Below are 115,343 nucleotides of genomic sequence, written 5' to 3'. Positions count from 1 at the left end.
GGAAGAGTCCGTGTCGGAGTCCAACGAGCGCCGCGAGAAGGATTTCTTCGGGCCGAAGAAGCGGAAGCAGGAGAGCACGCACACGGTGCAGAAGACCGAGTGGCGAGTGAAGTACGAGTGCAAGACGGACGAGCCGGCGCCCGCCGCGGAGACGTCGCCCGCGGAGGCCACCGAGGGCAAGACCGAGGGGCGCCGCGTCCACGAGGTGATCATCCGGTTCTGACGCGCGCGGCGGCCTGTCCGTCGTGGAGCAGCAACGCCGGCCACCGGGTCGCTCCCGGTCGCGCCGGCTTTGCCATCGTGCTCCTGGCCTGCCCAGTGGTAGATCTGGTGCAGCATGGACGTTCTTGAATTGGTCGAGCGCGCGGCGGCAGCGCCGTCATTGCTGCTCGCGACGGACTTCGACGGGACCATCTCCGAGATCACGGCGGGCGTGGCGGTGGCGGCGCCGCTCGCCCTCGGGGCGCTGGGGGCGCTCTCGCGGGCGCCGGGCACGACCGTGGCGATCGTCACGGGAAGGACGATCCACGACGTCTCGGCGCGCACGGCGGCGGTCGGCGCGGCGTGGCGCGTGGGCGAGCACGGGGCGGAGATCGCGACGCCGGGCGGGGAGTTCGTGTACCAGGCGGAGGCGCCGACCGAGGCGCTCGACGCGCTGGAGCGCGAGGCGGACGAGGCGGTGCGGCGGGTCCCTGCGCTGTGGGTCGAGCGCAAGCGCTGGTCGATCGCGCTCAACTGGCGGCGCGTCCCGGCGGAGGCTCGGCCGGCGGCGTTCGACGCGCTCGGGGCGTGGGCGGACGCGGCGGCGCGGCGCGGGTTCGTGGTCATGAGGGGGCGCAGCATCCACGAGGCCCGGGACGCCGCGCACGACAAGGGCCGCGCCCTCGCGTTCCTGCTGGCGCGGCTGCCGCCGGGGACGCTGGTGGTCTACGCGGGCGACGACACGACCGACGAGCCGGCGATCGCCCATGCCCGGGCGATCGGCGGCGTGGGCGTCTACATCGCCTCGTCCGAGCGGCCGGACACCGCGGTCGAGCCCGACCTGACGCTCGATGGCCCCGGAGCGTGGATCGCGTTCCTCGAGGCGCTCGCGGCGAGGCGCGGCGGCGTGATCGGCGAGGCGCCGCGCCTCGTCTGAGGGCCGTACTCAAGTTCTCCGTTCCTGCACGTCAGAGAGAAGATCAGGAGAAGCGGTGTTGCGCGCGCGGCGCGCGCGACACGGGTGTAGGCGGGCAGATGCGGTGGGGTGGTGAGCCGGACGGCGGCGGCGCGCCTCGAACGGAGCGCGAGCTCCGCCGCCAGCAAACCGAGCGTGCCGTTCGTCCATCGCCGCTCGAAAGAAGAAGTCTGATTAGCGGGTGAGCTGGACCGACAGTAGAGTTCGGCGCATGTGGACATTTCACATCTCAGCACTTCCGCTCCGCCGCACGAGCCGCGTGCAGGCGACATCGGTGCCGCTGTGCCTCGTCGTCGCGCTGGCGGGCTGTTCGCCCAAGGCCCGCAGCTTCCAGGGCTCCGGCGGCTCGGGCGCCGGCAGCGACGGGGATCACGGGGTCGGGGCGGGTGACCCCGGCGCTGGCTGGGACGGAGAGGCCCCTGCGTGCGCGGCCGAGACGCAGGCGGCCGACTGCGACGATGACAATCCATGCACCGCGGACGCGTGCACTGCAGGCGCGTGCGTCAACGTCCCGCTCGACGGCGTGCCGGCCCTGCCGTCCGGGCAGATCGCGGGCGACTGCCAGATCCTCACCTGCGCTGCCGGGCAGCCGTATCCTGCGCCGGACGGCGCCGACGCCGAGGACGACGGCGACCCATGCACGAGCGACGGGTGTCAACGCGGGGTCGCCACGCACGTCGTGGCTGCAGGCGCGCCGTGCGGCCAGGGCCGCGCCTGCGACGCAGCGGGCGCGTGCAGGGGCGCGAACGGCCGGGCGTGCGGCGGGCCGAGGGACTGCGCGAGCGGGAAATGCGTCGACGGCGTCTGCTGCGACACCGCTTGCGACGAAACCTGCATGGCTTGCAACGTCGAGCGGTCGGTCGGCACGTGCTCGCCCCTCGGCCCCGGAGTCGAGGACGATCCGGGCTGCGTGCTGGACGACAAGGTCTGCAATGGCGCGGGCGCTTGCAAGCTGGCGCCCGGCCGGCGGTGTCATCGACACGAGAGCTGCGCGAGCGGCGTCTGCCGCGGGAACGGCCGCTGCGGCGAGTTCCTGGCGGAATGAATCACCATCGTTCCCGTCGATCGCGACCCCGACACCGCGTGGTCGCTCATCTGGCCCCAGCCAGCGCCACCGCGTCGGGGCCGGCCGGGAAGCGGAGCTGCCCTGACGCGTCGTTCGCCGCGCGCCACACCCCTTCGGCCACGTCCGACTCGCTCGTCACCAGCGCCGGCTGCCCGAAGGAGGCGAAGATACGCTGTGCGAGAGGCGCGTAGGCCTCGGGAATCAGCCCTTCCATGCGGGGTCCCCCGTTGCTCGTGAAGCGCGTCGTCGGGCCGTAGCCCGGCTCGACGAGCTTCACGCGCACGCCGAAGGCCTCGAGCTCGAACGCGAGCGACGCGGTGAACCCCTCGATGGCCATCTTGCTCGCGGTGTACACGGCGACCAGCGGCATCGGCGCGAGCGTCGCGCTCGACGTCACGTTCACCACCACGCCCGATCGCCGCGCGCGGAGCTGGGGCAGCACGGCCTGCGTCATCGCCATCACGCCGAACGTGTTGGTCTCGAACACCTCGCGCACCGTGGTCATCGGCGTGGCCTCGAAGGCGCCCATGAGCCCGATGCCGGCGTTGTTGACGAGAACGTCGATGGGCCCGCTCGCCTCCAGCGCAGCCGCGATGCTCTCGGGCTTCGTCACGTCGAGCGCGATCACGCGCAGCCGGTCCGATCGAGGCAGCACGTCCTCGCGCGGCGTTCTCATGGTGGCGACGACGTTCCAGCCCTGCGCGTGGAAGCGGCGCGCGGTTTCGAGTCCATATCCCGAGGAGCAACCCGTGATGAGCACAGTGTTCATGAAGGGAAGATAGCGGCGGCGCGCTGGACTATCTATCATTGGTAGTCCACGTTTCGTTTGCTAGAGTCCGGACATGAACGACCCTCTCTCGGAGGTCATCGCGCTGCTCCAGCCGCGCGCGGTGTTCTCGAAGCGCATCAGCGGCGCCGGTCGCTGGGGGGTCCGCTACGCGGACTTCGGCCAGCCGAGCTTCTGCGCCGTGCTGGAGGGCAGCTGTCGTCTCGCCGTCGACGGCGAGCGCGCCCTGACGCTCGAGGCGGGCGACTTCGTGCTCCTGCCGGCGACGCCGGGGTTCACCCTGTCGGGCTTCGAGCCGGTGAGGCCAGAGCGCATCGACCCGAAGGTGACGCCCGCGCCGACGGGCGAGGTCCGCCACGGCACGCGCGGTGGACGCCCGGACGTGCGGCTGCTCGGCGGCTACTTCCTCTTCGACTCGCCCGACGCGGCGCTGTTCGTGTCGCTGCTGCCAGCGGTGCTGCACGTGCGCGGCGTCGAGCGCCTCTCGGTGCTTGTACGGCTCGTGGGCGACGAATCCAACGAGCAGCGATCGGGGCGCGACCTCGTGCTCACGCGGCTCGTGGAGGTGCTGCTCATCGAAGCGCTGCGGTCGGCTCCGGCCGAGGACGCGCCTCCGGGGCTCCTGCGCGGGCTGGCCGATCCGCGGCTCGCGCCGGCGATACGGCAGATGCACGCCCAGCTCGCGCGCGCGTGGACGGTCGCCCAGCTCGCCAAGACGGCGGCCCTCTCACGCTCGGCGTTCTTCGAGCGCTTCAGCCGCACCGTGGGCCTGCCGCCCATGGAATACCTGCTCGCCTGGCGCATGGCCGTCGCGAGGGATCTGCTCCGCCGCCACGATCTCGGGATCGCCGAGGTCGCCGAGCGCGTCGGCTACGGCTCGGCGAGCACGTTCAGCACCGCGTTCAGCCGACACGTGGGCCAGCCTCCGGGTCGCTACGCACATGAGGCCGTTTCGCGCCCCGGGGTGGCGAGCTCCGGTCCGCAGCAAGGCTCGAGCCTTCCGTCGCAACGCTGAACCACCGCGAGGCCCTGATGACAGGCAGCGCGGGCGCGACCTGCTCAGCGGGTGGGTTTACTACGACGCAAAGGGGACTACCAAACTGCTGTGGGAACCCTGCCCTCGAAGACCAGCGCCGCGCCTGTTCGTCGGGCGGCGAAACGCGCGCGACACGCGCGAGCCCATCAAGCGACGCTTGACCTCCCGGAGCCGCTGAGACCACATGGGAAGCCATGATCAACGCCCCGGTCCGGCCCGGCGACGTCTTGGCGGGCAAGTACCGCGTGGAGCGTCTGCTCGGCACGGGGGCCGTGGGGATCGTCGTCGCGGCGCTCCACGTCGAGCTCGACCAGCGCGTCGCCGTGAAGTTCATGCGCTCGGCCCACCACGTCACCGCCGACGTGCGCGCGCGCTTCTTGCGCGAGGCGCGCGCGGCGGTGCGGCTGCGCAGCCAGCACGTCGCCCGCGTGTTCGACGTCGGCACCCTCGAAAGCGGCGCGCCATACATCGTCATGGAATTCCTCGAAGGGCGTGATCTCGCCGCGTTGCTCAGGGAGAGCGGGTCGCTCTCTCTCGACGACGCCGTGGAGTACGTTCTCCAAACGTGTGAAGCCGTCGGCGAGGCGCACGCCGTCGGGATCGTTCACCGCGATCTGAAGCCGGCGAACCTGTTCGTCACCCAGGACGTCAGCGGCGCGTCGTGCATCAAGGTCCTCGACTTCGGGATCTCGAAGATCAGCGGCGCGGAGCTCGCCCTCACCGAAGACGACCAGCAGCTCGGCACCCCCTACTACATGTCGCCGGAGCAGATGAGCTCGCCGAAGGATGTCGACGCGCGCAGCGACCTCTGGGCGCTCGGCGTCCTCTTGTATGAGCTCATCGCCGGGCAGACGCCGTTTCACGCGGAGACCTTGGCGGAGTTCTACGGGCGCATGCTCGCGGCGAAGCCTACGCCGCTCCACCAGCGCCGGAGCGGCGTGCCCCCGGAGCTCGACGCGGTGATCCTGCGGTGTTTGATGCACGATCGCGAGCAGCGCTGGAGCGACGTGGCAGCGTTCGCCGGCGCCCTTGCGCCTCACGCGCCCATGCGAGCGCGGGGTTATCCGGAGCGGGTCTCTCGGGTGCTCAACATGCGGCGGTCGTCTCTGTCGGGAGCCACGGACGCGCCGGGGTCGCGCCGCGCGGAGGCCTCCCCGCCGTCGCCCGGCGCCGGGGCGGAGCGGTCGCTCGAACCGCGCCCGTCGGATTCCGTGGCGAAGACAGCGCTCACCACGTCCTGGCCCAGCGGCGCCCTACCGCCCTTCGGGGTGCTGCTGTCGAAGCCGCGCTATTGGGCTCCCCTTCTCCTCGGCGGTGCGTTCGTCGCGGGCGCTGCGCTGGCGGTGATCGCCTGGGGAGGGCAGGAGGGGGCGCGATCCCCGGCGCCGACAGAGCCGCCGGCGGCCTCCGTCGGCGCGCCGAACGCGGCCCCATCCGCGCCCGTTGAACCCCAGGCTCCCCCCTCCGCGCCCGCCTCCCACGACGCGAGCGCGAAAGCGCAGCCGGAGCCCACCTCGCCGTCGCCGTCGCCGTCGCCGTCGCCGGCGGCCACGCTGAAGCTGAAGACGACAACGCCCCCCCTGCGGGCGAAGCCCCCGGCCAAGGCCCCTCCCACCCCGAGGCGTGAGCCGACGTTCTCGTACGACGAGCGGCGCTAACTATGGGACAACGGCGACCGGCGTCGATATAATGGAATCGGTGCGTGGCCCAGGACCAGTGCGTGTCAAGCGCAGTGTCATCGCCGCGAGCGCGCTGATCCTATCGTTATCGCTCGCGCCGCGCGCCCTCGCGGAGCCGACCGCCGAGGACCGGGCGGCCGCCGATGTGCTCTTCCGCGAGGGACGCGCGCTCGTCAAGCAGGGCAGCTACGCCCTGGGGTGCTCGAAGCTCGTCGCAAGCCAGAAGCTGGATCCAACGGCCGGGACGCTGCTCGCCCTGGCGGATTGCTACGAGCTCAATGGCGAGACGGCGAGCGCTTGGGCGACCTTCAACGACGCCGAGGCAATGGCGCGCAGAGCGGGCGATCGGCGGCGCTCGAAGGAAGCGGGGCGGCGGGCGAGCCTCCTCGAGCCGCAGCTCTCGAGGCTCGTCATCGAGGTGGCGCCGGAGGCCCGGGTCGAGGGGCTCGAGGTGCGGCGCAACGCGAAGCCGCTCGATGCGGCGATGTTCGGCTCGGCGATCCCGGTCGATCCGGGCGAGCATACGATTGATGTGGTGGCGCCTGGCAAAAAGGCGTGGAGCACGGAGGTGGTCGTCGAGCCGAAGCCAGGGCAGAGAACGGTACACGTCCCTCTGCTCGAAGACGCGCCCGCGCCACGGCGGGAAGCGCGCGTGCCAGCGGCCACGAGCGCCGCGCCCACGGCGAGCTCGTGGAGCGCGCAGCGGACCGTCGGGCTCGCGCTGGGCGGGGTGAGCTTGGCCGGGATCGCGGTAGGCGCGGTGTTCGGTGTCGAGACGCTCTCGAAGATGAGCGAAGCGCGCAACCAGCACGGGTGTACCAACGACGACCCTCCCCGTTGTGGCGCCGAGGGGGTCAAGCTCCATCAGGACGCCAACACGACCGCCAACATCTCCAACGTGGCGTTCGCGGCGGGAGGCGCGGCGCTCATCACTGGCCTGGTCGTGTTCCTGACCGCGCCGTCGAGCGAGGCCGCGCCGTCGACGGCGCTGGAGGTGCGCCTGGGGCCTCCGGCCGAGCTCGGAACAGCGGGGCTGTCGTTGCGAGGTAGCTTTTGAGATGCGCCAGATGCGACCATGGGGGCTCGTCGTCGGGGGCGCATTGCTCGTCGCCGGCTGCCAGATCATCGCGGGCGTGCGCACCGACGCGGAGCTGAACCAAGGAGGCGACGGCGGCGAAGCGTGCAGCGTTTCTCCCGGGTGCCCGGGCGGCGTCTGTCAGGACGGCGTCTGCAAGCCGGCCGAGGCGAAGTGCGCGCTCGACCTCGAGCCGTTCGACATCCTCACGTCCGAAGACCTCGGCGGCCACGAGGTCGACACCTCCTCGCTCGTGCTGGCAAGCGGACCCGGTCGCGTATTTGTCTCGATCATCGACAAGACTGCCAGCCGGCTCGTGATCGGGACGGTGCACGAGCTCGGGGAGCCAGCCGGGTCGAAGACGGAGTTCCCGTTCACCGACGGCGCGGCTTTCGTCACCGGCCGCGAATCCGGAGGGCGAGTGTTCCTTCAGGGCAGGGTGGGGTATGAGATCGGGCAGCTCGTCTTCCCCACGACCGCCGACGGCGTCTCGTCCGAGGGGACGTTCCAGCGGTTTCCCGCGCTCGCACTGGAGTGCTCGAGCCCCAACGTGGCGACGTCGATGGCGTTCGTCCCGGCGGGCGATAACACCCTTTACGCCGCGACCTGCGCGGCGCCGGGCGGCTCGACGCGAGCGCTCGTCGTCGGTGGATCGTCCGAGCCTGCGCCGACCCTGGTGGCCCAGGGCGCACGTACCGATGCCTCGCTCAACGTTCGCTACTACACCGTCACGAACGGCCAGCACCTCCTCTTGTTGGATGACAACGCGACCGGAGAGGCGTTCTTCAGAACGGGCGCCTCGCGCGCCGATCTCGGCGTGGCGCGCCAGATCCAGTTCAGCCCATCTCCTGACGAGGTGGAGTCCTTCTTCGGGGCGTTCCCGCTGCCCGAGGGCGATGGCGTCACGCTCTTGATCGTGCACCTCGTCCCTCCGCCGAGGCTCGCCCTCTCGGCGGAGGTAGGCGTCGTGAAGGACTTTCTGTCGCTCGGACAGGTTCCCCCGCCCGGCTTTACCCCTGTCTTCAAGCTCCAGAATGTAAACCAGTACAACCCCCCAGGCCCCGCCGCGAGCGACGGCGAGAACGTGTATTTGACGTTGGTGCCGCCGCCTGGAAAGAGCGTGAACCTGGGCTGGTTCACGCGAACAGGTGAGAACGTGCTCCCCAACCAGCTTATCTTCTCCCTTCCGGACGGCAGCAGCGCGCAGATCCTCGGCTCGACCGTCGCGCAGCTCGGCGTCAAGCTGCTCGTCGCCTGGATCGAGCAGCGCGACGGCGCCTACTCCGTGCGCGGCCAGCGGCTCATCTGCACGCTGCAATGACGCGCCAACCGGCGCGGCCAGCTTGAGCGACCCATTGTTCGGCGGGAGCTCCTCGGGACCGCACGTCCTTTCGCGACCCGTCCACGATTCTCACCTGGCTCGCCATCGTCACAGCACGTAAAGGTGCCCGAGCCGAGGCTCAGAGCGCGCAGCGCGGATCCAGCCCGCCGCAGGCGCCCGCGCTGCGGGGCGAAGCGCCTGGAGGCGCGGGGCGCTGTGCTGTCACGTTCGCTGCAGCGCATACGCGATGCCGCTCCGCAGCGTCCCCGCCGTGACCAGGCCCCGCAGGTCGGCGTCGAGCTCGATGAGCGTCCGCGCGATCGCCGGCTGGATGCCGGTGAGCACCACCTGCGCGCCGAGCAGCCCGACCGCGCGCGCGGACTGCACGAGCATCTCCGCGACCTGGACGTCCACCGCCTTGACCCCGGTGATATCGATGATCGCGATGCGGGCCGCGTGCCTCTCCACCCCCTCCAGCAGCGTCTCGATGATCCGGCTCGCCCGCGCGCCGTCGAAGAACCCGATGAGCGGCATCACCAGCACCCCCTCGGCGATCGGCAACAGCGGCGTCACGAGCTCCCGTATCGTGTCCTGCTGCGCCGCGAGCAGCTCGTCCCGCGCGGCCTCCCGCTCGCGCTCCGCCGCCTTGACCCGCGTGATGTCCACCGAGATGCCGGCGACCGCGCCCTCCGGGATGCCCTCACCCCGGACAGGGAACTTGATCGAGTAGAACGTCTTCTCGCCTCGGGCGTCAGGGACGGGATCCTCGGCCTCGAGCGGGGCGCCGTTCCTCCGCACCAGGTCATCGACGTCTTTGTAAATAGCCGCAACTTCCGGTGGAAAGAAGTCGCTGTCGGTCTTTCCGAGCATGCTGCCCCGGGCCGCCCCGACGAGCTCCTCCACCGAGCGGCTCACCAGGAGAAAGGCGCCTTCCCGATCCTTTGCAACCATGAGGACCGGCGCGTGATCACAGAACGTCGCGAGCAGCGCCTCGCTCCTGAGGAGGCGCTGCTCGCGGCGCTTTCGCGCTGTCACGTCCTCGGCCGACAGAAAAATCTCGCGCGCCGATCCATCCTCGCTCCGCGCGAAGACCTCCGCGCGCACCGCGAAGATGCGGTCGTCTCCCTCGCGGCCTCGCGCCCGGAGCTCGCCCTCGATCACCTCGCCGTCCCGCGCCCGCTTCAGCCGCTCCGCGCTCGCGGCGAGGCCGGCCATGTCGTCCGGGCATATCCGATCCAGGAGCGCCTCGACGCCGCGTGTCGAGAGCTCGTCGTCCGTACAGCCGAGCGAGCGGGCGAGGGCGGTGTTGTGCGCGATGAGCCGCCGCTCGTCGAGGCCCACGACACACAGGATCGTCGGCGCCGCGTCGAGCATCCTCCGGGCTCGCGCGCTGAGCGCGTCCTGCTGCTCCTTGGCCCTGGTCTCCTTCATCGCGGCAGGCCTCTCCTCATGGCGGCTCCTTCCAGGCCCGGCGGCGGACGCGCGGACCAGAGCTCGACCCATGATAGCCACGGCGCGCGCGCGGCGAAACCGAAGACGCGGCGCCGCTTCCCTGTCGCGGCCGCCTGGCGCGGCGCCGCAATCTGGCTTACCCGCGCAGGCGACGATCGCGGCGCGCGTCACGCAATGCAGCCTACCGTGCTGAGCAGCGGCGGGCTCAGGGGAGCAAGCTGCACTTCGACAGGGGCGTTCGGTAGTCCATCGCCTGGGTGTTGCGCTCGAACTCCTCCAGGTTGTTCGGACAGACGACGTACCAGCCAGCGTCGGTGAAGGCGCTCACTTGCCTGTCGGTGGTGACCAGATCGTACGCCAGCATGACGGTATCGTAGCCCCAGCCGAACAGCTTCTGGCCGAGGAGCACGTCCACGTACCCCGCGCGCATGCGATCCATGTACTCCGGCAGCGTATCGAAGGCCACCGAGTGAATGCTCTTCTCCTTCGCTCTCGCGGTGAGCATCGGCGCGTTCTGCGCGAGGTCGGGCTCGCCGAGGAGCTTGCTGTAGGAGAAGAAGAAGCCCGTGATCTCGGGGTCCTCCACCAGGGCGTCCTCCGCGGTCTTCGCGCAGAAAGGGTTCGCGTAGTCGCAGCACACGCAGGGGAGGCTCACGGCGTTCGTCATGTCCGGGTACTTCTTCAGCGCCTCGGAGAAGCCGGCGAGCCGGTCGATGAACGTCCCCGCGGGGGTGGGGGTGTAGACGCCGTTACCGTCGTCATCCATCATCGTCTGCAGGGCGATCTTGCCGGTCTTCCCGTTGATGGTCGCGAGCGCATCCATGAGGAACGCGGCGGCAGCCTTGTTGTCCATGCCGTAGTAGGTGTGGCGCTTGCTGGTCGGAGCGTCGCCGCCGTACGTGACGACCTTGATGCCGGCGTCCACCGCCTTGTTGATGAGGTCGTTCTCGCATTCCCCGCTGAAGACATCGACGGATATCGCATCCACCTTCATGTCGATGACCTCTTGCAGCACGTCCATCTGCGGCCGGGCGAGGTAACAGGCGTCGTCGGGGTCCAGCGGCTTGCCGTCGTCCGTGAGCACCGGACATTCAGGGTCCAGGATCATCAGGTGGACCGGCCGCGCGCTCGTCGTCGACAGCTCGCTCTGCGCCTGCGCGGCGCCCGCGCGACCCAGATCGTGGAACCGATTGCACTTGCTGTGGGTGATGTAAGCGATGGTCAGCGGCGCTTCCGTCGTGCTCTCGCTGGAGCTGCAGGCAAGCGCGCTGGTCGCCAGAAGGATGCCCCCGAAGATGGCGCGATCGACCATGAATCCCCTCCTCTTCTCGAACTAGCTCGATCCGTTTCACCGACCCTGACGGTCCAGCGCGGCTGTGCGCGCGCCGACCTCCGGGCCCCTGCTGCGATGGCGCGCGCTCGGCGCGCCTCGCCCTCATTCACGGCGCACGTGGCGCGGCGCCTGTCCGCCGCGGGCTTGCCCGACAGGAACCGCATACGCGATGCCGCTCCGCAGCGTCCCCGCCGTGACCAGGCCCCGCAGGTCGGCGTCGAGCTCGATGAGCGTCCGCGCGATCGCCGGCTGGATGCCGGTGAGCACCACCTGCGCGCCGAGCAGCCCGGCGGCGCGCGCGGACTGCACGAGCATCTCGGCGACCTGGACGTCCACCGCCTTGACCCCGGTGATGTCGATGATCGCGATGCGGGCCGCGTGCCTCTCCACCCCTTGCAGCAGCGTCTCGATGATCCGGCTCGCCCGCGCGCCGTCGAAGAACCCGATGAGCGGCATCACCAGCACCCCCTCGGCGATCGGCAACAGCGGCGTCACGAGCTCCCGTATCGTGTCCTGCTGCGCCGCGAGCAGCTCGTCCCGCGCGGCCTCCCGCTCGCGCTCCGCCGCCTTGACCCGCGTGATGTCCACCGAGATGCCGGCGACCGCGCCCTCCGGGACGCCCTCGCCGCGGAGGGGGAACTTGATCGTGTACAGGGTCCGATCGCCCTGGGCCTGCGGGACGATCTCCTCGGCCTCGAACGGGGCGCCGCTCCTCCGCACCAGGTCATCGACGTCTTTGTAAATGGACGCAACTTCCGCCGGACAGAAGTCGCCATCGGTCTTTCCGAGCATGCTGCCTGGGCTCGCCCCGACGAGCTGCTCCGTCGAGCGGCTCGCCAGGAGGAAGGCGCCGTCACGGTCCTTCGCGTACATGAAGACAGGGGCGCGGTCGCAGAGCGCCGCGAGAAGCGCGTCTCTCCTGGGACCGCCCTGTTCGCGGCGCTTTCGCGCAGTCACGTCCTCGGCGAAGACGACGACCTCGCGCACGGCGCCGTCGTCCCCTCGCGTGAAGACCTCCGCGCGCACGGCGAAGAGCCGCTCCTCTCGCCCTCCCTCGATGGTCCGCGCCCGCAGCTCGCCTTCGACGACCCCGCCCTCGCGCGCCGCGGCGAGCCCGGCCGCCCGCGCGGCGAGGCCGGCGAGATCGTCGGGGTGAATGCGCGCCGAGAGCGCCTCGACGCCCCGCGAGAGGAGCTCTTCTTCCGTGCAGCCGAGCGCCCGGACGAGCGCGGCGTTGTGCCCGGTGAGCCGCGGTCCCGCGAGGTCCAGGACACACACGATCGCCGGCAAAGCGTCGAGCATCCGCTGGGCCCGCGAGGTCGTCGCGCTCTGCGTCCGGCTGGCCTCGGTCTCATTCATCGCGGGCATCACAGGAACTTCCATCGAGCATTTTCTGCCCGGTCAGGGCAAGAGGTCGCACTTCGTCAGAGGCGTCCGGTCGTCCTGAATGCCGTCAGACAGATCTCGATAGCGCACGATCCCCCTCCATGATGGCGCTACAACGGTCCTGAGCGACAAACGGGTTGAAACCGAATGCAAAACGGCGAGAAGTGAACCGCCAAGGCGCCAAGAGACGCCAAGAAAAGCATAAAATCTTGGCGTGTCTTGGCGTGTCTTGGCGCCTTGGCGGTTCACTTCTCTGGTTCCAGCCTGATCAACGCTCCAACCCGGCTTCATTATTACAACTAAGTGAAACAAAATCGGCTGTCAATGCCTTTTCCGTCCTCGTTCATGACGATGCCGACCGTGGCAGTTCCAGCAGGAGAGCATGCCAGTCACCCGTAGGGTACCGTCGGAGATGACTCCACGGTGGACCATTCGGCCCCTCATCTGGCGGACAGGCTGACGCAATCGAGCGTCATGGAGCGAGCTAGCGCGCGCGATCACAGCCCTACGCCGCCAGCGCCGCCTGAGCCCGCCGAGCCGCCGTCACCGCCTGCGCCGTCACCGCCTGCGCCGCCTCCGGCATCGGCGCTCGCGCCGCCTCCGCCGGCCCCGCCGGCCCCCCCGGCCCCGGTGGTCCCGCTCGCCTGAGAAGAGCTCGCGGAGACGCCCGTGTCGAAGCAGTTCGGGTTGTCGTCCTCGACGAAACAGCCCACCTCGATGGGGTGGCCGACCTCGACGCAGCCCCCCGAAAGGAGGGCTGTCGTGGCCGACAAGCGGAGGAGGAGCGCGGGAAAACGTGTGCTCTTCACCGTGAAGCTCCGTGGCTCGCGCGCCCGACGGTCGCGATGGAGGAGGGCCTGGCCGCCGCGGCCGGGCTGCCTGCGGCGGCGTCGTCGTCGAGGTGAAGCTCGATCCCGGCGAAGAGCGTGAGGCGGTTCTTCAGCGCGAAATCCGCGGTGGGGCCGCTCTCGACGAGGTAGCGCGGCTGCCCCTGGTTGGGCCCGACGACGTAGGGCTCATGGGCGGAGAACGCGTACTGCCCGCCGAGCATGTACCCGGCGCCCTTCACCCCGGGTATCGCGCCCGTCACCGCCGCGCGGAGCTCGAGCTGCGGCGGCACCTCGGGGCGAGGGGCGATGTTCGACGGATCGCCGCCATAGTACGCCTGGTCGGCGATCCGCCGGCCCATGTAGGCGGCCGCCAGGGACACGGCGCCAGAGCCGACCTCGTACGATACGCGGGCGTTGCCGTACACCTGCGGCGCGACCGTGATGGGGACGTCGTCGCCGGTGCCGAACCGCGCGTTCCGGTTGACCTGCTCGGCGGACATGCGGCGTCGCGTCGCGGCGAACGTGGAGTTCACGCCGACGCGCAGCTTCCGCTCGAGGAAGCTCGCCTCGAAGCCGAGGTTCGCGCCGTAGTTCTCGATGCCTGGCACGTTGTTGTACCTCGAGACGCTGGGCGCCTTCGCCCTCAGGAGCTGGAGCTCGATGACGTCCCGCCAGTCGGAGTAGAAGCCGCCGGCCGTGAAGGAGTACGCGCCGCTCCGGAACGACGAGACCGCCTCCAGGGAGGAGACCTTCTCCGGCTTGAGGCCGTCCGGGTTCGGCAGGAGCCTGCCGCTCACGGTGTAGAGCTCGACGAAGCTGGGCGCGCGGAACGCGCTCGAATAGATGAGCTTGAGCGACACGCGCTCGTCCGGCGTGAGGATCAGCGCGGCGCGCGGCGAGATCGCGTTCGCCACGTACTCGAGCGGGATACGCGAGTCGAGGTCGACCCGGATCCCGGCGTTGAGCGAGAGGGGCCGGAACAGGCGGAGCGTCTGCTGCACGTAGGCCCCGAGCGCGGCCTCGTCCTCGAGACGGTGCCCGCCGCCGTGCCAGCGCGTGCGCGCCGGGTCGGAGCCATAACTCTTCCCCGTGAGCTCGTCGAACGCGACGAACTCGAAGGCCGAGGTGCGGAGGCGCCCGTCGACGCCCGCCATGGTCGTGGAGGCGCCGTCGCCTGCCCAGTCGTACCGGGCCTGGAGCTCCAGCCCGACCCAGCGGGAGAGGAACAGCGCGTCCTTCCGGCAGGGGCCGGACGGGCCGCGCGGGCACTGCTCTGGATCGAGCACGTCGAGCGGGACGTGCGGCACGAGCGGATCGTGGCCCACCACGTAGCGCGAGCGCTCGATCCGGCTGTACCCGAAGTACCCGCGCGCCACGCCCTCGATCCGCTCGCTCAGGCGGGCGCGATAACGCACGCTGGTCAGGACGAGCGACTGCGTGTTGTCGTTGCGGGCGTCGTCAAAGGCCCCGACGCGGTTCTCGTGGAGATCCATGAAGGGCGCGGCCCACGACGAGCGCGTCGCCTGCGCGACGGCGGTCAGGTCGCCGGCGTCGAGGCGCACGAAGGCGCCTGCCTTGCGGCGAAACCACTGCTCCTCCACCGTGCCGCCCCAGAAGCCGGGCTCGGCGTGCGAGCCGAGATCCATGACGGACACGCCGTCCGCCAGGACCGGGAGCCGCTGCTTCGGGAAGCTCACCTCGGGCCCCTCGAAGCGGTGGATGTCGACCGCCGCCACCACGCCCGCGGGCTGCCCGAGCAGCGTGAAGCGGCGCCCGAAGCCGAGCGTCGCCGTGCTCTCGCCCCCGACGCGCTCGACGTCCGGCGCCCTGATGTCGCCCGATTCGTCGAGCGGCGGCGACGCCCCGAGCGTCAGGGAGGCGCGGATGCCCTGGTGATCGGCGGCCTTCTTCGTGACGACGTTGATGACCCCCAGCATGGCCTGCGCGCCGTAGAGCACGGAGCCAGGGCCCAGGACCACCTCGATATGGTCGACGATCTCGATCGGGATATCGTGCAGGAAGACGGCGCCGCCGCCCTGCTCGTTCACGACCATGCCGTCGAGCACGATCAGCACGTGGCTGTTCGAGTCGCGGGTCAGGGCGACCCCGCGCGCGCCGACCTCCGGGACCGACATGCGGTCGTGCGCGAAGACGCCGCTCGCGAGGAAGGTGAGCGCGTCGGCGAGGCGCCGTATGCCGAAGAGCTTGAGCTGCGCGCCCGTGATCACCGACGACATGGCGGGCGCGTCGCTCTCGCGCTCCGCGGAGCGCGAGGCGCCCGACACGACGTTCTCTTCGAGGATCTCGAGGAGCGAGCTGACGTCCTCGGCCCGCGCCGCGCGCGGGGCGGCGGTCGACCACGCGAGCGACGCGGCGCAGATCAGTGCGAGACGGGTCGAGCTCACTCAGTAAATCCTTGCCAGTTTGAGGATGGGAGCGGGGAAGTCGATGTGCTGGGCCCGGGCCTGCGCGAGGTTGATGCTCATGCGCGGCTTGCCGTCCGCGACGTCGACGCCGAGCACGGCCCCCTGCGAGACATAGGGCTCCACGGCCGCGAAGCTCAGGATGCCCGTGTCCGTGAGCGCGCCGCGTATCGCGGCGACCTCCCTGCCGAGCCCCGAGGAGATGTACACGACGTTGATGTCGCGCGCGCGGCACGTCGCGGCGAGCTCGGACGCGCTCGAGTACTCGGCACTCTCCACGCGGATCGGTTTGTCACGCACCTTGCCGATGTCGTTCAGCGCCCTCCTCATCTGGAGCGCGGCGCTCGCCGAGTCCGCGTCGCCGGCCCGAGAGAGCAAGAGGAAAGAGACCTGTCCCCTCACCCGCTCTGAAAAGCCCCTGTCGTACGGCAGGATGCGCGTGACGATCTCCGCTTGCACGGCGAAGGGCGCCGTCGCCGGCTCCGCCATGACATGGAGCGGGACGAGGGCCGCCGCGACGAAGAGGCCGAGCACGAGGGCGCGCCGGCGAGGCGTCATGTCTTGCGTTCCTTGCCGCGCGACAGGCCGGCGAGCTTGCGGATGCGGAGCGCGGCTTGCACCTGCGGGGTGAGGGCGAGGAGATCGCCTTTCCTGCTGAAGACGCCGTCGAAGCCGAGCTCCGCGTAGCGCGATCCGGCCTCGGCGTCCGTGGTGTAGAGGTAGAAGAGCGGCGGCCTCTCGCCCTCGGGCACGGCGGCCTTGAGCGAGCGGAGGACGGCGGCGCCGTCGAGGCCCGGCATGAAGAAGTCGACGATGACGAGATCGCAGCCGCGCAGGTGACGGGCCGTGCCCACGAGCTGCGTCGTCGTGGCCACCTCGTAGCCCGCGCTCGACAGCTCGACGCGGATCCGCATCAGCACGATCTCGCTGTCATCGATCACCAGGATGCGTCCGCCGTGTGACATCGAGTCATTCTCCGTTGCTGAGAGGGGCAGCCTGGGGGCGGATCACGAACGCCGCGCCGGTCCGGCGCGACGCGTCCACCTCGATGAGCCAGCCGACCGAGAGGAGATCGGCGCGGACCGCGGAGAGGCCGATGCCGCGGCCCGCGAGGTCGCTCACGTCGCCCTTCGTGCTCACGCCGGGGGTGAACAGGAGCTCGCGTGTCCGGCGCAGATCCTTCGGATCGACGCCGGCGCTCGTCGCGAGGGCGTCGAAGTCGATGCCCTGACCGTCGTCTTCGACGAGGAGGGTGGGCAGCGGCCGCTCGTCGATGCAGCTGGCGCGGATCACGCCGACCTCGGGCTTGCCCATCCGGGTGCGCGCGTCGGGGGGCTCGATTCCATGGGCGATCGCGTTCCGCACGAGGTGGAGGAACACGCCCGGGAGCAAGCGGGCGAGATCCGAGGGAATGGAGGCCTCGCGGCCGTCGATCTCGAGGCGGGCGCGCTTGCCCTCCCGCTCGGCCCAGCAGGGGACGCGCTCGAGGAGCGGCGCGAGCACCTCGCCGAACGGCCGCGCCGCGAGGCGGCGGACGATCTCGGCGGCCTCGCCGCCCTGCGGGCCGACGAGCTCGACGAGCCGGGTGACGTCCGTGCGGCGGACCGTGATCTGGTCGAGGATCGCGCTGCCCACGGGCGAGGCGTCGACGAACGTCTCCTGGGCGCGCGTGAGCTCGTCCGCGACGCGGGTGAGCCGCGAGCGCCACGACGCCGAGTGCCCCTCGACCGAGGGCCTGTCCTCCGAGCGCGCGCGCGCCTGGACCCTGGAGAGCTCGTCCTCGAGCGTCATGATCTCGTCCGCGAGGCGCTCCAGGTCGAACGACCGGGCCTCGCCCTTCATGGTGTGCAGCTGCTGCAAGAGCTCGTCGATGTCGGCGGGGCAGAGCTCCCCGTCGGGCCTCAGGATCTCGCTGCACCGGGCCACGCGCTCGCGCGAGATCTCGATGAAGCGGACGAAGACCTGGCCGCCGCCGGCGATGAGGCGGCGCATGGCGGCGATCTGGCGCGCGTGCTCCTCGTCCTTGGTCTTGACGCTCTCCGTGAGGCGCCTGAGCTCGGTCTGGTCGGTCGCGAGCAGCATGATGCGCGCGATCTTCTGGCCGGAGACGATGGGGCAGAGCTCGATCCGCAAGAACCTCCGGTCGCCCGGCGCGCGCTCGAACCACACCTCGCGCGGGGCGAGCTCGGCGATCTCCGGGAAGGCGTCGACCTCCGCGTCGAACGCCGCGTCGACCCATTGCCGGAGCGCCTGGCTCTCGACGCAGAGCGGCCCGCCGCGGTAGAGGAGCTCCGCGACGTGGTTGCCCTCCGCGGCGCGGTCGCCGAAGATCTGCCTGGCTTCTTTCGAGGCCTCGCTGCCCAGCCGGCCGTCGGGGCCGAAGGCGACGATGGCCTCGCGCATGTTATCGAAGAGCTCGCGGAGGCTCTCCGTGGCCATCTCGAGCCTGCCCTCGCGCTCGAGGATGGCAGAGCTCATCGCATTGAAGACGTCGGCGAGCCGGCCGAGCTCGTCGTTCGTGCGGACGTTCACGCGGACGGCGCGGTCCCCCTCCCCGACGCGCCGCGCGGCGTCGACGAGCCTCGAGAGCGGACGCACGATCTGCCACCTTGCGAACGCGAGGAGCAGGAAGGCCGTCATCGCGCCGACGATGCCCGCGAACTCGAGGATGTTGCGGCGGGCCGCGGCGAACGCGGCGTTCTCGGGCTCGAGGGAGAAGACGAGCACGAGCGTCCCGAGGCGCCGCCCGTCGTCGCGCACGACCGGGCGGGCGACGCGTATCTCGCGCTCCAGGACCTGGTTCTCGGCGCCGCGCGCGGTGAACGCCGACAGGCCGTCATCCGGCTGACCGATCTTGGCGACGGGCTCGGCGTCGCTGCCCCACGCGACAGCGGCGATGAGCGCGCGGTTCGACCGGAGCTGGTCGAGGTCGCCCTGCGCCGTGTCGCGATCGCCGAAATCGAGCGGCGCGGTCAGGGAACCCGAGAGAAGGTCCGCCATCATCGATGCGGCGTTCGCCTTCGCCGACACGAGGTCATCTCGTGTCTTCTGGATCACCTGATTGGCGACCAGCACGGTGACGCTGGTGAGGACCACCACGGTCGCTGCGGCGAGCTTGACGCCGATGCCGAGCTGAACGCCGGAGCGCCGTTGCGCCGCTGGGGGCCGGGAGACAGGGGCAGAGACCAACATCACGCGTTCGGCGCGGCAGGCCGTATCCGAGCCAAGAAATGGTCGAATCCAAGAGCGTGCGTCATCCGCGCCCCCCTCCACGGCAGAAGCTTCGCCAGGCGCACCATCGGAACCACCCGAGGGACGAGGACAGGCGCATGGCGATGCCTTTCCGACCTCGACGGTACGTAGTTCATTTCATTTCTGCAACAGGATTTTCCTCGCGCACCGCCGATGTGGCTGTCCGCACGTCGCGTCGCTCGCGTCGCTCGCGTCGCTCGAGCGCTCGCTCGCCAAGCATGAAGGAGATTGTCGCATTCGCCTCTCCTCTGGCGCCCGCTCGTCCGTATCGGGCGGCTCGTCGCCGCCGCGGCGCCATGACGTCGCGCGTCACTCCGGCGACGGCGGCGCTGCTGCATCGTGTAGGCTTACGGACATGCCCATCACGCGACTCACGAAGCCTGATTCGAAGTTTCGCCTCGATGACGTCTCGACCGATCCGCCTCGGGACGCGACGAAGCAGGAGGCGGCGGAGCGGCTCAAGGAGCTCGGCGAAGAGCTGCTCGAGATGCAGGAGCTCATGTGGGGGGCGAGGACGCACAGCATCCTCATCGTCCTTCAGGGCCGCGACGCGGCCGGCAAGGACGGGGCGATCAAGAACGTCGTCGGCGCGCTGAACCCGCGCGGCGTCACGGTGAGCTCGTTCGGCGTGCCCACGACGGAGGAGCGAGAGCACGACTTCTTGTGGCGTATCCACCGGCAGGCGCCGCGCGCGGGGGAGTTCGCCATCTTCAACCGCTCTCACTACGAGGATGTGCTCGTCGTGCGCGTGCACGACCTCGCGCCCAAGTCGCTGTGGGGGGAGCGCTACGGCCACATCAGCGACTTCGAGGAGCTGCTCGCCGAGCACGGGACCATCGTGATCAAGTTCTTCCTGCACATCAGCAAGAAGGAGCAGGAGAAGCGGCTGCTGGAGCGCGAGGAGAACCCGTCGACCGCGTGGAAGCTCAACGTGAACGACTGGAAAGAGCGGGAGCACTGGGACGAGTACACCGAGGCTTACGACGAGGTCTTCCGGCGCTGCTCGTCCAAGCACGCGCCCTGGTACATCGTGCCGGCCGACGCGAAGTGGTACCGCAACCTCGTCGTCGCCGAGACCGTGGCGGAGACGATGCGGGAATACCGCGACGGCTGGCTGAAGACGCTCGAGCGGAACGGGAAGGCAGGCCGCGAGGAGCTCGACGAGTACCGGAGGTCGCGGGGGGGGCGGAACAAGGGGTGAGCGCGCCCGACCGATATCCACCCTGACCAGGCGCAGAGCGCAAGTCGCGCGCTGCGACCTGCGTGGGCTCCCGACGCCATGGCACGGAGCGCCACGCGAGGGATTCCCTGGTTGCATGAACCATTGAGTTCGCCAGCCGGCGGGGCCAATCGACGACCTTTGTACTCGTCGGCGATCTCAACACGTGGCCACGCGCGGCGCAGTCAGGAGGTCGTCCACGGTGGCCGCCGGGGGGACGGCCCTCGGCTCGCCGACGTGCTCGTCTTCCAGGGAGGCCGTGGCCGGGCGCCGCCGCGCGTGCGCCGTGCGGGGCCGAGCGGCTCGGCCGATTGACGCGCTGCCGCTCGGGTGATGCAATTCCGGCGAGGAGGAGGGGGGCATGCAGCTCGACGATCCCAGGCACGAGTACAACCCGTACGCTGCTCCGACGACCGACGACGCGCGCTCCTATGGCGAGGACGAGCAGGACGAGCACGTCCTCGCCGAGCGCGGCACGCGGTTCGGCGCGCGGATCCTCGACAACCTGCTGCTCGTCGGCTCGGCGATCCCCGTCATGAGTCGTCGTCGCCCCGCCCAGGGCGGGATCCTGATCGCCCTCCTCGCCGCATGATCCACCGCGACACGCTCCGCGAGCCGCTCGACACGAGCGCCGAGATCGAGACGCCGGAGCACGTGCGGTTCCGCCACCAGATCGCGGGCCCCGCGCGGCGCGCGCTCGCGTACCTCATCGATCTGGTGGTGCGCGGCATCATCGTCTTCGCGGTCGGGATGCTCGCCGCGATCGGCGGCATCGCCGTGGGGCCAGCGCTGCGCGGCGCGTCGACGGGCTTCGTGCTGCTGGTCCTCTTCGCGATCGAGTGGGGGTATTATGTCTTCTTCGAGACCCTCTGGAGCGGCTGCACGCCCGGCAAGCGCGCCCTCTCGCTGCGCGTCGTCACCGACGGCGGCCAGCCGCTCCGCTTCGGGGACAGCCTGCTGCGCAACCTGCTGCGCGCCGCGGATCTCCTCCCCCCGTTCATCGATCCGCTCTCGTTCCTCGGCACGTACGCGGTCGGCCTCGCCGTCATGGGCCGTGATCCGCGCTTCCGCCGCCTCGGCGATCTCGTGGGCGGCACCCTCGTGATCGTCGAGGCGCGCCACACGGTCGCCGGCCCGCTCGTCCTCCGACCTGCGCCGAGCCCCGCGGAGCTCTCGAGGCTGCCCGCGCGCCTCCCGCTCTCCGGCGAGGAGCTCGACGCCATCGAGCTCTTCCTCCGCCGCCTCGATCGCCTCTCGCCCGCGCGCGCGAGCGAGCTCGCGGAGATGACGGCGCCCGTGTTCGCGCGGCGCATGGGCGTCCGCTACAAGGACGCCACGCGCTTCCTCGGCGTCCTCCACCACCGCGCGCACGCGCACCGCGGCGGCCAGGAGGGGGCCGCGAGCGGCCCGGAGCCCCGCCGCGAGCGCAAGAAGGAGGTGAGCGCGTGATCGGCGCCCGCTCCCAGGACGAGTTCGTCGCGGCCCGCAGGCCGGACTGGCAGGAGCTCGATGGCCTCCTCCTCCACGACAGCGGTTCGCTCGCGAAGAAGGACGGCGCCGCCATCTCGCGCCTCGCCGCGCTCTACCGCTCGCTCTGCACCGATCTGATGCGCGCGCGCGCGGCGCGCTACACGCCCGATCTCACCGCGTACCTCGACGCGCTCGCCGCGCGCGCGCACGCGACGCTCTACGGCGCGGAGCCCTTCCGCCTCCCCGACATCGTCACCTTCTTCGCCCGCGATTTCCCGCGCGCATTGCGCGCGAACGGCCGCTTCTTCGCGATCGCCTGCGCGCTCTTCTTCCTCCCCTCGCTCGTCGGCATCGCGGGCGCGCTCGCCTCCGACGAGTTCGCCACCCACGTGCTCCCGAGCCCGGTGCTCCAGGGCATGGCCCAGATGTACAGCGAGGGCCTCACCGGGCGCGACGCGGGCACCGACACGGGCATGGCGGGGTTCTACGTCTTCAACAACGTCGGCATCGCCTTCCGCTGCTTCGCCACCGGCGTGCTCTTCGGCGCGGGCAGCATCTTCTTCCTCATCTACAACGGCCTCTTCACCGGCACCGTCGTCGGCCACGTGATGAGCGTGGGCCACGGCGGCAACATCTGGACGTTCATGTGCAGCCACGCGCCCTTCGAGCTCACCGCGATCGTGATCGCCGGCGGCGCGGGGCTCGAGATGGGCTACGCGCTCGTCGAGACGCGCGGCCGCACGCGCGTCGGCTCGCTCCGCCGCGCGGCGCCGTCCATCGTGCGCCAGGTCCTCGGCGCGGCGGCGATGCTGCTGATCGCCGCGGGGATCGAGGGCTTCTGGTCCCCCTCGGGGCTCCCCCCGCCGGTGAAGTGGGCGGCCTCGGGCGTCTCCTCGCTGCTCATCGTCCTCTACCTCGCGCTCGCAGGTCGCCCCGCGAAGGAGGCCTCGCGATGAACCTCGGCGCCTCCGCGATCGTGCTGCGCCCGCGCTCGCTCTCCGAGATCCTCGATCTCGCCTGCCGCCTCTGCATGTCGCTCGCGCTCGGCCTCTACGCGCGGCTCTCGGCGATCCTCTTCCTCCCGATGCTCGCCGGCTGCCTCGCGCTGCGGCACGCGGCGGGCTGGTCGTGGCCCGAGGTGTGGGGCGTCGCGATCGCGCTCGGCGGCGTCGCGCAGGGCGTGTTCACCGTCGCGGTGGGGCGCCTGCTCTTCTCGGAGGAGCTCGGCGCGGGCCAGGTGCTCCGCCTCTTCAGGGCGCGCCTCTCGTCGTACCTGTGGATGCTCTTCTTGAGCCGCCTCCTGCTCGCCGCGGCCGCGCTCCCGCTGCTCCTCGGCCTCCCCCTCGCCTGGCCGCGCCTCGTCTTCGTGCACGAGGCCAGCTTGCTCGAGGCCGCGCGCGCCGGCGACGCCATCCAGCGCAGCAGCCGCTTCGTCACCGGCCGCGTCGCCGCGGCCCTGGGCGCGCTGATCGCGCTGCTCCTCGCGCAGGCCGGCGTCGCGCTCACGGTGGAGCTGCTCGGCCAGTCGCTCGTCGACGCGATCCTCCAGCTCGGCAAGCCGTTCGGCGCGCTCCTCGACGACGGCGGCTCGCCCTTCGCGCTCGCGGGCTTCTTCGCCGGAATCCCGTACGTCGCGACCGCGCGCTTCCTCCACTACATCGACGCGCGCACGCGCGCCGACGGCTGGGACATCCAGCTGCGCTTCCTCGCCATCGCCGCGCGCGAAGGCGAGAAGAGGGCCGCCGCGTGAGCCGCCGCGCGCGCCTCGTCGCCGCCCTCTTCGCCCTCTCCGCGGGCGCGCCGCTCGCGCGAGACGCCCGGGCGGAGGACGTGGAAGAGAACGTGTACGGGAGCGTGCGCGACGCCCTCGAGGACGATCGCTACCGCTTCTGCCACGAGGCCGACTACCCGCTCACGCCCGACGAGCACGCGTGGTGCCCGATCATCGCCGGATCGAGCGACGTGTGCCCGGAGCTCCCCGCCGCGTGCAAGCTGCCCCCGGTCGAGCTCTCGCGATCGGCCGCGCCCGGCCGCGGCGGCCGCGGCGCGTCCGGCAAACATCGCGCGGGCGGCGCGCCGGTCGATCGCGGCCCGAGCGAGGACGACCGCCGCCGCCCCTGGCCCGAGATGCGCGTCGATCTCTCGGGGATGAGCGTCTTCGCGTCGGTGCTCTTCATCGGCCTGCTCGTGGTCTTCTTCGGGGGGGTGATCCACGCGCTGCTGAAGAACCTGCTCCGCGATCGCGCGCCCGCCGACGAGGCCAAGGCGGAGAGGGCGCCCGCGCGCGGCCCCACGCCCGAGGACACGGCGAAGCGCGAGGTCGAGACCGACGTGCAGCGCCTGCTCGCGCGCGCGCGCAGCCACGCGGCCCGCGGCGACCACGCGCGCGCGATCGACGACGCGTACGCCGCGCTCCTGCGCCGCCTCGACGGGGATGGTCTCATCGAGATCCACCCCTCTCGCACCAACGGCGACTACGTGCGCAGCCTGCGCGAGCGGCCCGATCTCAAGGGCGCGATGAGATCGATCGTGCGCGACGTGGAGGGCGTGCAGTTCGGCGTCACGCCGCCCTCCGAGCCGATCTTCCGCGCGGTGATGGACCGCGTCGTCCCGCTCGTGAGCCGCGCGCTCTCGCTCGCGCTCGTCGCCTTCGGGCTCTCCGCCGCGCTCTCCTGCACGCCGCACGGCGGCGGCGACGAGGGCGGCGGCGATCGGTCGCCCTCGGGCACCCAGGCGGTGCTCGAGGTGCTCGAGGAGCAGGGCTTCGAGGCGCGGCGCCGCGGCGAGGCGCTCACGGCGCCCGATCGCGCGCTCGCGCTGGTGGTGCTGCCGGGCGCGGCGATCGACGACGCGACGTGGAAGGACCTCTTCGCGTGGGTGAGCGACGAGGGCGGCACGCTCTTCCTCGCCGGGCTCCCGCGCCTGCCCGACGAGGTCGAGCTCGGCTTGCGCGTGGCCCAGGACGCCGAGACGTCGACGGCGCTCGCCGCGGACTGGTCGCGCGGGCTCCGCGCCTCGCTCCCGCCCGGCAAGCGCCTCGTCGACGCGGCCGGCGACGAGCCCGAAGAGCTCTACATGATCACGCGGGGCGAGTCGTCCTCGACCGCGGGCGTCGTCCGCCGCCTCGGCCAGGGCAAGGTCATCGTCGTCGCGGACGATCGGCTCGTGTCGAACGTCTCGCTCGCGGCCCCCGACAACGCGAAGCTCTTCCTCGATCTGCTCCGGTTCGCACCGTACGCGACCGAGGTCGAGCTCGTCGACGAGTGGACCGGCGTCGGCGCCGAGACGCCCTTCGCGGCCGTGCGCGACGCGAACCTCTGGCCCGTGATCGCGCAGCTCTTCCTGCTCCTCGCGCTGCTCTACCTCTGGAAGGGCAGCGCCTTCGCGCGCCTCCGCGATCCGCCCGCCGCGGGCCGGCGCGCCTTCGCCGATCACGCCCGCGCGCTCGGCCTGGCCTACCGGCGCGCGCGCGCCTCGCGCCACGCCGCGGGCCTCTACGCGAGCTGGGCGCTCGATCGCCTGCGCGAGCGCGTGCACCGGTCCGGCCGGCGGGGCCTCATCCCGCTCGCCGAGGCGATCGCCGCGCGCACCGGCCGCCCCGAGGCCGAGGTGATGCGCGTGCTGGTCGAGGCCTCCGGCGCCCGCGACGACGCCGCGCCCGCCTCGTCGCTCCGCGCGCCAGAGAGCGCGCGCGGCGCGCGGCCCTCGCCTCGCTCGCGCGACGGCGCCGCCGCCGATCTCGAGCTCGTGCGCGAGCTCCAGGGCTTCCTCGACGCGACCGGTCAGCGAACCTCCGATCGAAAGACGACATGAACCCGATTGAATTCCGCGATCGCTTCGATCTCCTCCGCCGCGAGGCCGGCAAGGTGCTCCTCGGCCAGGACGATCTCATCCTGCACACGCTCGTCGCCGTCCTCGCCGGCGGTCACGTGCTCATCGAGGGCGTGCCCGGCCTCGGCAAGACGCTGCTCGTGCGCACCCTCGCGCACGTGCTCGGCGCCACCTTCAAGCGCATCCAGTTCACGCCCGATCTGATGCCGAGCGACGTCACCGGCGGCAACGTCTTCAACCAGAAGGAAGACCGCTTCGTCTTCCACGAGGGGCCGATCTTCACGCAGCTCCTCCTCGCCGACGAGATCAACCGCGCGCCCGCCAAGACGCAGAGCGCGCTGCTCGAGGCGATGCAGGATCTCGCGGTCACCTCCGACGGCATCACGCGCGCGCTGCCGGATCCGTTCTTCGTCATCGCCACGCAGAACCCCATCGAGTCGCAGGGCACCTACCCGCTCCCCGAGGCGCAGCTCGATCGCTTCTTGATCCAGGTCAACGTCAAGCACCCCTCGCAGGCGGTCGAGAGGCTGATCCTCAAGAACCACGTCAACGGCTTCCACGCGGCGCGCCTCGATCGCTTCGAGATCCAGCGCGTCGCCACCGCCGCCGAGCTCGTGGAGATGCGCGAGGGGCTCGCGCGGATCCGCGTGGACGACGGCATCATCGAGTACATCGCCGACATCGTCGGCCGGAGCCGCGTGCACCGCTCGGTCTACCTCGGCGCCTCGCCGCGCGCGTCGATCGGCCTGCTCGCGGTCGCGCGCGCCATGGCCGCGAGCGAGGGCCGCGAGTACGTCATCCCCGACGACGTGAAGGCGCTCGCGCCCGCGATCCTGCGCCACCGGCTCATCCTGCACCCCGACGCCGAGATCGAGGGCGTGAGCGCCGACGACTGCGTCGACGACATCCTCCGCGAGGCCAAGGTGCCGAAGACGGCGGCCTGAGCGCGATGATCCCCTCGCGCGCCCTCGTCCTGCTCGCGATCGTGCCCCTCGGGCTCGCGGTGGCGACGCTCGTCGATCGCACGCTGCTCCTGCCGATGCTCGCCGCGGACGCGGGCATCGCGCTCTGGGCCGCGATCGACGCGCTCCTCGCGCGGAGGCCGCTGGTGACGGTGAGGCGCCACGCCCCCGCGGTGCTCTCCATCGGGCGCCTCAACCTGATCACGCTCGAGATCCGCTCGCTCTCCCGCCGCAAGCTCTCGATCGAGGTCGCCGACGATCTCTTCGATCACGCCGAGAGCGACGACCTGCCGGTGAAGCTCGAGCTCCCGCCCAGGGAGCGCGCGACGGCCCGCTACCACGTGCGCCCCACCCGCCGCGGCGCGCACACGCTCGGCGATCACCACGTGCGCTACCTCTCCCCGTCCGGCCTCTGGATCCGGCAGGTCACGGTGCCGGCCGAGACGCCGGTCAAGGTGTACCCCGACGTGCAGGCCGTGCGCACCTTCGAGCTCATGGCGCGCCAGGATCGCGATCCGTCGGCGCTGCGCGCCTCGCGCAAGCGCGGCGGCGAGAGCGAGTTCGAGCGCCTGCGCGAGTACCGCCGCGGCGACGAGTTCCGCTCCATCGACTGGAAGGCGACCGCGCGGCAGAAGAAGATCATCAGCCGCGAGTACCAGCTCGAGAGCAACCAGAACCTCCTCTTCCTCCTCGACGCGGGCCGCCTGATGACCGCGCAGACGCAGGGGCTCTCGCTCTTCGATCACGCGCTCAACGCGAGCCTGATGCTCTCGCACGTCGCCGCGCGCGGCGGCGACCGCGTGGGCCTGCTCGCCTTCGCCGACGGCATCAAGAGCTACGCGCCCCCGGTGAGCGGCGCGGGCGCGGCCAAGCACGTGCTCTCCGCGGGCTACGACCTCTACCCCGAGCTCGTCGAGACCAACTACGGCGCGGCGTTCCAGCACGTGGGCCTGCGCGTCCGGAAGCGGAGCCTGATCGTGCTCTTCACGCAGGTCGTCGACGACGTCGCCGCGAGCGAGCTGCTCCGCCTGATGCGCGGGGTGATGCCGCGCCACCTGCCGCTCATGGTGCTGCTGCGGGACGTGGAGATCGACGCGCTGGTCGAGGGCGGCGACGCCGACCCGTACACGCGCGGCGCCGCCGCCGAGCTCTCGAGCTTCCGCGACCGGCTCGTGCGCGACCTCAAGAACCACGGCGCGCTGGTGCTCGACGTCGCGCCCGGCCAGCTCACCGGGCAGCTCATCAACCGGTATCTCGAGATCAAAGCGCGCCATTTGCTCTGATCTGCGCGGCGGCCCTGGCGCCCATTGCTGCTCCAGCAGCAATGGGCGCTGATCCATTGCTCCTGCACGAGCACACCGGCGCCGGCCCGAGCGGCCGATCAGGGCTCAGCGCGTCACATTCGGCGGGGTGATCGCTTTAAGATGAGCCCATGTCCAGCGAGCAACCCGAGCCGTCTCTTCCCCTGCCCCGCGCCGAGCTCCGCGGGGCGAGCCGCGTCCTCGACGCGCTGGAGCGCGCCGGCAACAGGCTGCCTGATCCGGCGGTGCTCTTCGTCCTGCTGGCCGCGGCGGTCGTGCTCCTCTCCACGGCGCTCGCGACGCTCACGTTCAGCGAGATCGACCCGCGCACGAAGCAGCCGCTCGTGATCCACAGCCAGCTCTCGGGCAAGGCGATCACCGAGTTCCTCTCGACCATGGTGCAGACCTTCACGAGCTTCCCGCCCCTCGGCGTGGTGCTCGTGGCGCTGCTCGGGATCGGCATCGCCGAGCGCTCGGGCTTCATCAACGCCGGCCTGAAGAAGGTCCTCGCGGTCACGCCGAGGGCGCTGCTCACGCCGATGCTGATCCTCGTGGCCATCGCGAGCCACACCGCGGCGGACGCGGGGTACGTGCTCGTCATCCCGCTCGGCGGCGTCATCTTCCAGGCCGCCGGCCGGCACCCGCTCGCGGGCATCGCCGCGGCGTTCGCGGGCGTGTCGGGCGGCTTCAGCGCGAACTTCATCCCGTCGAGCCTCGACCCGCTGCTGCAGGGCCTCACGCAGGCCGGCGCGAGCATCCTCGACCCGAAGCGCACCGTGAACCCGCTCTGCAACTGGTTCTTCTGCAGCGCCTCCTGCGTCGTGATCGTCGCGGTCGGCTGGTACATCACCGATCGCGTGATCGAGCCGCGCGTCGCCCGGACCCCCGTGGACGCCGCGCCCGAGGCGGAGCAGCGCATGACGGCGGCGCTCACGCCGCGCGAGGCGCGCGCGCTCTGGCTGGCCCTCGCGTCGATGGCGGCCAGCGTCGCGCTGCTGGTCGCGGCGAGCGTGCCGGCCTCGTCGCCGCTGCGCGCCCCGAGCGGGCAGCTCACGGTCAGCGGCGCGCCGCTCATGGGCGCGATCGTGCCGCTCATCTTCCTCTTCTTCCTCGTCCCTGGGCTCGTCTACGGCTATGCGGCCGGCACGTTCACGAGCCACCGCGACGTCATCGACGGCATGAGCAAGACGATGAGCACGATGGCCTATTACCTGGTCATGGCCTTCTTCGCCGCGCAGTTCATTTACCTCTTCAACCGCTCGAACCTCGGCGCGCTCCTCGCGCTGAAGGGCGCCGCGGGGCTGCAGGCGATGGCGCTCCCGAGCGCGGTGACCATCGTGGGCGCCATCCTGCTCACGGCGATCACCAACGTCCTCATCGGATCCGCGTCGGCGAAATGGGCGTTGCTCGCTCCGATCCTCGTGCCCATGCTCATGTCGATCGGCATCTCGCCGGAGCTCACGCAGGCGGCGTACCGGATCGGGGACTCGACGACGAACATCATCTCACCGCTGATGGTGTATTTCCCGCTCGTCGTGGTCTTCTGCCAGAAGTACGTGAAGGGCACGGGGATCGGCACGCTCGTCGCGCTGATGGTGCCTTACTCGGTGACCTTCCTCGTCGCCTGGACGCTGTTCCTCCTCGCGTACTGGCAGCTCGGGCTCCCGCTCGGGCTGGACGCGCCCTATGTCTACCCCTGAGAATGGACCTCTCCGGGGCGGCCGCGCACGAGCCCGCCCTGGAGCCACGTCCTGTCGCACGGCGCCCGGCGCGACGAGGCGCTGGCCCGGGCGCGGCTCCTGAGCCCGGCCCGTCGAAGCGGCGAGGGAGCGCGCTTACGGGCAGCCGCCGCCCGGACAGGTGTTGCAGGTGACGGTGATGCCGCCCGCGGAATCGTCGACGCGGCACGCGGGACAGCCGGGGTCCGCACATTCGCAGGTGACAGGGCCAGCTCCGCAGGGATTGGCGATGCACGTCCCGAAGAAGGCGCCGCCCTGGATGACCGAGCAGATCTCGCCGGGCATGCACTCCTGGCTGTCGGTACAGGGAAACGCGGCGCAGGGTCGCGTCTCGAGCGTCCACCCCGACACCAGGCAGGTCGCGACCGTACGCTGGCCATCTTCGCAATCGCCATAGAAACACGAGGGGCCGTTTTGCTGCCGGCACTCCGCCTCGGACACCGGAATGGCCTCCGGGCAAAGCGCGGTCGGAGGTGGTCCGCCGGCGCCGCTGGTGGTCGTGCCGCCGGTCTGCGAGCCTCCGGTGGTCGCGCCGCCCGTGCCCGCGCCGCCGGTCGTCGCGCCACCCGTGCTCGCGCCGCCCGAGCCGCCGCCGCCATCCAAGCTCCCGCCGGATCCGGACGTCGCGCCGGCCCCCGCGCCTCCGCTGCCCCCCGATCCGCTTTCGGCGCTGGAGCTCTCTCCGCCACAGCCATGGAGCGCGGCGAGCACCAGTACAAAGCTACCACGAACGTGAATAAATGCGGTTCCTGACATGGGCAGAGCGATTAACAAGCCGTGTACCAAGCGGTTAATTCCACGGGAATCCGAGCAGCTCGTGGCGCTCCTGTGCCGGCCGGCCCGATCCAGACGCCAGAGGACGCCGACGTGGTGGCACACTCGTGCGCTGCTCGTGCTCGCGTGAGCGAGCGCCGCGCCCACCGGCGTGTCCTGAGGACATGATTGGATGGAACATCGCAGCAGCGTCGTTCGCCAGGTAGGCGCAGGCCGGCTGGCTGCGCTCGCGCTCCTCGCCTGAACGCCGACGCGTTCGTCCCTGCCACCGATGTGGACACCCGTTCCTATGGAATGTACATTCGTCCATATGCCGACCCCTCACGATCCCCGGTCCATGCGCGAGCGGATGCTCGCTGGCGACCTCTACATCGCCGACGATCCCGAGATCGCCGAGCAGAGCGCGGCTGCGCTCGATCTCATGGCGGCCTACAACGCGACGTCGCCACGGCAGCGCCCGCTGCGCCGCCGCTTGCTGGAGCAGCTGCTCGGCGCGATCGGCGAGGGCACCGAGATCCGCCCGCCGTTCTACGTGGACTACGGCTCGCGCATCACCCTCGGGGCGCGCTGCTTCGCGAACTTCGGGCTGGTCGCGCTCGACGTCGCGCCGATCACGATCGGCGACGACGTGCAGATCGGCCCGAACGTGCAGCTGCTGACGCCGACCCACCCGGTGGAGCCCGAGCCCCGGCGGCAGAAATGGGAGGCGGCGAGGCCCATCACGATCGGGAACAACGTGTGGCTCGGCGGCGGCGCCATCGTGCTTCCGGGGGTGACGATCGGCGACAACACCGTGGTCGGCGCGGGCTCCGTCGTGACGCGCGACCTGCCGGCCAACGTGGTCGCGGTCGGGAACCCCGCCCGCGTGATCCGCGCCCTCGACGCCGCCGGGGCCGCACAGGCGCCGGGCGAGGCGCGGGGGTGACGGAGGCGCGATGAGCGCCGCCAGGGCGAGGCGCGCCGCCCCCGCGCGGCGGGCCCGCCGCCACGACCCAGGGCGCCGGGAGCGGCTCCTTTCGACCGCGCTCGACGTGATCGCCGAGCAGGGCGTCGCCGGCGCGTCCCACCGCTCGATCGCCCGGGCCGCCGACGTGCCGCTCGGCTCGACCACGTACCACTTCGCCTCGATCGACGAGCTGCTCGCCGCGGCGTTCACCCGGCACGCGGATGCCGTGGCCACCCGCTTCGAGGAGCAGATGCGCGCCGCGTGCGACCGCGGGGCCGCGGTCGAGCTCCTCGTCGAGCACCTCACCACGGCCCTGCTCGGCTCGGAGCGCGACCTGGTGCTCAGCGTCGAGCTCTACGTCGCCGCCGCCCGGAGGCCCGCGCTGCGCGCCGTCACCCAGGCCTGGATGCTGCGGAGCCGGCGCGCGCTGGAGCTCCACTTCGACCCGGTGACCGCGCGCGAGCTCGACGCGCTGATCGAGGGCCTCGTGCTGCACAGCGCCCTGTCGACGGATCCCATGGCGCCCGAGCAGATCCGGCACGCCATCCGCCGCTTCACCCGCTGACCTCCCGCAGGAGATTGCCCGTCAGGGGCGAGCGCTCGCCCGTCACTTCAGCACGACGCGGACGAGCGCGAACTCCGACCCGAACCAGCCGCTCGTCGGCCGCGAGTACGTGATGTACTGCACCCGGCCGCCGTCCTCCTCGTACTCCGCGTGGTGGACCGAGTCGTACGGCGCGCGCTCCTCGGGGGCCGTATAGAGGGTGGCCTCGTCCGACCAGGGGCCGGTGAGGTCCGGGGCGGTGCGCGCCACGATCCTGTGGTCGAACGGGGGCGAGTAGACAGCGAGCCACGCCCCGAGGTGCTCGCAGTACGAGACGGACATGATGGGCGCGCCGTCGAACAGCTCCGCGGCATCCCCGGCGTCGTCGCTCCAGCCATCGCCGTCGAAGTAGCGGAAGGCGCCCCGGTCGAGGGGCGTCTCGAGCGGCACGCGCGCGAGGCGGCACGGCTTGGACAGGCCGCCGTCGCACGCGAAGGTGTACAGGTCGTCGCCGTAGGCGACCAGCGCGGCGCCCCAGCCGGGCTCGCCTTCCCCGAAGAGCAGGTCGGGGTGCTCGGCGCCCGCGTCCACGATCGGCCGCTCCGGCGCCTCGTCGAGGCCCCCCCAGATCGCGAACGACTGGCCCACGCCGCGGAAGTTGAAGTCGCCCGGCTCCGCATAGATGAGGCCATACGGGATCAAAGCGCGGTCGCGCGCCGCATCGAACACCGGCGCCCCGGGCCACACCGCCCACCGGGCGCCGCACGGCGCCTCGGCGCAGTCATCACCGGCGTGAGCGTCGTTGAACGCCTGCTCGCCCGCGGTGGGCGCGATGAAATACCCCGGCGCCCCCACGCTATCGGCCGGCGAGGAGAAGCCACCGATGCCGTCCGACGCGTCGAGATCGTCCGAGATGTCGAACGAGTTATGGTGCCAGTTGGTCCCGGCCTCGTCAGCGTTGGTGAGAACGGTATCGCCATAGACCCAGACCGACTTGCCCCACGCGACAGCGCTGTCCCCACCGTCGCGCCCGTCGATCCACGAGCTCTTCTCGATGACGCCGATCTCCTCGGCAGACTCGACGCCTGGGCCCGGCTCCCCGCCGCACGCCGCGACGACCAGGAGCGCCAGGACCCTGGCGACGGAACGGCAGGGTGCGGTGGATCGGAGCAAGGTGCACATGACACCATCATCTCACGACAGCCGACCGTGCAGCTCGGCGGAGCAGATTTTGGCCTTCTCAGGCCATCCGCCGGACCATCCTCGTGTGCGGGATCCCCGCCTCGTCGAAGATCGGCCCGTCCTCGACGAAGCCGAGCTTGCGGTAGAACGCCGCCGCAGCGACCTGGGCGTTCAGGACCAGCGCGCGCGCGCCCTCGGCCCCGGCCACGCGGATCGCCTCCTCCATCAGCCGCCGCCCGAGGCCCGCGCCGCGAAGGTCTTTCCTTACGGCCACGCGGCCCACCTTGAGCGCGCCCTCGTACGGCACGATCCGCATCGTCGCGACGACCTCGCCGCCGTCGAGGACCACGAAGTGTTGCGCGACGGCATCGAGCTCGTCGATCTCGATGTCCTCGGGCACGGACTGCTCGCCGACGAAGACCTCGCGCCGGAGGCGGAGCGCGCCGGCGTAGAGCGGCGAGTCGCTGCGGATCGGGAGGACGTCGCCGGCCATGCCCGCTTCGTGCGCCGTCTCGGGCGCCGCGTCCACCCGGTTCAGCGCGCCTTTTGACTGCTCCGCGCAGCCGCCCCGGCCTCGGAGGAGCTAGCCTGATCGGACCGTGAAGATCATGACCTTCAACATCCTCTTCGGCGGCGAGGATCGGTTCGAGGCGATCCTCGCGATCGTCGCCGCCGCGCGCCCCGATCTGCTCGTCCTCCAGGAGTGCGTGGGCTGGGAGGACGGCGCCCGGCTCCGGGCCGTCGCCGAGGCGATCGGCGCGCCCGCCGGCGAGCGGCACGCCGTCCTGGGCAACGCCAACCCGCGCCCGAACGGGAGGCGCAACCACGTCGCCGTCGTCAGCCGGGCGCCGCTCGCCGGCGCGCGCGTGCACGCGCCCGAGGCGCTGGCGCACTGCCTCGTCGAGGTCGAGCTCTCGCTGGGCGGCGAGCCGCTCGTGGTGCTCGGCACCCACCTCAACGCCGGCAGCGAGGATCGCCGGCTCACCGAGGCCCGCTGGCTGCTCTCCCTCGTGCCGCCCGCCCGGTTCGCCGCGGGCCTCTGGGCGCTCGCCGGCGACCTCAACGCGCTGTCGCGCCGCGACCCCTACCCCGCGGACCTCGGCGCGCGCCTCGCGGCGGCCGGCATCGAGAAGTACGGCAGCCCGCCGCGGTTCGACACGATGGATTCGATCGAGGCGTTCGGCTGGGCCGACGCCCTGCTCCTGAGGCCGCGCTCCTCGCGCTGGTTCACCGCGCTGCGCGGGCGCGACGGCGCGCAGGTGGAGACGCGGACCGACTACGTGCTGCTGTCGCCGCGGCTCGCCGGCCGGCTCGCGCTGGCCGACGTCATCGACGTCGGCGCCGCGTCCGACCACCACGCGGTCGTCGCCGAGCTCTCCTGACGCCGCGCGCCGCGCGGAGGATCCGTCCACGCCTCTGCACCTGCAACAGCGAAGCACCGTTCGCTCAGCGATCCTCACGGCCAGCGCGGCGGCGGCGGCGCCCGAGCAGCGGACGGAGCGCCGGTGTGACCGGGTCGGACCGGGACGACGCCACTGGAACAGCACACGATGCGATGTCTTCGGCTCGCCAGCGGCCGACAACATGATTGAATCGGCGGTATCGCGCGCGACACGCGCGGGGGCTCCGGTACGCAAACGCTTCGGTCCGCGCCATGGATTCACCCTACCGCCTGCACGCTGGCAGCATCATCGGCGGCGACTTCGAGATCGTGCGCCCGCTCGGCTCGGGCGGCATGGGCAGCGTCTATCTCTGCCACCAGCGCAGCACCGCGCGCCAGCGCGCCGTGAAGGTCATGCACCCGGTGCGCGCCGTCGACCCCGAGGAGCGCCGCCGCTTCGAGCGAGAGGCGCGGGCGCCTGGGCTCATCGGGTCGCCGCACATCGTCGAGGTGCTGATCGCCGGCGTCGACGGCGTGACGGGCCTGCCCTACCTCGCGATGGAGCTCCTCCAGGGCGAGACCCTCTCCGCCTGCGTCGAGCGCGCAGGCCCGCTCCCGATCGCGGAGGCGCGCCGCGTCCTCGGGCAGCTCGGGCGCGCGCTCGAGGACGCGCACGGCGCGGGCATCGTTCACCGCGATCTCAAGCCCGAGAACGTCTTTCTCGAGGAAGCCGGCGGCGGCGCCGCGCCGCGGGTCAAGCTGCTCGATTTCGGCATCGCCAAGATCATCGCCGACGCGCGCGCCTCGCTGACGGCCGCCGTCGGCACGCCCCTCTGGATGGCCCCCGAGCAAGCGCGCGAGAGCCAGGGGGCGCTCCCCCAGAGCGACGTCTGGGCCTATGGGCTCCTCGCGTTCTTCGTCCTCACGGGCAAGCCCTTCTGGCAGGGCCGAGACGTCCCGGCGCTCCTCCGGGAAGTCCTGTTCGAGCCCATCCCCACCGCGAGCCGGCGCGCGGGCGAGCTCGGACTGCCGCCCTTCTTCGCCGGATTCGACGCCTGGTTCGCTCGCTGCGTCGAGCGCGACCCCCTCGCCCGCTTCACCAGCGCGTCCGCGATGTGCCCTGTCCTCGATCGCCTCCTCGACGGCGCCGCGCGCGTGGCGCCGACCGCGCCGACCGCGCCGGCGTCGACCGCGCCGGCGTCGCGCCGCCGCACCTCGCTCCCGCCGCCGGAGGCGTCGCTCGGCGCCGCGGCGGCGCGTCGCCGCAGCTCGCTCCCTCCGCCCGAGGCCTCCCCGGCCGGCATGGTCACGGCGAGGCCGCCCGCCCCGGTCTCCGCCTGCTTCAACAGCACGCTCGCGGCCCCGCCGCTCAGGGATCACGACGATCCCGCGCCGCCCGCGAGCTCGCCGCCGCCGCGCAGCGAGGGGGGAAGCAGGGCGACGAGGCCTTTCCTCCACGCGCTGGACGAAGATCACTGCGTCGCCACCTGGAAGGGCCTCCTCTTCCAGATCTGGCGCCGGCACACCACGGCAGCCGCGGTGAGCGAGGTCCGGAGCATCCTGCGCGAGCGCGGCAGCGAGCTGCAGGCGACGCTGGTCATCCTCGAGGAGAACACCGTCCCGGCGGGGCGGGAGGTCCGGAGCTCGCTGGCGGAGCTCTCCAGGGAGCTCGCGGCCCGCGGCATGTGCGCCGCGCTGGTGTTCGAGGGCCACGGCTTCAAGGCGTCGCTCGTGCGCAACGTGGCCATCGAGTTCATCCTGCTGAGCCGCTCGCGGCTTCGTTACGAGGTGTTCAGCACCATGGACGACGCCGTCGCCTGGCTGATGCGCAATCGCCCGACGCGGGACTGGCTCAGGGAGCTGCCGGGGGTCACGGAGGCCCTCCGCCGCGAGGTGGCGGCGCGGGCGTCGCACATGCCCTAGCGAGGAGGCCGGGCGCGCCGACCCGGGACGAGCGCGGCGGCTCGCCGGGCGCGCTCCGCGATCCTGCGCGCCGCCTTTCGGCTACGCTCGCCGCGCGACCTCTCGCGGGAGGAGGAAGCAGGAGGAGAAGCGAGCGTGGTGGATCTGCCGATCATGGACCGTGCGCCCGGGGACGACGCGGCGGCTCGACGCGACCGCCTGCTCGCCGCGCTGCTCCGCGGGCCGGACGCCCTCGTGCTGCTCCGCTGCGACCCGGGCCTGGCGTTCCTCGCGGGCAGGTCGGCGCCCCTCCAGATCGCGCTCGTCACGGCGCCGGGGGACCCCACGGCCGACGAGATCCACGCCCTGCTCGAGCCGCTCGTGAAGGCGGTGCGGGCCGGCGGGCCGCCGACGCACGTCGTGCTGGTGGGCGGCGGCGCTGCCCCAGGCCAGGCCGCGCTCGCCAAGGTCGCGCCGTTCGTGCAGCCCGTGCCGATGGGCTTCCACCACCTCGACGCGGCGGGCGAGCTCGCGCGCGTGAAGGGGCAGGCCCTTCCGGCCCTCGAGCGGGCCCACGAGCGCCTCGCCGAGGCGGGCCCGCTCGAGCCCGAGGCGCTCGCCGAGGCGCTCGCCGAGGGGCAGGCGCTCGCGCAGCAGGAGCGCGCGATCGTCGACCGGCTGAGGGGCAGCCGCCGCGTCACGGCGACGCTCATGATCGCGTGCGCCGCGCTCCTCGCCGTGAGCTACGCCTTCGGCCCGGGCACCCACGAGGCGGCGCTGTGGCGCATGGGCGCCAACAGCGGCGAGGCGGTGCGCCATGGGGAGCTCTACCGGCTCCTCGCCTCGGCGTTCCTGCACGCCGACCCGATCCACCTCTTCGTCAACATGCTGGCGCTGTGGTCCTTCGGCCCGATGCTCGAGGCGCTCCTCGGCCCGCGGCGCTTCCTCCTGCTCTACGGGGCCTCGGCGCTGGGCGGGTCGCTCGCGAGCGCGATGCTGGAGGACCGGTGGAGCGTCGGCGCGTCGGGCGCGATCTGGGGCCTCATGACGGCCGGCATCGGCGTCGCGCTCCGGCCGCACGGGCTGCTGCCCCCCGCGATGATCGCGCAGATGCGCAGCCGCGCGTGGCTGCCGCTCGGGATCAACCTCGTCTACAGCTTTCAGCCCGGCGTCGACCTGCTCGCGCACCTGGGCGGCGGCGTCGTCGGCTTCGCGCTCGTCGTCACGGTCCTCCCCCGGGGCCTCACGCCCGTGGACCGGCGCGAGCGCGCGGCGGACGCCGAGCCGAGGCCGCGCCCCCTCCTCACGGCGGCGGCCGCCCTGACCGCCGCGGCGATGGCGCTGTCCGTGGCGACGGCGTTCGCCGCCGGCCGCCCGTGGGAGCTCCGCGCGCCGCCGGCGCTGACGCGCACCGCGGTCGCGGACACGGGCGTCGCCCTGGACCTGCCGGAGGCGCTCGCGGGCGCCGCGTCCGTGGAGGAGCTGTCCGGCGTCCGCTTTCACACGTACGGCAAGCTGCCCCGGACGCCCGTCGTGTTCCAGGTCGCCGTCTTCCCGCTCGAGGGCCCGGTGCCGCCCGATCAGCTGGACGACCTCCTCGAGCAGGAGCGCAAGGTGCTCGACGAGCAACGGCCGGCGAACACCGTCACGAAGGGCCCGGCGGCGCGCGTCACGCTGGGCGGGCGGCCGGCGGTGAGCGTCAAGAACGGGCTCAAGAACGGCGTACAGATGGTGAGCTACGTCGTCGTGCTGGGGGACCGCGAGGTGATGCTCCAGGCCTACTCGACGGCGGATCGGCCGGCGACATGGGAAGGGATCGAGGACAGGGTGGCAGCGACGATCGGAGCGCAGTAACACGCGGCGGGCGGCGCCCGCGGCCGGGGCCGGGGCCGGGGCCGGGGCCGTCAGCGAACCACCTTGCGGAGGTAGCGATCCCGTGGAGCACATGAATTCTCTGATGCAGCCGATCGGCCACCCTCTCCCCGGCTGGACGCCGCGGCCGCTGCCGCCGCGCGAGATCCTGCTCGGGCGCACGTGCCGACTCGAGCCGATCGATCCCGAGAGGCACGCGGCGGACCTCCATGCGGCCAACCTCGCGGACGCGGAGGGGCGGGGCTGGACCTACCTGCCCTATGGGCCCTTCGCGACCCTCTCGGACTACCGCGCCTGGATGGACGCCACGTGCCTGGGCGATGATCCGCTGTTCCATGCGATCATCGACGCGACGACCGGACGGGCGGTCGGCGTCGCGGCGTACCTGCGGATCGACCCCAAGAGCGGCGTCATCGAGGTCGGGCACCTCAGGTACTCACCGCTCCTTCAGAGGACGCCTGCTGCGACGGAGGCGATGTACCTGATGATGCGGCGGGCGTTCGACGAGCTCGGCTACCGGCGCTACGAGTGGAAGTGCGACGCGCTCAACGCGGGCTCGCGGGCGGCGGCGGCGAGGCTCGGGTTCCGCTTCGAAGGCGTGTTCCGGCAGGCCGCGGTGGTCAAGGGGCGCACCCGCGACACCGCGTGGCACGCGATCATCGACAAGGAGTGGCCGGCGGCGAAGGCGGCGTTCGAGCGCTGGCTCGATCCATCGAACTTCGACGGCGCGGGCCGCCAGCGGCAGAGCCTCTCCGCGCTGATGGGCGCGGAGGACCGGCGGTAAGCGGGGGTGACCGGGCGGCGGCGAGGCGGCGCCGCGTCGCCCGGTGGTAGGGTACTTTGGCCGAAGGTGGCGTCTTTTAAACCGCCAAGACGCCATGAGACGCCAAGAAAACAAGAATAATCTTGGCGTCTCATGGCGTCTTGGCGGCTCCATCATTCCGGCAGAATGGGGGAATTCCCCACCACCTGCATTTCATCCCCACACCACGCGGTCGAAGTCCGGATCGATCCCCGGTCGGATCGCGTCGGCCCAGGCGCGACGTTCGTCGATCTCGTACTCGAGCGACTCATCGGCGAAGGCCTCCTGGACCTCCTCCCATCCATAACCCGGGCCCTCCGTCGTCCGCAGAACGTGGGTCTGCGTCCAGTACCTCACCGCCGCGCGCGCCTCGCCCGACCCAATCCACGAGAGCGCGGCCCGCACGGCGGCCGACTCCTCGAACGTGGCGGCGTCGTCCAGCGCGAGCAGGAGCTCTCGAAGGCACCACGCCTGACCGAGCGCCGCGAGCGCTGCGGCGACGTCCGTCCGGACCGCGGGCGTGCTCGATCGCAGCCCCCGGCGGAGCGCGGCGAGCGCGTGCGGAGGCGCATGCTCGAGGAGCAGCAGGGCAAGCTCGCCGAGGAACGGGTTGCCCAGGTAGCCCTCGACGACCTCGACGCGCGCGAACGCCAGCACCACCTCGACCGCGCGATCGCGCTCGATCCCGCGGCGCAGCAGGTACCGGGCCGCGGCGTGCACGGCGTAGGGATGATGCAGCGCCGGGTCCGCGCGGGCGAGCAGCCTGCTTACCGCCGGGCAGACGGGGTAGTCCGGGTGGACGTCGAGCCGCTCGATCGCGCGCCCAGAGGTCGCGTTCACCGAGGCGTCGATCAGCCCCGCGCACACATCGACGAACTCCGCCGGATCGAGCGCTGCCTCGAGGGGCTCGATGAACGCGCTTGCCGTCGCCTCGCTCGCGATCCCCGCGAGCAAGTACCGCCTGTAGGCCTCGCGCTGCGCGGCGGCACGCGCCTGGGTGGCCGCCGAGGGCCGCTCGACGGCGAGCAGCTCGTGATCACCGAGGTGCTCCGCCCAGCGAGCGCGGAGGGACGCGTCGGAGAAGTCGATCGAGGCGAACGCCCCGGCGTTCTCCTCGATTTCAGGGGCGACGCGGAAGACGTGCCCGCGCTCGTTGACGACGAGCAGTCCCTCCCGGGTGAGCTCGCGGATCGCGGCGGCCATGACGTCCGCGGTCGGAAGATATGCGAGCAGGCGCCGCTCGGGGAGCGCGGGGCAAGGGAGGCTCAGGATGCGCTGCGTGAAGAACCAGGGATCGATCGTGAGACCGTTATCGCCGTGGTCGTCGACGTCGATCGTCTCGCCGTCGGGTGCGGTCAGGCACAGGCCGATGCCGTGAAAGTAAAACTTCCAGCCCGGCATGCCCGGTACGTCGCCACGGCGGGAGGCATGAGAGAGGCGCTCACGCTGGACCCGCACCAGCCAGCGCTGCCGAGCGACCTGCCGCGCGAGCGCCACGAGGAGCCACGCGTGCCACGGGTCAGGAGGCGGACCGGCGGCGACCGGGCCCGCGGCTAGGACGGCGCGAACTGCGACGAGGACGGGATGCACAGGCGTCGTCGTGACGCGGCTGAGCGTGCGCGGCAAGGCGGGGGGGGCGGGCGTCGACGTGAGCGCTGGGGGGCAGCTTCATCTCGTCGGCCACGAGGCGATCGCGGGTTCGCGGCCAGTACTTGGGCGGCAGCCTGTCTCAAACCTGCTGGCATTGCCCGCTACACCGAAGGTACCAGGCAGGTCACGCTCCATGACCTCATGTGCTGCCATCCCATCGAATTCATTGCTTTTATGATCCAGCGGGCAACACATCGCCCCTTCAACGCCCGCGCGCATGGCTCAGCCAAAGCATGTATTTCTTGGGCCGATTGACGCACCTCGCCACTGTCCGACCCGGCCCGATCAGCTGGTTGATCCGCCTGACGATTTCGAGGTCCCCGCTGAGGAATCGGCCGTTCCGGCGCCGAGCTTTCCCGCTGCGTGAAGTTCAAGGAGCCGCTCGTATGCGCCTTCGAACGACGCAAGGCTTTCAAGAACTCGCCGAACGTCAAGCGCGCCCGCGGATCCGCTCCCACAGCACCTTGGCGCCGCCCGCGACAGCCACCAGGCCGAAGATGACGAGCTTCTTGCTGGCGAGCAGCAGGGCGAACAGCCCCTTGAACAGCCCCGCCTTGGCCGCCACCTTGCCCGCGACCAGGGCGCCGATGCCGTACACGGCCACCTGGTCGATCTTCTCGTTGAAGTCCTCGTAGCGGTTGCCGGGCTTGAACTCGACGAACTTCAGCACGCTCTGCATCTCGCCCCGCACGGACGCGAGCTGCTTCATGCCGGAGACGGCGTTCAGCTCGAGCACGCCTTTGCGCCCGAGCACGCGGATCGAGTAGTTGAGCGTGTGGTGCTCGTTGCCCTCGAACTCGAGCTCCTTGGCCCAGTACAGCTTCTTCGTCGCGGGATCGTAGTGAGGCGGCTCGGCCCAGCCGATCAGGCGCACGGCGGGGAAGCCCGCCTTCTGGCGCTCCAGGTTCCCCTCGCCGGTGTCCTTCTGCATCTCGGCCAGGAGCTCGCCGAAATCGATGTCCTTCGCGTCGTCGTCGTCGACGTGGCCCTCCTCCACGTAGCTGATCACGACCCCCCACGAGTCGTCCGCGATCGGGCTCAGGCCGGCCGGGAACAGCATGCCGAGCGCTTCGGACCCCGGAGGATTGCCCCAGGCCTCGAGCACCTTCCTGGTGCCTTCCGGGCCCGTGAAGCGGAACGCCTCCGGCACGTCGAGCTCGGCCAGGTTGTCGCCGACCGTGACCTTCCCGCTCTGGAGCTTCAGCTCGGCATCGAACTTCTGCATCGCCGCGGCGATCTCCTCCGCCGTCGGCTCCCGCGCTGCGTCGCCGGATGGCTCCGCCGCAGCCGGCTGCGCGGCCCCCGCGGGCACGGCGCTCGCCGCTCCGGCCGCGGCCCCGGCGGGCGCGGCAGGGCTCGGGTCCCCGGCCGCGGCGAGCGCGCTCGCGCCGAGCACCAGGGCCACCGAAGCGATCGAAGCGAGTTGACGATTGGACATTTTCCCCACTCCTGACGGAACACCCTGCCGTCTTCGAGAATATTCGGGGCATTCAACCAGAGTGCTCCATGGCGCACAAGCGCAGCGTGGCGCTCCCGCAGGCTATGGAGAAGGCAGCTCCTTCAACGCATGGATAAGTTGTTGATGCAGTGTCATTTTTCCAGGAGGGGGGCGGGGCGCGTCAGAAACGTGCTTTCGCCGCGAATGCAATACAGCCGATTCCCTCCGCCAAGCACCGCTAATGGACATGCGGCGCCATGATCCGGCTGGGTGCACGACACCTTCCGGCCAGATTCATCCAGTCGACCTGTGCGTGGCTGCCCGGAGCAATCCGCCACCGCGAAGGGACGGCCTCCCCCAGGCGGGCGTACACGGAGGCTCAGCTCTCCCCGGCGAGCTCGACCCCTCCCCGACCGCCGCGCAGGCGCCCTTCCCGCCCGCAACGCACGCCGCCTGGCCGGCGGCGCCGCTGCGCCCTACCCTGACCGCCATGAAGAAGCTCCGTGTCGATGTCTGGTCCGACATCGCGTGCCCCTGGTGCTACGTCGGCAAGCGCCGGCTCGAGGCCGCGCTCGCCAGGTTCCCGCGCCGGGAGGCCGTCGAGGTCGTCTGGCGCGCGTTCGAGCTCGACCCCTCGGCGAAGCGCGTCCTCGACACCGACGTGTCCTACGCCGGGCGCCTCGCGAAGAAGTACGGCATGCCCGTCGCCAAGGCCGAGGCGATGATCCGGCAGATGACCGAGGTGGGCGCGGCGGACGGCCTCGATCTCCGCTTCGACAAGGTCCGGCCCGGCAACACCTTCGACGCGCACCGCGTGCTCCACCTCGCGGCCGAGCGCGGCGTGCAGGACGCGGTGAAGGAGCGGCTGCTCCGCGGCTACATGACCGAGGGCGAGGCCATCGGCGAGCCGGAGGTGCTCGCGCGCCTCGCCGGCGAGGCGGGGCTCGACCCGGAGGAGGTCCGCGCGGCGCTCGCGAGCGACGCCCACGCGCGCGAGGTGCGGGCCGACGAGGCCGAGGCGCGCGCGATCGGCATCACGGGCGTCCCCTTCTTCGCGTTCGGCGGGCGGTACGGCGTCTCCGGCGCGCAGCCGGCCGAGGCCCTCCTCGGCGTGCTCCAGAAGACGTGGGACGAGGCGGCCGACGCGCCCGAGCAGGCGCTCCCCGAGGGGGCGGCCTGCGGCCCGGACGGGTGCGCGTGAGCCGCAGGGCGTGATAGAGCTCCGCGACGGATGTCGATCCAATGGTATCCAGGCCACATGACCAAGGCTCGGCGCACGATCGCCGAGTCGATCCCGTCGCAGGACGTCGTCATCGAGGTGCTCGACGCCCGCATGCCGCTGGCCAGCGAGAACCCCGTCCTGGCCGAGCTGCGCGGCCAGAAGCCGTGCATCAAGGTCCTGAACAAGAGCGATCTGGCGGACCCGGCCGTCACCACGGCGTGGCTCCGCTACTTCGAGGCGGAGCGCGCCGCGCCGCCTGACGAGGCCGAGCGCGGCGCCTCGCCGGCGGGCCAGGTGCTCGCGATCGCGATCTCCGCGAGCCAGTCGTCCGAGGCGCGGCGCCGGATCCCGGAGCTCTGCAAGCGCCTCGCGCCCCCCAAGAACGGCCCCGGCAAGGTGGTGCGGGCCATGATCGTGGGGATCCCCAACGTCGGCAAATCGACGCTCATCAACGCGCTCATGGAGCGCAAGGTGGCCAAGGTCGGCGACGAGCCCGCGGTCACGAAGAGCCAGCAGCTCGTCACCTTGAAGACCGGCATGGCCATCTCCGACAACCCGGGGATCCTCTGGCCCAAGATCGACGACGAGGCGGCCTCGTTCCGCCTGGCCGTGGGCGGGGCGATCCCCGACACGGCCATCGACTACCAGAGCGTCGCCCTGTTCGCGGCGGGGTACTTCCTGCGGCGCTACCCCGAGCTCCTCGTCGCCCGCTACAAGCTGAAGGAGCTGCCGGAGACGGCCGCCGCGCTGATCGAGGAGATCGGCCGCCGCCGCGGCTGCCTGCGCAGCGGCGGGTCGGTGGACCTGCACAAGGCGTCGGACATCCTGGTCCACGACTTCCGCGCCGGCCGGCTCGGGCGCATCAGCCTGGAAGAGCCGCCGGGGCTGGAGTCGCCGTCGGGGATCGAAGAGAGCGCGTGAGCCGAAGCGCGGCGCCGACGGCCAGGCCGGCCGATCGACGTCGGCGCCCAGGATCTTCGACCCGAAGGCCGCCGACGCCCGCTACCATGCCCACCGCGGCAGCTGCCCAGCGGCGCCGCCCGTGACGTTCGCCACGCTCCCTACGCTCCCTCCCCCATTCACCCGACGAGGACCTCACTCCATGGCCGGAAGCAGCCTGCTCGCCCTGATCGACGACATCGCCACCGTGCTGGACGACGTTGCCGTGCTGACGAAGGTGGCCGCCAAGAAGACCGCCGGCGTGCTGGGCGACGATCTGGCGCTGAACGCGCAGCAGGTGACGGGCGTCAACGCCGACCGCGAGCTGCCGGTCGTGCTGGCCGTGGCGAAGGGCTCGATGCTCAACAAGGCCATCCTGGTGCCGGCGGCGCTGGCGATCAGCGCCTTCGCGCCCTGGGCCGTCACGCCCCTGCTGATGGTCGGCGGCGCCTTCCTCTGTTACGAGGGCTTCGAGAAGGTCGCCCACAAGGTGCTGCACAGCAAGCACGAGGACGAGGCGCACCACGCCGAGCTCGTGCAGGCGCTCTCCGATCCGAAGATCGACCTCGTCGAGTTCGAGAGGGACAAGGTCAAGGGCGCGGTGCGCACCGACTTCATCCTGTCGGCCGAGATCATCGCGATCACGCTGGGCACCGTGGCGGCGTCGCCGTTCGGCACGCAGTTCGCCGTGCTGAGCGGCATCGCCGTGCTGATGACGGTGGGTGTCTACGGCCTGGTCGCCGGCATCGTGAAGCTCGACGACGCCGGCCTCTACCTGAGCCGCCAGAGCGGCGATCTGCAGCAGTCGCTGGGCAGCGGCATCCTGAGGGCGGCGCCCTGGCTGATGAAGGGCCTGTCGGTCGCCGGCACGGCGGCGATGTTCCTCGTCGGCGGCGGCATCCTGACGCACGGCGTGCCGTGGCTGCACCACCCCATCGAGGACATGACCCAGGGCGCCGGCGCCGTGCTCGGCGCCGTGGTGCCGTCGCTCGCCAACATGGTCGTCGGCGTCGCGGCCGGCGCGGTCGTGCTGGGCGTCGTGACCGCGGTGAAGCAGGCGATGAACCGCGAAAAGGACGGCCACTGACCCTCGGGCGCGGGCTCGCGCCGCGCCGCTCAGCCCTGTCCGGACCGCCCTGGCCGCACCAGCGTCGCGAGCAGCCGCTCGAGCGCCGCGGCCGGGTCGGCGCCGAGGCCCGCGTGGACGCGCGAGGGCTGGACGACGGTGCTCGCCGGGGACACCACCCAGCCGAAGCGCTCGGCCTGGGGGAGCTCGGCGACGTACCCGCACGCCCGATCGCCGGCGCATACGCGGCGGATGAAGTCGAGGTGGCCGCGGACCGCCTCCAGGTCGAGGTCGGGCCAGAGGGCGAGCAGGCGCCGCTCGTCGGGCTCGAAGCGCGCGTCGAGGAAGCCCCGGGCGCGGCAGAAGAGGACCACCCCGACGTTGACGCGCTCGCCGCGCTCCACGCGCGGGACCACGCGCAGCACGGCGTAATCGAACGGGTCGGCGGCGTCGGCGTCGCGCGCGCGCAGAGGGCTACCGCCGGGCACGGGCGGCATCGAGCGCCTCCTCGACGAAGCCCCGCGGCGACGCGAGGCGGTGGGTCAGGTAGGCGGCGTACGCCGCGCGCCGCGCCGCGACCGGCGCGGCGTCGGGCTGCGGCGCATCGACCGCGTCGGGCGAGAACGCGGACCGCCGCTCGCCCGAGGGCCGGGCGCGGGGGGCCTGGTCGGCCAGCCACGCGTCCGGGATCGCGGCGACGATCCCCGCGATGCGCTCGGGCGTGAGCCGGGCGCTCAGCGCGGCGTCGGCCGCGGCGAGATCGCCCGCGAACGGGAGCAGGACATGGCTCTTGACGAGCGGGAAGCGGTCGTCCGCGTCGGCGCGCGGGTCGGTCGCGTCGGTCCAGGCGTGGTGGACATAGAGCGCCGCGCCGTGGTCGATCAGCCAGAGGCGGCGGTGCCACAGGAGCAGGTTGGGGTTCTTGGGCGTCCGGTCCACGTTGCTCATGAAGGCGTCGAACCAGACGACGGCGGCGGCAAGCCCCGGGTCGATCGCCGGGCCGGCGAGCGGCTGGAAGGCGAGCGAGCCGGGCAGGTAGTCGAGGGCGAGGTTCAAGCCGGCGCTCGCCGAGAGCAGGTCGGACAGCTCCGGATCCGGCTCGGCCCGCCCGAAGGCGGGGTCGAGCTCCATGAAGACGATCTCCGGCACCGTGAGCCCGAGCGCGCGCCCGATCTCCCCGGCGACGAGCTCCGCGATGAGCGCCTTCGGCCCCTGACCGGCGCCGCGGAGCTTCAGGACATAGAGCCCGTCGTCGTCGGCCTCGACGAGCGCCGGCAGCGACCCGCCCTCGCGGAGCGGGGTGACGTAGCGGGTCGTGTGGACGGTTCGGATCATGCCGCAGCAGCGTAGCGGGCGGGGGGATTCCCCCACCCTGCCGGAAGGATAGGGCCGCCAAGACGCCATGAGGCGCCAAGATTTTTGTGTTTTTCTTGGCGTTTTTGGCGTCCTTGGCGGTTCAAAAGATCCCGCCGTCGGCCAGAGCCCCCCCGCAGTTACGTGAGACGGGGACGCTGGTCGAGTTGAGCGCACCGGGGAGCGCGCCCTCGATGATCGATGAGGCGGCCCGGGCGCTCGCCCCGCGCAGCAGCGGGAGAGCGAGCGCCGCAGGCCCTCGTGGATCACTCGCCGAGGGGATCCAGCCTCGAGCCTTGCACGGGCTGGTAGTCGCCGACCTGGAAGCCCTGCAGCCCGTCCGTGAACTCGAACGGACCGATCACATGGACCACCTCGCCGCTCGCGCCGCCGGCGCCGCCCTCGCCGCTCGTGCCGCCAGCGCCGCCCTCACCGGTGGCGCCCGCCGAGCCGCCCTCGCCGCTCGTGCCGCCAGCGCCGCCCTCACCGGTGGCGCCCGCCGAGCCGCCCTCACCGGCGCCCGCCGAGCCGCCCTCGCCGCTCATGCCGCCAGCACCGCCCTCACCGCTCGTGCCGCCAGCGCCGCCCTCGCCGCCGGCACCACCCGCGCCGCCGGCACCACCCGCGCCGCCGGCGCCGCCCGAACCGCTCGTGCTAGCCGACCTCGTGACGGTGATGGAGTCGATATAGACGATGGTCGGGTTGGCCCAGGGCCCCTCGGCACCTGCGTCGACCTTGATGCCGATGCGCTTTACCGCGTCCTTGTGGAACGCCGTGTCCGCCGCAGCAGCGGAATCGACGTCGATGGTGAGCTCCGTCCACTCTTTCAGATCGCTCAAGTCCGTCCACGCCCAGGGGACGCCCACCCAGCCCGGTGCTCCGTCCTTTCCAGGTCCGTTCTGTACGTACGTCTGCACGCCACCGCCGGTGGCGGTTTGAGCCTTCACACGGAACGTGACGGTAGCGCCGGTCAGGTCGACCAGCTGAGCGAAGTCGAACTGGAACAGCGTCCCCGTGGAAGGCGTGGTGAGCGGCACAGCCAGCCGGGCGCAACCCGAGCAGCTCTCCTCCGGACCGGGACCGATGTCGGGGGCCCCGCCGCCTTCGCCGCCGGCGCCGCCTTCGCCGCCGGCGCCGCCTTCGCCGCCGGCACCACCGTCGCTGCCGCCCGCGCCGCCTTCGCCGCCTTCACCGCCGGCGCCGCCGTCGCTGCCGCCCGCGCCGCCTTCGCCGCCGCCCGAGCTCGACGTCGTGCTGGAGCTGGTCTCACCGCCCGCGCCGCCCGCACCGCCGCTGCCGGTGGTGTCGTCATCACCGCAACCCGTCATGGCGAATGCGCCGACCAGCATCCCGCACATTGCCAAAGAAAGAACTGATCTCATCCTGACCCTCTCCTGATGTGCACCACGAGGCCACGCAGCCCGGGCCGCCGTTCGCCATGGCGGTTGCTGCCGCCCGCCAGCTCCTCCGAGCCAGCCGCCTGGCGCAAACTACCCTGGGCAGAAATTTTTCTCAACAGCCCGAACGCGTGAGCCCGCCAACCAGATCACCCCCGTCGAGGCGCGGCGCTCGGCGCACGCCCGACAAAAGCGCCGCGACGGGCCCGACGACGGCGCCGCGACGGAATCGTGCGGCACGCCCTCGCCGGGGCGGCCCCCTCAGGCCGCGCCCTCGCGCTTCACGTCGTACCGGAGGAGCGACACGCCGTTCGCGTACGACGTCGCGCCGAGGAGCGCCAGCTCGACCTTCCTGGAGCTGCCGCCGAAGAGCCGGATCCCGTGCCCGAAGACGATGGGGTTCACCTTGAGGACGAGCTGATCGATGAGGTCGTGATCGAGGAGGAAGCCGGCGAAGGCGCCGCCCCCGCAGAGATAGATATCGGCCCCCTGGCCCTCCTTCAGGCGCTTCAGGGCCGCGATCTCGTCACGGTCCACGACCTCCACCTCGGCGCCCTCGCCGAAGCGGAGGGTCTTCGAGAAGATGTAATGTGCCATGTGCGGGTAGGCTCGCTTCCCGGGGACGAGCCCGAAGGGATAGCCCCACTCGTACGTCCTTCGCCCCATCACGACGGTGTCGTAGCCCTTCAGGCGCTCGACGTAATCGGCGGCGTGCTCTCCTTGCATCGCGAAGCCGTCCACCGAGCCGTCCTCGTGCGAGATGAAGTTGTCGAGCGTCACCGCGATGTCATAGACGATCTTTCTCATTCGAATCCTCCTTGATACGCTGTCCTGAGCTCGCCGGGGGTCCGTCCATCGAGCGCACCGGGTCCTGGCGCGTCGAGGCCATTCTCATCGCGCAGCTCGCGCCAGCGCCACCAGAGAAAGCTCGCCGGGGGGGCTGTCGAGCCCCTCCGGCTGGCTTTGTCAGGGTTCAGGCTGTTGGATGCTCTGGCGCGCCTTGCGCGCTTCGCTGCGTCCGGTGCAGCGCGCTCCCCGGCTGGGCCGGGATCACTCGGCGATGTGGGTCAGCAACGAGCCGGCCACCGGCATGTAGTTGCCGATCACCATCGGCTCCGCGCCGGCCGTGAACTCGAACGGACCCACCACGTGGATCACCTCTCCACTGGAGCCGCCGCCTTCACCGCCCGCGCCGCCGACACCGGCCGAACCGCCTTCGCCGCCCGCGCCGCCGACACCGGCTGTGCCGCCTTCGCCGCCGACACCGGCCGAGCCGCCTTCGCCGCCCGCGCCGCCGACACCGGCCGAGCCGCCTTCGCCACTGGCGCCGCCCACGCCGCTCTCGCCGCCGGCGCCGCCCACGCCGCTCTCGCCGCCGGCGCCGACGTCCCCGCTCGTTCCACCGGCGCCGCCCACGCCAATCCACCCGCCGGCGCCACCTTCGCCGCTCCACCCGCCGGCGCCGCCTTCGCCGCCGGCACCGCCCTCGCCGCGCTCGCCGCTCGGCGCGGCGCTCGGAGCGCCGGGTTTCGTGACGGTGATGGAGTCGACGTAGACGACGGTCGGGTTGGTCCAGGGCCCGGTGCCGCCCGCCGTGAGCTGGAGTCCGATCAACTTCACCTCCGTGCGTTCGAAGAGGGGCTTCGACCCGGCCAAGGCGTCGACATCGATCGTGATCTCCTGCCAGTCTCCCAGGCCGGAGATCGAATTCCACGAATAGCCGATGTTCTGATAGCCCCGGTCCGCCCCGTTCTGCACGAACGGCTGCACGCCGCCGCTGGTGCCGGCGTGGGTCCTCACGCGGTACGTGACCGTGCTCCCCGTCAGGTCGACCGGCGCGGCGAACTCGATGAAGAACTGCGTCGCTGTGTTCGCGGTCGTGAACGGCACGGACAGCCGCGCACAACCGGAGCAACGCTCCTCCGGGACCGAGCCGCCGCCGCCTTCACCCGAGCTGCCGCCGCCTTCGCCCGAGCTGCCGCCGCCGCCAACACCCGGGCTGCTGCCGCCGTCGCCCGAACCACCGCCGCCGTCGCTCGAACCACCGCCGCCATCCGCGTTTGAACCGCCATCACCCGCGCCGCCTCCGCCGTCAGAGCCGGAGCTTGTCGAGCTCGACGACGTGCTGGAGGTGGACGAGCTCCCGCCGCCCGTCCCGCCCGCACCGCCGCTGCCGGTCGACTCGTCGTCACCGCAGCCCGTCATGGCGAACGCGCCAACCAGCACCCCGTACGCCGCAAAAGAAAGTACTGATCTCATCGTGACCCCTCCTGGATAGGCCCCCGCGAGGCTGCGCGACCTAAGCCGCCGTTCGCCGGAGCGGCTCTCACCGCACTCGATCTCTACCGAGCCAGCCCCGCAAGCAGCGACATTATCCCGGACAGACAACTTTCTCAACAGTCCGGACGTGCGAATCCGTCACCAAAACCCAACACGCTCGGCATCGCTCGGCGCTGGCGCCGCTGCGAGCGCGGCAGCCACATGAGACCACCTGAGTCGAGCAAAGCGGGGCGCGGCAGCCACATGAGACCACCTGCGGAGTCGAGCCCGAGCACAGCGCGGCATCCCGAGAGCGCGGATCAGCGCGCTCTCATGCCAATCGCTTCATCAGCGACCGTCGTCGCCGCGACGACGCCACCGACGGCGCACCTCGATCATTCAAGGCACCTCCGGACGCGGCAGCGCTCTGCTCGTCGAGCCCCTCGCCGTCGCGCCCGGAATCGTCGTCAGATCGGTTCAGATGGATGCTTCAACACGCCTCGTGAACCTCGCTGACGGGGTACAGCGGGCGCCACGGGATAGCCAGGGGTCACGGGGCGACGTGGGTCACCGTCGAGCCTTCCACGGGCTGGTAATTGTTGATCTCCATCGGCTCCTCGCTCGTCGTGAACTCGTACGGACCCATCACATGAATCACATCGACGCTGGAGCCGCCGCCTTCGCCGCCTTCGCCGCCTCCGCCGCCTTCGCCGCCTCCGCCGCCTTCGCCGCCTCCGCCGCCTTCGCCGCCTCCGCCGCTCGCGCTGCTGCTGCTGCTGCTCGAACTGCTGCTGCTGCTCGCGCTGCTGCTGCTGCTGCTGCTGCTCGCGCTGCCGCCCCCTTCGCCGCCCGCGCCTCCGGCCCCGGCCACCCCACCCGCGCCTCCTGCGCCGCTCATACCCCCCGCGCCGCCATCACCGCTGGTGCCGCCCGCGCCTCCGGCGCCGCTCATCCCCCCGGCGCCGCCCGCGCCTCCGGCGCCGCCTTCGCCCCCGGCGCCGCCTTCGCCGCGCTCCCCGCTAGCGCCAAAGAAGAAGCGCTGGCTGCTCGGAGCCCCTTCGCCCGTGCCGGGTCTCGTGACCGTGACGTAGTCGACATCGACGACGGTCGGGTTGGCCCAGGGCCCCGTGTTGCCCGCCGTGACCTGAACCCCGATCATCTCCACCACGGTGCGGTTGAAGAATGTATTTGACGGAGCCAGCTCATCGACATCGACCTTGATCTCCGTCCACTCTCCCAGGTTGACAAGCGGGTTCCACGAGTAGCCGATGTTCGCATAGCCGAGATCGCCCCCGTTCTGCACGAACGGCTGCAGAGCGCCGCTCGTGCCGGCACGGGTCCTCACGCGGAACGTGACGGTCGCGCCGGTCAGGTCGACCTTCTCGTGGAAGAAGATCATGAACTGCGTGGCCTGCGTCGCCCTCGTGAGCGGCACGGAGAGCCGCGCGCAGCCAGGGCAGCCATCGCCCGGATCAACGATGCCTCCACCCACACCGCCGCCGGCACCACCACCTGCGCCGCCCTCACCGGTGGTCGCTGCGCCGCTCGAGCTGCTGGTCGCGCCCGAGAGGCCCGACGATGTGCTCGGGGGGAAGGGGAAGCCCCCGCCCGTACCGTCCTGGTTCGCGGGGTTGTCCGTGCAACCCATCACGGCGAACGCGAAAACCAGCAGCCCACATCCCGCTGTAGAACGAACTGTTCTCATCCTAGCCCCTCCTAGATCCATCCCGCGAGGCCCCGCGGCCCATGCCGCCGTTCGCCTCCAGCGGCTCCGATCGCGCCCGAGAGCCAAACAGCACGGGACGAGACTATCCTGGACAGAGCAACTTCTCAACAACACGGACGTGTAGATCCGTCGTTACAGTTCAGCGCATTTCGCGATCACCGATGGCTGCGCCAATGCGCGTGAAGAGGCCACATCATGCCACCTGCGAAGTCGCGTCCGGAGCGCGGGCGCCCGCCGGCGCCGGCGGCTGAGCGTCCCTGGCCGCTCGGCCGTGGTGCGATGTCGAGGCCACGGGGGCGCGCGCCGCGCGGCGCCCGCGGCGCGGCCCATCGGTCATCGGGGCGCAGGGCTCAGCGCCCACCCGGCGACGGGGCAGCGGTGGGGTGGAGTAGCATCATGGCAATGGCGATCACATAAAACGAGAGGCCGACCAGCAGGAACGCGATGGCGACACGGTAGATCGAGGTCTTGCGATCGCGGTAGGCGAGCGAGGCGAAGAGCCAGCCGCGCAGGTCGTCGCCCGGTTGCTGGGTGAGCCAGCGGATGTGCTGCACACCCCAGACGATCAGGGTCGCGGAGAGCAGGACGATCGCCACACCGGCGATGATCAGCCCCTGCGCGTGGGGGCTGGTGCCGGCGATGAGGCGGCCCGAGAAGCCGGTCGTGGTGATGACGATGCCGCACAGACCGATGAGCACCTGGGCGCGGTTGTGGAGGACGGCGAACTGACGCTCCAGGATCCCGTGGATGACGTCCCACGTCCCGGCGCCGACGAGCTCGACGAGCCGGTCCACCTCTTCCTCTCTCTCGATCTTCTTCATGACAGGCGCCCTAGCACCGCGGCGCCCGCGCCTCATCACGCCGCGCCGCGCGCGCGACGAACAGGGCGAACGCCGCGCTCGTCAGCGCGACGAGGAGCGCGCCCGAGGCCCACAGCACGGGGCGGTGCCCATAGCGATCGACGCCCATCCCCACGACGGGCCCGAGCAGCACGAAGGCGAGGCGGAAGAGGAAGCTGCGGAGCGAGACGCAGCTCGCGCGATCGCCGTCGGGCGCGAGGCGCTGCTCCTCGTGGTGGAGCAGCGGCATGTGCAGCCCGCGCACGAGCGTGAGCAGGAAATAGAACGCGACCCCGAGCACGTGGCGCGAGAGCGCGAGGCCGAGGTACCCGACCGCCACCAGGACGACGCACGCGAGCAGCGTCCCCGTCATGCCGAGGCGGCGGCCGGCGCGCTCGCTCAGCATCGAGCCGAGCGCGGTGGTGAAGCTCGCGACGGCCCACATGGGGCCTATCCACGCGACCGGGGCGCCGGCCTCGGTCGCGTACAGCGCCATGAGCCACGTCGGCAGGTACGACGCCAGCGCGAGCGCGACGCCGAGCAGCAGCACCGCGCGGAAGTCGGCGCGCTCGAGCAGCGCGTCGCGCACGATCGCGCGCATGCGGCCCAGGTGGTCCTCGACCTTCGGCTCGGCGCGCCGGGTCTCGCCGAACCGGAGGGCGATCCCCGCCCCGAGCGCCCAGGCCGCGGCCTCCATCGCGAACGGCAGGCGGGACCAGCGCGCGTAAAGGAAGCCCGCGGCGAGCGCGGCGCTCCCCGAGGCGATCTGCGCGATCGAGCGCATGCGGCCGTACCAGCGGGCGAACTCGTGCTCCTTGCCCTGCTCTCGCAGCGAGTCGAAGAGGAGCGCGGAGTCCGCCCCCGAGACAAGGGAGAACCCGACGCCGAGCACGAGCTCGGCGAGCAGCACCGACCAGAGCCCGCGCGCGAGCGCGTAGAGGACCCAGCCGATCAGGATGCAAAAGGCGGCGATCACGAGCGCGCGGCGGTGGCCCAGGCGATCGGCGATGTAGCCCGACGGGAACTCGAAGAGCACGATGCTCAGGCTGAACGCGCCCTGCACCGTCATCATGGTGGCCACGCTCATGCCGATGTCCTGCGTCCAGAACAGCGGGAAGATGGCCGCCGGGAACATCAGCGACTGAACGCCGTGGTAGACGCAGATGCGCCAGGGGTTCTGCTGGACCGACGACATGGCGGGGAGCCCTGGGGCCCGCGCTGCCGCGGGCGCGCCGGACGCCTAGAACTCGGTCCCGATCCTGTACCTGAGTTGCCCCGTCTTCAGCGAGAACACGTAAAGCGCCGTCCAGCTGGCGAAGAAGACATCGTTCGCCGAGATCGCGATCCCGGACGAGACCTGCGACTTCTTGTGGACCTGCACGTCCCACAGCCGCTTGCCGGTGCCGGCCTCGAAGCAGGCGAGGCGCGTGCCGTCCTTGTGATCCTTCATGTCATAGGGGATGACCAGGAACCCGCCTTCATAGGCCCCTGCGTCCACCCCCGTGGCCCTCGTGGTCAGCGGGTCGACGCCGGGCACCTCCATCTTCCAGAGGACCTTCTTCTTGTCCACCGCGGCCACCATGCCGACCTGGCTGCCCTTGCTCCGGCCGCCGAGCAAGAACCGCGGCCCGGGCCCGCTCGGGATGAGCGCGCTGCGCACCGACATGCCCTCGACTTCATGCGAGCCGGGCAGCCCGAGCTCGTTGAACTCGTGCCAGCGGGCGAACCGATACCCGGGCGCCTCTTCCTGGATCGAGCTCGGGACCGCCTTGCAGGCCGCGTCCTTCGCGAGCTCGCGCCGCTTCCCTGTCGCCGGCTCGAGCCCGTGCTTCGCGTCGTCGACCGTCTCGACGACGATCACCCCGTCGCCCTGGCACAGCCGCCTCGCCTTCTCGCCGAGCAACGCCGACCACGACGGCGTCCCGGTGCGCAGATCATAGGCCTGCACCTTGCCGAGCGCGTCGATCGAGATCAGACGGCCGGAGGCGATCGCGCGCCGCGCCTCGTGGTTGGCCGCGTCCTTGGTGAGCGCCGCCGTCTTCCAGATCGGCTTGCCGTCGCGCCCGTCGTAGGCCGCGATCCACTCCTCGCCGGCGGGGACGTTGCTCTTGCCGATCACGTCCGGCGCGCCGTCGCCGTTCACGTCGGCGAGCATCGGCCGATCGCTGAAGTACGCTTTCGGTCCCAGGCCGGGGAGCGGCGCCGACCCGCCCTTGGACGGCCCCGACGCGCTGAACATGAAGGCGCCGGCGGCCGCGCCGGCCATGACCATGGCCATGACGACCGACATCACGATGACCCCCGCCGCGTTGCTGGACGGCGGGGCGACCCGGACGACGTGCATGCCCTGCGGGATCGGCGCGGTGGTCGGCTTCCTGCCGCGATCGATGAGCGACCGCGCGCCGCAGTACTGGCAGGTGACTGCATCCATCGCCGGCTGAATCGGCAGCGGGGCGCCGCAGCGCGGACACCTGGAATCGACGATCCGAGCCATCGTCCCACTCTACACGAGCTCGAGCCCGCCTATTTCTTCTTCTCGCGCTCGCCCGGGGCCGCGCGCGACGCCGCGCGGCCCGAGGGCGGGGGTTCCAGCAGCGCCGCGCGGGTGAGCCCCTTCCCGCCGAAGCGCTCGGCCACCTCCGCCACGACGCCCTCGAGGCGCCGGCGGCGCTCGGAGGCGACAGGGAACAGGCTCAGCGTCGGGCCGCCGGTCTCGCTCGTCAGGTCGCTCGCGGCGACGCCGACGAGCCGCACCGGCCGCGAGAGATCGAAGCGCGAGAGCAGCCCCTTCGCGCAGGTGTAGATCGAGTCCGTGTCGCTGACCGGCTCGGACAGCGTCGTCTGGCGCGTCCGCAGCGTGAAGTCCGCGTACTTGAGCTTCACCACCACCGCGCGGCAGGACAGGCCCGCCTTGAGCAGGCGCCGCGCCACGCGGCCCGACAGATCGAGCAGCCAATGCTCGATCGGCTCCCTGCCCCGGAGGTCCTCCTCCACGGTCTCCTCCGCGCCGATCGACTCCGCCGCGCGGCCCGGGACGACCGCGCGCTCGTCGGCGCCCGCGGCGAGCAGCCGCACGTGCTCGCCCCACGCGGGGCCGAGCAGCTCGTGGAGGCGCGGCGCGGGGCAGCGCGCGAGATCGCCGATGGTCGCGAGCCCCGCCGCGCGCAGCCGCTCGGCCGCGCGCGGGCCCACGCCCCACATGCGCTCGAGCGGCAGCGGCGCGAGGAAGGCGGCGACGTCGCCGGGGACCACGACGAGGCCGTCGGGCTTTCGCAGATCGCTCGCGATCTTCGCGGCGAACTTGCACGGCGCGACGCCGGCGGAGGCCGTGAGCCCGGTCTCGTCGCGGATCGCGCGCCTGATCTGCGCCGCGATCGCCTCGCCGTCGCCGAAGAGCGCGCGGCTCGCGGTCACGTCGAGGAACGCCTCGTCGAGCGACAGCCCCTCCACGAGCGGCGTGAAGCGGCGGAAGATCGCGAAGACCTGCGCGCTCACCTCGGCGTAGCGGGCGTGCCGCACCGGCACGACGATCGCCTGCGGACAGCGGCGGAGCGCCTCGACCATCGGCATCGCCGAGCGGGCGCCCGAGGCGCGCGCCTCGTACGACGCGGCCGCGACGACGCCCCGCCGGGAGGCGCCGCCCACCAGGACGGGGCGGCCTCGCAGCGACGGGTCGTCGAGCTGCTCGACCGACGCGAAGAACGCGTCCATGTCGATGTGGAGGATCTGTCGCATCGCGGGGCGCCGATCGCACCCGAGAAGCGCGCCGGGATCAACCGCCGGAGCACGCCAGCGCGCGCCGCGAGCCGCCCGGGTCGGGTCAACCGCCGGGGGGGCCCAGGATCACCGGCCCTGGCGAGAGGACGTGGGTGCCGTTCATCAACCACACCGCAATCTGGCTCGTCCCCAGGCGTTGCCACACGACATCCGCCATCAGATCGGCGTTGACGTCGCCGGCGGTGATCGCTGTCCAGCCGCCGCCGATCGGCCCGGGGATCACCGGCCCCGCGTCGAGGAGCTCGACGCCATTCATCAGCCACACGGCGACGAGGCCCCTCTCCTCGTTGGTCCAGAGCACGTCCGCCATGCCGTCAGCGTTGAAGTCGGCCGCCCAGAGGACGTCCCATCCCTCGCCGCTCGGCCCGGGGATCACCGGCCCCCGCCCGATGACCTCCGTGTTGCTCATCAGCCACACCGTCATCAGGTTGTGCACCTCGTCGTTCCAGATCACATCCGCGATGCGATCGAAGTTGACGTCGGGCACGGGGCCGATCTCCCAGTCGCCGCCCGGCCCCGGGATGAACGGGCCCGGCGCGAGCGGCTGGACGCCATCCATCAGCCACACCGTCATCAGGTTCTGCTCGTCGCTGTGAAAGAGCACATCCGAGGCGGCGTTGCGGTTGGAGTCGTTCGGCCGGATCACCCAGCCTCCGCCTCGCGGCCCGGGGAGCATCGGGCCCTGCGCGAACGGCCGGCCTCCGTCCGTCAGCCAGATGGTTATCAGATTCCGCTCATCGTGACGCCAGATCACGTCCGCCATGCCGTCGAGGTTGAAGTCGTTCCCTATGGCGACCCAGCCTCTACCGGCCGGCCCACGGACGATCGGGCCCGGCGCGAGCAGCTGGACTCCGTCCATGAACCAGATGGCCATGAGGCTGCGCTCGGGGTCGATCCAGAGCACATCCTGCTTTCCGTCGAAATTGTAGTCGATCGCCTGGATGACCCGCCACCCGTAGGTGCTGGCCCGCTGCTCTGCGACCCCGAGGGTGGGAGCCGCAGCCGCCGCGGATCCGCCCTCGTCGAGCAGGTCGACGCCGGCCGCGCAGCCGAGCACGGCGTGAATCGCGGCGGCGGCACACAGATACTTGGTCACGACCACAGGACTCGTCACGCTCGCCTCTCTTGCGCCGGGTGCGCGGCAAGGCCGCCGATCCTGGGGGGAATGCGCGACCTCGCCCGTGGGCACGCCGCTCACGCGCCTCGTGGGACGGCAAGCGGCAGTCCATCCGGGATCGGTCCTCGGACACCAAGGCGAGCGCAGCGGTCGCGGCCCTCGCTGGGCTCCGTATCGCAGGCTTCTTCGGGTTCTCGAAGAAGTGGGAAGGACGGTACTGACATCCTCGCCCGGAGCGGTGATGCCGGTGCGAGCGCTATGCCTGGCAGCAGAACGTCGACGGCTCGGCCGGCAGCAGCGCGCCGGTGGGCTCACCGCCGCTCGGGGCGCAGCCGCCGGGATCCACGGCCACGACCTCCGCCGACTTGCTGCCGAGGGCGACGCCGGGCGGGGTGACCCCGCAGAACGGCGCCATGGAGCTGACGAGGATCGATGCGACCTGCTCGGCGCACGCGCCGTCGCTGTAGACCGAGGCCATGACGATGCACGACGCGCCCTCCGGCTCCCCGCAGCCGCACTCGGAGCAGCCGCGCGTGTCGTCGGCGCCGCCGTAGAAGACGTGCCTGTCCAGGTAGGGCTCTTCGCACGTCACGTCGCCCTCGTGGAAGATGCACGTCAGGAAGCCGCCGGGCGGCGGGACCCCGGGCTGGGCCGGCGAGGGCATGCAGGTGCTCCGGTCGCCTGGGCACTCGGTGTAGGCGCCGGGCACGCAGGCGAGCGCCCGGGTCAGCCAGGGATCGAGGAGCGCCGGCGGCGGAGGCTCGTCGACCCTCGGCGTGCAGGAGGCGGTGACCAGCGCGACCGGCGCGTCGATCGAGATCGACTTCACACACGGCTGCCCGCCGCAGTCCTGGCCCGCGGAGATGGCGTTCTCGGCGGTGCAGGCGCCGTCCCAGGCGTCGGGCGCCGCGAAGGGGGTCGCGACGCTGCCGGGGTCGCCGGCGCAAGTCATCGAAGAGTGCGCCGACCAGCCCAGCGGGAGCTGGCACGAGGCGGTGGCCGCGTCAGGCGGATCGCACAGGCAGGCCGCGCAGGCGAGCGGCGCGGGCGCCAGGTCGGCGAACCCCTCGTAGCCGACGTTCGGCGCGGCGGCGGGGCATGCGGGTACCTGGTCCCGCGGGCCGAACCAGAGGAGCGCCGGGCCGAACCAGCCGAGCGGCGCCGGTGGGACGCAATCGCCGGCGCAGGCGGTCTCATCGCCGCCGCCTGTCCCGGCACCGCCGGCCCCGCCGCTGCCACCCGCACCGCCCTCGCCGCCGGCCCCTCCGCCACCTTCCTCGGGCCACGGGCAGCCTGGGTGGCCGTATTCCTGAGGCTGACAGGGACCGTGGATGATCGCGTCGCCGGAGCAGCCCACCAAGGAGAACAGTCCCACGAACAACCAGGAGAAGAGGCGCATGCCGGAGAAGCTACCTGACGGGGCTTCACGCTGACAACGGAGATTCATGACGGCACAGTCGATTGCATGCCACATTGTGGATCTCTTCTAAAAATTATCATGTTGGATGCGGAAGGTCCCCGGCGTCGTTCGAGCTCGTTCAATACATTGCCGTGATACCGAATCCGAGCGCAGCGCCGACCGGGGGTGACGACCAGGTGAGGGGTGAAGGCGGTTCACTTCCATCTTTCCGGCGTCGAAGAACCGCGTCCGCGACGATCCAGACAGCTTCGGCGTAAGCGTGCGCGGACCACCTGTCCGACAAGGGCCACGCCCCGCCGAACCGCGAGCCGACGCCGAGCATCGGCTGGCCGGGTGAGCTGATGGTCCACGGCGCCCGGGGGACGAACCGGACCACGCCGATGGAGGCGACCCCGCAGCCGAACAGGGTTTGGCCGTGACGACAGGTCAGTGCAGCCGCCGTGAATGCCCTCGTGCCGACGGACACCCCTTCCACCTCCTGCGCCAGGGACACGAGCCCGCGCCCCTCCACCGCGATCGACCAGTCGTGCCGGCGAACACCGAAGGAGAGCGTCATCCCGGCCGCGGCTCCCGGCGTGATCCCCAGGCCCAGGGTCGCCCCGAGCCCTGCTTCGAGCCGCAGCCGCTCCGGCGGAGCCGGCGCCGTCTCCGGCCGAGACGACGCCTGCGACGGCTCGGCCGGCCGAGGTGGCTCCGGCGCGGCACGGTGCGCTTGCGGGGGCGGCGCCGCGGGCGGCGAGGAGGGCTCGGGCGGCGGCGAGGGCGCAGACGACGGCGAGGGCTCGGGCGGCGGCGATGCCGGCTCCCGCGCGCTCAGGACGCGCGCGACGATCGCCAGGGCCACGCCGGAGAGCAGCTCCTCGCAGCCGCTCCGGGTGCCGAACCCGTCAGCCCACCGGGTATCGCCCTCGCGGTCGCGCAGCGCCAGCAAGGCGGTGAGCTCCGGCCCCTCCTGCGCGATGCGGACCGTGAGCACCTGCGGCGCGTCGTCCTGGAACGGGTCGGCGCCGAGCCGGCGCGCCACCTCCGCGCGCAGGAACGCGTCGCCTGGGCAGCTTTCGGCGCCCGGGCCCCGCACGACCTCGATCCGCATCGCCGCGCGCGGCGCGTCCGGCGCGGCGCGGGCGTCTCCGGCGCCGAGAAGGACGGTGGCCGCCGCCACGGCGGAGCGCGCCGAGCGCCCCGCGCCCCGGAGCGGTCCGGTGGCGCAGAGGCCCCGGGCCGGTCGCGTGCGGAGCCCCGGTCTCGGTCTCGCCCTGGACCGGCTCATCGCGCCGGCTCTCTTGCTGACGCGCCCGGCGCCGGATGGGCTGACGCGCCCGGCGCCGGATGGGCTGACGCGCCCGGCGCCGGATGGGCTGACGCGCCCGGCGCCGGATGGGCGAGGCGCGCCCGGGCTGCCGTGCGAAGCTGCTCTCGCACGGACTTCAGCCGCCCTGCGGGGAACCGCGCCTCGTGCGCGGCGAGCTGCCGGAGCGCCCCGGCGGGATCGCCCGTGGAGAGGCGCTCTTGCGCCGCCGCGAGCAGCCGGCGCTCCTCCGCGAAGGCGTCCTCCCGCGCGCCGGCCGGCGGCGCCGCCCGCGGCGCGGCCGGGCACGGGCGCGCGGGTGCGTCGACCGCCGCCGCCACCGGCCGCGATTCCGGGGTTTGCTGCGACGGCGGCGACGGGGGAGCTGCACGGCCGGCGCTGGCCGCGGGGAGCTCGTAGACCAGCGCCGCCTCGAAGCGGCGCGCCCAGGCGGGCCGCGACGGGGCGAGGGCAAGCAGCACGGCCGCGGTCGCGGCGCCGCCCGCCGCAGCGGAGCCGACGGCGCGGCCGAGGCGGGCGAGCCGCGCTCGCTGACTCGAGCCGGCAGGCGCGCCCGGCACGCCGGCCGGCGGTGCGGCGGCGCTCGCGCCGCCGTCGCGCACGAGGAAGTCGGACGCCAGGGGAAACACGAGCCAGCAGGCGCGCAGCGCCTGCCGCCGCTCCGGGCGCAGCCGCTTGACGGCGGCACGGTAGTCCTCGCGGGCAAGGCGCAGCCGGTTGCTGGCGGTGTTGTAGTTGAGGCCGAGCTCGCGCGCGATGTCGACGAGCGGCACCTCGTAGGCCTCGTGGAGGACCAGGAGGACCCGCCGCTCGGGCGCGATCGTCAAGAGCACCTCCCTCGCGACCTCCAGCCGCTCTTGCTCCGCGATGCGCTCCTCGCTGAGCGGCGCGGGATCGATGGCCTGGTAGCGCGACGCCGGACGCAGGCCGTCCGGCACCTCGCGGCGGCGGTAGGCGCGATCCAGGTGGTGGCTGACCTTTCGCCACGCGATCCCGAACACCCAGCGGGCCTCGGGGCTGCCGTGCTGGCGCCGGCCCTCCCGGCGCAGCGGATCGCCCGCGGCCCCGGCCTCGCGCTCCGGCGGGGACCAGGCGGGGTCGAACCGATCCAGGCTCTCGTACGCGGCGAGCAGGACCTCTTGCAAGACGTCGTCGATGTCGGGCTCGGCGACCCCCAGGAGCCGAAGCGCGCGGGGGAGAATTTCCACCGCGGCAGCGTGAACGGAATTCCATGTGTGGTCGCGGGAGGAGCCTTCGGCGGGGAAAAGAAGTGCGCTCATATTCTCAAATTGCGCGGAGCTTTCCGGGGTTGTTTGTAAAACGCGCCTCCCGGTGCGCGGGGTTGGAGGCACGCCGCCCGCGGTGGGAGGCGCCCCGGTCCGCCGCGGTCGTCCCTGGCTAGCTCCGCTGCCCCCGGCGCACCGGCCGCGGTCGCCCCTGCCTGGCTCGGCTGCCTCCGGCGCACCGGCTGCGGTCCTCCCGCGGCAGCCCCGCTGCCCTCCGCACACCGGACACGGTCTTCCCGGAGCAGCCCCGCTGCCCTCCGCGCACCGGACACGGTCTTCCCGGGGCAGCCACGCTGCCCTCCGCACACCGGACACGGTCTTCCCGGGGCAGCCACGCTGCCCTCCGCGCACCGGATACGGTCTTCCCGGGGCAGCCACGCTGCCCTCCGCACACCGGACACGGTCTTCCCGGGGCAGCCACGCTGCCCTCCGCGCACCGGACACGGTCTTCCCGGGGCAGCCACGCTGCCCTCCGCGCACCGGACACGGTCGTCCCTGGCTAGCTCCGCTGCCTTCGGTGCACCGGCCGCGGTCGCCGTCGATGCCCTTCGTCGCAGATGGCACAGCCTTCGCTCCCGGTCGACGCCGACGCAGGCGCGAAAGCCGTGGCGCAAGATTACGACTCTGACGGCACCTCGTTCATGAATTCAGCCGGCACCGTTGACACCCCACGATGCGTCGTTACCCCTGGCCGGAACGTCCGGCGCGCGCCGGACGCTCACATCACGTCCGGCGCGGGGGTCGGGGAGCATGGCAGTCCGTGTTCTCTCGGCGCCCGGCGAAGGACATCGACGAGAGGTGCTCCCCTCATGACCAAGCCTTCGACTCCGATCAAGAAAAAGCCCGCTCCCAGGAAGCCCGCAGCCCCGCCCCAGGCGGCGGCGGCGTTCGACAGGGCTCTCCCCGAGATCGCGGCGCTGAGCCCGGATCGGCTCGTCGCCATCAACCTCGATATCCCCCGCGCTGTCTCCCAGGTGCTGGGCGTGCTGCCTGGCCTCCTCGCGCTGCGCCCCGCCATCGCGGAGCAGCTCCAGAAGCACGATCTCGCGCTGCTCGATCGGCTCGAGACCTACGCGCTCGCCGCGTGGCACGCGCACCTCATGTGGCTGTCCAGCAGAGCCCCCGAGAGCGGGGTGAAGCCGCTCCTCGCAGAGGCGGTCCCGCTCCGCGAGAACCTGCTGGGCGACGCGGAGGCGCTCGCCCGCCGCGGCCTGCTCGACGCGGAGGCGGTCGCGGAGATCCGCGCGGGACAAGGGCACATCGACACAGCCAACGACCTCGTCGCCCTCTCGGCGCTGTTCAACGGCAGCTGGGCCGAGATCGCCGGCAGGACGGCGGCGACCGAGGAAGAGGTGAAGCGAGCCGGGGAGATCGGGCCGCAGCTGCTCGCCTCCCTCGGCGTGAGAGAGCACGGCGCAGAGCCCGGGCCGACCGAGGCCGCGGACAGGCGAGCGCGCGCGTTCGCGCTGCTCGTGCGCGCCTACGACCAGAGCCGCCGCGCCGTCGCCTACCTGCGGTGGGACGAGCGGGATGCCGACACGATCGCGCCGTCGCTCTACAAGGGCCGTGGCCGCGCGGCGTCGTCGAGCGACACCGCTGCTGCGCCGGAGGACGCCGCGCCGCCCGGCGCTGCACCGGCGGGCACGCCGGCGCCGGCGGCGCCCGGCGCAGCGCCGGGCGGCTCACCGCCGCTCAACTAGCTTCACTCCGGGAAGTTGCCCCGGATCAGCAGAAAAACCGCCAAGGACGCCAAGGACGCCAAGGACGCCAGGGGGAGAGGGGGAAGGGGCATAGGCGTCAACCAAGATCGTTCGGTCACGTTACGCCTGTGCCCCTTCATGCCAGGATCGACTCAAGGGCTCTTGAGCCGGTAGCCCACGCCTGGCTCCGTGATCAGGACCGACGGGCGCGCAGGATCGCGCTCCAGCTTGTGCCGGAGCTGCGCCATGTAGACGCGCAGGTAGTGCGCCTGCCCCGCGTAGGCAGGCCCCCACACCTCGCCGAGGAGCTGGCGATGGGTGAGGACCTTGCCCGCGTGCCGGATCAGCGTCGTGAGCAGCTTGTACTCGATAGGAGTCAGGTGGACCTCCTCGCCCGCCCGCAGCACGACCCGGCGCGCGAGATCGACCTCGATGTCCTGGACCGCGAAGCGGTGGCCCTCCGCCGTCGCCCCGCGCGCCGCGCTGGCGGCGTGGCGTAAGGCCACGCGCAGCCGCGCCAGGAGCTCGCCGGCGCTGAAGGGCTTGGTCAGGTAATCGTCGGCGCCGCCGTCCAGCGCGGGTCAAGGGACCGTCAAACCGAGGGGGCCCCGGATCCAGCAGCGAGGCGTGGCCGCCGCCCACGTCGACGCCGCCCAGACGCACGTCAAGAACAACTACATGCGAAGCCCGCTCGCCGCCGAGGTGTTCGACGAGGAGGTGTCGAACCTCCTCAAGCGGAAGATCAAGTCGACCCTCTCGAAGGTCGAGGACCTCAGCGTCGGCTTCGACTACGGCGGCGAGGTGACCGCGGAGGACTGCGACCGTCGTAGGGACCCAGGGTCACAGGGTTCCTTCGGGGGTGTCCACCGGAGCGGAGGACGATCACGAGGTCGTCGTGATGCCCCTGAAGCGTGGCTCTTCGCGATGACGCCTGCGTAGCACAACGAGGTTCGGGTGGCGTCGTCGACTGCGCTACACCCTATTCGATGATGTCGTCGTAGCGCACCACCCGGCACGAGTGGTCGCAGGTGAGAGATGCTTGCGTGGCCACCGCGGCGCACAGCGTTCGGCTGGAGCAACGGCACGATCTCCGCGCCTCGGCCATTCTGGCAAGCATGACGTGGTCTTGAACAACCCCCGGCAGAATCTGGCGACCGTGTGGCGGATGAACGGCACCCAGCTGCTCGCGCCGGGTCCGAACATCCCCGGACCGCTCGAGGGCAACTAGCGTTGCTGCGGGAAGTCGGGCCAGGGAGCGAACCGCCATGGCGCGAAGGGCGCCAAGGAACCAGGGGAATGGGAGGAAATACAGGAACAGCCCTCCCCCTCGCTTCTTGCCGGCCTTGGCGCCATGGCGGTTTCTCTGCTGAGCCGGGGCAGCTTCCCGCGGTAGTGCCAGGTACTGTGCGAGGTCACACAAGCAACCGAGCATGTTCCGGTAGGGTTCTCGGGATCAGGCAGTCCGCGCGGTGAACGCATCCACCGTGCTTTGCGCCGGACCTGGGCGAAGCTCCACCTGCACGCCCACACGGCCAATCCCCGCTTCTTGCATCCATGGCCGTCGGAGATGCATTCGATGCACATCGAGCTGGTCGCGCCCCTGGATCCAGGGTGCTCGCCGCGTTTGCGCGATGGTTTCGGGAGGCCGAGGGAGAGCATCGACTCCTCGGCGCTCTCCACGCCTGAACGGCTCCGTCTCTTCGCTGCGCTGATCGCAATCCAGGGGAGTGAACATGTTCGTTCCTGACGTGAAGCGCGTGCTGGGCACGGCGATGCTGCTCGTTCCATCCATGACTTGCGTGAGCCCGCGCGAGGCGTCCGAGGTGCCCGAGCGCGCGGACAGCGGGGTGCGAGCCGGGGTCGGCGAGGCCCGGCAGCCCCTGTGTTTTGGTCAGACGATCACGAACGTCCTCGTTCTACCGGAGACGTTCCACTGGGAGGATGCCGCCCACCTGCTCCGCGTGGCGGAGGGGTTCGGCCCGCGGACCCTCAGCGTCTCCGTGTCGGCGAGCGTCTCGCCGGCGGTGCGCGTGCTGAGCACCACCGCGCCCAGGGTACCCCTGCCCCGGCCCGTGGTGCGCGCGCGGGGCAGCCGCGCACCCAACGACCTCTGGCCCTTCCCGGCGTTATCGGAGGACGCGCCGTTCGGGTTCTTCCAGCCCATCCCGGGCATGCCGGGCGGCGACGACACCTGGGGCCCTCAGCCATCGACGGGAATGCCGGGCAGCGGCGGCGGCTGGAGCTATCAGCCCGCGCCGGGCATGCCGGGCGGCGGCACCTGGGGCCCTCAGCCTTCCTCGGCCACGTCGGGCGGCAACACGTCCTCGGGCGCCCAACCCACACCGAGCCCGCTGGACGATTGCGTGCCGTCGGACGACCAGATCACCAGGGCAGTCGGCTTCGACGTGAGCGCGACCGTCGCGCTCGACGCGACCTCGGTCCTGTTCGTGCCCACGGCCGCGCTCGCGCGGGTCTCGGCCTATCCGGTGTACCAGCAATACACCTGGGATATCGTCAGCACCGTCGGCTGGAACGGGGAGACCCATGCAGCAGAGACCGCCGTCGTGGGATCTGGCATTGCCTACAGGCCGATCGGGGTCTATTTCGATACCGACCTCATCTATGATCTGGCCGCGATCGGCGGCGGTCTGATCGACCCGGGCCCGTACGTGGACCCCGGCGGCGACGGCGGCGCGGGCGGCGACGGCGGCGCGGGCGGCGACGGCGGCGCGGGCGGCGACGGCGGCGCGGGCGCGGGCGGCGACGGCGGCGCGGGCGGCGACGGCGGCGGCGGCGGCGCTGGCGCCAACGACGGCGCGGGCGGCGCGGGTGGTTCTTGGCTCGTCGATCCGTAGGTCGCTGGCAGCGCCGGCGCTTCGGGTAGGGCGGCCGGCACCGGCGGGCTCGCGAAGCGGCCGATCTATCTAGACGATGCGGCGCGCCGCCCAGCGCGCCGCCCAGCGCGCCGCCCCTACCGCGCCGCCCGCGCGATCTCGTCGGCCGCCCCCGCCCTCTCCTCCGCCGACTTCGACAGCGGCCCCGTCAGGAGCGCCTGCGCCTCGCGGAAGCGCGCCGCCACGTCGGACCAGTAGCTCGCCTCCGCGCCCTGCGGGGCGGCGATCTGCTTGATGACGGCCGCGTCGTACGCCGCGATGCCCGCGTACGCCGAGGCAGGCTTCGCGCGGGCCACCCAGTCGAGCGCGGCGAGTTCCCCAAGGCCGAGCCCCGCGAGCGGCGCCCGCCGCATCATGAGCGCCGCGTCCTCCGGGCCGTTGCGCAGGCCGAGCGCGACCGCGAGCAGCGCCGTCGCCTCGGCGGGGCGCGGGGTGTCCTCGGGCCACGCCGCGAGCAGCGCGGTCGCCTGGTCGAAGTCCACGGCCCGCCAGTACAGCCGGCCGAGCTCGAGCCGCGCCCTCGCGTAGAGGAGCCTCGACTCGGGCGAGAGCTGCGCGGTGCGCAGCGCCGCGCGGTGCTGGAGCGGGACGCCCCGGCCGAGCAGGACGCGCAGGAGCTCGGGCCGCGCCGCCGCCTCGGGCGCGATCAGGCGGCCCGCGTAGTACGTCGGCAGCCGGGCGGCGAGCCGCTCGACGGCCGACGCCGGGGGGGCGCCCGCCGCGAGCGGCGGCAGCTCCAGCGCGTCCAGCGCGTCGACGCGCCGGCCGCCGTAGAGGCGGGAGAGCATCTCGCGCGCGCCGTCGACGCGGGCGTCGCGGAGGACGCCGACCGACGAGAGCTCGCGCAGGCCGACGAGCGTGGCGTCACGGCCGCGGGCCTTCCAGGGATCGAGCAGCTGATCGAGCTCGCCGTAGTAGACGTTCGCGAGCTCCGCGTCCTTCCGCATGGCGTCCGGCAGCGGCGCGGACCGGACCGCCTCGACGAGCCGCATGTCGGCCCGCCCGGACTCCACGGCGACGATGCCCTTCGCGTAGAACGGAAGCTCGACGCCGCGCCGCCCGAGATCCTCGATCGCCCGGGCCTGCTCCGTCACCCACGCGAAGAGCGGCCCCTTGGTGAACGCGAGGACGCGCTGGACGTCGTAGGGCGGCCGCAGCGTGGGCGGCTCGGTCGCGGTGCGCGCGAGCCGGGCGGAGAGCGTCAGGCCGAGCAGCACCTGGTAGAGGTCGCCCCGGAGCGCGGCGGGCGGCGCTTCGAGGAGCGGCGCGGCGAGGGCGTCGCCGCAGGTGATGGGCGCGAGCTCGGCCCGGAGCGCGCGCGCGAGGCCCGCCTCGAGGCCCGCGCACGCCTCGACGCCCGCGAGCCGCGCGTCCCGCTTCGCGGCGTCGTCCTCGGCGAGCGCGGCGTCGAGCGCCTCGATCGCGCCCTGCGCGTCGCCGCAAGGCTGCGCGGGCGCGACGGGGGCGCGCCGCGCGAACGCCTCGCAGGCGCGCGGCGCGGCGGGCACGCCGGCCGGCGCCGGGGGGACCAGCGCGGTCTTCGGGTCGAAGGGCGCCGGCTTCAGGATCGGGAGCCACTCGTCCTTGAGCGTGCCGTGGACGGCGAAGGCCTCTTCCTCCGGGAGCGGCGCCGGCGGCGGCTTCGCCGGGCGGCCGTCCCCCGGCGAAACCGGCGCGTTCGGCGCGGGCGGAGGCGCCCCGGCGCAGGCCGCGAGGGAGAGCCCGATCGCGGCGGCGAGGGCGTTGAAAGCGAAGTGCGAGCGATGGTTGGAGGGCATCACGTCTCCTTGGACACGGGCGGTCCGCGAAGGTTTCGCGGAGGAGCAGCGGGCGTCCATCACAATCCGAGCGGGGGCGCAAGCCGGGCGGCCGGCCACGGCACGACGCCGCGGCCGGCGCCCGACCCGGGGTCCCTCTCTCGGTCACGCTCTCACCACGGCCCGACAGCCGCGTTCGACGGTCATCGATCGCAGAACACAAACAGCGAAGCCTGTGGTGCGCATCGCACCCACGGCCCTTGACAGCTCCGTCCTCAATGCGATGTCATCGTCTCGAAGGACAACCATGTACACTGGGATGCCTACCGTTCGGGACTGCCTCCATCGAGCCGGCGCGTGGCTGGGCGCTCGCAGGCGACGCATGCGCTGTGTGGAGACCGGGCTGATTGTGGGACTCACGTCCCTGCTCTCGACGTCCTGCTCGTCGACGGCGCCCGATGAGCCCGAGAACGCCATCAAGATTGGGGCCCTCCTCCCCTTCTCCGGGAGCGAGTCGGCCATCGGCCGCAACCTCGAGCAAGCCATGTTGCTCGCGGTCGAAGACCTGACCGCGGCGGGCGGGCTCGAAGGGAGGCCGTTCGACATCGTGAGCCGGGACAGCCATTCGAGCCCGGGGCGCGGGCTCGACCAGCTGCTCTCGCTGATCTACACGGATCAGGTCCGCTACCTGGTAGGGCCCGAAGAGAACGATCTCGCCCGCGACATCGCGTTCGAGGTGAAGAAGGAGGACCTCCTCCACATGCTGCCGGGCTACGCCGCGCCCTCCATCGCGCGCCGCGAGGACGTGGGCGGCAGGATGAGGCTCGCCCCTTCCCCCTTCGCCATCGGCTGCGCGCTCGCGAAGACCATCGTTCGCGATGGTGTCCGCACCGCCAATAGCCTCTCCGCGCGGGACGACTTCAACGCCGGCGTCAGCACCGAGTTCACGACCCATTTCGCGGCGCTCCAGGGCAGGATCCTCCCCTCGGTGACGTTCATGTCGGGGCAGCCCACGTACGAGCGCAAGATCGAGGCGGCCTTCAACCTGGACGACCCGGATCGGGCGCCGGCCGGCCGCACGCTGCTGGCCGCCTATCCCGCCGCCGCCTCGACCATCGTGACCGAATGGACCGTCCACGGGCGCCCGGGCAGGTGGCTCCTCGGGCCTGCGTTGCACACCGAGGTGTTCCTCGCCAACATCCCTCAAGGCACGCTCGACGACAGCTCCTATGGAATCTCGCCCTCGCTCAGCCTGCGGAGCGAGTGCAGCCCCGCCCCCGACGACCCGACCGGGGAGGCGCTCCGCTGCACGCGCTGGAACGCCGACGCCTTCGCCTATCACTTCTCCCGCCGGTGGGACCGCGAGGCGCCGTTCCCCGCGGCGCACTTCTATTACGACGGCGTCGTCCTCATCGCGATGGGCCTCGTGTACGGCTACGCGACCACCGGGCAGATCATCACGTCCGGCCATGAGCTGCGGCAGAAGATCCTCGAGCTCAACGACCCCAAGAACGACGTGGCCTTGTGGTGGGATCTGAACACCGCGATGGCCGCGCTCCGCGCGGGGACCCCGCTCCGCTACATCGGCGCAGCCGCCGAGTACGAGTTCGATTCCTACGGAGCGAGCCAGAATCACATCATGCAAAGGTGGATCATCGAAGGCGACCAGTTCCGCGATCTCGACCCCTTCGACGCCAAGTGCGTGGCCCAGCAATGATCTAGATAGAGCGGTTTTCAGCTGAGCCTGGTACGAGCGTCGCAGAGCGGCGGTCACCCGCACAGGAGACGGGCCCAGATCGGCGTTTTCGGCGCGGAAGCGCACTCCTGTGCGCTGAGCACCGAAAACGTCGAGATGGGCCCGTATCCGAAGCGGGTGACCGTCGCTCAGTAACGGTGTCGTAGCTCGAAGAAGATCTCGCGCGGCGCGAGCGGGTACTCGAAGCCCGAGAACCCGGGATCCGGGCCGAACGTGCCGAGGATGTTCTTGGCGCGCACGGCCAGGGTCGTCTCGTGCCCCGGGATGATCCACAGGTTGCGCGCGACCAGGCTGGCGTTCCACCTGAGGTACGTGGGCAGCTCGAACGCGCCGCCGGCCTCGAGGGTGCTCGCCTCCGCGGACCGCCGGGGCCCGACGAGGATCCCTTGCGTCGAGAGCTCCAGCGGCACGGAGCTCGGCGACGGCAGCTTCACATAGGCGCCGGCGCGGGCGATCCAGCTCGGGTAGGCGACCATCGACGAGCCGACCAGATCCGCCTGGTACCCCACCTGGCCGGAGTCCCGGGTGGAGCGCACCGTCTCGAACGACCCGTAGCCCCCGAAGGCGTCGCCGTGCCGCAGGTCGGCGCGGGTCGCCCAGATCAAGGACTTCTGGCTGGCGACGTTCAGGGCCGTCTGGTTGATGCCCCGCGGAACGAACTCCGCCTTGTCGTTCAAGAGGCTGTACGACACCCCCGTGCTCGCCGAGGCCCAGACAGCAGGCCTCCACGTCAGCTCCGCGTCCACGGTGTGGATGAGCTGAGGCGACAGGCGCGCGTTCCCGATCACGTCGCCCGGCACGAGGGGCTCGGCGAAGAGCAAATACGGGGACGGCGCCTTGAAGGCGCTGCCGTACAGCAGCTTGGCCACGACCGTCTTTCCCAGGTGCGAGGTCGCCCCGAACCGACCGGTCAGCTGATTGCCATACTTGCTGTGGTGATCGTAGCGGAGCCCGCCCGTGACCTTCAGCCACGGATCGAGCACCTTGAGGTTGGCGCTAAGGAGCGCCCCGACGTCGACCAGCTCGGCCGATTCCTGCTCCCGCTCCGGCGAGCCGAAGGACTGCCCCGACTGCTTGGCGACCCGGCGGAAGGACGGCATGTCCTCCTTGTCGTAGACGGACTCCAGATTCAATATCACGTTGAATCGGTCCCACGGCATCCACCGGGCCTCGACGCTCGCGTCCACGCCGCGATACGCCATGCGCCGCTCGATGTAGTACCAGCCGCCGGCGACGTCGATGCGGTCGTCCGGCAGGACGCCGCCCTGGAAGTACATCCCCTGCACCGCGAACGCGAGCTCTCGGTTCAGCTGGAAGAGCCCGTCGACCGCCACGCGACGCTGCTGGAGGCTGATCACCGTGCCGGCACGGTTCCCCTTGTCGTCCGTCCCGCCGGTGAGCTGTGCCCATTGCGCAAAATCCCCGCCGCGCCGGAGGCCTGACCAGTACGCGCTGAGCACGAGGTGGTGCCCACGCTCGGGGTGGCGGTACCCGAGCCGCGCCCCGACGACCCCCGACATGCGCTCGAGGTTCTGCGCGTCCAGGCGCCCCGCGTTGTAGGGCGGGATGAGGGGAAGCGGGGACTGGGTAGGCATCTCCAGGCCGCTTCGATCGTCGAGCTCCCCCGCGGCCGTCAGCATCATCTCGAAGCGGTCGGTGAACATGCCGCCCACGAGATCGAAGCGGCCGCGCGGGTGGTCCTTCGTCACGCCCACTTGCACCGTGCCGTCGACGAAGGGAATGTCCTCCGGATCGAGGGTGATGATGTTGACGACCCCGAGGAACGCATCGGCGCCATAGAGCGCCGACGCCGGACCGCGGACGATCTCGATCTGCTTGATGGCCGACAGCGGGATCAGCTCCGCGCCCAGCCAGTTGCCGCTGGTGGTCCGGAACGCCGCCGAGCGCCCGTTGATCATCACCTTGATCCCGCCGCTCTCGGCCCCCAGCCCGCCCGTCATCCCCTGCACGCCGGCGTTCGGCAGGATGTGGTCGTCGATGAGATAGAACCCGACGACGTGCTCCAGCACCTCTCCGACGCTCGTGTATCCCCAGCGCCGGATCTCTTCCGCGGTGATCGCCGTCATGATGGCGGGCGCGTCGTCGAGGGTCTCCAGCGTCTTCGTGGCAGTGGACACCTCGACGTCGAGCAGCCTCAAGAGGTCGACGTCCTCGAGCGCGTCGTTCCGGCGCTCACCCCCCACCGCCTTCGGCGCTCCCGGCGCCGTCGCGGTCGTCGGCTGAGCCCATGCGAGACCGGGGATCGAAGCGATCACCAGCGCGACCATCCACCGGGTTTCGAGTGAGGCAAGCATCATGCGGGTTCAGTGGGCTCCAGACATTCGTCCATCGTCGATTCGGCGCGCTCGTCACGTCGCCTTGGCGGTCGCGGCGAGCTCCTCCTTCAGGGCAGCGCTCACGGCGTCGAACTCGTCACGTAGCCGCGCGAAGTCGCCCGCCTGCGGCAGCTCGCCTTGACCCGCGGCGAGCTGCATCTTCTCCGCCAGCTCCGCGACGCGCGCCGCGCCGATCGAGAGCATGCTGCCCTTCAGCTTGTGCGCGTTCGCCTTGATCTCTGCAGCCACGGCGCTCCGGATGACCCCCTCCAGGCCGTCGAGCTGCGCCGGCACGTTCTTGAGGACGAGCTCGATCAGCTTCCGCGAGCGCGGGACCTCCGGGTCGAGCACCGGCGCGCGCGCCGCCTCCAGCTCGGGGGCGGAGGGAGACGGCGACGACCCGGGCTCGTCCCGGCTCAGGACCACGTGCCGCCACAGGGTCTTCTGCAGAGATTGAGGGCGCACCGGCTTGGCCAGATAGTCGTCCATCCCCGCCGCGAGCACCCGATCCCGCTCGCCGACGAGCGCGTGCGCCGTCAGCGCGATGATCACCGTGTGGCGATTCCTCGAGCGCTCCCAGGCCCGGATCTCCTGGGTGGCGGTGTACCCGTCCATCACGGGCATCTGGCAATCCATCAGCACGGCGACATACCGCTTTCGCTTGACGCACTCGAGAGCCTCCTGGCCGTTGCACGCGGTCTCCACGCGAAGCCCCAGCTGCTCGACCTGCTCCATCGCCACGTAGCGGTTGATCTCGTTGTCATCGACGACCAGCACGGGGAGCTTGCTCGCGATCCTGCCCGGCTCCGCGCCCGGCTTGCTGGGCGGCGGGGTCGAGGCGCCCGTGAGCGCGCTCTGCAGCGTGTTGTACAGCTCGGAGACGCGGAGCGGCTTGGGGAGCTGCGTGACCATGCTGGAGTCCATCCCGCTCAACGTCACGCTCGATCCCATGTGATAGAGCGCCACCACGGGCAACGTCTGCAGCGCCGGGACCGACTGGATGGTCCTGAGGAACTCCTCGAGGCCGAGGTCGTCCATCTGGACACCGACGACGGCGGCGCTGAACGGCCGCTTCTCCAGCACCGCGAGCTCGAGCCGGTTGATCGCGTCCCTCCCGGAGGCCGCGGACTCGGCGTCGAAGCCCCAGGCCACCAGGTGCTCCACCACGACGTCGCGCCAGCTCCTGCTGTTCTCCACGACGAGCGCGCGGCGCCCGCTCGCCCACTCGGCGGAGCGGATCTGCTCGCCTCCGGCCGTGACGCCGACCTTGATCGTGAACCAGAACCGGCTGCCCTGCCCCGGCGTGCTGTCGAGGCCGACCTCGCCGCCCATGACCTCGACGAGGCGCTTGCTGATCGCGAGCCCGAGGCCCGTGCCGCCGTGCTTGCGGACCAGCGAGCCGTCCACCTGCGAGAAGGCCGCGAAGAGCTTCTTCTGGTCGTCGGGCGCGATGCCGGGGCCGGTGTCCACCACGGCGAGCTTGATGAGCGCCGTCGCCTTGTCCTGCTGAGAGATCGAGGCGTCGATCAGCACCTCTCCGCGATCGGTGAACTTGATCGCGTTGCCGACCAGGTTGGTGAGCACCTGGCGGAACCGGTCGGGATCGCCCACGATGCCCGTGGGGACGCGGCGCTCGACGCGGTACACGAGCTCGAGGCCCTTCTCGTGCGCCTGGCTCGCCATCAGCTCCGCGACCTCCTGGATGACGAGGCGCAGATCGTAGGAGACGTGCTGCGCCACGTACTTGCCGGCCTCGAGCTTCGAGAAGTCGAGCACGTCGTTGATGATCGACATCAACGTGTTGGCGGAGGCGTCGACGGTCTCCACGTAACGCCGCATCTTGCCGTCGAGCGACTGGTTCTGCATGAGCCGGATGACCCCGAGGATCCCGTTCATCGGCGTCCGGATCTCGTGGCTCATGTTGGCGAGGAACTCGCTCTTCATCCGGGACGCCTCGAGCGCCTGCTCGGTCTTCACGCGCAGCTCCTCGAACGCCTGCTCGTTCGCCTCGACCATGCTGTTGAAGGCCGATCCGAGCAGCTCGAGCTCGTCGCCGCTCGTGATCTGCACGCGCTCCCACTTCTTCCGATCCACGATGGGCGATTCCGTCGGCGGCGCGCTCGAGCGGAGCCCGGTGGCGATGGCCCCCGCCGCCGTGCGCAGCGCGAGCAGCGGCTCGGTGATGTGGACCGCGACCCGCTTGACGAGGAAATAGCTGGCCGCCCCGCTGCCGAGGATCAGCGCCACGATCAGGCCGAGCGTGGTCACGAGCCGGTTCGCGGCGAGGTCCCGGGCCTGGACCATGCGCTCGACGACGCTCCTCGTGCTGATGCCGTAGATCACGGTCCCGGCGTGGGCCCCCTCCGAGATGACCGGGGCCGCGACCTCGAGGACGTCCTCCCCGCCCAGGGGGTTCTGCCGCCGCCGCAGCGCGAGCCGGGACGGGTGCGCGGTGCTGATCCCGAGCGACTCCAGGTCCGCCGCGGTGAGGGTCGGCGCCGCCGGGCTGGGCGCGTCCTTCGAGGTGGGCACCCGGGCCAGGCCGCTCGCCGCCCAGACCCGGTTCTCCGCGTCGAAGAACAACCCGTAGGCGATGTCGTTGTTCTCCGAGACGGTCTGGTGAATGAGCGCCTTGACATCCCCGAAGAGGTTGTCCGCCACCAGGCTGCGCAGGGCCAGCGCCTGATTGAAGCCGAGCAGGCGCGCCTTCTCTTCCAGACTGCTCAGGAGCTCCTGCTCACGCTTGGCCTGGACCGCGCGATCCGTCGAATAGATGAGCGCGCCGCTCGCGAGCAGCGTGGTGCCCCCGAGCAGCAGCAGCGCGCCCAGGATCAGGCGCAGCAGCTTGATGCGGAGCGAGCCGTGGGTGTTCGGGGTTGCCATGCACTCTACTTCGGACGCCGCATCGAGGGCGGCGGGTTAGAGGAGGACGACGCCGCAGAAGACCCCGCAGACGACGGCGGCGGGCTGGTCTTTCCGGCGCGCGCGGCCACCGCGCGCTCGACCGCCGGCGCCAGCGCGACGTGCAGCTTCGCCTTCGAGACGATGCCGTCGGCGCCGACCTTCTCGCCGATCGCGCTCAGCTTGTCGATATCACAGCTGGAGACGAGGACGATACCCAGGTTCGAGAGCTGCGTGTTGTCCCGGAGCAGCTTCGCCAGCTTGTCGCCGTTGATGGTCGGCATGTTGATGTCGAGCGCGACCACGGAGATCTTGTCTCGCTTGATGACCGCCGTCGCGCCGATGGGCGTGGCGAGCTCGACCACGTCGAAGCCGGCCCTGACCAGGACGGCCCGCATCGCCTCGCGGGCGATGTCGTCGTCATCGATCACGAGCACCCGGATCATGACGCCGCGCTCCAGGGACGACAGCTACGCGAGCGACGCTCTCCACGCGACGAGCAGACGGCAGGCCTGCTCGGGCGCTCGATGGTTCGAGCCGGCCCGCCGCATCGTGACCAACTGCCCGGTTGGAAAGGTAATCGCACGGCGCCTCCATTCCCCCCGATACGCGCTCACCTACCGATGAGAAAGTCAACCTGGCCGAACTGACTGGAATTCAGCCCGAAGCGCCGCGCGAGCCTCACGTCGACCAGGCGTTTCACCGAGATGGGCAGGCGGACGCCCGACGACCGGAGCTTCCAGTCGGCGTCCGCGAGCTCGTAGAGGAGATCCGCCGCTTGCACCGCGAGCGCCTGGGTGTCGGGGATGGCAGCGAACGTCCCGAACTCCGCATGCTCGTTCACGAGCGAACGCACGGCCACGACCACCGGCGCGCCGAGCCGGTCCACGTAGGGCAGCCAGACGTTGGTCAAGAACCTCGGGCTCAGGAGGCCATTGTCGTTCGGCAGCCAGATCGCGTCGACCTTCGCCCGCTGGAGGTTCACGAGCGCGGCGCGGAGGTCCTGCACGCGCGGCTTGTTCGAGAGCTCTTCCTTGACGAAGGTCAGCTTCTCGACGTGCATGAGCGTTTCTTGTCGCGCGATGTGATCCGCGAAGCCCTGGCGGTAGACGACGCCGACCCGATGAGCGTCGAGGCCCAGCGTGCGCAGGCCCACCATGGCCGTGACCGCCGGCACCTCGTAGGAGATGGCGACCGAGTTGGGGACGGTGCGCTGGAGCTCCTCGGCGAAGGACGCCATCAGGATCAGCGCGACCGGCGGGGTCGGGGCGGTGCGCGCCCACTCGCGATACAGGAGCACGGTCGAGTTGTTGACCAGCACCACCGCCTGCGGGCGATCGCGGGCGACGATCCGCCCCACGAGGTCGGGGCCCGACTCCTCGCCGCGCAGCAGCGAGATGATGACGCGGTGTTCCCCGGACAGCTCGACGCGGAGCGATCTCAGCATGTCGTCGAGCTGCGGATCCGAGGGGGCGATGACGGAGATGACCGGCCTCGCGTCCGGAGGCGGCGGCTTGAGCGTCGGCGCCGGGTCGCTGGCGACGGGTGTGGCCGGGCCCGACGAACAGCTCAGCGACAGCACGAGCCCCGCGAGGGCGGAGGCCCGCAGCAGCCAGCGCCGAGAGAGGGGACGCGTCGACCTTACTTCCATTCGTCAACCCCCAGATCGGCCAGCACGTGTTTCGGGAGCCTCCGGATCGCGCCCTCCACCGCCTGGCGCTCGCTCAGGAACGTGACCGCCACCAGCCCGACCTTCGCCGTCGAGAGGCTGAGGATCGTGAACGTCATCTTGCTCCTCGACTCGAAGTCAGAACGAAATCGCTCGGGGAGGAGGACCGCATCAGCCGTCTGGAACTGGAGCAGCTGCAGGAGATCTTCGATCTTCGTGACGCGCTGGACCTCAGGCGCGGAGCTCACACCCAGCAGCCCGGCCACGAACTTAGGGAGCGATTTCCGTTCGACCAGATCGACGATCCCGTATCTGAGACCGGAGAGCATCTCCTTGGTCAGCGCCCTCGTCGAGACCAGGAGGTACTGCTCCGCGTCGCTCCCCGCCTTCATGCCCTGGATGTCGGCGGTCCGATTGAGCGAAGCCAGGACCGGCTTTGGCGAGAGGGCCGCGTCGGGCGGCGCCGACTCGAGCGCGGCTTTGAAATCGCTCAACTTTCCGAACACGGTGACATCGACGCCGGGCATCGACTCCTCGATCTTCTGCTCGAGGGCGCGAGCGCGAAGCGGTGTCACCGCATACACATAGAGCGTGGCCACGGGCCCAGCCGTGATAGGCGGGCTGAGCAGCAGAAGACAGCACCCGATGAGCAGAGCCGCCGCGAGGAGGGCCACCGGCGCGCGCGGCGTTCGGAGCCCCCGGCGAAGCGGAACTCCGGGCCTGTCGGGCCAAGCGCGCTCGGCGAGATTCCTGAGGAGTGAGCGAAATCCCCCGTGCCGAACCGGAGGAGCCGCGCGGTTATTTCGTGGCACCCACGATGATGCCCAGCGGGTTGCGATTCGCGCCCGACACGCGAGGTGCCCCACGGCCCGCTCGACCGCTGACCGCCGTGCCCCCGTGGAGCGCCTGCAGCTCGTTTCCACCAGGCTCATGTCCTCCCGGTCATCATGGGTAGGCAGCGTAGCCGATGGTTAACCCTCTTTGTCAAGCGCCCCCTGGGAGGCGCCCCCGCGGTCCCACCGAGCTTGGCGAAACGGGGATGCCGGAGAGGGTGACGACACCCGACGGCCGCTCCCCCGCCAGCAGCCGGCCAGCGCGACAACGCCGGCGCTGCCGAGCACGCCAGATACCGGGGCGAGCGCTTGACACGCGCCTCACACACCTCGGTCTCAGGGCTCGATCTCGAGTCCCAGGGGCGGCATGCCCCCCGCACCGCGCAAGCAAGAGATGGCGCCTCCGAGAAACCAGCAGATGGCGCGCCGGATTCGCCCGACACATCATACCTCGTCGACCTACATGGTGAGCGATAGTGCATCGCGATGCCCGGTAATTTTACCTTGTCCTGCACAAACAGCGGAATCCATGGGCGCGCCTTCGCTCCCTGCCGCCGAGCTCGAAAGCTCGCGCATCGCGCTCGATCTACGTACCGCTTGCGTACCGCTGGCGCTCTGCCGCTGGCGCTCTGCTGGTGGCGCTCGCCGCTGGCGCAGGACGATCGTGGCGTCCAGCTCTCCGTGCGGCGTCCCGCCAACAATCGCTCCGACAATGGGATTGTAGTCCATCGGGTCGCCGCACAGCAACCTTCGCGAACCACGAACGCAGGGTCGGGGTGTCGCGGATCACAGCGGATGGCGCGCCACAGAGGCGCTGGCGCCGGGCGCCGCGCAGACGTGAGGCAGGGCCCCCTGCGATGCTGCGTATTTGCAAGGAACTCTCGTGACCTGGAGAACGAAGGTTCCACTCGAAGGGCACTCAGCCAGCGGACGGGCAAACGGCTGCCCGCCGCTGCCCGGCGAGGCGGCGCGCCGCGCTCCGGCGCGCCGTTCGTCTCAGTACCACTCGCTGCCGAGGCCCAGCGTGAAGGTGAATGTCGGCCCCTCTGGCAGGAACACCGGGTGGAGATCCGCGCTGATGGCGAAGCCGCTCCGCCGCGCGCCGCTCCCGGCCAGGCCGCCGAGGATCAGGGCGCCCCGCGCGTGAGCGCCGAGGTACCAGGTCGCCGTGCTCTCACAGCCGGCGCTCGGGAGCGGGATGCCGCCCTCCGGGACCTCCGCGCCGCAGGTCGCGACGGCCACGTAATCCATGGAGGGTCCCGCGCCGAGATCGAGGAAGTGGAACAGCGTGAAGCCCGCGAGCACCGAGTTGTAGTCGATGAACCCCGCCTCGAATCCAGCGCTGTTCGCGGTGCTCTCGGGGGTGAGCGTCACCATCGGTGTGTTCTGGTAGTATATCCCGAAATAGTGGTTGACCTGGACACCGAGCCGGCCCGAGAGCGCGAAGACGGCCCCCGCGCCCGTGGGTGACTCGATGATCCCGCCGCCGAGCGTCGTACCGAAACGAAAGCGCATCCCGTCCTTCTCGTCGTCCTCGGGCTCCTTCGGTTGCTCCTCGGGAGCAGGCGGAACCGGCGCGGGCGGCTCCGGAGCGGGCGTGTGCGCGGCCCGCGGCGCGGGCGGCGGTGCAGGCGCAGGCGCGGCCCGCGGCGCGGGCGGCGGTGCAGGCGCCGGCGCGGCCCGCGGCGCGGGCGCGGGCGGCGGTGCAGGCGCCGGTGTCGACCGCGGCGCGGGCGCAGGCCGCGGCGCAGGCGGCACCGGCGCGGGAGATGGCGGCGGGAACGGCATAGGAGCGGGCGCAGGCGCAGGCGCGGGCTGCGCCGGAATCGGCGCAGGCGCAGGCGCAGGCGCGGGCTGCACCGGTGTCGGCGCGGGCGCGGGCTGCACCGGTGTCGGCGCGGGCGCGGGCTGCACCGGTGTCGGCGCGGGCGCGGGCTGCACCGGTATCGGCGCGGGCGCGGGCTGCACCGGTGTCGGCGCGGGCGCGGGCTGCACCGGTGTCGGCGCAGGCGCAGGCGCTGGCGCTGGCGCTGGCGCGGGCGCGGGCTGCACCGGTGTCGGCGCAGGAGACGGCGGCGGTGCTGGCTGCGCGGAGGCAGACGGGAGCGGCTCTGGAGGAGGCGGCGGCGGGAGGGGAGCGTCGCCCTGGGTCAAGGCCGTCGCCGAGACCGCCAATGGAACGGTGAGCGCCGCGAGCGCGGCAAGCCAGCGAGGGGGTGTCATCCGGTCTTCCTCGATGCGCTCCTCGCGGCCGTCAAGCGCGCGGAGGTGCGCGCTGTCGGTCGCGGTGCGCCGCAGCGGATGATCCGCCCGCGAGCCGTGGAGCGCCAGCCCATCGACGACCGCCCGATGCACGTCGCCCCCCGTCCCTGTACTTTCCTTCACGGAACGCGGCGGCTCCGGCCACCAGCCCCTCGACCCATGCGCCGAGCTCCCCAAGCCCTCGTCTGCGGTATCAGCCCCCCGCTCGGGATCCTCTTCTCCGTGGCTTGCGTGGAGGAAACGCTCCCCCCAGACGCGACCGGGGGCGGCGGCACTGGAAATCTCCATGAGACGAGCGGTGAGCTCACCACGCTCGGCGAGCTCGACATCTCGCTGCCCCACGAGGAGGAGCGCAGCCCGTGACGGCCCGCGCGGCGGTCGCCCCGTCGACGCCTCCGCCCGCCGGCGCGGTGGCCGCCGTCCCCGCGGCCGGCGTGCAGGCCGCGCCGCTCGACTTCGCCGAGGTGTACGAGGAGATGTTCCCCTTCGTCTGGCGGACCGTGCGCCGGCTCGGCGTGGACGCCTCGGCGCACGAGGACGTGTGCCAGGAGGTGTTCGTCGTCGTGCACCGGCGGCTCCCGGAGTTCCTGGGCCGCTCGTCGCTGAAGACGTGGGTCTTCGGGATCGTCGTGAACGTCGTGCAGACGCACCGGAGATCGCTGCGCCGCAAGAGCCCCGCCCACCGCGGGACAGGAGAGACCGTGGATCCCGAGCTGCTCGCGGGGCCGAGCAACCTCAGCCCCTACGAGGCCATGACGAGGGCGGAGGCCGCGCGCGTCGCGCACGAGCTGCTCGCGTCGCTCGACGAGGAAAAGCGCGTGGTGCTCCTCCTCGCCGAGCTGGAAGAGATGCCGGCGGCGGAGATCGCGCGGGGCATCGGGGTGAACGTCAACACCGTGTATGCGCGGCTGAGGGCCGCTCGACAGGCGTTTTCCGACGCGGTGCACCGCCACCACGCCAGGATCCGAGGAGGCCGCAATGGATGAGCTGGGGACCGGGGAGCGAGCGCTCCTGAACGCCCTTCGTGACGAGGACGAGCCGACCGACGACGACAGACGTCGGACGCGCGCGGCCGTGTGGACGAGGCTCGGCCTCACAGGGACGGCGGCCACGGCCGTGGCCACGGCCGTGGCCGCGAGCGCCGAGGGCGCCGGAGCCGCCGGCTCCGCGAGCGCCGGCGCGGCTGCGCACGCGGTCGGCCCCGCCGCCGCGAGCATGGCCGCGAGCGCGAGCACCGCGGTCGCAAAAGGCGCGGCCATCACGCTGCTCGGCGCCCCGATGAAGATCGGGCTGGCGGCGCTGGTCGTGGGCCTCGCGACGGGGGCCGCGCTCTACTTCCCGTTCCCGACGCCGGGCGAGGCGCCCGATGCGCAACGCGCGCAGGAGGAGGCGGCGAGCGCGGCCGAGGCGCCCCGAGCGGCGCACGCCGCCGCGCCCTCCAGCGCCCCGAGCGATGAGACACCTGCGTCCGCGGAGGCGAGCGCCTCCAGCAAGGCCGACGCTCCCGAGGCGTCCGGCGCGCCCGCCGAGCCGAGCGCCGCGCCCCCGGCGGCCGCGGCGGCGCGCGCGACGGCGTCGCGCACGCCCCGGGCGGCGGCCGCCGCGAGGCAGGGCGCCGAGGGGCTCGACGCGGAGATCGCGCTGCTCCGCGACGCGCAGCAGGCGCTGCAGGCGGGCCAGTTCGCGCAGGCGCTCTCGAAGCTCGACGAGCACGCCAGCCGGTACCCGAGGGGCGTGCTCGCGACCGAGCGCGAGGCGTCGCGCGCGATCGCGCTCTGCCGCTCCGGCCGCGCGCCGTCCGGCAGGGCGATCGCGGCGAGGCTGCTCGCGAAGAGCCCGGGCTCGCCGCTCGCGACGCGCGTGCGCGCCGCGTGCGGACAGGAGGAGTAGAGTGCGCGGGTGCACGTCTCAAGGTGGGCGCATGCGCCGTCGATCCTCCCGGCGCTGATCGTCGCGGCAGGGCTCCTGCCCGCGCGCGCGCTCGCGGCGCCCGCCGAGCCGCGCACCATCGATCTCCGCTGGGAAGCGCCGGCGGGGTGCCCGCCGGTCGACGAGGTCCGGAGCGAGATCGCCCGGCTGCTGGGAACGTCGGAGCAGCGCCAGCCGATCGAGGTCGAGATCGCGATCGCTCGCGAGCGCGACGAGCGCTACCGGCTCGACCTGCGCATCCGCGCGCCGGCGCCGGGCGAGCGGGTGATCCGTGGCGACGACTGCGCGTCCATGTCGCGGGCAGCGGCGCTGATCGTCGCGATGTCGATCGATCCCGACGCGGTCGCGCGGAGCGCCGCCGCGCAGCCCGCGCCGCCCCAGGCGATCGCCGCCCCCGCCGCCGGCGCGCCGCGCCCGCCGCCTCCCGCGCCGCGCCGCCCACCTCCCGCGGCAGCGCGGCCGTCCGCCGCGAGCGAGCGCGACGTGGAGGGAGCGCTCTGGGTGAGCGCGCAGATCGAGCAGGCGCTCGTCCCGACGATCGGCGTCGGGCTCGCCGCGGGCGGCGGGATCCGCAGCGGCTGGTTCCGCGCGGACGGCGCGGCCGGCGTGGTGCCGTCGAGCTCGGGCCACATCGCGGGGATGGCTGCAGGCGCCGAGTTCCGGCTCTGGTTCCTCGAGGTCGACGCGTGCGCGCTCCCGCTCGGGCGCCCCCTCCGCGTGTACGTCTGCGCGCTCGGCCGCCAGCACTGGCTGCGCTCCAGAGGGCGGGAGGTCGATGAGCCCTTCACCCTCACGACGCCGATCTTCGCAGCCGGGCTCGGGACGCTGCTCGAATGGCGCGTCGCCGCTCCCGTGAGCATCGAGGGCGCGCTGCACGCCGTCGTCCCGCTGACGCGGCCCCGCTTCGTCGTCGAGAACCTCGACGGCACCGTCTTCCGCCCCCCGGTCGCAGGCCTCAGCGCGCGCCTCGGTCTCGCGCTGGCCTTCTGAGCCTCAGGGCAACTCCGGGCCGGCGCGCCACGCGGCCTCGATCGCGCAGCCGGCCAGCGCCCCGCGGTAGAGGCGCAGCTCGTCGTAACGCCCTCCGAAGTACGGATCCTGATCGAACTGGGACCGCCCGAGCCAGTTGTTCGCGTCCTGGATCGCCGAGAGCGGAAAGCCGACCGGCGTGCTGCCGAGGAGCGCGCCGTCGAGGTAAAGCGAAAGGGTCCCCGCCCCGCCGTCGAAGACCGCGGCGAGCTGATGGATCCCGGCGTCATCGAGCGTGGGCGCGGTGGTGACCTGCACCTGGCCCGCGGCGCCGCTGTCGCTCGCGAGCGCGGCGATGCCCGGCGGCTCGAAGCCCGTCGAGGGGGTGATGACGAGGTAGGACCGCCCCACGCTCGAGTCGCCTTCGACGGGATCCTCACCTGTGCTGCCGATGCCGAAGTCGACGACGCGCAGGTACGCCCCTCCGCCGTTGCGGGCGACCCACACCATCACGGTGACGTCGCTCGATCCCGTGAGGAGACCCGCGGGCAGCTCGACGTAGTCGTCCTCTCCGTCGAGGGTGAGCACCCCTCCGCCGTCGAGGCTCGCGCCGCCGAAGATCTCGCCGTCGGCGCCGCCGACCGTATCGGCGACGACCGCCCCCACCCCGTCGAACGTGTACCGATGAGCCAGCGACGGCAGCGCATCGCAGGGGGCCGCGCCGCCGCCCCCGTCCCCGCCGCCGCCCGCCTCACCGCCGCTTCCCGCCTCACCGCCGCTCAGCGCCCCACCACCACCACGCCCCCCTCCCCCGCTGCCACGACCACCTTCCCCGCCGCCGCCCACAACCGACGTCGGCGTCATACGGCCCACCGCAATATCCACATCTGCCCCACATCCGGACAAGCCGAGGAGCAGCACCATCATCGTAGTCTTCCGCGCGCACGACACAGGCTGATCCTAGCGCGGGTGTGCTGTCGATTCGATCACGAAAGGCGCGCGCTCCGGCGACGAGGGGGAGAGCGCTGATTCCACACGCGGGAGCCGACCATGATGTGCCGACTTGACCGAGTGTTCGCAAGTCCCTGGCTCGTCGCCGGGGGATGTCTCTTGAGCATCTCGTGCACTGGCATCCTCGGAAGCGACGACGATCCGGGACAGGAGCCGGGAGGCGACGACGCCGTCGCGCCAGGCGGGATGCCTTTGCACCACATGACAGCATCGGAGTACAACAACACGGTCGCCCACCTCCTGGGCACGCGCCTGCGGCCGGCGGACGGATTCCCGGCCTCCGGCGCGAAGGGCTTCGACGCGAACGCCAGCGCGCTCTCGAGCCTCTCGCAGGTCCTCGTCCAGGGGTATTACGACGCCGCCAAGAAGCTGGCGGCCGACGCGTTCTCGAGCGAGGCGCAGCGCGCCCAGATCCTCGTGTGCGACCCGGCGGAGGGCGCGGGCGACGGGTGCGCGCGCGAGATCATCGAGCGCTTCGGGCTGCGCGCCTTCCGGCGCCCGCTCGAGGCGGCGGAGGTCGACCGGTACGCGGCGCAGTACGACGACGCGCGCGCCACCCTCGAGATGTCCCCCGTCGAGGCGGTGCAGCACGTCGTCCGGACCCTGCTGACGTCGCCGAATTTCTTCCTGCGGATCGAGGTCGGCCCCGACTCGACGCGATCGCCGGGCGCCCTCGGCGGCCATGAGATCGCGTCGCGCCTCTCGTACCTGCTCTGGAGCTCGCTCCCGGACGAGGAGCTCTTCGAGGCCGCGGAGGGCGATGCGCTGGCCACCGAGGACGAGCTCCGGGAGCAGGTGGACCGCATGCTCGCCGACCCGAAGAGCGCCGCGTTCTTCCAGAACTTCTTCGGGCAGTGGCTCGGGACCCGAACGCTCCCGAGCCACAGCGTCGACACAGGGCTGTTCCCGGGCTGGAACGACGAGATGAAGGGCGCGATGATCGACCAGGCCAACGCCTATTTCACCGGCTTCACGACCGGCGAGCGGCCGTGGTCCGAGTTCCTCACGGCGCCCCACCCGGAGAGCCCGCCGCTCGCGCCGCTCTACGCGAACGACCCCGAGGCCGGGCGCGGCGGGTTCCTCACGCTCCCCGCGTTCCTCACGCTGTCTTCCCGCGCCGATCGGACCTCCCCCACGTCCCGCGCGAAGACGATCCTGGCGCAGCTCTACTGCTCCGACCTGGCCCCTCCCGCCGGGGTGGATATCCCGGAGCTCGAGGCCGCGGGAGGCGACTCGGGCCCCGTCGACAACGTCCGCAAGAAGCTCGAGAAGCACCGCGAGTCGCCCGACTGCGCGGGCTGCCACGATGTCCTCGATCCCATCGGGCTGAGCCTCGAGAACTTCGACGCGATCGGCGCCTACCGGACCGAGTACCCGAACGGCGACGCGGTCGACGCGACTGGCGAGTACGGGGGCGCGGCGTTCCAGGACATCTCCGGCCTCATCCCGGAGCTCCAGAAGGACCCCCAGCTGGGGCTCTGCCCCTCCGAGCAGCTCTTCACCTATGCGTTGCGCCGGCGCCCGATCGGCGGCGACAGGGACACGCTCGAGGCGATCGCCGCGCGCTGGGAGAAGGGGACGATCGCGGATCTGGTGAAGCAGGTGGTGACCAGCGAGGCGTTCCGCCTCCGCGCGGCGAAGGTCGGGGCGAAGTGAGGCCGCAGGGCGAAGTGAGGCCGCAGGCGCTGTTTCCGCACGGAACCAGGCACGAAGGAGCGATGCGCACATGAAACGCGGAATGACACGCAGGAACCTGTTGCGCGGCGCGGGCGTCTGCCTGGCGCTGCCGTTTCTCGAGAGCCTCGCCCCGCGCAGCGCGCGCGGCGGGGAGCCCGGCACGCCGAAGCGCTTCTTGCTCTGCACCTTCCCGAACGGGGCGCCCCACCACTGGTGGGAGACGGCGCCCGCGTTCGGCAAGACGCTGAAGGGCGCCGATTTCAAGCTGCCCAGGGTGCTCGAGCACTTCGCGCCGGTGAAGTCGAAGATGCTCATGATAAGCCGCCTCGGCAACCACACGTGGAGCAAGGAGCAGAACGCGTTCATCGAGCCGTCCCACTCGCGCTGCATGGCCGCGCTGTCGACCTGCGTGGACGCCGATGAGCTCGGGAGGGCCGCTGGGCAGGACCTCGGCGAGTGGGTGGGCAACGGCGTCTCGGTCGACCAGCTCATCGTGCAGAGGGCAGGCCCGGAGCAGGCGACCCGCATCCCGTCGCTGCAGACGGGGCTCGGGGTGAAGCCCGGCTTCTTCGACGGGCGCAGCTACGCCTACAATCAGGCCGTCTCCTGGAAGAGCCCGCGTGAGCCGCTGAAGCGCTCGGTCAACCCGAAGGCGGTGTTCGACGCGCTCGTCAACGCGGGCGCCGCGAGCGCGCCCCCCGTGCCAGGGCAGACCGACGAGCAGGCCCGGATCGAGGCCGAGCGCCGCGCGGCGACCGAGAAGAGCGTCATCGACGCGGTGCTCGCGGACGCGAACTCGCTCATGCGCAAGGTCGGCTCGGACGATCGCAAGATCGTCCAGCAGTACCTGGACGCCCTGCGAGAGACCGAGAAGAACGTGACCCGCGTCCAGTCGACGATGACCCCGTCGAGCCTGGGCTGCAGCCCGATCGGCGCGCCCGGCGTGGTCCCCGAGCCGCCGGGGCAGCAGGAGGGGCTCAACGAGAACGACAGCACGGAGGCCGGCGAGTACAAACACGACGATCACGCGAACGTCATGATCGATCTCATCGTCATGGCCATTCAATGCGACGTGACGCGCGTGATCACCCACATGCTCGACGACGCGCGCTCCGAGTTCGAGTACCGGTGCATCCCGGCCGACGTCCGCGCGAAGGTGGGACTCGAGTACAGGGCGGGCAGCAGCCTCCATTATCACTCCTGCCAGCACGGCCCCGGCAACCTGGGCGCCGCGGACGAGGGCGGCCGCTACGCGGTCGTCGAGGAGAGCAACCTCGATTTCGCGGCGATCAACTGCTGGCTCGGCCAGAAGACAGCGCAGCTCGCGCAGCGGCTCGACGCGATCCCCGAGGGGGACGGGACGGTGCTCGATCACTCGGTGATGGTCTACATGAGCGAGATGCGCACGCACGACCACGACGCGTACGATCTGCCCATCGTCCTCCTGGGCGGCGACGGCGTCTTCCTGAACGACGCGCACGTCGCGTATGGCCCCCTCGGCCAGGATCGCCAGCTCCGCGATCTGTGGTTCACCATCATGAACCAGTACTACGACCTCGGCGTCGCGTCGTTCGGCGAAGATCGCCGCGGGGTGCCGAACGCGCTCCTCGAGGAGATCCTGCGGTAGCGCTGCGGTTCACGGTCTCGATGGATGGGCTCACACCGGAGGTCGAAACACGATGTTCGAAGGCCGCTCACGTCGGTTGGTGTCCGGGGGTCTCCATGTCGCGCTCGGGCTGCTCGTGACCTGCGCCGCAGAGCTCGGGTGCTCGAGCGACCCGTCGCCCGCGTCTCCCTCGCCGGAGTCGCCTTCGCCGGGCGACGGGGGCGGTCCGGAAGGCGCGTTGCCCTGCGAGGAGACGAGCGACGGGCCAGCGCTGCCGCAGGCGTTCGCGCTGAACTGCGGCGGGTGCCATAGCGCCCACGGCAAGCCGACCGGCGGGTTTCCCGATCTGTTCGCCTTCGACGGCACCCTGGAGGAGTTCACGGCGCAGGTGCGCACGGGGCGCACGGGGAACGAGCGCATGCCGGCCTTCGGCGAGCAGCAGATCGCGACGGCCGACATCGAGGCGATCTTCGCTTATTTCTCTGCGGGAGCGCCGCCCGCGCCGGCCTGCGACGGCGGCGAGGTCGATCCCGGCGAGTGCTCCGGCGTGGACGGCGAGATCTCCCCGCTGTTCCCCTCGGCGACGGCGGGCAAGCCGATCACCACGACGGCCGCCGATGGGACGATCACGCTCGAGGCCGCAGGGCGCGTGCGCGGGCGCCACGAGAAAGAGGAAGAGTTCAGCCCGTACCAGCCGCGTTATTTCGAGAACCGAAGCTACAAGTTCATCGTCGAGGACACGATCCCGGCAGGCGGCAGCACCATCAAGTTCACCTGGCTCCCCAGAGCAAACGCATCGAACAGCCAGACCATCAATTTCCGCTGCTGGTACTCGGGCGAGGGCAACGTGTTCGACTCGAACAACGGCATGGAGCGCATCACGAGCACCCACTGGGAGTTCGTCGTCGATCGCAACGCCAGGGACGGCAGGGAGATCCGCGCGGGAGATCTGCTGGAGTTCGAGTTCGGGGTGTTCCTTGACGCGGACACCGTCGAGGGGAGGACGAGCTATTACAGCGACACGTTCCGCTACCGCGTCGGCAGCGGCGAGCTGACGCCGTTCAACGCGCCGAACGAGGCGGCCCTGTCGGGCGGCGACGGGACGATACCGTACATCTACGAGGAGCCTCATCTCTATTACGAGCAGATGGCGCTCAACATCCAGGAGAGCTCTATCCAGCCCTTCCTCGAGGGGCGCCGCCTGTTCCATACGGATTTTGCCACCGGCGAGCACAGCGAGGGCGGCAACCCCGTCTTCGACGAGCACGCCGGCAAGGCGGGGCCGCTCTCGAACCAGGCGGCGTGCGTGAGCTGCCATATCAACAACGGTCGCGGCGCCCCGCCCGAGCCCGGCGAGGCGATGGAGACCGCCGTCGTGAAGCTGTTCGGCGCAGGCGCGAAAGCGGACGGCGGGCCCACCGCCGACCCGAGCTACGGCCGGCAGCTGCAGGACAAGGCGCAGGGCGGGGGCGCCAGCGAGGGTACGGCCACCGTGGCCTATACCGAGGAACCCGGGCAGTTCCCCGACGGCACGCCGTACGTCCTGCGAAAGCCCACCTTCCGCTTCGACGGGCTCTCCGCAGGGCCTGTCGCGAGCTACTCGGTCCGCGTGGCCCGCCCGCTCGTGGGCATGGGCCTCCTCGAGGCGATCGCGGAGGACGCGCTGCTCGAGCGCGCAGACGGGATGGACTGCAATCAGGACGGTATCTCGGGCCGTCCGAACCTGATCCCGGATCCGGTCTCGGGGGCGCTGCGGATAGGGCGCTTCGGCTGGAAGGCGAGCAAGGTGAGCGTGCCCCACCAGGTCGCCGACGCGCTGGTGGCGGACATGGGCGTGACGACGAGCCTGTTCCCGGTCGAGGAGTGCGGCCAGGCGCAGACGGGTTGTCAGGCCGGCACGCGCGGAGCTCCCGAGCTCTCCGACGAGGATCTCGACAGGCTCGCGGTCTACATGCGCATGCTGGGCGTGCCGCCGCGCCGCGACACGGCGGACCCGGCCGTCCAGCGCGGCGAGGCGCTGTTCAGCCAGGCAGGGTGCGCGAGCTGCCATGTCCCCTCGATGAAGACGGGGAGCCGCCACCCGCTCGTCGAGCTGCGGGATCAGCTCATCCAGCCCTTCAGCGATCTGCTCCTGCACGACATGGGCGAAGCGCTCGCGGACACGTCGTCGAGCGAGCACCTCGCGGGGCCGCGCGAGTGGCGGACGCCGCCGCTGTGGGGCATCGGGCTGCTCGAGGCCGTGAACGGCCACACCCAGCTGCTGCACGACGGCCGCGCGCGGGACGTCGTCGAGGCGATCCTGTGGCACGGCGGCGAGGCGGACGTCGCGAAGCAGCGCTTCATGGCGCTCCCCGCGGGAGATCGCGACGCGGTGGTCGCCTTCCTGCGCTCGCTCTGAGCCCCCGCCTCGCGGAGCTCGCTCCGGGCGCCCCCTCCCCGCCCCCGCCTTCCTTCGGCTTGCTCGGGTGCTCGACCCGCCCGGCGTCCCCGGCGCGGGAGGAGCGCGCTCCGCTCAGAACCCCGACCGGCGCGCCATCCGCCTGGAGAGCCAGCGCATGGGGCCGGGCGCCACGCGGGCGGCGAGGCTCGCGGTCTTCACGAACAGGCTCGTCTCCAGGACGTCGCGGCCCGCCTCGACGGCGCGCACGATCATCTCGGCGACCTCGTCCGGGCTCTGCTTCTTGTGGCCGGGCGGGCGGTAGCCGACGTTGTCGTCGGTCACGACGGCGTTCGCGTGGAACGGGGTCTCGACCGGCCCCGGCCGCACCACGAGCACGCGCACGCCGCGCGACGAGAGCTCCGCGCGGAGCGACATCGCGAGCGCCTCCAGCGCGAACTTCGACGAGGCGTACGGGCCCATCCGCGGCGCCGCGACGAGCCCTGCGATCGAGGAGACCATGACGAGGGTGCCTTTCGTGGCCGTGAGGGGCTCGATCGCGAGCTGCGCGAGGCGCACGGGGGCGACGACGTTCAGCCGGTAGAGCGCCTCGAGCTCGGCGGGGTCAATCTCGATCGATGGCGTGTAGTAGCCGCGCCCGGCGTTGTTCACGAGCACGTCCAGCCGGCCGTACGCGCCGAGCGCCCGCTCGCAGAGCGCCTTGCGGTCCTCCTCGACGGTCACGTCGCCGGCCACGGCGAGGGCGTCGCCGCCCGCCGCGCGCACCTCCGAGGCGACCCCTTCGAGCGCGTCTCGCCCGCGCGCGCTCAGCACCACGCGCGCGCCGCGCTTCGCCCAGGAGAACGCGAGCGATCGACCGATTCCGCTGGATGCACCGGTGATGACGACGACGGGAGCCATGTCGGCGAGAGTACACCCTCCGCGGGTGAACCGAGGGAAATACGCTGTTCGCGCCCGACCCGGGCGCGCCAGGCACCGAGAGATCCCGCATAGGGACGGTCGGGATGTTGCGTGGCCGCGCGCTCGAGCTGCTTTCGACCGCCCGCGCGCTACGATGCGGGCCTTGCTTCGCTGTGCGCAGCGGCGACGCGACACCGCCCGATTCACGCCGCTCCTCAATCGTCCTCGCCCGGTGACCATGAAGAAGCCTGTCAGAACGCTGTTGGTGGGAACCCTCCTGGCGGCCGCCGCCTGCGGCGATGGCGAGCCGCCCTCGGGCGGGGCAGGAGGCGGCAGCGCGGGAGACGGCGGCTCCGGCAACGGCGGTGTGTCCGGGAGCATCCGTTGCCCCGGCTCGGACATCGTGTGTCCCGGGGGCGCGCGGTGTCAGATCGACGCCGAGGGCAAGCCGTCGGGCTGCGCCGCCGCGTGCGACGAGGCGCGCGCCTGCGGCGAGGCGGCGTGCTGCAGCCCCGGCGCCGCGTGCGTGCGCGGCGGCTGCGAGGCGGCGGACCTCGTGCTCGGGCCCCCGGAGCGAGGAGAGCCCGTCACGTTCGCCACGGTCCGCGTGGACGAGGACGCGTGCGAGCTGCTGCAGGGGTGCTTCGGCGCGAGCGGCCGGCGGGCGCTCATGCGCTTCCACGTCTCGCTCGAGAACGCCGGCGACGTTCCGCTCGACCTCGGCGTGCCGTCGGAGAGCGACGTCTTCGAGCCGAACTTCTGCGAGGACAGCTACGTCGTCCCGCGCTTCTTCCGCGCGCGCCTCCGCCAGGGCAGCGCGGTGGTCGCCGAGGCCGAGCTCGACGCGCGCTGCGTCGCGATGCCAGGCGGCCAGTACGGCTGCGACGCGCAGGGCCTCGGCCCGGGAGAGCACGTGGAGCAGCCCGGCACCGTGGCGTGCAACGCCCTCGACGTGACCGGCGTCCCGGCCGGGCTCTACGAGCTCGAGATCACCGTGAACCCGAACAGGACCCTCGCCGAGGCGCGCTTCGACAACAACACGATCGTCCTCCCCGTCGATTACCCCGCCTGCGACGGCGCGATCTGCGGCGGCGCGTGCTGTCCCGGCGGCCACGCGTGCGAGGACGGCGTCTGCATCGTGCCCGACCTGCGCCCGGACAGGCAGCGCATCGTCGACACGATCCGGTTCTCGTACCAGACGTTCCCCAGAGACGCCTGCGAGCTCATGGAAAGGTGCATCGGCGGCCCCGGCCGGCGGCATCTCCTCGAGTTCGAGGGGCGCGTCGAGAACGCTGGGCCCGGCCACCTCGACCCCGGCCCCGAGTTCAACAGCCCGCTCTTCGAGTATGCGCAGTGCCACCAGCACTTCCATTTCCTGGACTTCACCGATTACCGGCTGGTCGACGCGGAGGGCGAGGTCGTCTCCCTGGGGCACAAGCAGGCGTTTTGCCTCGTCGACATGGAGCCTCTCGATCCTTCGTCCCCCGCGCCGCGCGGCTACCCGACCTCGGGAGGCATGGGGTGCAACTTCCTGAGCGCGGGGTGGGCCGACACCTACGACGTCGGCACGCCGTGCCAGTGGGTCGACGTGACGGACGTGCCCGAGGGGGACTACACCCTCCGCGTCACCGTCAACCCGATCGGCGCGATCGCCGAGCAGGCGATCGAGAACAACGTGGTCGAGGTGCCCGTCCACGTCCCGGCGTTCGCGCCCTGCGAGCCCGAGCCGGAGATCTGCGGGGACGCGGTGGACCAGGACTGCGACGGGCTCCCCGACGACGGCTGCGAGGGCGAGGGGTGCGCCTCCCCGGTGCCCGAGGTGTGCGGCAACGCGGTCGACGAGAACTGCAACGGCGTCCCGGACGACGGCTGCGCGCCGATCCCGGGCGTAGGCAGCTGCGAGACGCCGGGGGAGCTGGCGGGCTCGATGGATTACGCGGCGGAGATCACGGCCGAGAACACCTCCGACGTCGCGCTGCCGTGCGGCGGCCGCGGCGGCGAGGTGTTCTTCCGGTTCACGCTCCCGTCCGACGAGGTCGTGTACCTCGGCACCCTGGCGTCGGACGTCGACACGGCGCTCGCGGTGCTCGAGGGCGAGGGGTGCGGCGGCCCCCCCGTCGGCTGCGCGGCCGACAGCTGCGGCGACGCCGCGCCGGGCGCGCACTTCGCGGCCAGGCTCCGGGCCGGGACCTACACGGTGGTGGTCAAGGCCGCGCACCCCGAGGCGCGCGGCACGGTCCGCCTCAGGTTCCAGCGCGCGTCGTGCCTCGGCGAGAGGGCCGGGGTCATCTCGGGCAGCGGCCTCGTCAGCGGCGACACCACCGGGGCGCCGATCCCTCCCAGCTCCTTGTGCGGCGCGAGCAGCCCTGAGCAGACGTTCTATGTCCCGGTCTGCCCGGGGACGTCCACCGTGGTGTCCTCGTGCGGCCTGACCGACTTCCCGATGACGATCAAGACCGCGGACGACGCATGCCATCCCATCAACATCGAGTGCTTCGGCCCGCTCAGCGCCTGCGCGGGCGAGAGGGAGGGCGTGAACTCCCGGATTTACGGGGCACGACCTGGAGGGAGCCTCGGCGCCATCACCGTGAAGGGGCGTACTCCGGTGGATTTCGGGCCGTACCAGCTCTTCGTCACACCATTCCAGTGACAGGGGCGCGCCGCCGGGCGTGAACACACAGCGCCGCGCCCCCATTCCACGAGCGAAGTTTGCGCTCGACCTCGGGCAATCTGCGCTAAAACCGCGCCCATGCGAGCCCACCATCGGTCCGAACGGACGCGCCTCCGGGCGCTCTCGTCCCTGTCCAGCGCGCTCGTCGCCGCGCTCGGCCTGACGTTGCCCGCCTACGCCGCGCCCCCGGCCGCAGCGCCGGCGCAGCCTGCGGCGGCTCAACCTGCGGCCAAGCCCGCGGCGGCGGCGCCGGTCGCGACGAAGGCGCAGCCTGCGGCGGCGGCCACCAGCGTGAGCGTCGCGATCCCGGTCGAGAAGTACACGCTGGAGAACGGGCTCGAGGTGGTCCTGCACGAGGATCACCGCACGCCCGTCGTGGCCGTCAACCTCTGGTACCACGTCGGCTCCAAGGACGAGCCGCGGGGGAAGAACGGCTTCGCGCACCTGTTCGAGCACGTCATGTTCCAGGGCTCGAAGCACGTGGGCGAGGACATGTTCTTCAAGTACCTGGAGCGGGCCGGCGCGAGCGATCGCAACGGGACGACGAACACCGACCGCACCAACTACTTCGAGACCGTCCCCGCCAACGAGCTCGCGCTGGTGCTCTGGCTGGAGAGCGACCGGATGGGGTGGCTGCTCGACCACGCGAACGACGCGACCTTCACGAGCCAGCGCAGTGTCGTGAAGAACGAGCGCCGCCAGAACTACGAGAACGCGCCCTACGGCCTCGTGCCGCAGTTCCTCCGCGCGGCCCTGTTCCCGGAGGGCCACCCCTACCACCTGCTGACCATCGGCACGCCCGAGGATCTCGACGCGGCGCAGATGGACGACGTGAAGGCCTTCTTCCGGACGTTCTACGTGCCCAACAACGCGACCCTCGTCGTGGCGGGCGACATCGACCGCCGCCGGGCGAAGGAGCTCATCCAGAAGTACTTCGGCCCCATCGCGAAGGGCGCCCCGCCGCCCGTGGCGACGAGGCCCGACCCCGGCGACCTCGCGACCGAGAAGCGCCTCGACATCGAGGCGGACGTCGAGCTGCCCCGCGTGACCATCAGCTGGGTGACGCCGCCGAGCTTCGCGCCCGGCGACGCCGAGCTCGACCTCGTCGCCAACGTCCTCGCCTCGGGCAAGACGAGCCGCCTCTACAAGAAGCTCGTGTACGATCTCCAGATCGCGCAGGACGTCTTCGCGTTCCAGCAATCGAGCCAGCTCGCCAGCACCTTCCAGATCACGGCGACGCTGAAGAAGGGCAAGTCGCCCGAGCAGGCCCTGAAGCTCATCGACGCCGAGCTCGAGCGGCTGCGCAAGGCGCCGCCGACGCAGGACGAGCACGACCGGGCCCAGGCCAAGGTGCTCTCGGAGCTGGTCTTCAGCATGGAGCAGGTGACGGCCCGCGCGAACGCCATCAACAACTACAACCAGCTCACCGGCGATCCGGGGTACTTCCCGAAGGACGTGGCCAGGTACGAGAAGGCCACCGCCGCCGACCTGCAGAAGGCGATCGCGGATCTCCTGCCCCAGGGCAGGCGCGTGATCGCCCTCGTCACGCCGAAGCCGGGCGCCCCGAAGGCTGGGCGCCTCGTGAAGCAGACCGGGGCGGCGACGCCCGCGGCGGCGGGCGCGAAGCCCACCACCGCGGCGCCGCCGGCAGCGGCGAGCGTGAAGCCCGCGGTCGCGGCGCCCGCGGCCGCGCCGGCGGGCGCGAAGCCTGCGGCCGCGCCGGCGACCGAAAAGCCGGCGGCCGCGCCGGCCATCATGAAACCCGCTGGCGACAAGCCCGCGGTCGACAAGCCTGCGGCCGGGCCGGCCGCGCCGAAGGGGGGTTGAGCCCATGCGCATGAAACGAACCGTCTCCGCCTCGCTCGCAGCCGTGGCGCTCGCCGCCTGCGCTCCGGTCACGTCGACGCCGCCCCCGGCGCCGCCCAGCGCGCAGCGCCCCGCCGCGGCGCCGCCCGCCGCCGCGCCGGCGGACGACTTCCGCAAATCGCCGCCTCCCACCGGGCCGGAGGTGGTCTTCCAGCCGCCGCGGATCGAGGAGGCGAAGCTCGCGAACGGGATCCGCGTCCTCGTCGTGGAGCGGCACGAGCTGCCGATCGTGGCCGTAGACGTGACGACCGTCCGCGGCGCCGACCAGGCCGAGCCGGCCGTCGGCGCGTTCGCGGGCGCGATGCTCATGCAGGGCACCAGGACCCGCAGCGCGCTCTCGCTCAGCGACGCGCTCGGCAAGCTCGGCGCGAGCTTCTGGTCCGCGGTCGGCTTCGACGGCGGCGGCGTGCAGGGCCAGAGCGTGACGCCGCGGTTCGGCGAGATGCTCACGCTGCTCGGCGACGCGTACATGAACCCGGCCTTCGCGCCGGCGGAGATCGAGCGCGAGCGGTCGCGCCGCATCACCCAGCTCGCCGAGATGAACGATCGCCCCGCGTCGCTCCTCTCCATCGCCCAGGCCCGGGTCCTCTACCCCGAGGGCCACCCGTACAACGCGCCGCTGATCGGCACCGAGGCGGCGCTGAAGAAGATCACGGCGGGCGCCCTGGCGAAGTTCCACGCCGCGCAGTTCCGGCCGGAGCTGACGACCGTCGCCATCGCCGGGGACATCACCAAGGCCGACGCGGTGAAGGAGGTGGAGCGGGTCTTCGGCGCATGGAAGGGCCCGGCCTCGGCGCCGCCCGCCCCCGCCAAGGCGGCGATCCCCGCCGATCCGCCGGCGATCGCCGCGGGCGCGCCGCGCGTCGTTGTCGTCGACCGGCCAGGGCTCACGCAGTCGACCGTGACGGTGGCGCTTCCGGGCGTGCCGCGCGCGACGGCGGACTACGACGCGCTGCTCGTGATGAACACGCTCCTCGGCGGGCAGTTCTCGAGCCGGCTCAACCTGAACCTGCGCGAGAAGCACGCCTACACCTACGGCGCGCGCTCCGGCTTCGACATGCGCCACGGAGCGGGCCCGTTCTCCGCGGGCGGCGCCATCGTGCGGGAGAACACGGGCCCCGCCGTGAGCGAGATCTTCGCGGAGATCGACCGGATGCGGAGGGAGCCCGTCACGAGCGAGGAGCTCGCGGACGCCAAGGCGAACCTCATCCGCCAGCTGCCGGCGCGCTTCGAGACGGCGGACGCGACCGCGTCGACGATCGCGGGCCTCGCGGTCTACGATCTGCCGCTCGACGAGTACGCGACGCGACCGGCGAGGCTCCAGCGGATCACGCCCGCGGACGTGCAGCGGGTCGCGCAGAAGTACCTCGTGCCCGAGCAGCTCCGGGTCGTCCTGGTGGGCGACGCCGGCGCTGTCGGAGAGCAGCTCTCGGCGTTGCAGCTCGGTGAGGTCATCGTGCAGAAGGCGCCAGGCGTGGCGGCCGGACCGGCGGCGGCGCCCGGCAAGCCGGCGGCGCCCGCCGCGCCCGCGAAGCCCGCCGCGCCCCCCGCAGCGAAGAAGCCGTGAAGTACGGCGCGCCGCTCGCCTGCGTGTGCGCGCTGGCGTGGAGCGCGCCCGCCGCCGCGCAGGCGGGGCCGGCGGCCCCGGACTGGGCGTTCGGCGCGCCGGGCGGCGAGGCGGCCCTCGCCGCGGCCTGCACCGCGTCGCTCGCGACGTACCTGCTCCCCCAGCGGCGCTCCGGGTGGGGCGCCGCCTCGAGCGAGGAGCGCAACGACGCGATCGGCCTCGCCAGCGACATCACCGGCGCCGCGGCGGGCACGCTGCTCCTCCTCGGCGGCGGGTACGCCCTCGAGGGCAGCTACCTCGCGGGCGCCGGCGTCCCCCGCCCCTACGCGCGGGCGCTCAGGACATCGCTCATCGAGGCCGAGGCGGCGGCGCTGTCGACCGGCCTCTCGAACGTGATCAAGCGCCTGTCGGGCCGGTGCCGGCCGCGCTCGTGGCGGACCGATCGGTGCGGCGAGACCGACCTCGATTTCGACGCCTTCCCCTCGGGTCACACGACCCCGGTGGCCGCCGTCGCGGGCGCGCGCCTGAACCTCGCGCTGCGCACGACCGGCGACGCCGCGCCGCGCCTCGGCGCGCTCGCCCTCGCCGAGGCGGCCACGGTGGTGACGATGGCGCTGCGGATCGGCGCCGGCGCGCACTCGTGGCAGGACGTCGGCGCCGGCATGATCCTGGGCCACGTGACGGGCTTCGCGATCGCGGCCGTCCACCCGCTCCAGCCGAGCGAGGCCAGGTACGCGGCAGGCACGCTGCCCGGCCCGCCCCCCGAGCCGGCAGCGGTCACCTGGTCGTGGGCGTTCTGACGCCACGCCGGGAGGCCGCCAGGAGCGGCAGTGATGCGCGTGCGCTCCTCGAAGAGGGGCGTGACGCGATCCATGCTCGCGCATGCCCACCTTCGAGAAGCGCACGCGCATCGCCGCGCCCCCCGAGCGGGTCTTCGCCTTCCACGAGGAGCCTGACGCCCTCGAGCGCCTCACGCCCCCCTGGGAGCACGCGCGCGTGCTGGAGAAGGCCGGTGGCATCCTCGTCGGCGCGCGCGTGGTCGTGGAGACGCGCGTCGGCCCTGTCCCGCTGCGCTGGGTCGCGGAGCACACGCAGTACGAGCGGGGCCGGATGTTCCAGGACACGCAGCGCAGCGGGCCGTTCAAGCGCTGGGTGCACACGCACCGCATGGACCCCGACGGCTCGGGCGGCTGCTACCTCACGGACCGCGTGGAGTACGAGCTCCCGCTCGGCGCGATCGGCCGGCTCGGCGGCGGCCTCTTCGTCCGGCGCAAGCTGGAGCGGATGTTCGACTACCGCCACGAGATGACGCGACGGGCCTGCGAAGCCCCGCCGCGATAGCCCGCCCGCCGACAGCCGCGTCCGCCGCGCGGCCCACGCGCCCCCTGGTTGCCAAGGCTCACGCCGGACCCAAGTTGCTCGCAATGCCGCGGCACGCGGCGACGGCAAGGAGAAGAGCATGGCAATCTACCGTTGCGGCCGTTGCGGCTCAATCAACCGGGTTGCGGACCAGAGGGTCAAGGATCGGCCGGTCTGTGGCCGCTGCAAGGCCCACCTCGACACGACGGGCGCTCCGCAGCCGGTGGACGGGGCCGCGCTCGAACAGGCGATTGCGAGCTCTCCTGTCCCCGTCCTCGTCGACTACTGGGCCACCTGGTGCGGCCCGTGCCGAGTCGTCGCGCCGGCCCTCGACGAGCTCGGCCGCAGGAATGCGGGCAAGGTGCTGGTCCTCAAGCTCGACACCGACGCCGATCCGGCGGAAGCCGGGCGCCGGCGCATCCAGGGGGTGCCCACCTTCGTGCTCTTCAGCGGAGGGCGAGAGCTCGATCGCCGCAGCGGCGTGACCTCGCGCGCCGATCTGGAGCGCTGGATCGAGGCCAGGGCCGGGCAGCCCTCCACGGGCGCGAGCCACGCTTGAGCCCGCGCCGCGGGCCGTAGAGAGAGCGGAGCTGGGGAGCTGGGAGCCGAGAAGAGCGGGTGACGCGACGCGCCTGGTTGAGGGCTCGCCCCCGCACGCCGGGTCGTTCCCGGCCGGCCTCCCCGTCGCGCTCCTGAGGCACCCCCGCCCGCCTCCTCGTCGCGCTCCTGAGGCGCCCCCGCCGGCCTCGCTCGCCTTACCGCGCCCGCCGCGCCCCGCACAGCCGAGCTGACGCCCCTCGCTCAGCGCACGCTCAGGTCGTCCCCGGGGCGCGCGACGCGGTGCTCGCCTCCCCTCGCCCGAACGCGGCGGCCGCCGCCCCGCCGCGCGACGCCCGGTAGCGCGCCAGCTCTCCGAACTGCGCGAGCCGCGCGCGCACGATGTTCCTGCTGATGCCGAGCAGCCTCGCCGTCTGGAGCTGGTTGCGATCGCAGTAGCGGTACGCCGTCCGGATGATCGTCTCCTCGATCTGCTCGTGCAGGTTCGGCAGGTTCTGCTCGAACAGCGCGAGCAGCGCGCCCTCCAGCGCCGTCGCCTGCGGCGTCGGCCTGACCTGGGACACGGCGTCCGTCGCGCCCTGCTCCGGCGGAGGAACGCTCGCCCCGGCCTTCGGCAGGAGCGCCGTGAGGCGCAGATCCGCCGGGGTGACCTCCTGGCCTTTGCAGACCAGGAGCGCGTGGTGCATTGCGTTCTCGATCTCCCGGATGTTCCCGGGCCACGGGTGCCCGAGGAGCCGCGCCGTCGCCTCCGCCGTGAGCACGGCCGGCCCCGAGCCGAGCCGGTGCGCGTAGAGATCGAGGAAGTAGCGCGCCAGCGGGAGGATGTCGCCCGGCCGCTCGCGCAGCGGCGGGAGCGCCAGCGTCGCCACGTTGAGCCGGTAGAAGAGATCCTCGCGGAACTTCCGCGCGATCACCGCCTCCTCCAGGTTCACGTTGGTCGCCGCGATGAGCCGCACGTCGATGGGGATCGGCTGGCGCGAGCCGAGCCGCACCACCTCGCGCTCCTGCAGCACGCGGAGCAGCTTGACCTGGAGCGGCAGCGACAGATCCCCGATCTCGTCGAGGAACAGCGTCCCGCCGTCCGCCGCCTCGAACCACCCGGCCTTCGAGGTCGTCGCCCCCGTGAAGGCGCCCTTCTCGTGGCCGAACAGCTCGCTCTCGACGAGCGACTCCGACCAGGCGCCGCAATTGACCGCCACGAAGGGCCGCCCTCGCCGGTGGCTCAACGCGTGGATGTGACGGGCCACGATCTCCTTGCCCGTGCCGGTCTCCCCCGTCACGAGCAACGTCACGTCGCTCGGCGAGAGCTGCCCGATCCGCTCGAGGATCGCCTGCGAGCGTGGATCCTGGAAGACAAGCGCCTTGGCGCGCACGGAAAGGGCCGGCGAGCTCGTGTTGGGAAGCGTGAGCAAGGGCATCGTCATCGGGCTTCACTCACCATAACAGCGGATGGTCCGTCCATTATAACGGATGAGCCTGCCGTGCGCCAGAGATCTTTCTCTGGCGCGGCCTCACCGGCTGTCCCAGGTGGCTTCGGGCCTTCCGTCACGCTGCGCCTCGATCCGTCGCGCTAGGCCTCGAGGAGGTAGCCGCGCACCTCGTCGACGAGGGCCTTGATCTCGTGATCGGTGCGGGACCTCGGGCGCGGCGCGCTGACGGGGACGACGCGCTTGATCCTCCCGGGCCGCGGCTCGAGCACGACGACGCGATCGCCGAGGAACACCGCCTCCTCGACGTCGTGCGTGACGAGGATCATGGTGATCTTCTCCTCCTGCCAGATGCGCTGGAGCTCCTGCTGCAGCTTCGCGCGGGTCAGCGCGTCGAGCGCGCCGAACGGCTCGTCGAGCAGCAGGATGCCCGGCCGGTTGACCAGCCCTCGCGCGATCGCCGCCCGCTGGGCCATCCCGCCGGAGAGCTGGTGCGGGTACGCCCGCTTGAACCCGGACAGGCCCACGAGCTCGAGGTGCTCGTCGACCGCGCGGGCCTTCTCGGCGTGCGTCCACGCCGAGCTCTCGAGCCCGAGCGCGACGTTCTGCTCGATGGTCAGCCAGGGGAAGAGCCGGTGCTCCTGGAAGACGATGCCCCGATCGAGGCTCGTCCCCTCGACGCGCGCGCCGCCGACGAGGAGGTCGCCCTCGTAGTCGCCGTCCAGCCCGACGAGGAGCCGGAGGAGCGTCGATTTACCGCAACCGCTCGTGCCCACGACGCTGATGAACTCGCCGGGGTGAATGGTCAGTCCGATCCCCCGGAGGACCTCCAGGGGCTTGTCCTTGACCACGTACTTCTTGCTGACATCGCGAATGTTGATGACTCCAGGCGAGCCCATGAGTTCCTCCTCGAAGCAGACGGAAGCAGACGGAAGCAGACGAAGCAGACGGAATCAGACGTTGACGACGCTGACGACGTTCACACGCCGGGGACGCGCCATCGCGACAGGCGGTCTTCCGCGGCCTTGGCCAGCGCGTTCAGGCCGAAGCCCACGAGGCCGGACACGATCAGCCCGACCAGCACGACATCCATGGCGAAGCGCTCGCGCCCGTCCACCATCAGGGTGCCGATCCCGGGGGCGGGCTCGAGCAGGTACTCGGCCCCGAGCGTGCCGAGCCACGCGTAGATGAGCCCCTGGTGCACGCCCGCGAAGAGCGACGGCGCGGCGGACGGCAGGATGACCTTGCGGAGGATCTGCCACCGCGAGAAGCGGAGCACCCGCGCCACCTCGATGTGCTCGACACCGACGCTGCGCACGCCTTCATAGGTGTTCACGACGACCGGGTAGAAGGCGGAGAGCGCGATGAAGGCGATCTTCGCCTGCTCGCCCACGCCGAGCCACACCGACATGAGCGGGATCCACGCGAACAGCGCGACCTGCTTCGCCGCGTGGAAGCTCGGCGAGAACAGCTTGTCGGCGGTGCGCGAGACGGCGAGCAGACCGCCGACGGCGCCGCCCGCGAGGATCCCGAGCGCGAGCCCAAGGAGATCCCGGACGAGGCTGGCGCGCAGGTGTGCCCAGAGATCGCCGCTCTCGTGCAGCGCGCTCGCGGCCTTCCAGACCGCGAGCGGCGGGACCAGGATGCGGGTGTTGGCGAGCTCGTAGCGGCAGACAACGAGCCACGCGACGAACAGCAGGACGGGCAGGACCAGGCCGCGCCGCAGCCGCGGCTGGATCAGAGCATGGGTGATGGCGCTCATCGTAGGTGTTCTTCGGTGAGGTGTACCAGGGCGGCGCGCCGCCAGCGGAGGAGGCGCGCCTCGATCGCCTCGAGCCCCTTGTCGAGCACGAGCCCGACGATCCCCACGACGAGGATCGCCGCGAGCACCACGTCGAGCTGGAACAGCTGGCGGCCCCAGACGATCAGGAACCCGACGCCCTCGGAGGACGCCAGGAGCTCGACCGTGACGAGCGACAGCCACGCTTGCGTCAGGCCGTAACGGACGCCGACGGCGATGGACGGCACCGCTGCGGGGAGCACGACCTTCCGGAGCAGCTGAGCATGGCTGAAGCGGAAGACCCGGGCCACCTCGATGTACGATCTCGGCACGTTCTTGATGCCCTCGAACGTGTTGATCGCCACGGGGATGAGGCTCGCCTGCGCGATGAGGATCAGCTTGAGCGACTCGCCGATCCCCGCCACCATCATGACCAGCGGCAGCCACGCGAGCGCGGGGACCTGCGCGAGCGCCTTGAAGAGCGGGTGGACGTGCTCCTCGATCCGCCGCGAGAGCCCCATCGCGATGCCGAGCGCGAGGCCCGCCGCGCCGCCCGCGGCGAAGCCGCCGAGGACGCGACCGAGGCTGATGGCGATGTTCGTGTGCAGATCGCCCGAGCTCGCGAGCTCGGTCAGCGTCTGCACGACGAGCCCTGGCGCCGGCAGGATCTGCGCCGGGATCAGCTCGCGCTGCGAGGCGTAGCTCCACGCGAGGAGGAGCGCCGCCGGGAAGACGAGCCCCACGGCGACGTTGCCCACCTTCCGCGACAGGAGCCGGGAGGCGCCGCCCGCGGGCAGCGCCACGTCGGGCGCCGCGAGCTTGTAGCCGGCCTGGGTCCGGCTCTCTTGAATTCCCTGCTGCGTCATCTTGGTTGCCTTTCTCTCGTGGCGTTCCGCCCTGCGCTAGGCCCCTTCGCCGCGCGCTCTCCTCTCATGGCCTCCCGGGGTGCTTGACCTTCCCGTTCACGTCGAACTCGGGCCAGTAGCCCTCGAGGTTCAGCTCCTTCAGGGCCGCGTTCAGGAACCGCAGATCGATCCAGGAGTCGACGTCGAAGGTGTTCCTTATCAGGCCGAACCGCTTCGCGTCGGCGACGGCCGCCTTGTAGCGGGAGATCAGGTATTCATCGAACAGCGGGCTCGCGCGCACCTTGAGCGAGTCGCCCGTCTGGTCCGCCTTGAAGTTCGAGTACGGCACCCCCGACTTGGACCAGAGCTGGTAGATCGGCGCCGGGTTGGCCTCGTTCTGCGCGATCCAGTGGGCGGCCTGCACGACGACCTTGACGACGCGCCTCGTGATGTCGGGATATTTGTTCGCGAAGTCCTCGGTGACGATCAGGTGGGCGTGCCGCAGGTAGGCGGGCGAGTCGTTCTTCGTCGAGTAGACGATCTTGGCGACCCCCTGATCCTGGAGCGTGAGCAGGTCGTACCCGCCGAAGGCGGCGTCGATGTCCCTCGTCGCCAGCGCCGCCTTCGCGGTCGCGCCGTCCATGTTGAGGATCCGCAGATCGCGCTCCGACAGCCCGCTCCCCGCGAGGATCTTGTTGACAGCGAGCTGGAGGTTCGTGCCCTTGAAGAGGGCGACCTTCTTCCCCTTGAGGTCCGCGAGCGACGCGATCGACGAGTCCGACGGGACGGCCAGGTACGTGTGCTGCCTCGTCGACACCCCCGCGAGGAGCTTCGTCTTGAGCCCCCCTGCTCTGCCGATGCTCGACGGCAGGTCTCCCTGGAGCGCGAAGTCGAGCAGCCGGTTCGCGTACGCCTCGTTGACGGCGGGCCCGGCCCCCTTGAAGAAGGACCACTCGATCTTGATGTTGTCCTTCTTGAACTCCTCCTCCAGGAGCCCCCGCGCGTGCACCACGCTCAGGCTGCTACCGCCGACGAACGGCCGGTTCCCGATCCCCACCCCCGCAAATGCCACCCGGATAACGCTAGGCGCCTCCGCCCGCGCCCCATGCGCCGACAACGTCAAAATCACCGCGACCAACATCTGCACCAAAACCAAAGCTCGTCTCATAAATTTCCTCTCTGAATTCATCTCATACCGCCGCCAGAGGGGGGTTCGCCCGCACAGGAGACGGGCCCAGATCGGCGTTTTCGGCGCGCAGGCGTGCTCACGTACGCCGAGCACCGAAAACGCCGAGGTGGGCCCGTATCCGAAGCGGGCGAGCCCCCCTCTAGAAGGCGCCTTGGAGTTGGGTTAGTACCTCGTGCTTGGCCCCCTCGGTGCTCGTGCGGTCGTCTCGGCGGTTGACGTTGAGCTGGAACTTCGTCGTCTCCGCGAAGAAGACGTTGAAGCCGAGCGTGTAGACGTCGACCCGGTTCTCCTTCACCTCGGTGCTGGGGTCGAAGAGGTCGACGCGGAGGAACGGCTGGTAGGTCTTCGGCCACCAGTCGTCGTAGCGGCCCTGGTTGCGGTAGCCCCTCAGGAACTGCTCGCCCCAGTTGTAGAAGAAGGTCGCCACGTGCGACAGGCTGGTTTGCCTCGTCTTCCGGGGGTCCTCCGCCGTCGTCCCGAGCGTCACGTCGTCCTGGCCGTAGATGAACTCGTAGGTGACGCCGATCGGATAGTGGTTGTAGTAGATGTCGCCGCCGAAGCGGCGCTTGACGCCCTTGCCGGACAGCGTCTTCTTCTCGTCCTTGAGGAACGTGTTCTGCCAGCCGACGTACGCGCTCCCGCCGAGCGTGATCTGGCGGAGGATGGAGTTGTAGTCGGACGGCACGGTGAACGCGAGGCGGCCGATGATGTCCTTCTCGCTGTTGTCGTCGGGCGTGTTCGGCCCGCTCCCGTTGACGATGCCGATCGCGTAGGCGAGGAGGGGCGCCCGGTAGTTGTAGCCGTAGTCCACCTGCGGCAGCACGTCGCCGCGGACGATGAGCCCGAGGTCGCGCCGGTTCAGGCCGAGCTTCGTCGTGAACTGCGCGTTGGTGATCACCGGCTTCAGCTCCTCGCTCGCGGGGACCTCCAGCCCGAAGGGCAGGAGCTGCTGGCCCAGGGTGACCTGCAGGACCCAGTCCTCGGGGGCGAGGGTGGGGAGCACGGAGTACGCCAGCTGGGCGTCCAGCAGGTTGAGGAAGCTGTTGTTGCTCGCCTGCTGGGGCGAGGCGCCGAAGCGCACCGAGTAGGTCAGGTTGCGGCCTTCCTCGTAGTCCTTGTAGAGGATGCCATTGAACGTGAGGGTCGCGGCGCCCGTGTCGAACGTCACCTTGCGATCGTTCGAGGTCGCCGTGTTCACCGGCTGCTCCGCCCATCCGATGCGCGCCTGGATGACGCCGCCGACGAGGAGCGAGCGGGTCGAGAGGGCGGTGTGGAGGTCGCGCTCTCGCTGCCACTGGAACTTGAAGTTCTCGAGGTCGGTGACGAGCCCTTGCAGGTCGTCCCGCGTGACGGCGTTGGGATCGGGCTCGACGAAGGCCTCCGCGGCTGCGTCGCCCGCGGGCGGGGTGCCGGGGTCCGGCGCGCCGGCAGGCGCAGGCGCGGGACGCTCGCCCTGGGCTCTGCCGGGCGGGTTCTGCGCGCTCGCCTGCGTCACGCAAAGGACGACGGTCGTCGCGAGGGTCGATGAGATGGCGGTTCTTGAGCGGTCGAGCAAACGCATGAATGGATCCAGAGGGGTTCGTTGATTCACAGCTACGGTCGGGCGGGGCGGCTTCCGTGGCCCCGCCCGACGCTCCACGTTCAGGCCGCCTTGCTCTTCCGCAGCTTCTGCTCGACCGCGGTCCCCGCGAAGAAGCCGGGGTTCTTGCCGGCAAAGAAGTTGTATGGGTGGGTGAACACGAGATCGCGGAAGTTCGCCTCCGTGAGCGCCCCGCGCTCGACGAGGCTCCAGGTGTCCGCGAGGACCTCTGTCAGATCAGGCACGTCCCAGTGGCCGCTGTCCGACGCCCAGAAGGCGTTGAGCTGCACGCCGAGCGGGTTGACCTTCGTGTTGAACGCGTACGCGATCGTGGGGTCGTCTGCCTCCGAGCCGAAGTAGAAGTTCGGCACGTACCGGTCGCGGATGTCCTCGATCCGCTCGATGCCCGCCGCCGCGAAGTCGTCGAGCGCGACCGGGTCCTGCGGCTGCCTCCGCGAGTTGTTCGAGACGCCGAGCGCCCCGCCGAGGACAGCGTGGATGTCGCCGAGCCGCGCCCCGACCTCCTCGCCGCCGTACTGCTGGTACAGCGCGTACAGCAGCTTCGCGTCGATCAGATCAGGGTTGTAGTTCTGGACCGCCCTGCCGTTGCGCTTCTCCCAGTGCCCCACCAGATCCGCGAACAGCGTCGCGCCCCACGCCGCCCCGCCCTCGAGGAAGCCGACGCGGAGATCGGGGAACCGGCGGGTCACGCCGCTGAAGAAGAGCGACTTCGCGAGCGCCTCCGAGGCGGAGGCGAAGTGGCCGATGTGGTTGTACATGTAGCTCGAGACCGAGCTGCGGCTGGTCCACCCCATCCCGGCGGAGTGGGTGGTCAGCACCGTCCTGAGCTCGACCGCCTTGGCCCAGAACGGGTCGTAGTTGTGCTCGCTGTCCACGCCGAACGTGTCGAGCCAGTTCGCGTGCCGCGCGACGTCCGGGTGGTGCCGCGACGGGTACTTCTCGGCCACCGACCGGATCGGCCGCCGGAGGTTGCCCGGGATGAGGGCGACCTTGAGGCCGAGCTCGCGCACGGCGAACTCGAGCTCTTCGACGCCCTCCTCCGGCGTGTGCAGCGGGATGGCGGCGACAGGCGTGAGGCGGTCGGCGTACGGCCGGTACACGTCGGCGTGATAGGCGTTGACCGCGCGGATGAGCACCCGGCGCAGGTCCTCCTTGCCGACGTGGGTGGCGAACGTGGAGACGTTCGGGAAAAGAACCGCGTAGTCCGTCCCCGACTCGCCGAGCCGCTCGTGCAGCAGCCTGGGCAGCGACACCGTGGCGAGATCGAGGGTGTTCTTCGTCGGCAGCGCCCACCACGGCGGGCGGACCGAGCGCTGCGCCGCGCGCTGCTCGGGCGTGAGCTCGTACCACTCGTTGCTCAGGTAGCCGAAGCCCCGGTTGATCGCGTCGCGGAACTCGTCGACGGACTTCGCGCCGCCGTACTTCGCGATGTAATCCTCGAGGATCGGCGCGAACTCGATCGTGTGCAGATCGGTGTCGATCACCGGGTAATCGAGCTTGTCGCGCACCAGCCGCGAGCGAGAGGTCTTCTTGCCGTCTTTCAGCGAGAGGTGAGAGGATGAGACGCTCATGATGATGACTCCATGGCGCGGTCGCGCGGTCGCGCGGCGGCCCTCGGCGCCGGGCAGCCGCGCCCAGGGCGCACGAGGCCGCGCGCCGACCAGGCGCCCGCTCCTGTGCTGAGAATGTGAGAGGCCTTCGAGCTAGATGCGGACCAAGCCTTCACCGTGGCCAGCAGGGCAGGTCGGGCGGAAGCACCATCGATATGCTCGGCCTTGTGACCGCGCCCGCACGCTCCAGCGCGCCGTCCCGGGGGAGAATTCGGAGAGGCCTCGAAGGCCCCGACGCCTCCCGGCAACGAAGGAAACTCGGCCGCACGCGGCACACGCCGCGCACGCTGTCAGGAAAGCAGCTCACGCTCGTTGCGCCGCTGCGGGTTCCGTTCGGCATTCTACATGATTCTGCATGCGGCGTACCAGCCTCACGTCCGCTTCAAAAGACACAGATCCGTTATACCGGACAATGCCTTGCTGCTGGAGCAGCAGGCGCGTGCTGCGCGGGTGCTGCTCCAGCAGCAGCCCGCGGGCAAGCTGCGTCAAGGCTGGGACGGCGACGCGGGCGCCAGGCTCATCCCGGTCGCGAACGAGATCGCGCTCTGCAGGTCGCGGCGGGTCACGATGCCTGCGAGATCGATGTCGAGGCTGACGATGGCCTGGGACACCTCCGGCCGGATGCCCGTCAGGACGACCTGCGCCCCGAGCAGCCGGACCGCACGCGCCACTTGCAGGAGGGCGCTCGCCGAGGCCGCGTCGATGTGCGGGACGCCGGTGACGTCGATGATCGCCACCCGCGCCTGCCGCTCGACCACCTTGCTCAGCAGGTTCTCCATCATCTGCTGCGCCCGCGCCGCGTCCAGCACGCCCACGAGCGGCAGCACGAGGACGCCCTGGCTCATGGGCACGATGGGCGTCGACAGCTCCAGGAGCGTCTTCGCCTGCAACCGGAGCGTATCCTCGAGCCGCTTCCGGTCGGTGATCACCTCGGTGAACAGCATGATGCCGCCGATCTCGCCGCCCGACGTGTACCAGGGGAAGATCTTCCAGCGCACCCAGTCGACGCTCCCGTCGGCCCGCGGGAAGGGCTCTTCATCGTTCGATTCCGAGGCTCCTGCGATGCAGCGCCGGTGGATCGCCCTCCAGTGCTCGGGGATCTCGGGGAAGAGATCGTAATGACATCGGCCGATGATGTCCTGCTCCTTCATGCCGAAATCTTCCCGCCAGCGGTGACTGGCCAGGATGTAGCGCATGTCCTTGTCGAACATGGCCACCGCAGCCGGGCTGTAGGTGACAAAGACGCGCGCATGCTCCTCGCTCTGGCGCAGCTCCGCCTGGAGGCGATCCCGCGCCGCCTCGGCCTCCTCCAGCTCCCGGATGCGCTGCTTCAGCTGCTGGTTCTCCGCAACGACAGCCGTGTAATCCGTGTCACCGTTCATCCGTACCCTCGGTTCCGTCCTGGCCTGTATATCAAAGAAGCGCGGTGCACGGCGCTCGACCGGCGCAACGCGTGCGCTACCGAGGAGCGGAACAAGGTCGCAGCGTGCGCTGCATTCAGCGTGGCGTCATGGCCAGCCGCGCAGGACGTCGAGCGCCCGGGCTTCCTGTCGCATCTCGCGCAGGAGGGCGGCGGCGACGACGCCGGGGTGCGTTCGCTCCGGCGCGGCGCCGAACGCGGCGAGGACCTCCGCGAGCGGGCGGGACGCGTCGTCTTCAGGAGGCGGCCCGCCGAGGCGCGCTGCCCCGAAGAAGAAGCTCGCGGCGTAGAAGGCGAGGGCGATGGCGCGCGCAACGCCCGCTCGCGCGCGCTCGCCGTCGTTCGCGGGCCTCCCGAGGTACGCCTCGAGCAGCGCCTCGCGCTGCTCGGGCCGCGGGTACGCAAAGACACCGAGCTGCGCGAGATCGATGAACGGATCTCCCGCGCCCGCGTGGGTCCAGTCGACGAAATACACGCGCTCGGCCGCCACGAGCACGTTGTTCGGGTTGAGGTCGCGATGACACGCGGCCGCGTGCGCGTGCGGCGCGCTCACACGCTCCAGCTCGGCGACGGTGCGCACGAGCTCGGCTGGCAGGCCCGCGCCCGCGAGCGCGGCGCACTGCGCGTCGAGGAAACGCAGGAAGTCCATGCGCGACGGGCCGCGCGGGAACGGCGGGCCGTCGTGGAGCCGCCGCAACGCCGCCGCGACCCGCTCGATCTGCGCCGGATCGCGCGTCGGGCGGAGCTGTGTCCCCGCGATGCGGTCCATGATCGTCACGCCCGTCCGCGCGTCCGCGTGGCGCAGGCGCGGCGCGACGCCGCGCTCGGACGCGATGCGCATGCACGCGCTCTCGCGCGCGGCGCGCTCCGGATCGCTCGGATCGACCGCGAAGCGCTTCGCGACGTACGGCACGCCGTCGACGACGAACGCGATCAGCGCAGCGCCGGAGAACCCGCCAGAGAGCGAGGTCACGTCCTGGACCGCGCGCCCCGGGAAAGCAGCCTCGAGCGCGGCGGTGAGGTCCGGGTGCAGCTCCGGGGCGCTCATGCCCACCCCCGCATCGAGGCGAGCCGCTTTGCGTAGAGGCGGCTCCGCGCGGCGAGATCGGCGGGCCGTGCCCAGTCCCACCCGATCGCCTGCCAGTCCGGGTCGTCGGGATCGAGCCCGAGCGACGCGACGAACGCGCGATCGGCGACGAAGAAGTGGTGTTTGTACGCGAGGAGATAGCCGCGCGACGCCTCCGGCAGCGCCTCGACGTGGGCGCGCGCCTCCTCGTAGGTCGCGAACCAGTGGTGCAGCACGCCGCCATCCCGGCCGTAGAGCAGCGCCCCGAGCTCGGGCGCGCCGGGCTCTCCCGCGAGGGCGAGGCGCGCGCGCTCCCAGCTCGAGAAGCCGCACTCGCGCGCGACCACCGCGAGGCAGTGCTTCCGGCGGATGCCGGCGACCGCCGCGGCGAGCGCGGCCTCGTCGGCGCGACCGAGCTCGGGCAGCGCGCGCAGGCGCAAGAGCGCCCTGGCATCGTTCGACGCGAGCTGCTTGTGCAGCAGCTCAGCGCGGGTCTTCAGCTCGCGAACGGGATCCATCATGGACGTCTCCTCTCGAATCGGCCGCTGCCCGCTCCCTCGGCCCGAGGATGTCGACGTGGTCATGACGGTGCGAGGTGACTCGCGGTCGTCGCGTCGCAGGGTGAAAGGCTTCTTTCCGGCGGGGAGGGCGCCCCTGCGCACCCTGGCCAGACGCTAGCGCTTCGCGTCGGGGCGCGCCAGACCGAATCCAGGAGCGCGCGGGCGCTGAACGCGCGAACGGGCGAACGGGCGTCGCATTGCCAAAGCGCGACAGCCACCGTGGATTGCGCATCCGGAAGTCCCTTCCGACGATCCGCGCGACGCCGCTCTGCAGCTCCTCGAGCGTGACCGGCTCGGACGTGCGCACGTGCGCACGTTGCGGATCGAACACGACGAAGCGATAGACGCCCTCGTGATCGCCGGGCGGAAGCGGGGCCGCCAGCACGGAGCCGCGCGAGCACGTGTGCCTGAACGGCCTGGCCGGGGGCTCGTCGAGCTCCACGTCGCCCAGGATGGCCGTCACCGTCGTCTCCGTGCCCGGAAACCCGACGCCGATCGACCGTCGTACGACGCTCCTCGCCCCGTCGCACCCCACCACGTAACGCGCGCGCTCCTCGGCCTGCCCCGCGGGGCCTCCGACCCGCAGCGCGACCTCGCCTTCCCTCTCCGCGACCTCGACGACCGAGCGACCACGCTGGATCTCGACGCCCAGCTCGCGGGCCCGGTCCTCCAGGAGCGCCTCTGTCTGCGCCTGGGCCAGCCACAGCGTGTACGCTCAGCGCCGCCAGGGTCGCGTTCCGGGCGAGAGGCGCGAACACCAGCCAGAGCACGCTGCCGCGCGCCCGCAGCTCGGACACCGTGCGCTGGTAGACAGCGTCGATGCGGAAGTGCGCGCCGCTGAACGGCCGCCCCGGCCACGCGATGCAGCGTTTGCCCGTCGTCGGCAGTCGCCGCCTGCGGCCCGACAGGACCACGGCGCCGCTCTCGTTGTCCATGGGATGCCCCGGGCGTGAGGCCGGTGACAGAATCATCTCCGGCGGCCGGCCGCATGGCCGGCCAGGAGGGGCTCGATGCGAACGTTGAGCACGACGGTACTCGTGCTCGCCGCGCTCTCGGCGGGCTGCGCGGCGGAGCAGGCGAGAGCGCGGGGCAACACCCCTGGAGGCGCTGGCGCGAGCGACATCCGCCTGCCCGAGGGCGCGCGGCTCGTCGACCTGACCTATCCCTTCGACGACAAGACCATCTACTGGCCCACGGCGACGACAGGCTTCACCCACGGTACGGTGCACCATGGCAAGACCGAGGGCGGCTATTTCTACTCGGCGTACACGCTCTGCGCGCCTGAGCATGGCGGCACGCACCTCGACGCGCCCATCCACTTCGCCGAGGGCAAATCGACCGCGGACGCCGTGCCCCTACCCCGCCTCGTGGGCTCCGCGGTGGTGGTGGACGTGTCGGCCGCAGCGGCCAGGGACAGCGACCACCTCGTGACCAGGGGGGACATCGAGGCGCCCGGACCTACAGGTTGATCTTGTAGTTCAGCTTGACCTCGTCGCCGTGCATCCCGCGAAACCCCCAGTCGTGGGCGGGCGACTCCGAGATGCAGATCTCGATGTCCTGGTGCTCGATCCCGACCTCGTCCCGGATCTTGTCGAACAGGAGCCGCACGAGCTTCTTCTTCGTCTCCACGCTGCGCCCGGTGATCATCGAGATCTCGATGATCGTATAGGCGTCGGTGCGCCCGCCCGGCGCCAGCATGTCCTCGCGCTCCATCGGGAAGAAGCGATGCGCCCGCTTGTCCTGCGGCATCAGCAGCGCCTCCATGACGCAGGCGTGGATCACCCTCGACAGGGCCTCCTTCACCGGATTGAGCTTCTCCTTGATTCCGTAGATCTTCACCTGAGCCATGGGGAGTTCTCCTGGAGCAACGTCAATTCGTTTCAGTCGTCCGCGTCCTCGCCCCTCGGCCCGGACCGCCCCGCAGCGGCCTCCTCGCCCTCGTCCTCGGGGAGCCCCGCGTCCGCCGCGCCCGGCGCCTCCGCCGCGAGCGCCATCCGCTCGGCGAGGGGCCGCTCGGGCAGCGTGAGCAGCGGGCCGTCGCCGAGCTCGCCGATCATGTTGAGGTATGCGTTCATCGCGTGGCACACCGAGTCGGTGCGCACATAACGATCCCTGACGCTCCAGAACACCCCGCCGGCGGCCGCCTGCGGGTTCTTCACCACGAACGAGCTCTCCGGACCGTAAGTGTACTGCAAGAGCAACCGGATCGCGGCGACCACCGCGTCCTTGTACCGATCGCAGCCCTCCGTGCCCTTCTTCCGGCAATGGTGGTACACCTCCGACATCACCTCGGCGAGCCAGCCGCTCCCGCTGCTCGACAGCGACCGCTGCCAGCGGCCGTAGCGGTAGGCGTCCTCGGGCCTGCGCCACTGCCGCTTCACGAGGTCGTCGGCGCAGCGGAAGACGGTCTGCTCGACGCGCTGGTCGCCGCTGGCCTTCACGAAGTCGAGCAGCGACTGGACCGCCCACGAGCTCGAGATCGGGTTGGGCTTCCTGTAATCGTCGCCGAGGAAACACCCCTTCTCCGCGATCCTGGCGAGCAGGTGGTCCGCGGTCCGGGCCGCGGCGTCGAGGTACTTCTTGTTGTTCGTGGCCCGGTAGGTGCGCGACAGCGCCGAGAGGACCTGCCCCGTGTAGAGCGTCGAGTCCTTGCCCTGGACCTTCCAGGCCCCGCCCTCCTGCCCGGTCAGGGCCGAGCGCACGCTGCCGTCCGGCCGCTGCATCGAGATCAGCCACTCGGCCGCGAGCACGGCGGACTCGAGGTACCTCTTGTCCTTCGTGACGCCGTGGAGCTCGAGGAGCGTGAAGATCGACTTCGACGCCGTGCCGACGACCAGCCGGCGCTCGGGCCGCTCGCGCTCCAGGTCGAACGCATAGAAGAAGCCGCCGGCCGTGCGATCGCGCGCCTCGCGGCTCTGCATGCCCATCATGAAGCCGGCGGCCTCCGTCGCCAGCCGCAGCAGGCGCTCGTCGGGCTTGTAGGCGTGCAGCTTCAGCAGCGTCAGCGCCGTGGACGCGGTGTAGATCGTGTGCAGCTCGCGCTCGAACCGGTCCGCGGGGGCGCGGTAGTACTTGTGAACCCCCTTGTGCCGCGGATCGATGACGCGCAGGAGATAGCCTTTGCCGTCCTCGATGCGCCGCGCGAGGAGGGGCTTGTCGAGGACGCGCACCGGCACGAGCCCCTCGACGAGCTCGACGCCCTTCCCCGGGCGCTCGACGCTCTCCACCATCGACTCGTGATGATCCGGAAGCTCCACGACCAGCCGCGCGCCCGCGAGCGCGCTCGTCATCGCCGCCGCGCCGCCCGCCGCGGCCACGGCCCTGCGCGCGGCGCCCTTCAGCGCGACGCAGAGCCCCGCGTCCGACGCCTCCCCGCGGGCGATCTGCTTCCCCTCCTGAAAGGCCATCACGACAGCGCGGAAGGGGCGCCTGGACGAGAGGGCGAGATCGCACGTCACCTTGTCGCCGCCCGCCGCCACCTGGCGGACGAAGGCGATGGCGCGATCGCGGAAGGTGCCATTGTCGAGCTCGACGCCCGCGCCCCCGCCCTCCGGGGCGAGGATCGCCGGGTCGGGCACCCGGGGTAGGTTCGCCGCGATCTGGGCCGCGAAGCGGTCGTCGCCGGCGGGCAGGGCGCGTCTTCGACGTTCCGCACCATCCGCGCCTTCCGCGGCGCTGGCCGCCGCGGAAGCCGCGGCGGCGGGCTTCCCGGCCGCAGGGTCCTCGCTCGGCTTGCAGCCGTCACAACCGCTCGTGACCCCACACGACAGCGCGGCGAAGGCCGCCAGGGTTGCGATGGAGCGCGCGCGAGCAGACGGCATGAACAAGGACCCCGGAAGCAGCGATTCGACGCGTATCAAGAACCCAGAGGTCCCGCAAGGCCGAACCAGGTAGCCGCGCCCCTCGCGATCGCCCGCACGCGCCCCTCGCTGTTCGCCTGCGTGCGCCCCGCGCTATTCTGCCCTCATGGGACCCGCGCAGATCAAGGGCAAGAACGTGGACATCAAGCTGTGGACCCGGCCGGACGAGGTCGAGGAGATCGCGCTGGAGCAGCTGCGGAACATCAGCGCCCTGCCCTGGGTGTTCCACCACGTCGCCGCCATGCCCGACGTCCACTTCGGCAAGGGCGCGACCGTCGGCTCGGTCATCGCGATGCGGGACGCGGTCGCGCCGGCCGCCGTCGGCGTCGACATCGGCTGCGGCATGGGCGCGCTCCGCACGAACCTCACCGCGGCCGATCTGCCCGACGACCTCCGGCGGATCCGCGGCGACCTCGAGCGGGCGATCCCCGTCGGGTTCGCCGCCCACGACGCCCCGCCGGCGGGGTTCGAGCGCCTCGCGCTCTGGGACGAGTTCACGAGCCTGAGCCCGAAGGTCCAGGGGCTGTTCACGCGGGCGCGCTGTCAGCTCGGCACGCTGGGGGGCGGCAACCACTTCATCGAGCTCTGCCTCGACACGGACGGCGGCGTGTGGCTGATGCTCCACTCCGGCTCTCGCAACATCGGCAAGGAGCTCGCCGAGATCCACATCGCCACGGCGAAGAAGCTCGCCCACAACCGCGATCTGCCCGATCGCGATCTCGCGGTGTTCCTCGCCGGCACCCCGGAGATGAAGGCCTACCGGCACGACCTCTTCTGGGCGCAGCGGTACGCGCGGGCGAACCGCGAGGCCATGTTCCACCTCGCCGAGGGCGTGCTCCGCCGGCACTTCCCCGAGCTCTCGATCCAGGAAGCCATCACTTGCCATCACAACTACGTGGCAGAAGAGTGTCATTTCGGTGAAGACGTGCTGGTGACGCGCAAGGGCGCGATCCGGGCCGGCAAGGGCGAGCTTGGCATCATCCCCGGCTCGATGGGCACGCGCTCGTACATCGTCCGCGGCCTCGGCAACCCCGACGCGTTCGAGAGCGCCTCGCATGGCGCGGGCCGCAAGATGAGCCGCGGCGAGGCGAAGCGGCGCTTCACGATCAACGACCTGGCCGCGCAGACGGCCGGGGTCGAGTGCCGCAAGGATGGCGGTGTCCTCGACGAAATCCCCTCCGCCTACAAGCCGATCGAGCGCGTCATGGAGGACCAGCGCGATCTCGTGGAGGTCGTCGCCGAGCTCCGGCAGGTCCTCTGCGTGAAGGGGTGAGCGGCCGGCGCGGGTCCGGACGGGGAACTTTTCGCGGCGGCCCCGTTCGTGGCCCCTCCCCGCCCCGCTCTCGGCTACGATGCGCGTCGCTCTCACGACGCGCGCCGCGCACCCACCGCGGCGCCCGCCGCCGCGCGGAGAAGGCATGAAGTCGGACTGGATCGATCTGGGCCCCCTCTCCGAATTTCCGGCGGAGGTGCCCGTGCTGCGCAAGGACGACACGGGGCGGCGCTTCGCCTGCGTCCTCCGCGGCGGCGAGGTCCACGCGCTCGACGATCGCTGCCCGCACCAGGGCTACCCGCTGTCGCAGGGCGCGCTGCGCGGCGGCGTGCTGACCTGCGCGTGGCACAACTGGAAGTTCGAGCTCGCCTCGGGCGCCTGCACGTTCGGCGGCGAGCCCGTGCGGCGCTACGCCACCCGCATCGACGGCGGGCGCGTGCAGCTCAACCGGGCCGTCGACACAGCGGCCGAGGTGCGGCGCCTCGTCGCCGGCCTGCGCGAGGCGATCCTGCGCGACGAGCCGGCGCGCGCGCTGCGCGAGGGCCTCCGGCTGG

95 protein-coding genes and 1 pseudogene (2 of these 96 running past the window's edge) are annotated in these 115,343 nt (G+C 71.5%); 45 read left to right on the top strand and 51 right to left on the bottom strand.

Annotated elements, in window-relative coordinates; translation table 11 throughout:
* The 3 genes from WMF27_RS07220 to WMF27_RS07210 form a co-directional block, all read left to right on the top strand.
* A protein-coding gene (locus tag WMF27_RS07220) for a hypothetical protein (protein ID WP_437769655.1) crosses the window boundary here: on the top strand, positions 1-223 show its 3' end. It extends 236 nt beyond the left edge of the window; the window shows 223 of its 459 coding nt (coding positions 237-459); the start codon falls outside the window, past its left edge; the stop codon is at positions 221-223.
* 114 nt (positions 224-337) lie between these two features.
* Positions 338-1,138: a trehalose-phosphatase gene (gene otsB / locus WMF27_RS07215; protein WP_437769656.1), complete on the top strand. Its 801-nt coding sequence runs from the start codon at positions 338-340 to the stop codon at positions 1,136-1,138.
* 250 nt (positions 1,139-1,388) lie between these two features.
* Entirely contained in the window at positions 1,389-2,222 is an 834-nt protein-coding gene (locus WMF27_RS07210) for a hypothetical protein (protein WP_437944022.1), read from the top strand.
* Positions 2,223-2,268: 46 nt separating this feature from the next.
* Here the strand turns inward: WMF27_RS07210 and WMF27_RS07205 are convergent, their stop codons facing one another.
* Positions 2,269-3,012 (bottom strand): SDR family oxidoreductase, encoded by a 744-nt coding sequence (locus tag WMF27_RS07205; RefSeq protein WP_437769658.1) that lies wholly within the window; start codon positions 3,010-3,012, stop codon positions 2,269-2,271.
* A 73-nt stretch (positions 3,013-3,085) separates the two neighbouring features.
* Between WMF27_RS07205 and WMF27_RS07200 the strand changes: the two genes are divergently transcribed.
* The 4 genes from WMF27_RS07200 to WMF27_RS07185 all read left to right on the top strand — a co-directional run bounded on the left by WMF27_RS07200 (position 3,086) and on the right by WMF27_RS07185 (position 8,141).
* Positions 3,086-4,045, top strand: a complete 960-nt coding sequence (locus tag WMF27_RS07200; protein WP_437769659.1) for an AraC family transcriptional regulator — start codon at positions 3,086-3,088, stop codon at positions 4,043-4,045.
* 215 nt (positions 4,046-4,260) lie between these two features.
* Positions 4,261-5,724: a serine/threonine protein kinase gene (locus WMF27_RS07195; protein WP_437769660.1), complete on the top strand. Its 1,464-nt coding sequence runs from the start codon at positions 4,261-4,263 to the stop codon at positions 5,722-5,724.
* Positions 5,690-6,802: a hypothetical protein gene (locus WMF27_RS07190; RefSeq protein ID WP_437769661.1), complete on the top strand. Its 1,113-nt coding sequence runs from the start codon at positions 5,690-5,692 to the stop codon at positions 6,800-6,802. The genes WMF27_RS07195 and WMF27_RS07190 overlap by 35 nt, the downstream gene beginning before the upstream one ends.
* Position 6,803: 1 nt before the next feature.
* Positions 6,804-8,141 carry a hypothetical protein gene (locus WMF27_RS07185; RefSeq protein ID WP_437769662.1) on the top strand — a complete coding sequence of 446 codons (1,338 nt, stop codon included), beginning with the start codon at positions 6,804-6,806 and terminating at the stop codon, positions 8,139-8,141.
* 222 nt (positions 8,142-8,363) lie between these two features.
* On the opposite strand, the gene WMF27_RS07180 is transcribed toward WMF27_RS07185, so the two are convergent.
* From WMF27_RS07180 to WMF27_RS07145, 8 genes are all read right to left on the bottom strand, one after another.
* Positions 8,364-9,572 (bottom strand): PAS domain-containing protein, encoded by a 1,209-nt coding sequence (locus tag WMF27_RS07180; protein ID WP_437769663.1) that lies wholly within the window; start codon positions 9,570-9,572, stop codon positions 8,364-8,366.
* A 226-nt stretch (positions 9,573-9,798) separates the two neighbouring features.
* Positions 9,799-10,905, bottom strand: coding sequence for a substrate-binding domain-containing protein (locus tag WMF27_RS07175; protein WP_437769664.1), 1,107 nt, complete (start codon positions 10,903-10,905; stop codon positions 9,799-9,801).
* 123 nt (positions 10,906-11,028) lie between these two features.
* Entirely contained in the window at positions 11,029-12,294 is a 1,266-nt protein-coding gene (locus tag WMF27_RS07170; RefSeq protein WP_437769665.1) for a PAS domain-containing protein, read from the bottom strand.
* Between the two features lie 515 nt (positions 12,295-12,809).
* A complete protein-coding gene (locus WMF27_RS07165; protein ID WP_437769666.1) occupies positions 12,810-13,121 on the bottom strand; it encodes a hypothetical protein in 312 nt (103 codons plus the stop codon).
* The gene (locus tag WMF27_RS07160; RefSeq protein WP_437769667.1) at positions 13,118-15,547 is read right to left on the bottom strand and encodes a TonB-dependent receptor plug domain-containing protein; all 2,430 of its coding nucleotides are present in this window, start codon (positions 15,545-15,547) and stop codon (positions 13,118-13,120) included. The genes WMF27_RS07165 and WMF27_RS07160 overlap by 4 nt, the downstream gene beginning before the upstream one ends.
* Positions 15,548-16,123 (bottom strand): YfiR family protein, encoded by a 576-nt coding sequence (locus tag WMF27_RS07155; RefSeq protein WP_437769668.1) that lies wholly within the window; start codon positions 16,121-16,123, stop codon positions 15,548-15,550.
* Positions 16,120-16,530, bottom strand: a complete 411-nt coding sequence (locus tag WMF27_RS07150; protein ID WP_437769669.1) for a response regulator — start codon at positions 16,528-16,530, stop codon at positions 16,120-16,122. The genes WMF27_RS07155 and WMF27_RS07150 overlap by 4 nt, the downstream gene beginning before the upstream one ends.
* Positions 16,531-16,534: 4 nt before the next feature.
* Positions 16,535-18,757, bottom strand: a complete 2,223-nt coding sequence (locus WMF27_RS07145) for a HAMP domain-containing protein (protein WP_437769887.1) — start codon at positions 18,755-18,757, stop codon at positions 16,535-16,537.
* A gap of 415 nt (positions 18,758-19,172) precedes the next feature.
* Here WMF27_RS07145 and WMF27_RS07140 point away from each other — a divergent pair, with 415 nt between their 5' ends.
* From WMF27_RS07140 to WMF27_RS07100, 9 genes are all read left to right on the top strand, one after another.
* Complete coding sequence (locus WMF27_RS07140; RefSeq protein WP_437769670.1) at positions 19,173-20,018, top strand: PPK2 family polyphosphate kinase; 846 nt, start codon at positions 19,173-19,175, stop codon at positions 20,016-20,018.
* A 379-nt stretch (positions 20,019-20,397) separates the two neighbouring features.
* Positions 20,398-20,628 (top strand): hypothetical protein, encoded by a 231-nt coding sequence (locus tag WMF27_RS07135; protein WP_437769671.1) that lies wholly within the window; start codon positions 20,398-20,400, stop codon positions 20,626-20,628.
* Positions 20,625-21,485, top strand: coding sequence for an RDD family protein (locus WMF27_RS07130; protein WP_437769672.1), 861 nt, complete (start codon positions 20,625-20,627; stop codon positions 21,483-21,485). Before WMF27_RS07135 ends, WMF27_RS07130 begins: the two co-directional genes overlap by 4 nt.
* Positions 21,482-22,462: a stage II sporulation protein M gene (locus WMF27_RS07125; RefSeq protein WP_437769673.1), complete on the top strand. Its 981-nt coding sequence runs from the start codon at positions 21,482-21,484 to the stop codon at positions 22,460-22,462. The genes WMF27_RS07130 and WMF27_RS07125 overlap by 4 nt, the downstream gene beginning before the upstream one ends.
* A complete protein-coding gene (locus WMF27_RS07120; protein WP_437769674.1) occupies positions 22,459-23,256 on the top strand; it encodes a hypothetical protein in 798 nt (265 codons plus the stop codon). Before WMF27_RS07125 ends, WMF27_RS07120 begins: the two co-directional genes overlap by 4 nt.
* Positions 23,253-25,319: a DUF4350 domain-containing protein gene (locus WMF27_RS07115; RefSeq protein WP_437769675.1), complete on the top strand. Its 2,067-nt coding sequence runs from the start codon at positions 23,253-23,255 to the stop codon at positions 25,317-25,319. The genes WMF27_RS07120 and WMF27_RS07115 overlap by 4 nt, the downstream gene beginning before the upstream one ends.
* A complete protein-coding gene (locus tag WMF27_RS07110; protein WP_437298446.1) occupies positions 25,316-26,281 on the top strand; it encodes an AAA family ATPase in 966 nt (321 codons plus the stop codon). Before WMF27_RS07115 ends, WMF27_RS07110 begins: the two co-directional genes overlap by 4 nt.
* A 5-nt stretch (positions 26,282-26,286) precedes the next feature.
* Complete coding sequence (locus tag WMF27_RS07105; RefSeq protein ID WP_437769676.1) at positions 26,287-27,582, top strand: DUF58 domain-containing protein; 1,296 nt, start codon at positions 26,287-26,289, stop codon at positions 27,580-27,582.
* Positions 27,583-27,731: 149 nt separating this feature from the next.
* On the top strand, positions 27,732-29,300 hold the full coding sequence (locus WMF27_RS07100; RefSeq protein WP_437769677.1) for an AbgT family transporter: 1,569 nt from the start codon (positions 27,732-27,734) through the stop codon (positions 29,298-29,300).
* 135 nt (positions 29,301-29,435) lie between these two features.
* On the opposite strand, the gene WMF27_RS07095 is transcribed toward WMF27_RS07100, so the two are convergent.
* The gene (locus tag WMF27_RS07095) at positions 29,436-30,050 is read right to left on the bottom strand and encodes a hypothetical protein (protein WP_437769678.1); all 615 of its coding nucleotides are present in this window, start codon (positions 30,048-30,050) and stop codon (positions 29,436-29,438) included.
* A gap of 373 nt (positions 30,051-30,423) precedes the next feature.
* Between WMF27_RS07095 and WMF27_RS07090 the strand changes: the two genes are divergently transcribed.
* Entirely contained in the window at positions 30,424-31,038 is a 615-nt protein-coding gene (locus tag WMF27_RS07090) for a sugar O-acetyltransferase (protein ID WP_437944021.1), read from the top strand.
* Between the two features lie 10 nt (positions 31,039-31,048).
* A complete protein-coding gene (locus WMF27_RS07085; RefSeq protein WP_437769680.1) occupies positions 31,049-31,624 on the top strand; it encodes a TetR/AcrR family transcriptional regulator in 576 nt (191 codons plus the stop codon).
* Between the two features lie 42 nt (positions 31,625-31,666).
* On the opposite strand, the gene WMF27_RS07080 is transcribed toward WMF27_RS07085, so the two are convergent.
* Positions 31,667-32,785 (bottom strand): DUF4185 domain-containing protein, encoded by a 1,119-nt coding sequence (locus tag WMF27_RS07080; protein ID WP_437769681.1) that lies wholly within the window; start codon positions 32,783-32,785, stop codon positions 31,667-31,669.
* A 58-nt stretch (positions 32,786-32,843) separates the two neighbouring features.
* A complete protein-coding gene (locus WMF27_RS07075) occupies positions 32,844-33,314 on the bottom strand; it encodes a GNAT family N-acetyltransferase (RefSeq protein ID WP_437769682.1) in 471 nt (156 codons plus the stop codon).
* A 79-nt stretch (positions 33,315-33,393) separates the two neighbouring features.
* On the opposite strand from WMF27_RS07075, the gene WMF27_RS07070 reads away from it, so the two are divergent.
* From WMF27_RS07070 to WMF27_RS07055, 4 genes are all read left to right on the top strand, one after another.
* On the top strand, positions 33,394-34,167 hold the full coding sequence (locus tag WMF27_RS07070) for an endonuclease/exonuclease/phosphatase family protein (RefSeq protein WP_437769888.1): 774 nt from the start codon (positions 33,394-33,396) through the stop codon (positions 34,165-34,167).
* A gap of 272 nt (positions 34,168-34,439) precedes the next feature.
* Positions 34,440-36,089 carry a protein kinase domain-containing protein gene (locus tag WMF27_RS07065; protein ID WP_437769683.1) on the top strand — a complete coding sequence of 550 codons (1,650 nt, stop codon included), beginning with the start codon at positions 34,440-34,442 and terminating at the stop codon, positions 36,087-36,089.
* A 135-nt stretch (positions 36,090-36,224) separates the two neighbouring features.
* Complete coding sequence (locus WMF27_RS07060) at positions 36,225-37,922, top strand: rhomboid family intramembrane serine protease (RefSeq protein WP_437769684.1); 1,698 nt, start codon at positions 36,225-36,227, stop codon at positions 37,920-37,922.
* A gap of 91 nt (positions 37,923-38,013) precedes the next feature.
* Positions 38,014-38,724, top strand: coding sequence for a GNAT family N-acetyltransferase (locus WMF27_RS07055; RefSeq protein ID WP_437769685.1), 711 nt, complete (start codon positions 38,014-38,016; stop codon positions 38,722-38,724).
* A 192-nt stretch (positions 38,725-38,916) separates the two neighbouring features.
* Here WMF27_RS07055 and WMF27_RS07050 read toward each other — a convergent pair whose 3' ends face one another.
* Together WMF27_RS07050 and WMF27_RS07045 are read right to left on the bottom strand one after the other, a co-directional pair.
* Entirely contained in the window at positions 38,917-40,200 is a 1,284-nt protein-coding gene (locus WMF27_RS07050) for a DUF6896 domain-containing protein (RefSeq protein WP_437944522.1), read from the bottom strand.
* Positions 40,201-40,822: 622 nt separating this feature from the next.
* Complete coding sequence (locus WMF27_RS07045; RefSeq protein ID WP_437769687.1) at positions 40,823-41,830, bottom strand: DUF2167 domain-containing protein; 1,008 nt, start codon at positions 41,828-41,830, stop codon at positions 40,823-40,825.
* A gap of 490 nt (positions 41,831-42,320) precedes the next feature.
* On the opposite strand from WMF27_RS07045, the gene WMF27_RS07040 reads away from it, so the two are divergent.
* The 3 genes from WMF27_RS07040 (at position 42,321) to WMF27_RS07030 (ending at position 45,078) form a co-directional block, all read left to right on the top strand.
* Positions 42,321-43,031: a DsbA family oxidoreductase gene (locus tag WMF27_RS07040; protein WP_437769688.1), complete on the top strand. Its 711-nt coding sequence runs from the start codon at positions 42,321-42,323 to the stop codon at positions 43,029-43,031.
* A gap of 30 nt (positions 43,032-43,061) precedes the next feature.
* On the top strand, positions 43,062-43,973 hold the full coding sequence (ylqF, locus tag WMF27_RS07035) for a ribosome biogenesis GTPase YlqF (RefSeq protein ID WP_437769689.1): 912 nt from the start codon (positions 43,062-43,064) through the stop codon (positions 43,971-43,973).
* Positions 43,974-44,154: 181 nt separating this feature from the next.
* Positions 44,155-45,078 (top strand): DUF808 domain-containing protein, encoded by a 924-nt coding sequence (locus tag WMF27_RS07030; RefSeq protein ID WP_437769690.1) that lies wholly within the window; start codon positions 44,155-44,157, stop codon positions 45,076-45,078.
* A gap of 29 nt (positions 45,079-45,107) precedes the next feature.
* Here WMF27_RS07030 and WMF27_RS07025 read toward each other — a convergent pair whose 3' ends face one another.
* The 14 genes from WMF27_RS07025 to WMF27_RS06960 form a co-directional block, all read right to left on the bottom strand.
* The gene (locus WMF27_RS07025) at positions 45,108-45,554 is read right to left on the bottom strand and encodes a DUF3037 domain-containing protein (RefSeq protein WP_437769691.1); all 447 of its coding nucleotides are present in this window, start codon (positions 45,552-45,554) and stop codon (positions 45,108-45,110) included.
* A complete protein-coding gene (locus WMF27_RS07020; RefSeq protein ID WP_437769692.1) occupies positions 45,532-46,392 on the bottom strand; it encodes a HipA family kinase in 861 nt (286 codons plus the stop codon). Before WMF27_RS07020 ends, WMF27_RS07025 begins: the two co-directional genes overlap by 23 nt.
* Before the next feature lie 284 nt (positions 46,393-46,676).
* Positions 46,677-47,759, bottom strand: a complete 1,083-nt coding sequence (locus WMF27_RS07015) for a hypothetical protein (protein ID WP_437769693.1) — start codon at positions 47,757-47,759, stop codon at positions 46,677-46,679.
* A gap of 309 nt (positions 47,760-48,068) precedes the next feature.
* A complete protein-coding gene (locus WMF27_RS07010; protein WP_437769694.1) occupies positions 48,069-48,614 on the bottom strand; it encodes a dihydrofolate reductase family protein in 546 nt (181 codons plus the stop codon).
* Positions 48,615-48,857: 243 nt separating this feature from the next.
* The gene (locus WMF27_RS07005; protein WP_437769695.1) at positions 48,858-50,066 is read right to left on the bottom strand and encodes a hypothetical protein; all 1,209 of its coding nucleotides are present in this window, start codon (positions 50,064-50,066) and stop codon (positions 48,858-48,860) included.
* A 550-nt stretch (positions 50,067-50,616) separates the two neighbouring features.
* Positions 50,617-51,771: a hypothetical protein gene (locus tag WMF27_RS07000; RefSeq protein WP_437769696.1), complete on the bottom strand. Its 1,155-nt coding sequence runs from the start codon at positions 51,769-51,771 to the stop codon at positions 50,617-50,619.
* A 371-nt stretch (positions 51,772-52,142) separates the two neighbouring features.
* The gene (locus WMF27_RS06995; protein WP_437769697.1) at positions 52,143-52,613 is read right to left on the bottom strand and encodes a hypothetical protein; all 471 of its coding nucleotides are present in this window, start codon (positions 52,611-52,613) and stop codon (positions 52,143-52,145) included.
* 10 nt (positions 52,614-52,623) lie between these two features.
* Positions 52,624-53,826 carry an MFS transporter gene (locus WMF27_RS06990; protein ID WP_437769698.1) on the bottom strand — a complete coding sequence of 401 codons (1,203 nt, stop codon included), beginning with the start codon at positions 53,824-53,826 and terminating at the stop codon, positions 52,624-52,626.
* Positions 53,827-53,871: 45 nt separating this feature from the next.
* On the bottom strand, positions 53,872-55,125 hold the full coding sequence (locus WMF27_RS06985) for an outer membrane protein assembly factor BamB family protein (protein ID WP_437769699.1): 1,254 nt from the start codon (positions 55,123-55,125) through the stop codon (positions 53,872-53,874).
* A gap of 29 nt (positions 55,126-55,154) precedes the next feature.
* Positions 55,155-56,366 carry a DNA polymerase IV gene (locus WMF27_RS06980; RefSeq protein WP_437769700.1) on the bottom strand — a complete coding sequence of 404 codons (1,212 nt, stop codon included), beginning with the start codon at positions 56,364-56,366 and terminating at the stop codon, positions 55,155-55,157.
* 85 nt (positions 56,367-56,451) lie between these two features.
* A complete protein-coding gene (locus tag WMF27_RS06975; RefSeq protein ID WP_437769701.1) occupies positions 56,452-57,504 on the bottom strand; it encodes an FG-GAP repeat domain-containing protein in 1,053 nt (350 codons plus the stop codon).
* Between the two features lie 277 nt (positions 57,505-57,781).
* A complete protein-coding gene (locus tag WMF27_RS06970; protein ID WP_437769702.1) occupies positions 57,782-58,924 on the bottom strand; it encodes a hypothetical protein in 1,143 nt (380 codons plus the stop codon).
* Positions 58,925-59,063: 139 nt separating this feature from the next.
* Entirely contained in the window at positions 59,064-60,107 is a 1,044-nt protein-coding gene (locus WMF27_RS06965) for a hypothetical protein (protein WP_437769703.1), read from the bottom strand.
* A gap of 104 nt (positions 60,108-60,211) precedes the next feature.
* Complete coding sequence (locus tag WMF27_RS06960; protein WP_437769704.1) at positions 60,212-61,462, bottom strand: RNA polymerase sigma factor; 1,251 nt, start codon at positions 61,460-61,462, stop codon at positions 60,212-60,214.
* A gap of 887 nt (positions 61,463-62,349) precedes the next feature.
* Between WMF27_RS06960 and WMF27_RS06955 the strand changes: the two genes are divergently transcribed.
* Positions 62,350-63,240 (top strand): hypothetical protein, encoded by an 891-nt coding sequence (locus tag WMF27_RS06955; protein ID WP_437769705.1) that lies wholly within the window; start codon positions 62,350-62,352, stop codon positions 63,238-63,240.
* Between the two features lie 152 nt (positions 63,241-63,392).
* Here WMF27_RS06955 and WMF27_RS06950 read toward each other — a convergent pair.
* Positions 63,393-63,818: pseudogene (locus WMF27_RS06950) on the bottom strand (winged helix-turn-helix domain-containing protein); the annotation flags it as partial.
* A 49-nt stretch (positions 63,819-63,867) separates the two neighbouring features.
* On the opposite strand from WMF27_RS06950, the gene WMF27_RS06945 reads away from it, so the two are divergent.
* Positions 63,868-64,179, top strand: coding sequence for a hypothetical protein (locus tag WMF27_RS06945; protein WP_437769706.1), 312 nt, complete (start codon positions 63,868-63,870; stop codon positions 64,177-64,179).
* Positions 64,180-64,973: 794 nt separating this feature from the next.
* Entirely contained in the window at positions 64,974-66,095 is a 1,122-nt protein-coding gene (locus tag WMF27_RS06940) for a hypothetical protein (protein ID WP_437769707.1), read from the top strand.
* 116 nt (positions 66,096-66,211) lie between these two features.
* Here the strand turns inward: WMF27_RS06940 and WMF27_RS06935 are convergent, their stop codons facing one another.
* Positions 66,212-67,912, bottom strand: coding sequence for a hypothetical protein (locus WMF27_RS06935; RefSeq protein WP_437769708.1), 1,701 nt, complete (start codon positions 67,910-67,912; stop codon positions 66,212-66,214).
* A 388-nt stretch (positions 67,913-68,300) separates the two neighbouring features.
* On the opposite strand from WMF27_RS06935, the gene WMF27_RS06930 reads away from it, so the two are divergent.
* Positions 68,301-69,608, top strand: a complete 1,308-nt coding sequence (locus WMF27_RS06930; protein ID WP_437769709.1) for an ABC transporter substrate-binding protein — start codon at positions 68,301-68,303, stop codon at positions 69,606-69,608.
* Between the two features lie 167 nt (positions 69,609-69,775).
* Here WMF27_RS06930 and WMF27_RS06925 read toward each other — a convergent pair whose 3' ends face one another.
* From WMF27_RS06925 to WMF27_RS06900, 6 genes are all read right to left on the bottom strand, one after another.
* On the bottom strand, positions 69,776-71,923 hold the full coding sequence (locus WMF27_RS06925; protein ID WP_437769710.1) for a TonB-dependent receptor plug domain-containing protein: 2,148 nt from the start codon (positions 71,921-71,923) through the stop codon (positions 69,776-69,778).
* Positions 71,924-72,016: 93 nt separating this feature from the next.
* On the bottom strand, positions 72,017-74,866 hold the full coding sequence (locus WMF27_RS06920; RefSeq protein WP_437769711.1) for a response regulator: 2,850 nt from the start codon (positions 74,864-74,866) through the stop codon (positions 72,017-72,019).
* A gap of 5 nt (positions 74,867-74,871) precedes the next feature.
* Positions 74,872-75,330, bottom strand: a complete 459-nt coding sequence (locus WMF27_RS06915) for a response regulator (RefSeq protein WP_437769712.1) — start codon at positions 75,328-75,330, stop codon at positions 74,872-74,874.
* Positions 75,331-75,497: 167 nt separating this feature from the next.
* A complete protein-coding gene (locus tag WMF27_RS06910) occupies positions 75,498-76,535 on the bottom strand; it encodes a hypothetical protein (protein WP_437769713.1) in 1,038 nt (345 codons plus the stop codon).
* The gene (locus WMF27_RS06905) at positions 76,526-77,227 is read right to left on the bottom strand and encodes a hypothetical protein (protein ID WP_437769714.1); all 702 of its coding nucleotides are present in this window, start codon (positions 77,225-77,227) and stop codon (positions 76,526-76,528) included. The genes WMF27_RS06910 and WMF27_RS06905 overlap by 10 nt, the downstream gene beginning before the upstream one ends.
* A gap of 1,155 nt (positions 77,228-78,382) precedes the next feature.
* Positions 78,383-79,771: a hypothetical protein gene (locus WMF27_RS06900; protein WP_437769715.1), complete on the bottom strand. Its 1,389-nt coding sequence runs from the start codon at positions 79,769-79,771 to the stop codon at positions 78,383-78,385.
* A 36-nt stretch (positions 79,772-79,807) separates the two neighbouring features.
* Here WMF27_RS06900 and WMF27_RS06895 point away from each other — a divergent pair, with 36 nt between their 5' ends.
* The 4 genes from WMF27_RS06895 to WMF27_RS06880 are packed head-to-tail and all read left to right on the top strand — an operon-like array spanning position 79,808 to position 82,567.
* A complete protein-coding gene (locus tag WMF27_RS06895; RefSeq protein ID WP_437769716.1) occupies positions 79,808-80,011 on the top strand; it encodes a hypothetical protein in 204 nt (67 codons plus the stop codon).
* Entirely contained in the window at positions 80,008-80,634 is a 627-nt protein-coding gene (locus WMF27_RS06890; protein WP_437769717.1) for an RNA polymerase sigma factor, read from the top strand. The genes WMF27_RS06895 and WMF27_RS06890 overlap by 4 nt, the downstream gene beginning before the upstream one ends.
* A complete protein-coding gene (locus WMF27_RS06885) occupies positions 80,627-81,538 on the top strand; it encodes a hypothetical protein (protein ID WP_437769718.1) in 912 nt (303 codons plus the stop codon). Before WMF27_RS06890 ends, WMF27_RS06885 begins: the two co-directional genes overlap by 8 nt.
* 9 nt (positions 81,539-81,547) lie before the next feature.
* The gene (locus WMF27_RS06880; RefSeq protein ID WP_437769719.1) at positions 81,548-82,567 is read left to right on the top strand and encodes a hypothetical protein; all 1,020 of its coding nucleotides are present in this window, start codon (positions 81,548-81,550) and stop codon (positions 82,565-82,567) included.
* Between the two features lie 3 nt (positions 82,568-82,570).
* Here WMF27_RS06880 and WMF27_RS06875 read toward each other — a convergent pair whose 3' ends face one another.
* Positions 82,571-83,410 carry a LamG domain-containing protein gene (locus WMF27_RS06875; RefSeq protein ID WP_437769720.1) on the bottom strand — a complete coding sequence of 280 codons (840 nt, stop codon included), beginning with the start codon at positions 83,408-83,410 and terminating at the stop codon, positions 82,571-82,573.
* A gap of 348 nt (positions 83,411-83,758) precedes the next feature.
* Here WMF27_RS06875 and WMF27_RS06870 point away from each other — a divergent pair, with 348 nt between their 5' ends.
* From WMF27_RS06870 to WMF27_RS06860, 3 genes are all read left to right on the top strand, one after another.
* Positions 83,759-85,213 carry a DUF1592 domain-containing protein gene (locus tag WMF27_RS06870; RefSeq protein ID WP_437944008.1) on the top strand — a complete coding sequence of 485 codons (1,455 nt, stop codon included), beginning with the start codon at positions 83,759-83,761 and terminating at the stop codon, positions 85,211-85,213.
* Positions 85,214-85,283: 70 nt separating this feature from the next.
* Entirely contained in the window at positions 85,284-86,861 is a 1,578-nt protein-coding gene (locus WMF27_RS06865; protein ID WP_437944006.1) for a DUF1552 domain-containing protein, read from the top strand.
* Positions 86,862-86,940: 79 nt separating this feature from the next.
* On the top strand, positions 86,941-89,238 hold the full coding sequence (locus WMF27_RS06860; RefSeq protein WP_437944005.1) for a di-heme oxidoredictase family protein: 2,298 nt from the start codon (positions 86,941-86,943) through the stop codon (positions 89,236-89,238).
* Between the two features lie 114 nt (positions 89,239-89,352).
* On the opposite strand, the gene WMF27_RS06855 is transcribed toward WMF27_RS06860, so the two are convergent.
* A complete protein-coding gene (locus WMF27_RS06855) occupies positions 89,353-90,138 on the bottom strand; it encodes an SDR family NAD(P)-dependent oxidoreductase (RefSeq protein WP_437944003.1) in 786 nt (261 codons plus the stop codon).
* Positions 90,139-90,403: 265 nt separating this feature from the next.
* On the opposite strand from WMF27_RS06855, the gene WMF27_RS06850 reads away from it, so the two are divergent.
* From WMF27_RS06850 to WMF27_RS06825, 6 genes are all read left to right on the top strand, one after another.
* Complete coding sequence (locus WMF27_RS06850; RefSeq protein WP_437944001.1) at positions 90,404-92,788, top strand: lysyl oxidase family protein; 2,385 nt, start codon at positions 90,404-90,406, stop codon at positions 92,786-92,788.
* Positions 92,789-92,887: 99 nt separating this feature from the next.
* Positions 92,888-94,636: a M16 family metallopeptidase gene (locus WMF27_RS06845; RefSeq protein ID WP_437943999.1), complete on the top strand. Its 1,749-nt coding sequence runs from the start codon at positions 92,888-92,890 to the stop codon at positions 94,634-94,636.
* 4 nt (positions 94,637-94,640) lie between these two features.
* Positions 94,641-96,242 carry a M16 family metallopeptidase gene (locus WMF27_RS06840; protein ID WP_437943997.1) on the top strand — a complete coding sequence of 534 codons (1,602 nt, stop codon included), beginning with the start codon at positions 94,641-94,643 and terminating at the stop codon, positions 96,240-96,242.
* Positions 96,239-97,042: a phosphatase PAP2 family protein gene (locus WMF27_RS06835; protein WP_437943995.1), complete on the top strand. Its 804-nt coding sequence runs from the start codon at positions 96,239-96,241 to the stop codon at positions 97,040-97,042. Before WMF27_RS06840 ends, WMF27_RS06835 begins: the two co-directional genes overlap by 4 nt.
* 82 nt (positions 97,043-97,124) lie before the next feature.
* Positions 97,125-97,583, top strand: coding sequence for an SRPBCC family protein (locus tag WMF27_RS06830; RefSeq protein WP_437769729.1), 459 nt, complete (start codon positions 97,125-97,127; stop codon positions 97,581-97,583).
* A 118-nt stretch (positions 97,584-97,701) separates the two neighbouring features.
* Positions 97,702-98,160, top strand: coding sequence for a thioredoxin family protein (locus tag WMF27_RS06825; RefSeq protein ID WP_437769730.1), 459 nt, complete (start codon positions 97,702-97,704; stop codon positions 98,158-98,160).
* A gap of 253 nt (positions 98,161-98,413) precedes the next feature.
* Here WMF27_RS06825 and WMF27_RS06820 read toward each other — a convergent pair whose 3' ends face one another.
* The 11 genes from WMF27_RS06820 to WMF27_RS06770 all read right to left on the bottom strand — a co-directional run bounded on the left by WMF27_RS06820 (position 98,414) and on the right by WMF27_RS06770 (position 110,308).
* Positions 98,414-99,577 (bottom strand): sigma-54 interaction domain-containing protein, encoded by a 1,164-nt coding sequence (locus tag WMF27_RS06820; RefSeq protein WP_437769889.1) that lies wholly within the window; start codon positions 99,575-99,577, stop codon positions 98,414-98,416.
* Positions 99,578-99,729: 152 nt separating this feature from the next.
* Positions 99,730-100,485, bottom strand: a complete 756-nt coding sequence (locus tag WMF27_RS06815) for an ABC transporter ATP-binding protein (protein ID WP_437943992.1) — start codon at positions 100,483-100,485, stop codon at positions 99,730-99,732.
* A gap of 80 nt (positions 100,486-100,565) precedes the next feature.
* Positions 100,566-101,348 (bottom strand): ABC transporter permease, encoded by a 783-nt coding sequence (locus tag WMF27_RS06810; RefSeq protein WP_437943990.1) that lies wholly within the window; start codon positions 101,346-101,348, stop codon positions 100,566-100,568.
* Positions 101,345-102,232 carry an ABC transporter permease gene (locus WMF27_RS06805; RefSeq protein ID WP_437769733.1) on the bottom strand — a complete coding sequence of 296 codons (888 nt, stop codon included), beginning with the start codon at positions 102,230-102,232 and terminating at the stop codon, positions 101,345-101,347. The genes WMF27_RS06810 and WMF27_RS06805 overlap by 4 nt, the downstream gene beginning before the upstream one ends.
* 64 nt (positions 102,233-102,296) lie before the next feature.
* Positions 102,297-103,379, bottom strand: coding sequence for an ABC transporter substrate-binding protein (locus WMF27_RS06800; RefSeq protein WP_437769734.1), 1,083 nt, complete (start codon positions 103,377-103,379; stop codon positions 102,297-102,299).
* 160 nt (positions 103,380-103,539) lie between these two features.
* Positions 103,540-104,961, bottom strand: a complete 1,422-nt coding sequence (locus WMF27_RS06795) for a hypothetical protein (RefSeq protein ID WP_437943988.1) — start codon at positions 104,959-104,961, stop codon at positions 103,540-103,542.
* 80 nt (positions 104,962-105,041) lie between these two features.
* Positions 105,042-106,571: an amidohydrolase family protein gene (locus WMF27_RS06790; protein ID WP_437769736.1), complete on the bottom strand. Its 1,530-nt coding sequence runs from the start codon at positions 106,569-106,571 to the stop codon at positions 105,042-105,044.
* A gap of 524 nt (positions 106,572-107,095) precedes the next feature.
* Entirely contained in the window at positions 107,096-107,992 is an 897-nt protein-coding gene (locus WMF27_RS06785; protein ID WP_437769737.1) for an STAS domain-containing protein, read from the bottom strand.
* A 126-nt stretch (positions 107,993-108,118) separates the two neighbouring features.
* On the bottom strand, positions 108,119-109,078 hold the full coding sequence (locus WMF27_RS06780) for a phosphotransferase (RefSeq protein ID WP_437943985.1): 960 nt from the start codon (positions 109,076-109,078) through the stop codon (positions 108,119-108,121).
* Complete coding sequence (locus tag WMF27_RS06775) at positions 109,075-109,617, bottom strand: hypothetical protein (protein WP_437943984.1); 543 nt, start codon at positions 109,615-109,617, stop codon at positions 109,075-109,077. The genes WMF27_RS06780 and WMF27_RS06775 overlap by 4 nt, the downstream gene beginning before the upstream one ends.
* The gene (locus tag WMF27_RS06770) at positions 109,580-110,308 is read right to left on the bottom strand and encodes an FAD-dependent monooxygenase (RefSeq protein WP_437944521.1); all 729 of its coding nucleotides are present in this window, start codon (positions 110,306-110,308) and stop codon (positions 109,580-109,582) included. The genes WMF27_RS06775 and WMF27_RS06770 overlap by 38 nt, the downstream gene beginning before the upstream one ends.
* Before the next feature lie 358 nt (positions 110,309-110,666).
* Here WMF27_RS06770 and WMF27_RS06765 point away from each other — a divergent pair, with 358 nt between their 5' ends.
* Positions 110,667-111,125, top strand: coding sequence for a cyclase family protein (locus WMF27_RS06765; RefSeq protein ID WP_437769740.1), 459 nt, complete (start codon positions 110,667-110,669; stop codon positions 111,123-111,125).
* Here WMF27_RS06765 and WMF27_RS06760 read toward each other — a convergent pair.
* Positions 111,115-111,504: a tautomerase family protein gene (locus tag WMF27_RS06760; protein ID WP_437943982.1), complete on the bottom strand. Its 390-nt coding sequence runs from the start codon at positions 111,502-111,504 to the stop codon at positions 111,115-111,117. The genes WMF27_RS06765 and WMF27_RS06760 overlap by 11 nt on opposite strands.
* A gap of 32 nt (positions 111,505-111,536) precedes the next feature.
* The gene (locus tag WMF27_RS06755) at positions 111,537-113,477 is read right to left on the bottom strand and encodes a D-glucuronyl C5-epimerase family protein (protein WP_437769742.1); all 1,941 of its coding nucleotides are present in this window, start codon (positions 113,475-113,477) and stop codon (positions 111,537-111,539) included.
* A 145-nt stretch (positions 113,478-113,622) separates the two neighbouring features.
* Between WMF27_RS06755 and WMF27_RS06750 the strand changes: the two genes are divergently transcribed.
* The gene (locus tag WMF27_RS06750; protein ID WP_437943979.1) at positions 113,623-114,789 is read left to right on the top strand and encodes an RtcB family protein; all 1,167 of its coding nucleotides are present in this window, start codon (positions 113,623-113,625) and stop codon (positions 114,787-114,789) included.
* 145 nt (positions 114,790-114,934) lie between these two features.
* On the top strand, positions 114,935-115,343 hold the start of the coding sequence (locus tag WMF27_RS06745) for a Rieske 2Fe-2S domain-containing protein (protein WP_437943977.1). 1,373 nt of this gene lie beyond the right edge of the window; only the first 409 of its 1,782 coding nucleotides appear in the window; it begins with the start codon at positions 114,935-114,937; its stop codon lies beyond the right edge, outside the window.

Origin of the sequence: Sorangium sp. So ce281, assembly GCF_051527395.1 — a bacterium.
Lineage (GTDB): Bacteria > Myxococcota_A > Polyangia > Polyangiales > Polyangiaceae > Sorangium > Sorangium cellulosum_B.
This window is presented reverse-complemented; position numbering and strand designations above follow the sequence as displayed.

Coding starts and splice junctions, on each gene's coding strand:
- WMF27_RS06915 (WP_437769712.1), bottom strand. CDS start 75,330: ATGATCCGGGTGCTCGTGATCGATGACGACGACATCGCCCGCGAGGCG.
- WMF27_RS06955 (WP_437769705.1), top strand. CDS start 62,350: ATGACCAAGCCTTCGACTCCGATCAAGAAAAAGCCCGCTCCCAGGAAG.
- WMF27_RS07170 (WP_437769665.1), bottom strand. CDS start 12,294: ATGCCCGCGATGAATGAGACCGAGGCCAGCCGGACGCAGAGCGCGACG.
- WMF27_RS07120 (WP_437769674.1), top strand. CDS start 22,459: ATGAACCTCGGCGCCTCCGCGATCGTGCTGCGCCCGCGCTCGCTCTCC.
- WMF27_RS06775 (WP_437943984.1), bottom strand. CDS start 109,617: ATGATGGATCCCGTTCGCGAGCTGAAGACCCGCGCTGAGCTGCTGCAC.
- WMF27_RS06765 (WP_437769740.1), top strand. CDS start 110,667: ATGCGAACGTTGAGCACGACGGTACTCGTGCTCGCCGCGCTCTCGGCG.
- WMF27_RS06990 (WP_437769698.1), bottom strand. CDS start 53,826: ATGTCGTCGGTCCAGCAGAACCCCTGGCGCATCTGCGTCTACCACGGC.
- WMF27_RS07180 (WP_437769663.1), bottom strand. CDS start 9,572: ATGAAGGAGACCAGGGCCAAGGAGCAGCAGGACGCGCTCAGCGCGCGA.
- WMF27_RS06790 (WP_437769736.1), bottom strand. CDS start 106,571: ATGAGCGTCTCATCCTCTCACCTCTCGCTGAAAGACGGCAAGAAGACC.
- WMF27_RS06815 (WP_437943992.1), bottom strand. CDS start 100,485: ATGGGCTCGCCTGGAGTCATCAACATTCGCGATGTCAGCAAGAAGTAC.
- WMF27_RS06885 (WP_437769718.1), top strand. CDS start 80,627: ATGGATGAGCTGGGGACCGGGGAGCGAGCGCTCCTGAACGCCCTTCGT.
- WMF27_RS07105 (WP_437769676.1), top strand. CDS start 26,287: ATGATCCCCTCGCGCGCCCTCGTCCTGCTCGCGATCGTGCCCCTCGGG.
- WMF27_RS07130 (WP_437769672.1), top strand. CDS start 20,625: ATGATCCACCGCGACACGCTCCGCGAGCCGCTCGACACGAGCGCCGAG.
- WMF27_RS06750 (WP_437943979.1), top strand. CDS start 113,623: ATGGGACCCGCGCAGATCAAGGGCAAGAACGTGGACATCAAGCTGTGG.
- WMF27_RS07080 (WP_437769681.1), bottom strand. CDS start 32,785: ATGTGCACCTTGCTCCGATCCACCGCACCCTGCCGTTCCGTCGCCAGG.
- WMF27_RS07065 (WP_437769683.1), top strand. CDS start 34,440: ATGGATTCACCCTACCGCCTGCACGCTGGCAGCATCATCGGCGGCGAC.
- WMF27_RS06870 (WP_437944008.1), top strand. CDS start 83,759: ATGACAGCATCGGAGTACAACAACACGGTCGCCCACCTCCTGGGCACG.
- WMF27_RS06920 (WP_437769711.1), bottom strand. CDS start 74,866: ATGGCAACCCCGAACACCCACGGCTCGCTCCGCATCAAGCTGCTGCGC.
- WMF27_RS07045 (WP_437769687.1), bottom strand. CDS start 41,830: ATGTCCAATCGTCAACTCGCTTCGATCGCTTCGGTGGCCCTGGTGCTC.
- WMF27_RS06820 (WP_437769889.1), bottom strand. CDS start 99,577: ATGCCCTTGCTCACGCTTCCCAACACGAGCTCGCCGGCCCTTTCCGTG.
- WMF27_RS07140 (WP_437769670.1), top strand. CDS start 19,173: ATGCCCATCACGCGACTCACGAAGCCTGATTCGAAGTTTCGCCTCGAT.
- WMF27_RS07040 (WP_437769688.1), top strand. CDS start 42,321: ATGAAGAAGCTCCGTGTCGATGTCTGGTCCGACATCGCGTGCCCCTGG.
- ylqF (WP_437769689.1), top strand. CDS start 43,062: ATGTCGATCCAATGGTATCCAGGCCACATGACCAAGGCTCGGCGCACG.
- WMF27_RS06810 (WP_437943990.1), bottom strand. CDS start 101,348: ATGAGCGCCATCACCCATGCTCTGATCCAGCCGCGGCTGCGGCGCGGC.
- WMF27_RS06845 (WP_437943999.1), top strand. CDS start 92,888: ATGCGAGCCCACCATCGGTCCGAACGGACGCGCCTCCGGGCGCTCTCG.
- WMF27_RS06895 (WP_437769716.1), top strand. CDS start 79,808: ATGCGCCGAGCTCCCCAAGCCCTCGTCTGCGGTATCAGCCCCCCGCTC.
- WMF27_RS06800 (WP_437769734.1), bottom strand. CDS start 103,379: ATGAGACGAGCTTTGGTTTTGGTGCAGATGTTGGTCGCGGTGATTTTG.
- WMF27_RS06755 (WP_437769742.1), bottom strand. CDS start 113,477: ATGCCGTCTGCTCGCGCGCGCTCCATCGCAACCCTGGCGGCCTTCGCC.
- WMF27_RS07090 (WP_437944021.1), top strand. CDS start 30,424: ATGCCGACCCCTCACGATCCCCGGTCCATGCGCGAGCGGATGCTCGCT.
- WMF27_RS06855 (WP_437944003.1), bottom strand. CDS start 90,138: ATGGCTCCCGTCGTCGTCATCACCGGTGCATCCAGCGGAATCGGTCGA.
- WMF27_RS06940 (WP_437769707.1), top strand. CDS start 64,974: ATGTTCGTTCCTGACGTGAAGCGCGTGCTGGGCACGGCGATGCTGCTC.
- WMF27_RS07145 (WP_437769887.1), bottom strand. CDS start 18,757: ATGTTGGTCTCTGCCCCTGTCTCCCGGCCCCCAGCGGCGCAACGGCGC.
- WMF27_RS07070 (WP_437769888.1), top strand. CDS start 33,394: ATGACCTTCAACATCCTCTTCGGCGGCGAGGATCGGTTCGAGGCGATC.
- WMF27_RS06805 (WP_437769733.1), bottom strand. CDS start 102,232: ATGACGCAGCAGGGAATTCAAGAGAGCCGGACCCAGGCCGGCTACAAG.
- WMF27_RS07100 (WP_437769677.1), top strand. CDS start 27,732: ATGTCCAGCGAGCAACCCGAGCCGTCTCTTCCCCTGCCCCGCGCCGAG.
- WMF27_RS07025 (WP_437769691.1), bottom strand. CDS start 45,554: ATGCCGCCCGTGCCCGGCGGTAGCCCTCTGCGCGCGCGCGACGCCGAC.
- WMF27_RS07010 (WP_437769694.1), bottom strand. CDS start 48,614: ATGAGAAAGATCGTCTATGACATCGCGGTGACGCTCGACAACTTCATC.
- WMF27_RS07000 (WP_437769696.1), bottom strand. CDS start 51,771: ATGAGAACAGTTCGTTCTACAGCGGGATGTGGGCTGCTGGTTTTCGCG.
- WMF27_RS06935 (WP_437769708.1), bottom strand. CDS start 67,912: ATGCCCTCCAACCATCGCTCGCACTTCGCTTTCAACGCCCTCGCCGCC.
- WMF27_RS06825 (WP_437769730.1), top strand. CDS start 97,702: ATGGCAATCTACCGTTGCGGCCGTTGCGGCTCAATCAACCGGGTTGCG.
- WMF27_RS06875 (WP_437769720.1), bottom strand. CDS start 83,410: ATGACGCCGACGTCGGTTGTGGGCGGCGGCGGGGAAGGTGGTCGTGGC.
- WMF27_RS06840 (WP_437943997.1), top strand. CDS start 94,641: ATGCGCATGAAACGAACCGTCTCCGCCTCGCTCGCAGCCGTGGCGCTC.
- WMF27_RS07185 (WP_437769662.1), top strand. CDS start 6,804: ATGCGCCAGATGCGACCATGGGGGCTCGTCGTCGGGGGCGCATTGCTC.
- WMF27_RS07150 (WP_437769669.1), bottom strand. CDS start 16,530: ATGTCACACGGCGGACGCATCCTGGTGATCGATGACAGCGAGATCGTG.
- WMF27_RS06785 (WP_437769737.1), bottom strand. CDS start 107,992: ATGAACGGTGACACGGATTACACGGCTGTCGTTGCGGAGAACCAGCAG.
- otsB (WP_437769656.1), top strand. CDS start 338: ATGGACGTTCTTGAATTGGTCGAGCGCGCGGCGGCAGCGCCGTCATTG.
- WMF27_RS07005 (WP_437769695.1), bottom strand. CDS start 50,066: ATGAGATCAGTACTTTCTTTTGCGGCGTACGGGGTGCTGGTTGGCGCG.
- WMF27_RS06760 (WP_437943982.1), bottom strand. CDS start 111,504: ATGGCTCAGGTGAAGATCTACGGAATCAAGGAGAAGCTCAATCCGGTG.
- WMF27_RS06830 (WP_437769729.1), top strand. CDS start 97,125: ATGCCCACCTTCGAGAAGCGCACGCGCATCGCCGCGCCCCCCGAGCGG.
- WMF27_RS06865 (WP_437944006.1), top strand. CDS start 85,284: ATGAAACGCGGAATGACACGCAGGAACCTGTTGCGCGGCGCGGGCGTC.
- WMF27_RS06780 (WP_437943985.1), bottom strand. CDS start 109,078: ATGAGCGCCCCGGAGCTGCACCCGGACCTCACCGCCGCGCTCGAGGCT.
- WMF27_RS07085 (WP_437769680.1), top strand. CDS start 31,049: ATGAGCGCCGCCAGGGCGAGGCGCGCCGCCCCCGCGCGGCGGGCCCGC.
- WMF27_RS06910 (WP_437769713.1), bottom strand. CDS start 76,535: ATGGAAGTAAGGTCGACGCGTCCCCTCTCTCGGCGCTGGCTGCTGCGG.
- WMF27_RS06985 (WP_437769699.1), bottom strand. CDS start 55,125: ATGGCTCGGATCGTCGATTCCAGGTGTCCGCGCTGCGGCGCCCCGCTG.
- WMF27_RS06795 (WP_437943988.1), bottom strand. CDS start 104,961: ATGCGTTTGCTCGACCGCTCAAGAACCGCCATCTCATCGACCCTCGCG.
- WMF27_RS07015 (WP_437769693.1), bottom strand. CDS start 47,759: ATGCTGGTCGGCGCATTCGCCATGACGGGTTGCGGTGATGACGACACC.
- WMF27_RS07055 (WP_437769685.1), top strand. CDS start 38,014: ATGAATTCTCTGATGCAGCCGATCGGCCACCCTCTCCCCGGCTGGACG.
- WMF27_RS06995 (WP_437769697.1), bottom strand. CDS start 52,613: ATGAAGAAGATCGAGAGAGAGGAAGAGGTGGACCGGCTCGTCGAGCTC.
- WMF27_RS07110 (WP_437298446.1), top strand. CDS start 25,316: ATGAACCCGATTGAATTCCGCGATCGCTTCGATCTCCTCCGCCGCGAG.
- WMF27_RS06970 (WP_437769702.1), bottom strand. CDS start 58,924: ATGCGCCTCTTCTCCTGGTTGTTCGTGGGACTGTTCTCCTTGGTGGGC.
- WMF27_RS07030 (WP_437769690.1), top strand. CDS start 44,155: ATGGCCGGAAGCAGCCTGCTCGCCCTGATCGACGACATCGCCACCGTG.
- WMF27_RS07135 (WP_437769671.1), top strand. CDS start 20,398: ATGCAGCTCGACGATCCCAGGCACGAGTACAACCCGTACGCTGCTCCG.
- WMF27_RS07195 (WP_437769660.1), top strand. CDS start 4,261: ATGATCAACGCCCCGGTCCGGCCCGGCGACGTCTTGGCGGGCAAGTAC.
- WMF27_RS07200 (WP_437769659.1), top strand. CDS start 3,086: ATGAACGACCCTCTCTCGGAGGTCATCGCGCTGCTCCAGCCGCGCGCG.
- WMF27_RS07175 (WP_437769664.1), bottom strand. CDS start 10,905: ATGGTCGATCGCGCCATCTTCGGGGGCATCCTTCTGGCGACCAGCGCG.
- WMF27_RS07155 (WP_437769668.1), bottom strand. CDS start 16,123: ATGACGCCTCGCCGGCGCGCCCTCGTGCTCGGCCTCTTCGTCGCGGCG.
- WMF27_RS07205 (WP_437769658.1), bottom strand. CDS start 3,012: ATGAACACTGTGCTCATCACGGGTTGCTCCTCGGGATATGGACTCGAA.
- WMF27_RS07020 (WP_437769692.1), bottom strand. CDS start 46,392: ATGATCCGAACCGTCCACACGACCCGCTACGTCACCCCGCTCCGCGAG.
- WMF27_RS07210 (WP_437944022.1), top strand. CDS start 1,389: ATGTGGACATTTCACATCTCAGCACTTCCGCTCCGCCGCACGAGCCGC.
- WMF27_RS06980 (WP_437769700.1), bottom strand. CDS start 56,366: ATGCGACAGATCCTCCACATCGACATGGACGCGTTCTTCGCGTCGGTC.